General features: G+C 44.8%; 108 protein-coding genes, 3 tRNA genes and 1 rRNA gene. 58 read left to right on the top strand and 54 right to left on the bottom strand.

Features of this window, described 5'->3' with window-relative positions; genetic code table 11:
* From N2317_03905 to N2317_03940, 8 genes are all read right to left on the bottom strand, one after another.
* A 16S ribosomal RNA gene (locus N2317_03905) occupies nucleotides 1-268 on the bottom strand; the annotation flags it as partial.
* A gap of 252 nt (nucleotides 269-520) precedes the next feature.
* On the bottom strand, nucleotides 521-1,807 hold the full coding sequence (gene tyrS, locus N2317_03910; GenBank protein MCX7816642.1) for a tyrosine--tRNA ligase: 1,287 nt from the start codon (nucleotides 1,805-1,807) through the stop codon (nucleotides 521-523).
* A 15-nt stretch (nucleotides 1,808-1,822) separates the two neighbouring features.
* Nucleotides 1,823-2,638, bottom strand: coding sequence for a TIGR00282 family metallophosphoesterase (locus tag N2317_03915; protein ID MCX7816643.1), 816 nt, complete (start codon nucleotides 2,636-2,638; stop codon nucleotides 1,823-1,825).
* Entirely contained in the window at nucleotides 2,628-4,187 is a 1,560-nt protein-coding gene (gene rny, locus N2317_03920) for a ribonuclease Y (GenBank protein ID MCX7816644.1), read from the bottom strand. The genes N2317_03915 and rny overlap by 11 nt, the downstream gene beginning before the upstream one ends.
* A 225-nt stretch (nucleotides 4,188-4,412) precedes the next feature.
* The gene (locus tag N2317_03925; protein MCX7816645.1) at nucleotides 4,413-4,694 is read right to left on the bottom strand and encodes a cell division protein ZapA; all 282 of its coding nucleotides are present in this window, start codon (nucleotides 4,692-4,694) and stop codon (nucleotides 4,413-4,415) included.
* 18 nt (nucleotides 4,695-4,712) lie between these two features.
* Nucleotides 4,713-4,988, bottom strand: a complete 276-nt coding sequence (locus N2317_03930; protein MCX7816646.1) for a hypothetical protein — start codon at nucleotides 4,986-4,988, stop codon at nucleotides 4,713-4,715.
* A gap of 60 nt (nucleotides 4,989-5,048) precedes the next feature.
* On the bottom strand, nucleotides 5,049-6,017 hold the full coding sequence (gene dusB, locus N2317_03935) for a tRNA dihydrouridine synthase DusB (GenBank protein MCX7816647.1): 969 nt from the start codon (nucleotides 6,015-6,017) through the stop codon (nucleotides 5,049-5,051).
* 5 nt (nucleotides 6,018-6,022) lie between these two features.
* Nucleotides 6,023-6,757, bottom strand: a complete 735-nt coding sequence (locus tag N2317_03940) for an NTP transferase domain-containing protein (protein MCX7816648.1) — start codon at nucleotides 6,755-6,757, stop codon at nucleotides 6,023-6,025.
* A 106-nt stretch (nucleotides 6,758-6,863) separates the two neighbouring features.
* Here N2317_03940 and purD point away from each other — a divergent pair, with 106 nt between their 5' ends.
* The 11 genes from purD (at nucleotide 6,864) to N2317_03995 (ending at nucleotide 18,567) form a co-directional block, all read left to right on the top strand.
* Nucleotides 6,864-8,198 (top strand): phosphoribosylamine--glycine ligase, encoded by a 1,335-nt coding sequence (gene purD / locus N2317_03945; GenBank protein ID MCX7816649.1) that lies wholly within the window; start codon nucleotides 6,864-6,866, stop codon nucleotides 8,196-8,198.
* Nucleotides 8,199-8,220: 22 nt separating this feature from the next.
* The gene (gene purH, locus N2317_03950; GenBank protein MCX7816650.1) at nucleotides 8,221-9,786 is read left to right on the top strand and encodes a bifunctional phosphoribosylaminoimidazolecarboxamide formyltransferase/IMP cyclohydrolase; all 1,566 of its coding nucleotides are present in this window, start codon (nucleotides 8,221-8,223) and stop codon (nucleotides 9,784-9,786) included.
* An 18-nt stretch (nucleotides 9,787-9,804) separates the two neighbouring features.
* On the top strand, nucleotides 9,805-10,308 hold the full coding sequence (gene purE, locus N2317_03955) for a 5-(carboxyamino)imidazole ribonucleotide mutase (protein MCX7816651.1): 504 nt from the start codon (nucleotides 9,805-9,807) through the stop codon (nucleotides 10,306-10,308).
* Entirely contained in the window at nucleotides 10,305-10,937 is a 633-nt protein-coding gene (locus tag N2317_03960) for an L-threonylcarbamoyladenylate synthase (GenBank protein ID MCX7816652.1), read from the top strand. The genes purE and N2317_03960 overlap by 4 nt, the downstream gene beginning before the upstream one ends.
* Nucleotides 10,938-10,981: 44 nt before the next feature.
* The gene (locus N2317_03965; GenBank protein ID MCX7816653.1) at nucleotides 10,982-11,749 is read left to right on the top strand and encodes a glycosyltransferase family 2 protein; all 768 of its coding nucleotides are present in this window, start codon (nucleotides 10,982-10,984) and stop codon (nucleotides 11,747-11,749) included.
* 85 nt (nucleotides 11,750-11,834) lie between these two features.
* Nucleotides 11,835-12,482 (top strand): TetR/AcrR family transcriptional regulator, encoded by a 648-nt coding sequence (locus N2317_03970; GenBank protein ID MCX7816654.1) that lies wholly within the window; start codon nucleotides 11,835-11,837, stop codon nucleotides 12,480-12,482.
* An 18-nt stretch (nucleotides 12,483-12,500) separates the two neighbouring features.
* Nucleotides 12,501-14,360 carry an acyl-CoA dehydrogenase gene (locus tag N2317_03975; protein ID MCX7816655.1) on the top strand — a complete coding sequence of 620 codons (1,860 nt, stop codon included), beginning with the start codon at nucleotides 12,501-12,503 and terminating at the stop codon, nucleotides 14,358-14,360.
* Between the two features lie 41 nt (nucleotides 14,361-14,401).
* The gene (locus N2317_03980) at nucleotides 14,402-16,822 is read left to right on the top strand and encodes a 3-hydroxyacyl-CoA dehydrogenase/enoyl-CoA hydratase family protein (GenBank protein MCX7816656.1); all 2,421 of its coding nucleotides are present in this window, start codon (nucleotides 14,402-14,404) and stop codon (nucleotides 16,820-16,822) included.
* 52 nt (nucleotides 16,823-16,874) lie between these two features.
* Nucleotides 16,875-18,074: a thiolase family protein gene (locus tag N2317_03985; protein MCX7816657.1), complete on the top strand. Its 1,200-nt coding sequence runs from the start codon at nucleotides 16,875-16,877 to the stop codon at nucleotides 18,072-18,074.
* Between the two features lie 108 nt (nucleotides 18,075-18,182).
* Nucleotides 18,183-18,443 carry a hypothetical protein gene (locus N2317_03990; protein MCX7816658.1) on the top strand — a complete coding sequence of 87 codons (261 nt, stop codon included), beginning with the start codon at nucleotides 18,183-18,185 and terminating at the stop codon, nucleotides 18,441-18,443.
* A 49-nt stretch (nucleotides 18,444-18,492) separates the two neighbouring features.
* Nucleotides 18,493-18,567, top strand: a tRNA-Val gene (locus tag N2317_03995).
* Nucleotides 18,568-18,619: 52 nt separating this feature from the next.
* Here N2317_03995 and N2317_04000 read toward each other — a convergent pair.
* Nucleotides 18,620-19,609, bottom strand: coding sequence for a KpsF/GutQ family sugar-phosphate isomerase (locus N2317_04000; GenBank protein ID MCX7816659.1), 990 nt, complete (start codon nucleotides 19,607-19,609; stop codon nucleotides 18,620-18,622).
* Between the two features lie 105 nt (nucleotides 19,610-19,714).
* Between N2317_04000 and N2317_04005 the strand changes: the two genes are divergently transcribed.
* Genes N2317_04005 through N2317_04015 form a run of 3 tightly spaced genes read left to right on the top strand, consistent with a single transcriptional unit; the run spans nucleotide 19,715 to nucleotide 23,612 of the window.
* On the top strand, nucleotides 19,715-21,202 hold the full coding sequence (locus tag N2317_04005; protein MCX7816660.1) for a transglutaminase-like domain-containing protein: 1,488 nt from the start codon (nucleotides 19,715-19,717) through the stop codon (nucleotides 21,200-21,202).
* The gene (locus tag N2317_04010; protein ID MCX7816661.1) at nucleotides 21,199-21,927 is read left to right on the top strand and encodes an ABC transporter ATP-binding protein; all 729 of its coding nucleotides are present in this window, start codon (nucleotides 21,199-21,201) and stop codon (nucleotides 21,925-21,927) included. The genes N2317_04005 and N2317_04010 overlap by 4 nt, the downstream gene beginning before the upstream one ends.
* Nucleotides 21,927-23,612: a hypothetical protein gene (locus N2317_04015; GenBank protein ID MCX7816662.1), complete on the top strand. Its 1,686-nt coding sequence runs from the start codon at nucleotides 21,927-21,929 to the stop codon at nucleotides 23,610-23,612. The genes N2317_04010 and N2317_04015 overlap by 1 nt, the downstream gene beginning before the upstream one ends.
* A gap of 1 nt (nucleotide 23,613) precedes the next feature.
* On the opposite strand, the gene N2317_04020 is transcribed toward N2317_04015, so the two are convergent.
* Nucleotides 23,614-24,411, bottom strand: coding sequence for an enoyl-CoA hydratase-related protein (locus N2317_04020; protein ID MCX7816663.1), 798 nt, complete (start codon nucleotides 24,409-24,411; stop codon nucleotides 23,614-23,616).
* A 121-nt stretch (nucleotides 24,412-24,532) separates the two neighbouring features.
* On the opposite strand from N2317_04020, the gene N2317_04025 reads away from it, so the two are divergent.
* Genes N2317_04025 through N2317_04035 form a run of 3 tightly spaced genes read left to right on the top strand, consistent with a single transcriptional unit; the run spans nucleotide 24,533 to nucleotide 28,835 of the window.
* A complete protein-coding gene (locus N2317_04025; protein MCX7816664.1) occupies nucleotides 24,533-25,720 on the top strand; it encodes a SpoIID/LytB domain-containing protein in 1,188 nt (395 codons plus the stop codon).
* Nucleotides 25,707-26,423: a protein-L-isoaspartate(D-aspartate) O-methyltransferase gene (locus tag N2317_04030; GenBank protein MCX7816665.1), complete on the top strand. Its 717-nt coding sequence runs from the start codon at nucleotides 25,707-25,709 to the stop codon at nucleotides 26,421-26,423. The genes N2317_04025 and N2317_04030 overlap by 14 nt, the downstream gene beginning before the upstream one ends.
* A gap of 21 nt (nucleotides 26,424-26,444) precedes the next feature.
* Nucleotides 26,445-28,835 carry a hypothetical protein gene (locus tag N2317_04035; protein MCX7816666.1) on the top strand — a complete coding sequence of 797 codons (2,391 nt, stop codon included), beginning with the start codon at nucleotides 26,445-26,447 and terminating at the stop codon, nucleotides 28,833-28,835.
* A gap of 23 nt (nucleotides 28,836-28,858) precedes the next feature.
* Here N2317_04035 and N2317_04040 read toward each other — a convergent pair whose 3' ends face one another.
* The gene (locus tag N2317_04040) at nucleotides 28,859-29,680 is read right to left on the bottom strand and encodes a DUF169 domain-containing protein (protein MCX7816667.1); all 822 of its coding nucleotides are present in this window, start codon (nucleotides 29,678-29,680) and stop codon (nucleotides 28,859-28,861) included.
* 75 nt (nucleotides 29,681-29,755) lie between these two features.
* Between N2317_04040 and N2317_04045 the strand changes: the two genes are divergently transcribed.
* Complete coding sequence (locus tag N2317_04045) at nucleotides 29,756-31,159, top strand: M48 family metalloprotease (GenBank protein ID MCX7816668.1); 1,404 nt, start codon at nucleotides 29,756-29,758, stop codon at nucleotides 31,157-31,159.
* 9 nt (nucleotides 31,160-31,168) lie between these two features.
* On the opposite strand, the gene N2317_04050 is transcribed toward N2317_04045, so the two are convergent.
* From N2317_04050 to N2317_04085, 8 genes are all read right to left on the bottom strand, one after another.
* Entirely contained in the window at nucleotides 31,169-32,770 is a 1,602-nt protein-coding gene (locus tag N2317_04050) for an HD domain-containing protein (GenBank protein ID MCX7816669.1), read from the bottom strand.
* A gap of 9 nt (nucleotides 32,771-32,779) precedes the next feature.
* Nucleotides 32,780-33,469: an anaerobic ribonucleoside-triphosphate reductase activating protein gene (locus tag N2317_04055; protein MCX7816670.1), complete on the bottom strand. Its 690-nt coding sequence runs from the start codon at nucleotides 33,467-33,469 to the stop codon at nucleotides 32,780-32,782.
* Nucleotides 33,470-33,483: 14 nt separating this feature from the next.
* Complete coding sequence (locus N2317_04060) at nucleotides 33,484-35,574, bottom strand: ribonucleoside triphosphate reductase (protein ID MCX7816671.1); 2,091 nt, start codon at nucleotides 35,572-35,574, stop codon at nucleotides 33,484-33,486.
* A 117-nt stretch (nucleotides 35,575-35,691) separates the two neighbouring features.
* On the bottom strand, nucleotides 35,692-36,897 hold the full coding sequence (locus N2317_04065; GenBank protein MCX7816672.1) for a 2,3-bisphosphoglycerate-independent phosphoglycerate mutase: 1,206 nt from the start codon (nucleotides 36,895-36,897) through the stop codon (nucleotides 35,692-35,694).
* A gap of 78 nt (nucleotides 36,898-36,975) precedes the next feature.
* Complete coding sequence (locus N2317_04070; protein MCX7816673.1) at nucleotides 36,976-38,124, bottom strand: acyl-CoA dehydrogenase family protein; 1,149 nt, start codon at nucleotides 38,122-38,124, stop codon at nucleotides 36,976-36,978.
* A gap of 22 nt (nucleotides 38,125-38,146) precedes the next feature.
* Nucleotides 38,147-38,929 (bottom strand): enoyl-CoA hydratase-related protein, encoded by a 783-nt coding sequence (locus N2317_04075; protein MCX7816674.1) that lies wholly within the window; start codon nucleotides 38,927-38,929, stop codon nucleotides 38,147-38,149.
* Between the two features lie 28 nt (nucleotides 38,930-38,957).
* Entirely contained in the window at nucleotides 38,958-39,815 is an 858-nt protein-coding gene (locus tag N2317_04080) for a 3-hydroxybutyryl-CoA dehydrogenase (GenBank protein MCX7816675.1), read from the bottom strand.
* A gap of 67 nt (nucleotides 39,816-39,882) precedes the next feature.
* Nucleotides 39,883-41,247 carry a thiolase family protein gene (locus N2317_04085; protein ID MCX7816676.1) on the bottom strand — a complete coding sequence of 455 codons (1,365 nt, stop codon included), beginning with the start codon at nucleotides 41,245-41,247 and terminating at the stop codon, nucleotides 39,883-39,885.
* A 371-nt stretch (nucleotides 41,248-41,618) separates the two neighbouring features.
* Here N2317_04085 and N2317_04090 point away from each other — a divergent pair, with 371 nt between their 5' ends.
* The 6 genes from N2317_04090 (at nucleotide 41,619) to N2317_04115 (ending at nucleotide 47,371) form a co-directional block, all read left to right on the top strand.
* Nucleotides 41,619-42,797 (top strand): YcaO-like family protein, encoded by a 1,179-nt coding sequence (locus N2317_04090; GenBank protein MCX7816677.1) that lies wholly within the window; start codon nucleotides 41,619-41,621, stop codon nucleotides 42,795-42,797.
* Nucleotides 42,798-42,800: 3 nt separating this feature from the next.
* Nucleotides 42,801-43,148, top strand: coding sequence for a hypothetical protein (locus N2317_04095; protein MCX7816678.1), 348 nt, complete (start codon nucleotides 42,801-42,803; stop codon nucleotides 43,146-43,148).
* Between the two features lie 151 nt (nucleotides 43,149-43,299).
* A complete protein-coding gene (locus N2317_04100) occupies nucleotides 43,300-44,358 on the top strand; it encodes a hypothetical protein (protein ID MCX7816679.1) in 1,059 nt (352 codons plus the stop codon).
* A 20-nt stretch (nucleotides 44,359-44,378) separates the two neighbouring features.
* Nucleotides 44,379-45,281, top strand: a complete 903-nt coding sequence (locus tag N2317_04105; GenBank protein ID MCX7816680.1) for a hypothetical protein — start codon at nucleotides 44,379-44,381, stop codon at nucleotides 45,279-45,281.
* Between the two features lie 130 nt (nucleotides 45,282-45,411).
* Complete coding sequence (locus N2317_04110; protein MCX7816681.1) at nucleotides 45,412-46,569, top strand: acyl-CoA dehydrogenase family protein; 1,158 nt, start codon at nucleotides 45,412-45,414, stop codon at nucleotides 46,567-46,569.
* Between the two features lie 67 nt (nucleotides 46,570-46,636).
* Nucleotides 46,637-47,371, top strand: coding sequence for an enoyl-CoA hydratase/isomerase family protein (locus tag N2317_04115; GenBank protein ID MCX7816682.1), 735 nt, complete (start codon nucleotides 46,637-46,639; stop codon nucleotides 47,369-47,371).
* Here N2317_04115 and N2317_04120 read toward each other — a convergent pair.
* The 11 genes from N2317_04120 to N2317_04170 form a co-directional block, all read right to left on the bottom strand.
* Nucleotides 47,368-48,843: a B12-binding domain-containing radical SAM protein gene (locus N2317_04120; GenBank protein ID MCX7816683.1), complete on the bottom strand. Its 1,476-nt coding sequence runs from the start codon at nucleotides 48,841-48,843 to the stop codon at nucleotides 47,368-47,370. The genes N2317_04115 and N2317_04120 overlap by 4 nt on opposite strands.
* A gap of 18 nt (nucleotides 48,844-48,861) precedes the next feature.
* Nucleotides 48,862-49,167: a hypothetical protein gene (locus N2317_04125; GenBank protein ID MCX7816684.1), complete on the bottom strand. Its 306-nt coding sequence runs from the start codon at nucleotides 49,165-49,167 to the stop codon at nucleotides 48,862-48,864.
* Nucleotides 49,168-49,377: 210 nt separating this feature from the next.
* A complete protein-coding gene (locus tag N2317_04130) occupies nucleotides 49,378-50,832 on the bottom strand; it encodes a 4-hydroxyphenylacetate 3-hydroxylase family protein (protein MCX7816685.1) in 1,455 nt (484 codons plus the stop codon).
* A 23-nt stretch (nucleotides 50,833-50,855) separates the two neighbouring features.
* Nucleotides 50,856-52,079 (bottom strand): acyl-CoA dehydrogenase family protein, encoded by a 1,224-nt coding sequence (locus N2317_04135; GenBank protein MCX7816686.1) that lies wholly within the window; start codon nucleotides 52,077-52,079, stop codon nucleotides 50,856-50,858.
* Between the two features lie 17 nt (nucleotides 52,080-52,096).
* Nucleotides 52,097-53,269 (bottom strand): iron-containing alcohol dehydrogenase, encoded by a 1,173-nt coding sequence (locus N2317_04140; protein MCX7816687.1) that lies wholly within the window; start codon nucleotides 53,267-53,269, stop codon nucleotides 52,097-52,099.
* Between the two features lie 75 nt (nucleotides 53,270-53,344).
* Nucleotides 53,345-54,982 (bottom strand): acyl-CoA synthetase, encoded by a 1,638-nt coding sequence (locus N2317_04145; protein MCX7816688.1) that lies wholly within the window; start codon nucleotides 54,980-54,982, stop codon nucleotides 53,345-53,347.
* A gap of 23 nt (nucleotides 54,983-55,005) precedes the next feature.
* Nucleotides 55,006-56,355: a CoA transferase gene (locus N2317_04150; GenBank protein MCX7816689.1), complete on the bottom strand. Its 1,350-nt coding sequence runs from the start codon at nucleotides 56,353-56,355 to the stop codon at nucleotides 55,006-55,008.
* Nucleotides 56,356-56,361: 6 nt separating this feature from the next.
* Complete coding sequence (locus tag N2317_04155) at nucleotides 56,362-57,687, bottom strand: CoA transferase (protein MCX7816690.1); 1,326 nt, start codon at nucleotides 57,685-57,687, stop codon at nucleotides 56,362-56,364.
* Nucleotides 57,688-57,777: 90 nt separating this feature from the next.
* The gene (locus tag N2317_04160) at nucleotides 57,778-58,503 is read right to left on the bottom strand and encodes a GPR1/FUN34/YaaH family transporter (GenBank protein ID MCX7816691.1); all 726 of its coding nucleotides are present in this window, start codon (nucleotides 58,501-58,503) and stop codon (nucleotides 57,778-57,780) included.
* A gap of 239 nt (nucleotides 58,504-58,742) precedes the next feature.
* A complete protein-coding gene (locus tag N2317_04165; GenBank protein MCX7816692.1) occupies nucleotides 58,743-58,913 on the bottom strand; it encodes a hypothetical protein in 171 nt (56 codons plus the stop codon).
* Nucleotides 58,914-58,990: 77 nt separating this feature from the next.
* Nucleotides 58,991-60,505, bottom strand: coding sequence for a hypothetical protein (locus tag N2317_04170; GenBank protein ID MCX7816693.1), 1,515 nt, complete (start codon nucleotides 60,503-60,505; stop codon nucleotides 58,991-58,993).
* A gap of 272 nt (nucleotides 60,506-60,777) precedes the next feature.
* Between N2317_04170 and N2317_04175 the strand changes: the two genes are divergently transcribed.
* Nucleotides 60,778-61,578: a hypothetical protein gene (locus N2317_04175; GenBank protein MCX7816694.1), complete on the top strand. Its 801-nt coding sequence runs from the start codon at nucleotides 60,778-60,780 to the stop codon at nucleotides 61,576-61,578.
* On the opposite strand, the gene N2317_04180 is transcribed toward N2317_04175, so the two are convergent.
* Nucleotides 61,575-62,240 carry a histidinol phosphate phosphatase domain-containing protein gene (locus N2317_04180; GenBank protein MCX7816695.1) on the bottom strand — a complete coding sequence of 222 codons (666 nt, stop codon included), beginning with the start codon at nucleotides 62,238-62,240 and terminating at the stop codon, nucleotides 61,575-61,577. The two genes, N2317_04175 and N2317_04180, sit on opposite strands and share 4 nt — an antisense overlap.
* An 87-nt stretch (nucleotides 62,241-62,327) precedes the next feature.
* Between N2317_04180 and amrS the strand changes: the two genes are divergently transcribed.
* The 3 genes from amrS to N2317_04195 all read left to right on the top strand — a co-directional run bounded on the left by amrS (nucleotide 62,328) and on the right by N2317_04195 (nucleotide 67,262).
* Entirely contained in the window at nucleotides 62,328-63,524 is a 1,197-nt protein-coding gene (amrS, locus tag N2317_04185) for an AmmeMemoRadiSam system radical SAM enzyme (GenBank protein ID MCX7816696.1), read from the top strand.
* Nucleotides 63,525-63,586: 62 nt separating this feature from the next.
* Nucleotides 63,587-65,071 carry an AmmeMemoRadiSam system protein B gene (gene amrB / locus N2317_04190; GenBank protein MCX7816697.1) on the top strand — a complete coding sequence of 495 codons (1,485 nt, stop codon included), beginning with the start codon at nucleotides 63,587-63,589 and terminating at the stop codon, nucleotides 65,069-65,071.
* A 4-nt stretch (nucleotides 65,072-65,075) separates the two neighbouring features.
* Nucleotides 65,076-67,262, top strand: coding sequence for a hypothetical protein (locus tag N2317_04195; protein ID MCX7816698.1), 2,187 nt, complete (start codon nucleotides 65,076-65,078; stop codon nucleotides 67,260-67,262).
* On the opposite strand, the gene N2317_04200 is transcribed toward N2317_04195, so the two are convergent.
* A complete protein-coding gene (locus N2317_04200) occupies nucleotides 67,178-68,539 on the bottom strand; it encodes a DNA polymerase IV (protein ID MCX7816699.1) in 1,362 nt (453 codons plus the stop codon). The genes N2317_04195 and N2317_04200 overlap by 85 nt on opposite strands.
* 272 nt (nucleotides 68,540-68,811) lie before the next feature.
* Here N2317_04200 and N2317_04205 point away from each other — a divergent pair, with 272 nt between their 5' ends.
* From N2317_04205 to N2317_04250, 10 genes are all read left to right on the top strand, one after another.
* Nucleotides 68,812-69,087 carry a hypothetical protein gene (locus N2317_04205; protein MCX7816700.1) on the top strand — a complete coding sequence of 92 codons (276 nt, stop codon included), beginning with the start codon at nucleotides 68,812-68,814 and terminating at the stop codon, nucleotides 69,085-69,087.
* Between the two features lie 22 nt (nucleotides 69,088-69,109).
* Nucleotides 69,110-69,346 (top strand): AtpZ/AtpI family protein, encoded by a 237-nt coding sequence (locus N2317_04210; GenBank protein ID MCX7816701.1) that lies wholly within the window; start codon nucleotides 69,110-69,112, stop codon nucleotides 69,344-69,346.
* A 332-nt stretch (nucleotides 69,347-69,678) separates the two neighbouring features.
* A complete protein-coding gene (locus N2317_04215) occupies nucleotides 69,679-70,656 on the top strand; it encodes a ketoacyl-ACP synthase III (protein MCX7816702.1) in 978 nt (325 codons plus the stop codon).
* A 15-nt stretch (nucleotides 70,657-70,671) separates the two neighbouring features.
* Nucleotides 70,672-70,935: an acyl carrier protein gene (locus N2317_04220; protein ID MCX7816703.1), complete on the top strand. Its 264-nt coding sequence runs from the start codon at nucleotides 70,672-70,674 to the stop codon at nucleotides 70,933-70,935.
* Between the two features lie 4 nt (nucleotides 70,936-70,939).
* Nucleotides 70,940-72,586, top strand: coding sequence for a hypothetical protein (locus N2317_04225; protein ID MCX7816704.1), 1,647 nt, complete (start codon nucleotides 70,940-70,942; stop codon nucleotides 72,584-72,586).
* A gap of 3 nt (nucleotides 72,587-72,589) precedes the next feature.
* On the top strand, nucleotides 72,590-73,537 hold the full coding sequence (fabD, locus tag N2317_04230; protein MCX7816705.1) for an ACP S-malonyltransferase: 948 nt from the start codon (nucleotides 72,590-72,592) through the stop codon (nucleotides 73,535-73,537).
* Between the two features lie 66 nt (nucleotides 73,538-73,603).
* Complete coding sequence (locus N2317_04235) at nucleotides 73,604-74,980, top strand: S41 family peptidase (GenBank protein ID MCX7816706.1); 1,377 nt, start codon at nucleotides 73,604-73,606, stop codon at nucleotides 74,978-74,980.
* A 9-nt stretch (nucleotides 74,981-74,989) separates the two neighbouring features.
* Complete coding sequence (locus tag N2317_04240; GenBank protein ID MCX7816707.1) at nucleotides 74,990-75,850, top strand: divergent polysaccharide deacetylase family protein; 861 nt, start codon at nucleotides 74,990-74,992, stop codon at nucleotides 75,848-75,850.
* A 106-nt stretch (nucleotides 75,851-75,956) separates the two neighbouring features.
* A complete protein-coding gene (locus N2317_04245) occupies nucleotides 75,957-77,525 on the top strand; it encodes a tetratricopeptide repeat protein (protein MCX7816708.1) in 1,569 nt (522 codons plus the stop codon).
* Nucleotides 77,522-78,349 (top strand): DUF4292 domain-containing protein, encoded by an 828-nt coding sequence (locus tag N2317_04250; GenBank protein MCX7816709.1) that lies wholly within the window; start codon nucleotides 77,522-77,524, stop codon nucleotides 78,347-78,349. The genes N2317_04245 and N2317_04250 overlap by 4 nt, the downstream gene beginning before the upstream one ends.
* Here N2317_04250 and ybgF read toward each other — a convergent pair.
* From ybgF to N2317_04300, 10 genes are all read right to left on the bottom strand, one after another.
* The gene (gene ybgF, locus N2317_04255) at nucleotides 78,332-79,153 is read right to left on the bottom strand and encodes a tol-pal system protein YbgF (GenBank protein MCX7816710.1); all 822 of its coding nucleotides are present in this window, start codon (nucleotides 79,151-79,153) and stop codon (nucleotides 78,332-78,334) included. The two genes, N2317_04250 and ybgF, sit on opposite strands and share 18 nt — an antisense overlap.
* Before the next feature lie 17 nt (nucleotides 79,154-79,170).
* On the bottom strand, nucleotides 79,171-79,812 hold the full coding sequence (gene pal, locus N2317_04260; GenBank protein MCX7816711.1) for a peptidoglycan-associated lipoprotein Pal: 642 nt from the start codon (nucleotides 79,810-79,812) through the stop codon (nucleotides 79,171-79,173).
* A 111-nt stretch (nucleotides 79,813-79,923) separates the two neighbouring features.
* A complete protein-coding gene (gene tolB, locus N2317_04265) occupies nucleotides 79,924-81,207 on the bottom strand; it encodes a Tol-Pal system beta propeller repeat protein TolB (protein ID MCX7816712.1) in 1,284 nt (427 codons plus the stop codon).
* Complete coding sequence (locus N2317_04270) at nucleotides 81,204-81,905, bottom strand: TonB C-terminal domain-containing protein (protein MCX7816713.1); 702 nt, start codon at nucleotides 81,903-81,905, stop codon at nucleotides 81,204-81,206. Before N2317_04270 ends, tolB begins: the two co-directional genes overlap by 4 nt.
* A gap of 4 nt (nucleotides 81,906-81,909) precedes the next feature.
* Nucleotides 81,910-82,332, bottom strand: a complete 423-nt coding sequence (tolR, locus tag N2317_04275) for a protein TolR (protein ID MCX7816714.1) — start codon at nucleotides 82,330-82,332, stop codon at nucleotides 81,910-81,912.
* Nucleotides 82,329-83,081, bottom strand: a complete 753-nt coding sequence (tolQ, locus tag N2317_04280) for a protein TolQ (protein MCX7816715.1) — start codon at nucleotides 83,079-83,081, stop codon at nucleotides 82,329-82,331. The genes tolR and tolQ overlap by 4 nt, the downstream gene beginning before the upstream one ends.
* A gap of 69 nt (nucleotides 83,082-83,150) precedes the next feature.
* Nucleotides 83,151-84,074 (bottom strand): EF-P lysine aminoacylase EpmA, encoded by a 924-nt coding sequence (gene epmA / locus N2317_04285; GenBank protein MCX7816716.1) that lies wholly within the window; start codon nucleotides 84,072-84,074, stop codon nucleotides 83,151-83,153.
* Between the two features lie 35 nt (nucleotides 84,075-84,109).
* Nucleotides 84,110-84,685, bottom strand: coding sequence for an elongation factor P (efp, locus tag N2317_04290; protein MCX7816717.1), 576 nt, complete (start codon nucleotides 84,683-84,685; stop codon nucleotides 84,110-84,112).
* A gap of 65 nt (nucleotides 84,686-84,750) precedes the next feature.
* Nucleotides 84,751-85,785 carry a KamA family radical SAM protein gene (locus tag N2317_04295; GenBank protein MCX7816718.1) on the bottom strand — a complete coding sequence of 345 codons (1,035 nt, stop codon included), beginning with the start codon at nucleotides 85,783-85,785 and terminating at the stop codon, nucleotides 84,751-84,753.
* Between the two features lie 14 nt (nucleotides 85,786-85,799).
* Complete coding sequence (locus N2317_04300) at nucleotides 85,800-86,750, bottom strand: HD domain-containing protein (GenBank protein ID MCX7816719.1); 951 nt, start codon at nucleotides 86,748-86,750, stop codon at nucleotides 85,800-85,802.
* A 209-nt stretch (nucleotides 86,751-86,959) separates the two neighbouring features.
* Here N2317_04300 and N2317_04305 point away from each other — a divergent pair, with 209 nt between their 5' ends.
* Entirely contained in the window at nucleotides 86,960-87,538 is a 579-nt protein-coding gene (locus N2317_04305) for a rubrerythrin family protein (GenBank protein ID MCX7816720.1), read from the top strand.
* Nucleotides 87,539-87,541: 3 nt separating this feature from the next.
* On the top strand, nucleotides 87,542-87,961 hold the full coding sequence (locus N2317_04310) for a secondary thiamine-phosphate synthase enzyme YjbQ (GenBank protein MCX7816721.1): 420 nt from the start codon (nucleotides 87,542-87,544) through the stop codon (nucleotides 87,959-87,961).
* 33 nt (nucleotides 87,962-87,994) lie between these two features.
* On the opposite strand, the gene lexA is transcribed toward N2317_04310, so the two are convergent.
* On the bottom strand, nucleotides 87,995-88,579 hold the full coding sequence (gene lexA / locus N2317_04315) for a transcriptional repressor LexA (protein ID MCX7816722.1): 585 nt from the start codon (nucleotides 88,577-88,579) through the stop codon (nucleotides 87,995-87,997).
* A gap of 98 nt (nucleotides 88,580-88,677) precedes the next feature.
* On the opposite strand from lexA, the gene xth reads away from it, so the two are divergent.
* Both xth and N2317_04325 read left to right on the top strand, forming a co-directional pair.
* Nucleotides 88,678-89,457, top strand: a complete 780-nt coding sequence (gene xth / locus N2317_04320; GenBank protein ID MCX7816723.1) for an exodeoxyribonuclease III — start codon at nucleotides 88,678-88,680, stop codon at nucleotides 89,455-89,457.
* An 11-nt stretch (nucleotides 89,458-89,468) separates the two neighbouring features.
* Nucleotides 89,469-89,993, top strand: coding sequence for a GAF domain-containing protein (locus N2317_04325; GenBank protein ID MCX7816724.1), 525 nt, complete (start codon nucleotides 89,469-89,471; stop codon nucleotides 89,991-89,993).
* Nucleotides 89,994-89,996: 3 nt separating this feature from the next.
* Here the strand turns inward: N2317_04325 and N2317_04330 are convergent, their stop codons facing one another.
* The gene (locus N2317_04330; protein MCX7816725.1) at nucleotides 89,997-91,316 is read right to left on the bottom strand and encodes an MFS transporter; all 1,320 of its coding nucleotides are present in this window, start codon (nucleotides 91,314-91,316) and stop codon (nucleotides 89,997-89,999) included.
* Nucleotides 91,317-91,336: 20 nt separating this feature from the next.
* On the opposite strand from N2317_04330, the gene N2317_04335 reads away from it, so the two are divergent.
* Together N2317_04335 and N2317_04340 are read left to right on the top strand one after the other, a co-directional pair.
* Nucleotides 91,337-93,403, top strand: coding sequence for a DEAD/DEAH box helicase (locus N2317_04335; protein ID MCX7816726.1), 2,067 nt, complete (start codon nucleotides 91,337-91,339; stop codon nucleotides 93,401-93,403).
* Between the two features lie 58 nt (nucleotides 93,404-93,461).
* Nucleotides 93,462-93,537 (top strand) — tRNA-Glu (locus tag N2317_04340).
* 233 nt (nucleotides 93,538-93,770) lie between these two features.
* Here the strand turns inward: N2317_04340 and N2317_04345 are convergent.
* The 6 genes from N2317_04345 to N2317_04370 form a co-directional block, all read right to left on the bottom strand.
* Nucleotides 93,771-93,856 (bottom strand) — tRNA-Leu (locus tag N2317_04345).
* A gap of 76 nt (nucleotides 93,857-93,932) precedes the next feature.
* Nucleotides 93,933-94,268, bottom strand: coding sequence for a preprotein translocase subunit SecG (gene secG / locus N2317_04350; protein MCX7816727.1), 336 nt, complete (start codon nucleotides 94,266-94,268; stop codon nucleotides 93,933-93,935).
* Between the two features lie 4 nt (nucleotides 94,269-94,272).
* Entirely contained in the window at nucleotides 94,273-95,031 is a 759-nt protein-coding gene (gene tpiA / locus N2317_04355) for a triose-phosphate isomerase (protein MCX7816728.1), read from the bottom strand.
* A gap of 1 nt (nucleotide 95,032) precedes the next feature.
* Nucleotides 95,033-96,040 (bottom strand): type I glyceraldehyde-3-phosphate dehydrogenase, encoded by a 1,008-nt coding sequence (gap, locus tag N2317_04360; GenBank protein MCX7816729.1) that lies wholly within the window; start codon nucleotides 96,038-96,040, stop codon nucleotides 95,033-95,035.
* 108 nt (nucleotides 96,041-96,148) lie between these two features.
* The gene (locus N2317_04365; protein ID MCX7816730.1) at nucleotides 96,149-96,757 is read right to left on the bottom strand and encodes an endonuclease III; all 609 of its coding nucleotides are present in this window, start codon (nucleotides 96,755-96,757) and stop codon (nucleotides 96,149-96,151) included.
* Between the two features lie 50 nt (nucleotides 96,758-96,807).
* Nucleotides 96,808-97,629 (bottom strand): formate dehydrogenase accessory protein FdhE, encoded by an 822-nt coding sequence (locus tag N2317_04370; protein MCX7816731.1) that lies wholly within the window; start codon nucleotides 97,627-97,629, stop codon nucleotides 96,808-96,810.
* 122 nt (nucleotides 97,630-97,751) lie between these two features.
* Here N2317_04370 and uppP point away from each other — a divergent pair, with 122 nt between their 5' ends.
* From uppP to N2317_04440, 14 genes are all read left to right on the top strand, one after another.
* The gene (gene uppP / locus N2317_04375) at nucleotides 97,752-98,522 is read left to right on the top strand and encodes an undecaprenyl-diphosphatase UppP (protein ID MCX7816732.1); all 771 of its coding nucleotides are present in this window, start codon (nucleotides 97,752-97,754) and stop codon (nucleotides 98,520-98,522) included.
* Nucleotides 98,523-98,723: 201 nt separating this feature from the next.
* On the top strand, nucleotides 98,724-99,677 hold the full coding sequence (locus N2317_04380; protein ID MCX7816733.1) for an ACP S-malonyltransferase: 954 nt from the start codon (nucleotides 98,724-98,726) through the stop codon (nucleotides 99,675-99,677).
* A 14-nt stretch (nucleotides 99,678-99,691) separates the two neighbouring features.
* A complete protein-coding gene (locus N2317_04385) occupies nucleotides 99,692-100,891 on the top strand; it encodes an acyl-CoA/acyl-ACP dehydrogenase (protein ID MCX7816734.1) in 1,200 nt (399 codons plus the stop codon).
* Nucleotides 100,892-100,896: 5 nt separating this feature from the next.
* Complete coding sequence (locus tag N2317_04390) at nucleotides 100,897-101,880, top strand: ketoacyl-ACP synthase III (GenBank protein ID MCX7816735.1); 984 nt, start codon at nucleotides 100,897-100,899, stop codon at nucleotides 101,878-101,880.
* A gap of 23 nt (nucleotides 101,881-101,903) precedes the next feature.
* The gene (gene fabA / locus N2317_04395; protein MCX7816736.1) at nucleotides 101,904-102,482 is read left to right on the top strand and encodes a bifunctional 3-hydroxydecanoyl-ACP dehydratase/trans-2-decenoyl-ACP isomerase; all 579 of its coding nucleotides are present in this window, start codon (nucleotides 101,904-101,906) and stop codon (nucleotides 102,480-102,482) included.
* Nucleotides 102,479-103,207, top strand: a complete 729-nt coding sequence (locus tag N2317_04400; protein ID MCX7816737.1) for a 3-oxoacyl-ACP reductase FabG — start codon at nucleotides 102,479-102,481, stop codon at nucleotides 103,205-103,207. Before fabA ends, N2317_04400 begins: the two co-directional genes overlap by 4 nt.
* The gene (locus tag N2317_04405; protein ID MCX7816738.1) at nucleotides 103,197-103,685 is read left to right on the top strand and encodes a beta-hydroxyacyl-ACP dehydratase; all 489 of its coding nucleotides are present in this window, start codon (nucleotides 103,197-103,199) and stop codon (nucleotides 103,683-103,685) included. The genes N2317_04400 and N2317_04405 overlap by 11 nt, the downstream gene beginning before the upstream one ends.
* A 22-nt stretch (nucleotides 103,686-103,707) precedes the next feature.
* Nucleotides 103,708-104,988, top strand: a complete 1,281-nt coding sequence (locus N2317_04410; protein MCX7816739.1) for a beta-ketoacyl-[acyl-carrier-protein] synthase family protein — start codon at nucleotides 103,708-103,710, stop codon at nucleotides 104,986-104,988.
* Between the two features lie 3 nt (nucleotides 104,989-104,991).
* The gene (locus tag N2317_04415) at nucleotides 104,992-105,243 is read left to right on the top strand and encodes a phosphopantetheine-binding protein (protein MCX7816740.1); all 252 of its coding nucleotides are present in this window, start codon (nucleotides 104,992-104,994) and stop codon (nucleotides 105,241-105,243) included.
* Between the two features lie 6 nt (nucleotides 105,244-105,249).
* Nucleotides 105,250-105,981, top strand: coding sequence for a 1-acyl-sn-glycerol-3-phosphate acyltransferase (locus N2317_04420; GenBank protein ID MCX7816741.1), 732 nt, complete (start codon nucleotides 105,250-105,252; stop codon nucleotides 105,979-105,981).
* Complete coding sequence (locus N2317_04425) at nucleotides 105,953-106,576, top strand: 4'-phosphopantetheinyl transferase superfamily protein (protein ID MCX7816742.1); 624 nt, start codon at nucleotides 105,953-105,955, stop codon at nucleotides 106,574-106,576. Before N2317_04420 ends, N2317_04425 begins: the two co-directional genes overlap by 29 nt.
* 57 nt (nucleotides 106,577-106,633) lie before the next feature.
* Nucleotides 106,634-108,142, top strand: a complete 1,509-nt coding sequence (locus N2317_04430) for an MBL fold metallo-hydrolase (protein MCX7816743.1) — start codon at nucleotides 106,634-106,636, stop codon at nucleotides 108,140-108,142.
* 7 nt (nucleotides 108,143-108,149) lie between these two features.
* The gene (locus tag N2317_04435; protein MCX7816744.1) at nucleotides 108,150-109,424 is read left to right on the top strand and encodes a metallophosphoesterase; all 1,275 of its coding nucleotides are present in this window, start codon (nucleotides 108,150-108,152) and stop codon (nucleotides 109,422-109,424) included.
* 14 nt (nucleotides 109,425-109,438) lie between these two features.
* Complete coding sequence (locus N2317_04440) at nucleotides 109,439-111,895, top strand: PAS domain S-box protein (GenBank protein ID MCX7816745.1); 2,457 nt, start codon at nucleotides 109,439-109,441, stop codon at nucleotides 111,893-111,895.
* 10 nt (nucleotides 111,896-111,905) lie between these two features.
* On the opposite strand, the gene N2317_04445 is transcribed toward N2317_04440, so the two are convergent.
* The 4 genes from N2317_04445 to N2317_04460 all read right to left on the bottom strand — a co-directional run bounded on the left by N2317_04445 (nucleotide 111,906) and on the right by N2317_04460 (nucleotide 115,145).
* The gene (locus N2317_04445; GenBank protein ID MCX7816746.1) at nucleotides 111,906-112,376 is read right to left on the bottom strand and encodes a hypothetical protein; all 471 of its coding nucleotides are present in this window, start codon (nucleotides 112,374-112,376) and stop codon (nucleotides 111,906-111,908) included.
* Nucleotides 112,377-112,469: 93 nt separating this feature from the next.
* Nucleotides 112,470-114,113 carry a chaperonin GroEL gene (gene groL / locus N2317_04450; protein ID MCX7816747.1) on the bottom strand — a complete coding sequence of 548 codons (1,644 nt, stop codon included), beginning with the start codon at nucleotides 114,111-114,113 and terminating at the stop codon, nucleotides 112,470-112,472.
* Between the two features lie 15 nt (nucleotides 114,114-114,128).
* Complete coding sequence (gene groES / locus N2317_04455; protein MCX7816748.1) at nucleotides 114,129-114,419, bottom strand: co-chaperone GroES; 291 nt, start codon at nucleotides 114,417-114,419, stop codon at nucleotides 114,129-114,131.
* 114 nt (nucleotides 114,420-114,533) lie between these two features.
* Complete coding sequence (locus tag N2317_04460) at nucleotides 114,534-115,145, bottom strand: YkgJ family cysteine cluster protein (protein MCX7816749.1); 612 nt, start codon at nucleotides 115,143-115,145, stop codon at nucleotides 114,534-114,536.
* Between the last annotated feature and the right edge of the window lie 198 nt (nucleotides 115,146-115,343).

Below are 115,343 nucleotides of genomic sequence, written 5' to 3' on the forward strand. Positions count from 1 at the left end.
CTACCAACTAGCTAATGGTGCGCGGACTCATCCTTCAGCGACAGCTTGCATGCAGAGGCCATCTTTGGCTACTGGACCGAAGTCCAGGAGCATTATTCGGTATTAGCCCACCTTTCGATGGGTTATCCCCAACTGAAGGGCAGATTATCCACGCGTTACTCACCCGTTCGCCACTTTACTCAGGCCCGAAGGCCCTTTCTCGTTCGACTTGCATGTGTTAGGCACGCCGCCAGCGTTAGTTCTGAGCCAGGATCAAACTCTCCAGTTTGTATCCTAATCTCTAATCATTTTTCAAAGATTTGGCCCGACAAATCTGCCATCCCAGTATTCAAATTTCAAAGAACAAAAAACTGAAGCTACACTTTTAGTCGAAACTCAACTTTCAGTCAAGAACTTTTTGCTTATATAATAGCACTCCCTTTTCAATTGTCAAGAGCCTTCTGATTAAGAGAAATTAAAGATAATGAACTTTATTTTTGATCCTACCTATTATACTTCGCTTTGTCAAGACAAAATTATACTACTGATCCCGAACCTGTATTAAGAAATATTTTTTCTTCCCCTTACGCAACATTATCCGTCCTGATCCATCCGCATCTTTGAGACTAACGATCTCATCTACCGTTTTAACTGGTCTCTCATTTACATAAGCTCCCCCCTGAAGAATCAGTCGTCTTGCTTCACTCCTAGATACACATAACCCCGTGCTATGGAAAAGTTCATAGGCCATTATACCGGACTCCAAGATTTCCCTGGATATAAACATCGACGGGATAGCAGAAAGATCATCTTCATCGATGGAACGAGGTATACTACTAGAGGGAAAAACAGCGGGATCAACAGTACGTCCTCTGAACACCCCAATTGAAGCTCTCCAGGCCGCCCTGGCCGCATCTATTCCATGAGTTATTCTCGTAGTCTCGTAAGCCAAAACTGATTTGGCCACATTCAGATCTTCATTAGCAAGTTGGTCAACTATCTCAATTTCCTCAACGGGCAGCGTTGTAAAAAGCAAAAGAAATCGTTTAACATCCTCGTCCTCCGTATTTACCCAGAACTGATAGAACTCATAGGGAGACGTCAATTCGGCATCGAGCCAAACGGTTCCTCTTTCCGTTTTTCCCATCTTATGACCCGATGAGGTTGTTATTAAAGGAAAGGTAACACAATAGGCATCCTTACCTTCGACCCTTCTAATTAACTCGCAGCCCGCAAGCATGTTGCCCCATTGATCGTTACCTCCCATCTGCAGCACACAATCATAATGCTGAAATAGATAAAGGAAATCATAAGCTTGTAGAAGCATATAGTTGAACTCTATAAAGTTTAAACCTTTTTCAAAACGCATCCTATAAGATTCAGCCGCTAACATTCTATTAACACTAAAATGTCTACCAATATCCCTTAGGAATTCTATGTAATTCAGCCTCGTTAACCAATCAGCATTGTTCAACATCAGTGCCTTGTCATCTTTGAAATCAAGATAACGACTCAATTGCCTACGGATGCATTCCGCATTAAAATTCACCTGTTCCTTTGTAAGGATCTGTCGCATTTCTGTCTTACCAGAAGGATCTCCGATTAGCGCCGTTCCACCACCAATCAGCACAATCGGTCTATGGCCACCCTCCTGCACATGCCACAATGCCATAACAGGCACTAAGGAACCGACGTGTAGGCTTGTTGCTGTTGGATCAAAACCAATATAACACGTAATTTGGTCCTTTCCCAGAAGGTCCCGCACCCTCTCGGGTTCATTTACTTGCTCCACAAAGCCTCTTTCCTGCAACACATCAAACACATTCATACAACACCTTTTACATCAACCTTCATCTGGTAATGAAGATGTTAATCCGATGGAGATTCTCTCAATACTAAACGATTTTCCATTTCTTTCATCGACATCGAAAATCACACCCTGGAGACGAACATCCCCCTTCGCGACTTCAAATCTGTTGGGAATCTGTAAGAGGAATCTGTCAAATATAGCTTCCTTCTTTATGCCTATAACAGAATCAAATGGTCCTGTCATCCCAGCATCTGTGATATATGCAGTACCACCCGGTAAAATTCTCTCATCAGCCGTTTGCACATGGGTATGAGAACCAAAAACACCACTAACTCGCCCATCAAGAAACCACCCCATTGCCACCTTCTCCGAAGTAGCTTCTGCATGGAAATCGATAACAATGATCTTTGTTCTAGGTAACAATCTTAAAATCTCTTTTTCCACAGTTCTGAAGGGACAGTCACTCGGTCTCATAAAAACCCGTCCCGCCAGGTTAACTACACCCACATGAGCCCCTGACCTTGTGGGCATTAACACGCTTCCACGACCAGGAACACCCTCAGGATAATTTGCAGGTCTCAAAAGACTCTCGTAGTCCACTATGAATTCCATTGCCTCCTTTTTATCCCATACATGATTCCCTGTAGTGAGCACATCAATGCCATAACTAAATAAATCTTCTACAATGTCTCTCGTTATACCGAAACCTGCCGCAGCATTTTCGCAATTAGCTACCACGAAATCTACCGATTTTTCTTTTATCAATAACGGCAACAATTCCCGAACTGCTCTCCTACCCGGACGCCCAACAATGTCTCCAATGAACATAATCCTCATTTTACCTGGCATAATCAGACACCCTGGTTTCTCGTATGACAGTCACTTTAATCTGACCAGGGTATGTAAGATCCCGCTCGATTTTTTTTACTATCTCTCTGCAAAGCATTACCGCATCATTATCAGAAATCTTCTCATTCTCCACAATAATACGTATTTCTCTGCCCGCCTGAATCGCGTAACACCTATCCACACCACTGAACGAGTTTGCAATCTTCTCTAACTCTTCAAGACGCTTCAAATAACTTTCCAGCATTTCCCGTCTCGCCCCAGGCCTCGCCGCTGACAGCGTGTCAGCCGCCTGAACGAGCACACCTAGCAATGAGCTCGTCCGATCATCATCATGATGAGTGGCTATTGCTTGAACAATCTGCGGTGATTCACCAAATTTACGTGCATACTCAGCTCCTATTGCAGCGTGTGTTCCTTCAACTTCGTGATCCACGGCTTTTCCAATGTCATGGAGAAGTCCTGCCCTCTTTGCCTCTTTAACATTAAGTTTCAACTCAGCTGCCATCATTCCCGCCAGATGGGCCACCTCAATGGAATGTTGCAATACATTCTGTGAAAAACTCTTTCTAAACTTCAGGCTTCCTAGCAATTTTATTAATTCAGGGTGAATATCATGAATTCCCAGATCGAAACATACCCTCTCACCGGTTTCTCTTATAATAGCCTCGACCTCACTTCTCACCTTCTTCACTACCTCTTCGATTCTACCCGGATGTATCCTTCCATCGGAAATTAAGCGTTCCAGTGAGATCCTCGCCACCTCTCTACGCACAGGATCGAAACTGGAAAGGACTACAGCTTCTGGGGTATCATCCACAATCAAATCAACACCCGTAGCCGCTTCTATTGCCCTTATGTTTCTTCCTTCCCTACCGATAATTCTTCCCTTCATTTCCTCATTGGGAAGACTAACTACTGAAACTGTATTTTCGGCTATATAGTCACTTGCATAACGCTGTATAGCGTAGAGGATAATTTCCTGGGCTTTTTTTTCGGCAGTTTTTTTAGTCTCTTCCTCTATCTTTCTTATTATGGATGCGGCTTCTATTCTTGCCTCCGTCTCCATTGAAGTTATTAAAGCGTTCTTAGCCTCTTCCGCTGTCATTCCTGCAATCTCTTCAAGCTTCTTTTTCTGTTCATCCAGCTGCCGCTCAAGACATTCCTCCTTCTTCTGTAACGCGATCTCCTTTGCAACCAGCATTTTCTCTTTGTTTTCTAATACACTCTCCTTCTGCGAAAGAAGATCCATTCTTTTCTCTAAATTCTCTTCCTTCGCCCGAATTTTTTTCTCCAGTATTTCTAATTCCTGTTTATGTTCCTTAGTTTCTTTCTCCAGCTCTGCTCTGATTTTTATAATGTTTTCCCGAGCCTGTAGCAGAACCTCTTTCTTTATATTCTCTGCCTCTTTCTTAGCCTCTTCAACTATCCGGTTCGCTAAAGTTAACGAGTGGGACTCCTTTCTTTTCTGGACAACGTAAAACAGTAAGGCACCTACAGTCATCCCAACGAGTGCTGAAACTATCGTTAACACTAATATGCTCGCTGACAATTAAATCCCTCCTCTCCGTTGAGTTTTCAAATTAAGTCTTGTCAATACCTAAAATCCTTATAACAGGGATGGAGAAAGAGGGAAACCTTAGGTCTGGAAGTAGTGGTTTAGATATTACATCCTCTCAGGGAATTGTTCACTTAAACTTTCCGACTCCGAACCGATATAAACAACCTCCGAAATACTTCCCTTTGCACTTGTAAGTAAACTAAACCCTTACCTATGTTAGAGACTATGATCAATTAGGTCGATCAATTGCTTCGAGCGACGCTCTACAGTGTGTATTGTGTCCTCTTTTTCAGCCTTTAATTTTAAATAATCATCGGCAATATTCAAAGCAATGAGAATTGCAAGATTGAGGGTATCCCAAACAAACGTCTTGTACTTAAGATCCTCAGCCTTTGCATTTACTAAGTCAACCACTTTACGCACATGGTCTTCTTCTGCATCACTCACAACCTCCAATGCTTGCCCTAAAATTTCTATGCAAAAACGCTTCTTCGACAAGCGCCCTCTCGAAGCTGCTTATGTTTTATTTTGAATATCTTCAAGTAAATCTAGCAGAAAATCGACCTTCGAGCGAATGGTTTCTCTCTCCTCAATCAAATCCCTGTTCTTCTTTTTTATTTCCTCTAACTCTAACTCCCTTTGTTTAAGAATCTCCTCATATTCTTTAATTTTTTTTCTCAGTCTCCCATACTCGTTAAGAACCGATTTTATCCGTTCTTCCAGTTCGTTGAATTTCTCAAAATCCACTTCTACACCTGTCAAGTAGTGATCAAAAAGCGAAATTTTTTTCATCAATCCAAAAGTTTTTACACGCTGTTTCTATGCCAAACCCCCCAGATAAAGTCAAGAAATTTAAATGTTAAAAGTAAATCGAGAATGACTTTCTGTAAACAAAATATAGAGTTTTTCCTTTAATACCTCTACATCATCGATCCTGCTAAGCTCATTTCTGAGGCGCGCACTCCCCGGAAGTCCCTTTGTGTACCACAGCAGATGTTTGCGAAAGTTCCTCCAAAGATATCTATTTGGTTCAACCTCCATAATTTTTTGGACGTGATGATTAATGATTGGTAAGCGATCATTTAAAGTCCAAAACTCGCTTCCACATCTTCTCAAAAGATGGGCAAAAATCCACGGCCTACCTAAGGCTCCCCGTCCTATCATTACCCCATCACAACCTGTTTCTGAAATCATCCTCTCCATATCAGAAAGCGTTCGGACATCACCATTGCCAATAACAGGAATCTTAACAGCGTTCTTTACCTCTCTGATTAATCCCCAATCAGCCCTTCCACTAAATCCCATTACGGCTGTTCGGGGATGTACAATTATGGCATCCACACCATTTGCCGCCGCCATACGGGATATTTCTACTACACAGATCTCCTCGTGGTTCCAACCAGAACGAATTTTTATAGTCAGCGGGACTTTGATCTTCTTTCTAACTTCCTGAATAATTTTTTCAGCCCTTCTCAAGTCACGCAGGAGTGCCGCTCCTGCACCTGCCGACACCACTTTTCTGGCGGGACAACCCATGTTAATATCGATAATGTCAGCCCCCATATTCTCCAAAACCTGCGCCGCTTCAGACATGACTACCGGACATGAACCAAATATCTGAACACCAATTGGTCGGTCATCCTCTTCCACAGCAAAAAAGGTACGCTCTGATCCGTTCACAACACCACTAGCACTCAACATCTCCGTATAGGCTAAAGGACACCCAAACTTCCGAACCAAGGCCCGAAAAGGATAATCAGTCACCCCGGCCATCGGAGCAAGAAAAACGTTTCCTTCCAAAACAACAGAACCAATTTTCATGGCAATTAACTGTTCAAACGACCTTTTAGAATCATTTCAGCCTTCACCAGATCTTCTTGTGTATTAATCCCTATGAATTCATGAGGATCTTCAGCTAAAAATGCCTCCACTTTCAAACCCTCTTTCCGCGCAATATATACAATATCAGTCAGATAATACTCTCCCTGAACATTTCTCGGTTGTATGGTTCTAACAGCTCTGAAAAGAAACTTAGTATCAACGAGGAAAATTCCAGTGTTTACCTCTCTTATATCTCGTTCCTCACCTTGGGCATCACTTGCCTCAACAATTTTCAGCACCGAACCATTGTCATCCCTCACTACTCTACCATAACTTCCAGGATCCTCCGGACACGTCGTCATTATTGTGATATGAGACTCTCGACTTCTATGGTATTCGCAAAACGCCTCCAATGTAGACACCCTTATTAGAGGTACATCACCGCATAGGATTAGAACAGAACCCTCATGATGAAGGAAAAGATCCTCAGTCTGTAACACAGCATGACCTGTTCCAAGCTGAGGCACCTGTAATACAAACGTTACATTGTAACTTGAAAATGCCTCCATGACCAAACGCGCTTGATGACCCACCACAATCACCACTTGTTTTGAACCTATCTGTCGCGCGCATTCTACAACGTAAGCGAGCATCGGTCTTCCACACAAAGGGTTTAGAACCTTTGGGAGAGCTGAACCCATACGCTTACCCTTCCCTGCAGCCAAGATTATGGTCCTCAAATCATCCTTCCCCATTGTAACCAGATAAAATTGAGTATTTGACGTAAGTAAGATTTTCCACTAACATAAAATCGCATAATCTAACAACATCGAAGGAGCAATAAAAATGCCCTTGAGAATCTTACTAATTGGTAACGGAGCACGGGAGCACGTTATCGCTGAGACTCTGGTGAAATCAAAAAGAAATCCAGAACTTTATGCATTTATGAAAACCAACAATCCTGGAATTGCAGATCTCTCCTCAGCCACAATGTTAGGAAATTACAGCGATCTTAAAGTCATCGTGGAATTTGCAAAGAAAAACAAAGTTGATTTTGCCTTTATAGGACCTGAAGATCCCCTTAACGAGGGCGTTGTAGATGTCCTTGCAGAAGCAGGTATTCCCAGCATTGGGCCATTCAAAAACCTCGCTCGCCTAGAAACCTCCAAATCATTTACCCGAAACCTCCTCAGAAAACATGGCATACCAGGAAATCCCCACTTCCGTGTTTTCAACAACCTGGAAGGAATCGAAGCCTTTACAAAAACAATTGGATCTTTCGTTATAAAACCTGATGGCCTCACAGGAGGCAAAGGCGTAATGGTGCAGGGAGACCACTTCAACTCGCTGGAAGAAGGTTTGAAGCTCTGCGAGTTTGTGTTAGAAAACCATCCTTGTGTTATTATCGAGGAAAAGGTAGAGGGAGAAGAATTTTCACTTCAGTGCTTCTGCGATGGTAAAACCGTGATTCCTACCCCCCCCGTTCAGGATCATAAAAGACGCTTCGTGGGAGACAAAGGTCCCAACACAGGAGGTATGGGTTCGTATTCATGCGAGGATCACTCCCTACCTTTCTTGGAGAAAGAAGATCTCACCGCTGCCCTGGATATAACATCTCAGGTAGCCAATGCCCTATTCAAAGAGGAAGGCCTTTATTACAAAGGCATCATGTACGGGGGTTTCATAGCAACCAAAGATGGTGTCAAACTCCTGGAGTACAATGCCCGTTTTGGCGATCCAGAAGCGATGAATGTCCTACCCCTTCTCAAAAATGATTTTGTGGACATTTGTGAGGCTATTATTCACGGCAAACTAAACGAAATTACCGTAGAATTTGAAAGAAAAGCAACGGTATGTAAATACATCGTTCCGAAGGGCTACGGACTACCCAAGGACCATCCTGATGCATCTTCTACATCTGCGCGTATAGAAATCGGCGATACAGGGGATGCTAAACTCTATTTCGCATCCATTGACAGAAAAGAGGATGGACTGTATATGACCACATCTCGAGCTATTGGTATTGTGGGTATAGGATCAAATCTCCGTGAAGCAGAAGCAAAAGCAGAAAAAGCTACTAAATCAATACGGGGACCCGTCGACTACCGACCTGATATCGGTACAGAAGAGCTTATAAATAAAAGAATAAAACATATGAGAGATTTAAGAAGAAAGCAGTAGGATCTCAATCAGGAGTCATCGGATGAAACAAAACAAGATTAAAACTGCGCTTATCAGTCTTACCGATAAACAGGGTATTGAAGATTTCGCGAGAGGACTCTTGTCCTTCGGTGTGGAAATCCTATCCACAGGAGGGACTGCTGAGCACCTTAGACGGGCTGGTGTTCCAGTTCTTGAAGTATCAGATTACACCCAGTTCCCAGAAATAATGGATGGCCGGGTAAAAACACTTCATCCGAAAATACACGGAGGCATACTAGCTAAAAGGGATTCACGGGAACATTTGGTTGCTGCAGAAATGCACAACATAAAATTCATAGATATGCTAGTCATCAACCTTTACCAATTTGAGAAAATAATTGCCCGCGAAAATTCAACTCTTGATGAAATCTTGGAAAACATTGATATCGGTGGTCCTGCAATGATCCGAGCCGGGGCAAAGAATTACAAGTATGTCACTGTGATCACAGATCCAGAAGATTACCCTTCAATTCTAAGGGAAATGAACGAAAGCGGTGGGTCTGTATCCGAGGGAACAAACTTCAAGCTAGCGCTAAAAGCTTTCCAACTAACAGCAAGATACGATGGAATAATTTCAAATTACCTTGGTAGGTTAAGATTAGATGGGGAACTACGCCCATTTCCGGAGACCTTTACCTTTCAAGTTTCGCTTGTTCAAGAATTACGTTACGGAGAAAATCCTCACCAGAAAGCGGCATTTTACAGAGAAATTTCGCCAACCCTCTCATCCATCGCATCAGCACGACAGCTTCAGGGTAAAGAGCTGTCCTACAACAATATCATGGACGCTGACGCTGCGTGGCAGGCGGTCAATGATTTCTCACAACCCGCTGCTGTCATTGTTAAGCATGCAAATCCTTGCGGAGTGGCTATCTCAAAAGACCTCAAAGATGCTTTTTTTAAAGCCCTAGAAACAGATCCAGTATCAGCTTTCGGAGGGATTGTAGCCTTTAACAGGCCTGTGGATGCAGAAACCGCTCGATTACTTACAGATATTTTTCTCGAAATAGTTATAGCACCAGCTTTCGAAGAGGATGCAAAGGTAATCCTCTCATCGAAGAAAAACCTACGCATTTTAGAAGTTCCTTGTCTAAGTGCCCCCCCAAAAGGGGACTTCGATTTTAGAAGAGTGGTGGGTGGTTTACTGGTACAGGAGAGGGATTACGATGGTACGGACATCCGTAAGGCAAAAGTGGTAACGGAGAGACATCCAACCGACGAAGAGTATGAAGCTCTAGATTTTGCATGGAGGGTCGTAAAATACGTAAAATCGAATGCAATTGTAGTGGCTACTAAAGATAAACTACTCGGTGTTGGAGCCGGCCAGATGAGCCGTGTTGATGCAGTAAGAATTGCCCTGATGAAAGCTGGATCAGCAGCAAGGGGTGCAGTTCTTGCGTCCGATGCATTTTTCCCGTTTCGAGACAGTGTGGATCTCGCAGCACAGGCAGGTATAACAGCTATCATTCAGCCGGGAGGTTCACTCCGAGACGAGGAGTCCATTGTAGCAGCCAATGAGCATGGTATAGCGATGATCTTCACTGGAGTACGTCATTTCAGACATTAAAAATAGAGGGTAACCACAATGAGTTTACAAAGCAAACCGGTGGTGAGCATTGTTATGGGAAGTGAGAATGATCTCCCTATTATGAGAGAAGCCGCTGAGGTTTTAAAAAAATTCGGTGTTTCTTACGAGTATTTTCTGACCTCAGCCCATAGGTCACCCGAGAGGACTTGGAAATTTGCGAAATCAGCTGAAGAAAGAGGTATAAAGATAATTATCGCTGGTGCTGGTGCAGCGGCGCATTTACCAGGGGTCATCGCTTCCCTTACCACGTTACCGGTCATAGGTGTACCTATAGATTCTACAGCACTGGGAGGACTCGACGCGCTTCTTTCCATAGCACAGATGCCGGGTGGAGTACCCGTAGCAACAATGGCAATTGGAAAAGCAGGTGCGAGAAACGCCGCCCTTTTTGCTATCCGTATCTTATCATTAACGGACGATGATTTGAAAGGTAAACTACAAAATTATTTCAAAGAATTGGCTGAAAATGTAGAACAAAAACAGAAAAGCTTATCCATATGATACTGAAAATTGATCCAGAAAAACCGGAAGATTCTCTCATTGAAAAAGTAATTAGCTTCATGAGAGAGGGTGGGGTTGTCGTTTACCCAACCGAAACCTTCTACGGTCTCGGCGCTGATTATGAAAACAAGCACGCAATTGAAAAGATATTCCATCTCAAGGGTCGCACTTTCAGTAACCCCATAGCCCTTATCGGCAAAGGAAGAGAAGATCTCTTTCTCATTACAAATCAAATTTCAGAATCAGCAAGAAAATTAATAGATGTTTTCTGGCCAGGGCCACTTACACTTGTATTTAAGGCTCTACCCTCAGTTTCATCTCTACTACATGCGGGAACTGGAAAAATAGGCATTAGAGTATCACCCCATCCCATAGCCCAGAAATTAACATCAAACTTGGGAAAACCAATAACAGCCACGAGTGCAAACATTTCAGGCCACAAGGAGTGTCGAACAGCAGCAGAGTTCATCGATCAGGTGGGAATCAGAGACGATCTCATGATCATAGATGGAGGACCTTCACCTGGTGGTAGAGGTTCAACAATTTTGGACGTCAGTTGTGAACCCCCACTCCTTATAAGAGAGGGTGCGATTCCATATGAGAAGATAAAATCGGTTATTCAAACTTGAAAGTCCTCGAATATGAAACTGTAAACACGAGAAAAAGCCAGCCAATGCTTCTCGGCAAAAAGATTATCGTTGTGATGCCAGCATACAATGCTGCAAAAACAATCCTAAAAACCCACGAAGAAGTCTTAGCTCAGGGTATTGTGGATCTTGTCATTATAGTTGATGACGCCAGTTCAGATAAAACAGTTGAAATTGCTCGAACTTTACCTAAAACAAAAGTTTATGTTCACGAAAAAAACAGAGGATACGGGGCAAATCAAAAAACATGTTACAAACTCGCCCTAGAAGAGGGTGGGGATATAATAATAATGGTACACCCCGATTATCAATACACACCAAAGTTGATCCCTGCTATGGCCTATTTAATAGCAAACGGCCTCTATCCCTGTGTAATCGGATCCCGCATACTCGGCGGCTATGCCTTGAAAGGAGGAATGCCCTGGTGGAAATACGTAGCAAACAGAGTTCTTACATTTGCGGAAAACATAATTATAGGTGCAAAACTTTCAGAATACCATACAGGATACAGAGCGTTCTCCAGAGAGACTCTGCTATCCATACCATTCGACAAAAACTCGGATGATTTTACGTTCGACAACCAGGTATTAGCTCAGATCCTCTGGAAGGGTTATACTATAGCAGAAATAAGCTGCCCAACCAAATACTTCGAAGAAGCCTCAAGTATAAACTTCACCCAAAGTGTACGCTACGGTATAGGATGTCTAGCCACAGCATTTACATTCCGTCTGAGTAAAATGGGTATACTTAAATCCCCACTTTTCATCAGCGATCACGTTCACAATAAAAAATAAGCTTGACGGAAAAAATTTTTTTTGCCATTTTATGACCTGCGGTCAAAAAATGACCATTGTTCACTATAAGAAGGTCTTATCTTCAATGGGAACTGCGGACAGAAAAAAAAGAGAGAAAGAAAACAAAAAAAATACCCTTTTAAAGGTAGCCCGAAAACTCTTTCTTACGAAAGGTCTTCGCTCGGTAACTATTGAAGAAATAGCAAGGAAAGCAGAAATTAGTAAAGGTGCGATCTATCTACTGTTCCATTCAAAAGAAGAGATTTACACACAGATACTTTTAAACGACGTGGAGAAGTTCCATCAGAAGGTGTCAGCTCTGATACAGCATGAACAAACTGCTAGTGATGCGCTGGTACGTTTTGCCGAATTTTACGTGGACTTTTTTCTCCAGGATCGGGAGCTTTTCCGCATACTTATCACCTACATGCTACACACAGAAGTGATGAAACTATCGGAGGACATGGATAGAAAACTTGTGAGTGCCACTAACAGAACAGTTAATATCATCGAAGATATACTTAATTATGGCATCTCGTCGGGTGAGTTTCACTCAAGGATAGACGTACGTACCTGCCGAAACGTCATATGGGGTTTGTTGAATGGCATCATTGCCCTGCACTTGTTTACGGGCAAAGAATCAAAGAGGGAGGAAAAAATACGCAACACAGTAAGAGTAGGTTTAGAATCAATTTTGAATGCCCTAAGAACAGGGTCTAATGCAGCACAATAATCTACAGGAGGGCATTATATGGGTAATGGTTTGGTAAATACCAGAGATCAACAATTCCTCTTATTTGAGCAGTTCAACATTCAGGACTTCCTTGGAAAAGAACCTTACGAGGAATACTCAAAGGATACGGTGCTCATGATACAAAACGAAGCAGAAAAAATGGCAATTAACACCATACTTCCTACATTCTCTCAAGGTGACCGTGAAGGCTGCCATATAGACGAAAGAGGACAAGTGAGGGTCCCAAAGTGCTTCCACGATGCATTCAAAAAGTTCTGTGATGGTGGGTGGTTGGCGATGGTGAGATCACCAGAATATGGAGGACAGGGGATGCCGTTCACAGTAGCCCTAGCTTGTTCGGAATATTTTGCCGCAGCCAATTTTTCATTTCTAATGTACGCAGGTCTCACCAGTGGAGCTGCCCATCTAATAGAACTGTATGGAACAGAAGAAATGAAAAACAAATATCTTTACAAGATGTATTCCGGGCAGTGGGGTGGAACCATGTGTCTGACAGAACCGTGGGCGGGCACAGATGTTGGGGCGTTGAGAACCACTGCAAAACGTCTACCTGATGGTAAATATCTGATTTCAGGCACTAAATGCTTTATATCAGCAGGAGATCACGACCTAACGGAAAACATCATTCACACTGTCCTTGCCCGTATAGAAGGAGATCCTCCTGGGACTGCAGGCATCTCGATTTTTGTGGTTCCCAAGATACGTGTAAACGAGGATGGTTCACTCGGCGAACCTAACGATGTAAAAACAGGCAATGTGGAACACAAGATGGGTATTAAAGGATCAGCAACTTGTACCCTGGTCTTTGGTGAGGACGGAAATTGCATTGGTGAACTTCTAGGAAAAGAAAGAGAAGGAATGAAAATAATGTTCAATCTCATGAATGAGGCACGTCTAGAGGTGGGACTCCAATCCCTCGGACACGCATCTGCCGCTTATGAACAGGCCCTTCGATACGCAAAAGAAAGGATCCAGAGCATCCCGATATGGGAAATGAAAAACCCCGACGCCAAACCCGTTCCCATAATTATGCATCCCGATGTGCGCAGAGATCTACTTTGGATGAAAGCTTTCGTAGAGGGGATAAGGGCCTTGAATTATTTTGCCGCGTATTCCCTAGACAAGGTAAAAACCTCTAAATCAGCTGAAGAGAAAGCAAAATATCAGGGATTCGCCGATCTTCTTATACCCATCTGCAAAGCCTACTCTTCAGATATGGCCTGTTTGGTAACTTCAAAAGCAATTGATGTCCACGGTGGTTACGGATACTGCCAGGAATATCCAGTTGAACAGCACATGCGGGATGTTAAAATCGCCACCATTTACGAGGGCACCAACGGCATCCAAGCCCTCGATCTTGTGGGAAGGAAACTCGGACAAAATAAAGGGCAGAACGTGATGAATATGGCAGCAGAAATACAGTCTACAATAAATAAAACGATGATAATCCCGGCCCTTGCAAAGTACTCATCAAAACTTGAAGAGGCATACCGGGCCTTCGCAGACCTCACTACGACGTTTGCAAATCTAGGTAAAAGTTCAAGCTTCCTCATACCCATCCTTTACGCCTCACCCTACCTGGAGATATTTGGCGATCTGCTCCTCGGTCATTTTCTGCTGTGGGGTGCGGAAATCGCCTATAGAAAACTTGAGGCCATATATGAAGCTGAGGGAGCGGATACCATAGGAAAAAAACGAGCCCTTGTGCATAAAAACGCTGATGTGGCCTTCTACGAAGGGAAAATAGCTGCAGCTAAATTTTTTGCCGTGGAAGTGTTGACCACTGTTAAGGCGCGATGTGAGGCCATTAAAATGGGTGAAAAGATACCTATGGAATTGGCAATTGAATCTTTTTAAGACTAACTGCGAAACGATGCCTAATGATGAAGGAGGAAATCATGGATTATGAAATCAAAAAAGCGGCCGTTTTGGGCGCGGGGGTTATGGGAGCCGCAATCGCTGCCCACCTTGCCAATGCTGGAATACCATGTTACCTGCTCGACATCGTACCACCCGAATTGACAGAGGAAGATAGAAAGAAAGGTTTAACAGACCAAAGTAAAGAGTGGAGAAACAAGTTTGCCGCGAATGGTTTAGCAAATGCTTTACAGTCAAAACCGGCAAGTTTTTTTAGTAAGAAAAAAGCATCTCTCATAACGATAGGTAACTTTGAAGATGACCTCGAAAAGCTGCAAGAAGTGGACTGGGTCATTGAAGCTGTTGTAGAAAACCTTAAAATCAAACAAGAACTTTTGGCCCGGGTTGAAAAAGTCATCAGCCAAAACTGTATAGTTTCCACCAACACATCAGGGATCCCAATTAGAGAGATATGCGCCAACCTCGGCAAAAATATGAAGAGAAGATTCCTCGGAACTCATTTCTTTAATCCTCCAAGATATATGAAACTCCTGGAAATAATTCCAGGACCGGAAACGGATCAAAATGTCATTGATTACATGGTTAAGTTCGGCGAACAGGTTCTTGGCAAAGGGGTTGTTATCTGCAAAGACGTTCCAAACTTCGTAGGTAACCGTATAGGGGCCTTCGACATTGCCAACGCGATAAGACTTACCATAGAAAAAGGATTCAAAATCGAAGAAACAGACACAATCCTGGGAAAGGCTGTAGGAAGACCAGGATCTGCTATATTCGGAACTCTAGACATCGTTGGTCTAGATACTGCCTACCACGTAATGAAAAATCTCTACAACGCAGTTCCTCACGACGAAGCTCGTGGGCTTTTTGTCCCTCCCCCGTTCCTCGAAAAAATGATGGAACTTAAATGGTTGGGAAACAAAACTAAACAGGGTTTCTACAAAAAAATCCCTGAAACTAAGGGCAAAAGAGAAAAAATGGTATTAGACTACAATACAATGGAGTACTTACCCGCCAGTAAACCGAAATTTGAATCCATATCGCTTGCCAAAAAGAAAGCAGATGAAGGACCAGCGGCAACTGTTAAAATCGTTTTCAACGGAAACGACAGGGCTTCCGAGTTGGTAAGAGAATATCTTTGCAACAATTTCATTTACGCGGCAAACAGAATTCCAGAGATATGTGATACTATCGTAGCCATCGATAACGCCATGAAGTGGGGATACAACCACGCCCTTGGACCATTTGAAACCTGGGATGCTCTAGGCGTACGTAACGTTGTGGGTGTAATGAAACAACTAAATTTGCCCGTCCCAGAAAAAGTTGAGGAAATGTTGTCACTTGGCTATGAAAGCTTCTATCTACGAAAAGAGGATGGCCTCTACTGCTATGATTTCGAGAAAAAGGGATACGTCAAAGTTGAAGAGAACCCGCGAATAATCATACTGGCTAATCTCAAAGATAGAAACAAAGTTATTGTCTCCAATCCCGGCGCATCACTGATAGACATAGATGATGGTGTTGCCTTGCTCGAGTTCCACACTAAGATGAACACTGTGGATGACCAGATCATTTCCATGATAATGAAGAGTTGTGACATAGTTGAGAAGGACTTTCTCGGTCTTGTTGTAGGAAACAACGGACCTCATTTTTCAGCAGGTGCAAACCTATTCAAAGTGCTAACACTAATCCAGTTGAACGATTGGGACATCCTGGAACAGATGATAACCGATTTCCAGAATGCTAATATGCGGATGAAGTATTTGTCTAAGCCGGTTGTTATGGCACCAGCTGGCCTAACACTCGGTGGAGGTTGCGAAATGGCAATGCATGGGGCGAAATGTCAGGCATGCGCAGAAACGTACATGGGGCTGGTAGAAGTGGGAGTTGGGGTGATACCCGCAGGCGGCGGTTGTAAAGAACTCATGGTACGTCTCACAGAAGGACTACCCGAGGGTGTTGTGGAAGCAGGTCTGAATCTCCAAACTATTTATGCAAAAGCTTTTGAAAACATAGGAATGGCAAAGGTATCGTCCAGTGCCCAAGAAGCTATGGAACTGGGTTATCTCCGCAAAACTGATGGAATCTCCATGAACAAAGATCAGCAGTTGTGGGATGCTAAAGAGGTTGTTCTTGGTCTATCAAGGTTCTACAAAAAACCTGAACCAGCCCGTATTCCCGTTATGGGGGAAAACTTGAGAGGAATAGCAGAAGCTGTTCTGTACAATATGTACCACGGCAACTTCATAACCGAATATGACATACACATAGGGAGAAAATTGGCCTATGTACTATCCGGTGGGGACTGTCCCGAAGGCACTTTCGTCACGGAACAGGACATACTGGAACTAGAAAAGGAAGCTTTCCTCAGTCTTGCAGGTGAGAAAAAAACACAAGACAGAATAATGCATATGTTAACAACAGGAAAACCCTTGCGTAACTGAGGAAATCGAAACCTGAACAAACTTTTTCCTTTTAAACTTGGAGGTAATAAAAATGACAGACGCCGTTATCATCGATGCTGTAAGGAGTCCGGGAGGCAGATACAGAAGAGGGGGGCTTGCCGCAACAAGAGCAGAAGAATTCGGCATCCAGGTAGTTAAAGGTCTCCTCAAAAGAGTGCCCCAGCTCCCCCCAGAGGACGTAGATGATTTGATTGTGGGTTGTTCTTTTCCCGAAGGCGAAACTGGTATGAACTTAGGTAGAATCCTAGCCATAGGCGCTGGTCTTCCCATATCCACATGCGGCATGACAATAAACAGGTTTTGTTCGTCAGGCCTCCAGTCCATTGCTGATGCCACTGCTAAGATAAAAGCGGGATGGTCAGATGTTATTATCGCTGGGGGATGTGAAACAATGACCCACATCCCGATGGGAGGTAGTGTTTTCCGTCCCGATCCCGATTGGAAATTCGATGGAAGCATGCCAAATCTTTACATCGCTATGGGCGTTACAGCAGAAAACGTGGCTGCCAAATACAACATTTCAAGGGAAGATCAGGACCGATATGCCATGGAAAGCCACAGAAGAGCCTATGAGGCTCAAAAAACAGGTAAGTTCAACGACGAAATTATACCGATAACCGCATACAGGTACAAAATCCTCAAAAATGGAAAACGTGTAAGAGAAACCTTCGTTTTTGAACAAGATGATGGCATCCGTTGGCCAACCACTATGGAAGACCTCGGAAGGTTAAAATCTCCTTTTAAGGTTGGTGGAACAGTCACGGCAGGTAACGCCTCACAGATGACAGATGGGGCTGCCTTCGCCCTAGTTATGTCAGCTGATAAGGCGGAAAAACTAGGAGTAAAACCTATAGCCAGATTGGCATACTATGCAGTTGCCGGTTGCCCCGCTGAAGAAATGGGAATCGGTCCAGTATATGCCATACCTAAGGTACTGAAGATGGCAGGCATGAGTCTAAAGGATATAGATCTATTCGAAATAAACGAAGCCTTTGCTTCGCAGTTTATATATTGTTGCCGTGCTCTAGGTATAGAGGACCGATACTGGGCTGGAGATGTGAACCCAAACGGTGGTGCAATTGCCCTCGGACACCCCCTAGGTTGCACAGGGGCGAAACTAACCGCTCAGCTGATATACGAAATGAAACGACGGGGTAGCAAATGGGGCATTGTCTCCATGTGCATTGGCGGTGGCATGGGTGCCGCTGGAATTTACGAAATGCTTATATAAAACCCTTCTTCTCAGAAACCCCATTCAGTTATTGGATGGGGTTTTTTGTTGAATTGGGGAAGAAAAGAATTTAAAATTGAAATAATCTCATTGTCAAAGGCAAATAAAATGGGTACCTTCAAGAAAAACATGGAAGAGTTTAGAAAGGAAATGGCCATTCTCGAAGCTAAATCCGCCGCAGCCATAGAGTCAGCTTCGAAAACTGAAATGCGAAAAAGAGAAGAACCCCTAACAGTCGACAAAAGTAGTTCATCGAGGAGCGAAGCTCAAATGCCCGCTAACCTGCAAAAGATTTGGCCCACAATCATTGCCGTTCTCATGGCAATTACCATGTTACTACTGTCTCTGTTAACCTGGCCGCAAAGATAAAACTTTGGCCTTGAAAAGGAGACATCTTTGATGTATAAATTGAGTCAACGGGCGGTTAACTCAGCGGGAGAGTGCTACCTTCACACGGTAGAAGTCACTGGTTCAAATCCAGTACCGCCTACCATGAATACGAAAGGCCAGTTTTAAAACTGGCCTTTGATTCTTTAAGGAAGGCTTTAGACAGAAATTCTTATTGTTCCGCCCCGACCTAAAATGTCGTGTAAATGTATGTAACCCCGCAACCTATTATCTTGGTCAATTACCACTAGGGTCGTTATTTCCAACCGCTGCATAGTCTCTATGGTTTCCGCTATGGAGGTATTTTCGTCAATCGTCTTGGGATTTCTAGTCATAAACTCGTCAATGGGTTTATCCATAAAAGCCCGCCCACGGCGAACCAAGCGACGAAGGTCACCGTCAGTAAGTATTCCCTTCAAAATATCATTACCATCCACTACGAGCACAAACCCTCTGTTCTTATTGTCCATCTCTTCAATAGCCACGTTTACGGGGGTCCCCGAGATAACTTTAGGAACCATGGCACCCTGTATCATTATATCGCGGACTCTGCTCCTCAGGCGTGCGCCAAGATGACCTCCGGGGTGAAATTTGAAGAAATCTTGTTCCTTAAAATTTCTTTTGTGGACTAAAGCTATGGCAAGAGCATCACCCATAGCAAGTGCCGCGGTGGAACTGGAAGTAGGCGCAAGACCAAAGGGGCAGGCTTCACGTTCAACACCAACGTCAACAATCACATCACTCATCTTTGCCAGGGTTGAATCGGAACGACCTGTAAATGAAATCACAGGTATTCCAATCTGACGAATATTTTTTACAATGGTATTAACCTCATGTGTCTCGCCGCTGTTAGAAATCGCAAGGATAACATCATCTTTCGTAACTATGCCCAGGTCACCGTGCAAACCCTCTACAGGATGAAGAAATATAGCGGGAGTTCCTGTGCTTGTCAGCGTTGCTACAATCTTTCTCCCCACGAGGCCTGATTTTCCCAATCCCGTAACTATAACCCTGCCTTTCGAGTCAAGTATTGTATTCACAGCCTTTACAAAGGATTCATCAAGTCTATCCACTAAGGCTAGGATACTCTCAGCCTCGATTTTTAAAACATTCCGTGCGTGATTCAGTGTATCTTTTTCCTCTTCCATAGGGGCGGTCCCTACCAAAAATATTTGCACATAGCAAGACCATTTTTAGGATCGAATTGACAAAATAAACAATACGCGTAATAAAACTTTCTAAAACACTGGACCATGAACGGAAGACTGAGATGGCACCATATAGCCGGGGGGTTGTGTATAACCTTCTTCCTTTTCCTCCTTCTCATAAAACTAAACTACATCGTGGCTGAAGACACACCATCCCCTCTATCCAATCCTGTCTCCAAAACAGGCAAAATCCATGAAGATGAATCATGGATGAGCATTTATAGAGAAGGACAGAAAGTGGGATATTGCCATCGTGTTTTTACGCGAGAGAATGGAGGATACAGAGTTTCGGAAGCAATATTCCTAAGGATAAATGCCATGGGCACCGTTCAAGCTGTTAAACTCTCCACCAAAGGAAGACTGAATAGAGATTTTACCTTGTCCTCCTTTGAAATGGAACTTCAGTCGAACTTCTCCAGTTATGAGGCCCGTGGCAGAATTCAGGGGAGAAGACTAATACTTGAAGCAGGACCAAAAGGTATGTCCAGACGATACGATCTGATCCTAAAAGAAAAACCATACATGTCAACAGGTCTTAGAGAAGTGCTCCTCCAAGGAAATTTAGAAGAGGGGAAAATCATCTCTATACCTATCTTCGACCCCGCAACACTGGGAACCGTTACAGTAAAGATTACAAAAGTGGGTAAAGGTAGGATTAAAATGAGAGATAGATATATGGATCTCACAAAAATTTCAATTGACTTTAAAGGAGCAACACAACTCGCATGGATAGACGATCATGGCCGCATTATGCGAGAAGAGGGAGCAATGGGGTTTGTGTTAGAAAGAACAACCAAAGAAGAGGCTTTAGCAAGCATTATCGAAGATAATACAGGTAGCACGGACATAGTATTCTCAGCTTCCGTGCTTCCGAATTTACCCATTCCAAATCACAAAAACATAAGCATATTGAAAATAGAGCTTATCATACCCTATGCGGAGAGGTTCGCCTTACATGGTGGCCGCCAAATTTGGGATGGTAAAACTCTAACCATAGTTAAAGAAAACCTCCCAGTAGACGGCAGTGAATCAGGTGATCTGGGGAACCCTGAATTTTTCCTAAAACCATCTCCTTTTATTCAGTCCGATCATCCAGAAATAACAGATGCAGTCAACAAAATATTGGGAAAAGAAAAGGATGACATGGTAAAAGCGAGGAAAATTGTATCTTGGGTTCATAAAAACATTGAGAAATGTCCTGTATTTGCACTTTCGAATGCCCTAGAAACGCTAAATAGGAGAATGGGAGACTGCACAGAACACGCTGTTCTTGTAGCAGCATTTGGAAGGGCAGCGGGTATACCAACAGCAGTGGAAACAGGCCTCGTCTACCAAGAAGGGCGGTTTTACTTTCATGCATGGAACGCATTTTACATAAAAAATCTCAAAAAATGGATCACAGCTGATGCAGTCATGGATCAAATTCCCGCAGATGTCACTCATATACGGTTCATAAGGGGGGATTTAGAAAACCAGATAGATCTAATCAGTTTAATCGGTCAAATCCATATCAGAATACTGGAGATGAAGTGATTCACTTGCACGAACTCACAAAGAAATACAACAACTTAGTTGCAGTTGATCGTCTATCACTGAAGGTTGAAAGAGGGGAGTTGTTCGGCTTTATAGGACCAAACGGTGCAGGAAAGACAACAACCATAAGAATGCTCGGGGGAGTACTCAAACCCACGTCCGGTTCTATAATTATTGATGAGATTTCGATGGAGGAAAATCCCATAGAAGCTAAGAAGAGAATTGGCTTTATACCGGACAGACCCTATATTTACGAAAAACTCACGGGAATGGAATTTATGATGTTTTATGCCGATCTTTACAGACTTGGAAAAGGAGCAGAAAAAAAAGCTATTGAACTTCTCGAGCAATTTGGATTGGACCAATGGAAGAATGAGCTAATCGAGTCATACTCCCACGGTATGAAACAACGTCTCATAATTGCCAGCGCCCTCCTTCATAATCCCTTGGTTATCATTGTAGATGAACCGATGGTGGGACTCGATCCAGCAGCAGTGAAAATGGTTAAAGACATATTCCGCGAACAAGTCCGAAAAGGAAAAACAATTTTTTTATCTACTCATACCTTAACTGTGGCCGAAGATCTATGCGACCGTATAGGCATAATCGACAGAGGTAAGTTAATAGCCCTAGGGACAGTGGGTGATCTAAAGAAAATTGCCAGTGTCGGAGAAGGTGATCTTGAAGAAGTTTTTATCAAATTAACACGGGAAATTTCCGGGTAATGCATTGCTTTTTGGTGCTCCTAAGGCCCCGCATTCTGTCATTTCGTTTACTAACAAAAACCAAAAAAGAAACGATAACTCGGTTCATCTTTTTCGCGCTAATGACAATAGTCCTTTGGGTCGGAATCTTCGTTTTTTTCCACAGAATTCTTAGCTACTTCCAGCGCACCGAAGTTATTGGGAACATACTGGCATCCAAACTCCTCTACATGATAATTGTAACCTTATTTACGCTTCTCATATTCAGTAGCATAATCATACTTCTCACCAGACTTTACCTCAGTGCGGACCTCATTTCCATTCACGCTCTTCCTGCAAAGCCTGAAGAGATTTTTCTCACCCGATTGACGGAAAGTTTCCTCGATAGCTCATGGATGGTAGTACTTTTTGGTTTTCCGGTCTTATTGGCGTACGGAAAAGTTTTCCATGCATCCTTCCACTACTACCCACTCACATTAATAACAATTATATTTATGTGTATCACAGCAGTATGCATCAGTGCGATTCTCGTTCTTCTAGTAACCGTTCTGCTTCCCGCAGGTCGACTGCGTGTCATCTTTATCCTCATAGGAACTATCCTAATAACCACTCTAATATTCGCAATCCGCTTACTGAGACCTGAACAGCTCGTTAACCCGGAAACTTTCCTTTCGCTTGCTGTCTATCTTCGCACTATGGAGGCAATCCCCACACCTGCATTCCCTACCACCTGGATTTATGACGCCATAATGGGTATCTTATTGGGAGATCTTGGCCAATCTATCTTCAACATAGCCTTGATTGGTACCTTTTCTATAAGTCTTATATTCGTTTCCACCTGGTGCTCAGCATCAATCTACTTCACTGGTTTTTCAAAGGCACAGACAACTTCACAAACCCTCTTCCGACCCCTACTTAGAAACGGATACAGCAAACGCGCCTTTTCCTTTTTACCTCCACCTATCAGGGGGTTAGTAATAAAAGAGATTATCACTTTTTGGCGAGACGCGAGGCAATGGCCTCAGGTGTTTCTCATTGCCGCTCTGATAATTATATACCTGTACAATTTCGCCGTTTTACCTATCGATAAAACACCTCTAAAGGCGTTCTATCTCCAGAACATCCTATCTTTTATGAATATGGGACTCGCCACATTTGTCATGGCTGCCATCGCGGCCCGTTTTGTGTTTCCTGCTGTGAGCATGGAAGAGAAGGCTTTCTGGATCGTAAAATCTGCGCCCATTTCCCTGCAATCCATCCTATGGGTAAAATTCGGTGTATACCTCATACCACTCTTTCTGCTTGCCGAGTTTCTGACTGTGGTCTCAAATATCCTCCTAGGTGTGACTCCATTTATGATGGCTCTCTCAACAGTAACGGTGCTCCTTATGACACCCGCAGTTGTTGGCCTTGGAGTTGGCATTGGTGCTGCCTTCCCTGACTTTTCATCCGAAAACCCTGCACAATCCATAACCAGTTTTGGTGGTCTACTCTACATGACTCTTTCCATAATCTTCATCGCAATAGTGATTCTACTGGAATCACTTCCGGTGTACCATTTGTTCCTGAGATATTTCACTGGAAAAACAATTACACCTGTCCACCTGCTTTTGACAACTGTATCATTCGCTGTGGTTATAATTCTCTGTCTCCTGACCACCGTCTTGCCCATAAAACTGGGAGCTAAAAAGTTAAATGACTTATAAACTAACCCTTTTTTGCCAAAACCTCTCTTATCTTTTGAAGATTGAGAAAAGCGGCATTCCAGCTCGCAACGTACTTCATACCATCCAAAACACCGTGATCATCCATGTAGTTCAAAATGTGTTTGGCTCCCATTACAGCTTCTCTGGTATTGGAAGCTATTTCCATCGCGAGGTAACAAGCCTCTCTCATTAATTCTTCACGATTATCATAGAGACCATTTAAAAGTCCCATGAGCCTTACCTCTTCCGCAGAGAAATCCCGACCTGTAAAAGCCATCATCCGGGTATTGCCCTGACCTATAATCTTAGGTAACCTATTTAGACTCCCCATATCGGCCACAATGGCAATCCGTGTTTCCCGTAGCGAAAATATTGCATCCCTTGTAGCTAAACGTAAATCGCAGGCTGCTATCAGATCTAGTCCCCCACCGATACAATAACCATGAACAGCAGCAATGTAGATATTCTCTCCATAAGCTATTCTGTTGAACCCTTCCTGCATCTGCAGAATAAGTTTATAGAGATCCTCCCTCTTTTCTGGACTTTTCCCTTCCAGTATATCTTGGAAACGAGTGAAAAAGTCATACACATCAAGCCCCACGCTAAACGCACGCCCTTTACCAGCTATGATGACCACACGGACCTCAGGGTCCTTTTCCAAATCATTTATAACAAGAGGAAGATCACTCCAGAAAGACCAGTTCATGGCGTTCAATTTTTCGGGGCGATTCAGGTAAACCACCGCTGTTTGTTTGGCAGGCACTTTCTCCACAAGAAAAAAAGGATACGTTCCATCCATAAAAACACCTCCAGGTTTTTATCCGTTAATAGCACAACATCACTTTCATCGGCTAATCTATTCTTGTCATGGAATATTTAAGGTGCGTTATGATATTATAGAAAACTCAACGGATACCACCATGAAAAAAGGGAAATTTACTGCGATAATAATACTCATCCTCTCAACACTCATGCCTGTGGAGCACACAATGGGGAACTCTACCTTTCAAAGTGAAAAAACGTGCAATAAATCAGAGCGAAACATTGACGTTAGAGTCCTCATACAGTCAGGGGCGGAGATTGTAAAGGTAAAAGCCCATAATGCTATCAAAATCAAAGGGAAAAATGGGTATTACTCCATCCTATACCAGGAGGGAAAAGACACTCTAACTATAAATGCAAAGGACCTGAAAGAAGAACTTTACCTTTCAGATACAAATGGAGAAACTGTATCAATAAACGGTAAACTGTACAGAGGAACCCTCAGGATCATTCCCAGGGGAGAATCCATGGAAATAGTGAATATCTTGCCGCTAGAGGATTATCTCCGCGGAGTTTTACCTCTCGAGATATCACACAAATGGCCTCCTGAAACACTTAAGGCCCAGGCCGTAGCTTCTAGAACCTTTACAATACACAATCTGAAAACGAATATAAAAGGAGATTATGATTTGCAGGCAAACATTTTATCACAGGCATATGGCGGAGCTGGAGTGGAAAAGGAAACAACCGACAGAGCCATCAAAGAAACGGAAGGAATGGTTGTTCTTCACGATAACAAAATAGCCTTAACCTATTTTCACGCCCATAGCGGTGGCTATACAGAAGATGCCAAACGTGTGTGGTCTGTTGATCTTCCGTATCTTAGATCAATGCCGGACAAGTATACAGAAATAGCCCCACCTATGGATTGGACATACACTCTCTCAGAGGAAACAATAAGGGATCTCCTCAAAAAGAACGGAAAACTTATAGGTTACATAGAGGCTATTATACCCGAAGATATAGGACCTTCAGGACGGGCAAGATTGATTAAGATAGTTCACAGCGAGGGAGAAACCACGATCTCCAGTAATACCTTTCGACTATATCTCAATCCGCTACTTATAAAAAGCACAAATTTCAACGTGGAAAAAAAGGATAACAACTTCACGTTTAAAGGAAAAGGTTTTGGACATGGGGTAGGAATGAGCCAATGGGGAGCCTACGTCATGGCAAAGGAAGGTTACTCATTCACTGACATCCTCTCGTTCTATTACCCGGGAACAGAAATCAGCTGTATTAATGAAACAACGATAGATTATCCCAGTGATGATGAACACCAGTAATGTCATATCACTGCTATTTAGATTATTCCTGCTTTCTTTATGCTTTTCCCCAACCCTATTGGCCGCGAACTGGGATAAAGCCCGCGAATCCATGGTAAACAACCAGATCATTCAGCGCGGCATTAAAGACAAAGCTACAATTCAAGCGATGAGAAAAGTCCCGAGGCATGTTTTTGTACCTGCCACGTGGATTAATTCGGCTTACGATGATCACCCTCTTCCTATCGGATATGGACAGACAATCTCCCAGCCGTACATTGTAGCTTATATGACTGAGATAATTAAACCAAAACCCACTGATAGAATCCTGGAGATAGGAACCGGTTCGGGATACCAGGCAGCAGTGCTCGCAGAAATCGTAAAAGAGGTGTTCACGGTTGAAATAATACCAGCTCTAGGGAAGCAAGCGGAGGAAAGGTTAAAAAAACTGGGGTATAGAAACATAGAGGTTAAAATAGGAGACGGCTTTTATGGATGGCCAGAAAAATCCCCGTTCGATGCTATAGTTGTTACTGCTGCCTGTGAATACATTCCTCCCCCCCTTATCCAGCAATTGAAAAGAGGTGGGAGAATGGTAATTCCGGTGGGCTCACCATTTTTCGTTCAGACATTAATACTGGTAGAAAAAGACGCACATGACCAAATCTACACGAAAAATCTTATGCCCGTGCGTTTCGTACCTTTAACACGGGCAAAAAACTGAATTTTAAATGGGAAAACAAAAGTGAACGTCTTACATATACTCACCCTGACTTGTATCTCTTCTATAACCATCGCTTACCAGATTGTTCTGATGCAATTTCTATCTACCACCCAATGGTACCATTTTGCTTACATGGTGATCTCTATTGCCCTCCTCGGGTTTGGTGCATCAGGAACAGTGCTATGCTTCACTGGGGAAAGGTGGTGTAAAAGATTTGAATGGTTTTTCCCCTCTCTAACAATCACTATGGGCGCAACGATAGCGGGATGCAGTACCATTGTCCAGCATCCTTTACTGCGTTTCGATTCCTACATGATCTTTCTGGGAGCTATCCCATTTTTCAAATTACTTCTGACGTACGTGACCTTTACAGTACCCTTTCTACTCGCCGGCACTGCAATTGGCCTGACCTTTATCAAATACAGAAACCACATAGGTCTCGTTTATTTCTGGAATCTAATAGGAGCCGCCACAGGCGGAGTAATCTCTTTACTGCTTCTAAACTCCCTTCATCTATCATACATCACAGGAGTTTTAGGTCTTTTTACCATTGTATGTGGATCTATCTCTCTCCCCCACAAACGGAATGCTTTTACCATCCTTTTAATTTTCCTCACTACTATATACATAGTTTACGAGATCAAAAACCCCAAAAAGCTCATACCTTCTGAATACAAAGACATAAGCAGAGTGCTTCTCTATCCTTCAGCAAAAATCGAAAAAGAAGTATTCAGTTCATACGGCTTACTCCAAATAGTGAGTTCTCCCATTGTACGTTTCGCACCCGGTCTCAGCTTGGTGTACACAGGCAATGTGCCCAACGTACGTTCAGTTTTCATCAATGGAGATTATGTGGGACCCATTCCTTCGGGTACAGCGAGTGAGATAATTAACATCTTGGATCATACCACTCAATGTTTGCCATACCACATAGGTCCGCGTAAAAAGATCCTCATTCTCGGCGCCTCAACTGGCGTTCACGCATTTCACGCAATTGCCAAAAACCCTCATAAGGTGACAATCGTCGAAATGAACCCGATACTTGTCAATTTGATTAGGGAAGAGCTGTCCCACCATGAACTGCCAAAAAATGACTGGAGTAAAATAGATCTTATTAATGACGATCCCCGTGGGTGGCTCCAAAAAACAAAAGAAAAATTCGATACCGTTATTCTTCCTGTGTTGTACGCCTCCTTTGGTGGTACAGGAATGAACGCCCTTTCTGAACACTATCTTTTCACCATCGATGCACTAGAAGATATGTGGCAGATTTTGACACCAGATGGTATTATCATTATCACTTGTTTCGTTGATAACCCCCCACGTTATTCTCTTAGGTTGCTCGCGTCACTACTTCAACTTCTGGAAAACAGAGGGATTAAAGACACCAAAAACCACATAGCAGCCGTGCAGAGTTGGAATACTATAACCTTTGTTGTTAAAAAAAGTGTCCTCACACCTAAGGAGGTGGTAAACATAAAACGTTTCTGTAATATAATGAAATTCACGCCTCTCATCATACCGAATGAGAGACCTCAGCAATCGCTCATCCATCATGGGTCGAGCGAGGAATTATTGCCCTCTGCCATTGATCAATTGCTCTCTCCGGGAAGGGAAACATTTATCAAAGAATACGAATTTCATATTTCTCCAGTGACGGATATGAAACCATTCTTTGCCCAATTTTTGAAATTGGAAAAAGTACCGTATCTCGCCCGTATTATAGGTAGAACGAATTTACCCTTTCTGGAAGTGGGTTACATCGTGGTATTCTTAACACTACTGCAAATCCTTCCCCTAGCCTTTACTTTAATAGTACCTGCTTTACTCCAAAAAAACAAAGACCCCAAAATCGGAAAAAAAAGGGTATTCTTCTACTTCGGAGGAATTGGAATGGGGTTCATGTGCGCAGAAATAGCACTGATAAACCTTTACAATCTCTACTTTGGATTTCCCATAAAGACCGCTGCTTATGTTATTGCCTTTGTCCTTCTTGCCTCAGGATTGGGAAGTTATTTCACGACGAAGATAAACAGCTTTAAAGAAAAAATAGAAGAAATACACCTTGTTTTAATACCACCACTCATGATTCTCTACGCAATATTGTTGTATCCCGCAATAAAACACACAATGGGATATCCATTTATTGTAAAAAAGATTCTATTCATTATATTTACCTTTCCCCCTGCATTCTTGATGGGAATGCCATTTCCTTTGGGGGTGAGATCAATCACACATAAGAACAGCCATCTTTTCGCATGGGCTTGGGGGGTAAACGGCTGTTTTTCCGTCCTTGGATCGGTAGTTTCAATGATAATATCCGTGGAATGGGGCTTTTCATCACTCCTCTTCTTTGCTTCTTTTGCATACACAATATCTTTTTTAACATTTCCGGGAAGAAGTAGCCCCTAAAATACCGGTTGAACGTAAAGAACTCAACAATCGGCTTGAATTAAGGTTCTCCATGTTCGCTTCTCAAGAAAACTGCCTGCTACCTCGTTTTCCATCTCCAAGAAAAGTTGCCAGGGAACAGCCATTGTAAAAACATCCGGTTCCAGTAAGTTTTTCATATGCAAACGAGCCGATATGTCTGTGAGACCGAGAACCGCCCGTGGATATTCTGAACGACACTCCTTATAAGCAAATATACCTATTGTCTGACAGGCCGCAGCGTAAGGCACAACAACATTATTAACCCCCTTTCGACCATAGTTAGCCATTATAACAAGGGCACAAAGCTGATGGGGATTAACCAGAAAAACCACGACTTCAGGTTTCACGACCTCAGGATCTACACTGCTCAGGGGTGAAAAAACCACGTATCGGGTAGGCACCTCAAAGATAGGTAGTTCCTTTACGAACCCCTCAACAAGCGCAGGAGACTTTACGTAACCCTCGCCCTGCAGAAAATCTTCCAAAAATTCCTCCCTTGCATGGGGTGCCAAATCCTCCGCGATTCGCCTACCCTCCTCCCTTCCAGCATTTCCAATGGATAAAAAATAATAAAATCCCTCTAAACCTCCCGGAAATGAGAGGTACTGGTTTCCAAACCCAAGCCCAACACCGCCCCCCCAGCATCCATATGTTTCTCTGGAAAAAACCGCTGGTGTACCTTTAGCAGCAGCAGAAAGCATCCACATTACACATCCCCATCTGCCCGGTCGAAATTCCTTAGCACCTTCTGGTTTCACATCCGTCCATAAGATAGCCACAGGCTGGTATTTCAAATTTAGGCCTACTGCAAGCTTACTCCTCATATTTACCTCCTACGATCGATAAGTGCCTGACCATCAAATCTTGAATGTTATTCTAAAAAGAGATATAAGCCAGATATGAATTTATCGAATAAATCAAAAAAGATACTACTCTCCTTACTTTTTTTTCTGGTATTAACATTTCCGACCCGCGCATACCCCGATTTCACCATAGAAGATGAAAGAAGAATTGGCAAGGAAATATATGAGAAACTCTCTCGAGAGGGTTTATTACTCAAAGATGAAAGGGTCAATCAGTACATTACTTCAGTAGGTAACAAAGTACTCACAGGGGCCGACAGAGTTTTATTTGACTTCAAGTTCTTGATTGTCCAGAGTTCAGCCATAAACGCCTTTGCAACACCTGGGGGTTATGTTTACGTAAATGCCGGCCTTATCAACCTCTGTGAAACAGAGAGTGAGCTCGCCAGTGTGCTTGCTCATGAGATCGCTCACGTGAACAGTCGTCATATCGCCGACATTGTTAGCAAAACACGCAAAATAAGTATGGCCGCACTGGCAGGTATACTCACCGGGGTTCTTCTCGGTGGTGGAGGAGACCTTTCAGCTGCAATTACAGGTTTCTCTTATGCCACAGCTGCTACTATGTACCTCCGTTATAGTAGAGAACATGAAGAAGAGGCAGATCGCTTGGGCATGTCTTACCTCGTAAACGCAGGATACAATCCAGGGGGGATGCTTTCCCTTCTTAGATCCATGAGGAAGTACGAGTATTACTCAAACACTGTTCCATCCTACTTCCTTACCCATCCCGGTACAGACGAACGAATCCGCTACTTGGACTCCCTACTTCAGACATCTTACACCGGAAATGGAAAAACAAATCTCGTTGGAAATTTTAAGAGGATCCAAACGCTGTTGCTACTCTCAACTTGCGACTGGGAAGGGATAAGAAGAAGATTCACTGAAAACCTAAAAAAAGACCATAAAAGCGTTGATGATCTTTTCGGCCTTGCAGTTACAGAGCAAAACGTAGGACACTTTGAAGAATCCATCAACCTTTTCAAACAGGCCCTGTCATTAGCACCGCAGGATGTGGACATCCTGCGAAGTCTGGGGATTGTGTACCACAGAACAGGAAAAATAGACGATGCCATACATTACCTTAAAGAATCCCTGAAGTACGACGACAGGGATCCCAAAACCATTGTTTACCTCGGTCTATCATACGAAGCGAAAGGTGATCTCAATCAAGCCGTAGAAACTTTGAACATTCTGCGGGAGAATCATACAATTCAAGAGGCCGATCTATACTACCAGATGGCCGGCCTTTACGGAAGAGCAGGGAAAAAATATCAATCTCATTACTACTTTGCACAGTACTTCAAAAAAAAGAAACGCTTGGAAAGCGCCCTTTTCCACCTAGGAGAAGCATTGAAATACTGCACCGACGATTCAAAGATAGAGCAGTTAAAAAAAGAAATGGAAAACTTAAAACAAGAAAACGTAAGAACCAAATGAAGGAAATTTCTATATATCCACCTGGTCTGGTGATAGTTCCCTCTTTGCGTATTCTAGAGGTATGTTACCTTCGATAAAGATCTTAAGTAAATCCCCATCGATGTGACCACTCGCCGCCATGTCCTCCATGATGCGAAGCGCCTCCTTAACCGTTTTACCCTTCTTGTATGGACGATCACTAGCTGTTAACGCTTCAAAGATATCTGCAATGGCAATGATCCGCGCCTGCAAGGGTATTTCCTTGCCTTTTAGACCCAGGGGATAACCTTTACCATCCAACCTTTCATGGTGTGCCGACGCGTAAAGAGGAATTCCCCTCAATTTGCGCGGGAAAGGAAGACTGCTCAACATCTTGTAAGTCATCAATGCATGGTTGTTTACTATCTTTCTCTCACCTTCACTTAAAGTACCTTGTCTTGTAGCAAGTTTCTCCTCTTCCCGCTCAGAGATTACTTTCTCTTCTCTTCCCCGCAAAAAACTGAAAAAACTATAGTTTAAACCCATCTTGCTCAATCTCTCCAGATGAATATCCTCAAGACGGCAATCCCCCCTGTTCACCTTTTCGAGAAAAGCCAAATTCTCCTTAATCTCATTTAGATATTTTTCAACTTCGCTCTTAACCTGTTGCAGATACTCACCTCCAGATCCACTACGTAAAAACCTTCTCGTAAGTGACAATTCGAATTCACGTAACATCACTTCGAATCTCAGTCTTATAAGTTCTATCCGATCAAACACCGTCTCTAGTTTACTCCTCTTATCGAGCACATGCTCCGGAGTGGTTATTTTACCCACATCATGAAGCCACGCCGCCATACGCAGTTCCTCTAACTCCGTCTCAGATAAAAAACTGGGTAATCCAAAATCTTTCTTGCGCTCATTCACCTGTTTAGCAAGCGCAACTGACAGTTCTGCCACCCTCCTTATGTGACCACTCGTGTAAGGAGATTTTTCATCAATAGCGGTACCAATTGTCTTTATAAATGCATCCAGGAGGGTTTCCAGTTCTCTGATCAATCTTTTTTGTGATAAGGCTACGGCTGCCTGCGAAGCTAAAGACTCGGCCAACATCTCGCTTTCACGACTAAAAGTGGTTACCTCTCCCGTCTCTCTATCCATGGCATTTATGAGTTGCAAAACGCCGGTGATTACACCTTCATGGTCCCTCATAGGTACTACCAACATAGATTTCGATCGGTAACCTGTTCGACTGTCGAAATCCCGTGTACCCTCGAAATTAAAACCTTCAGCATAATAAACATCCGAAATATTCAACACTTCGCCAGTAAGAGCTGCATAGGCTGAAACATTGGAATAGTTATTCGAACCATTAGGTAGAATAAGAGGAATGGGTTCCCAGGATATAGGTCCGGCAACTCCTCCCATTCTAATACCAAGAGACTCATTCTGTACCACAACAAAATGTAGAACATTGTCAGTTTCAGAAACCAAATACAGTGTCCCTCCATCTGCGTTGGTCAGTATTCTGGCCTCGTCTATTATCATTTCAAAAAGACGATTCAAATTCTTTTCCGCAGAGAGCGCAACCCCCACCTTTGTTAAACGCGCTATACATTCACGCATAAACTCCATATCTACCCGAGAAGCCATAATCACCTCTTATCTGATAATCACCTGCTCCACATAACGTTCCATGTAATCCCTAATTTCCTGCAATTCTTCAACCGGGTAAGGTGGTTTCTCTACATACGAAGAGTCTACATGCTTGGAAGGTTGAAACCGTTGCAGGACTAACCTTTTTGCCCCTTTTATTTCCCTGGCAATCGCCTTAACATCCTCAAAAATCACAAGATCAGGAACAAGGGTAATACGGAACTCATACAACCCATTCCACCCCATCAGTAATTTTGCACTTTCCACAATTAACTTAGGGTCTATGTTGGAAGCAGTAACCGTTCTATATCTATCAAAGGAGGATTTTATATCCATAGCGACGTAGTCAACTAAACCTCTTTCTAGAAGCTTGCGCATTACATCAGGTCGCGATCCATTAGTGTCCACCTTCACAAGATAACCTTTCCCACGTATCCTTTTAAGAAAGGACTGTAAATTTCTCTGAATCGTTGGTTCACCACCTGTTATCACTACACCCTCGAGCTTGCCCCGGCGACGCTCGAGAAACGAAAGAACACTAACTTCGTCGATAGGGGTTTCAAAATACTCACTCAACACAAGCTCCGGATTGTGACAATAGGGACAACGGAAATTGCAGCCCTGTGTAAAAATCACTGCAGAAATCACATCAGGATAGTCTATTAGGGACACCCTCTTAAGCGCGCCGATCTTCATAACTGACTACACGATCAGAATTGAAATGTCCGCCGAATCGAAAATTCAGCCTGTTTTCCTTTGTTCCACTGTTTCACAGGTCTCAAGTACCCTACCACACGGGAATACACCTCACACTCCTCACCACATCTGGGACAATTTCTCGCTTCTCCCTTGATGTAACCATGATTGGGACAGACACTGAACGTTGGCGTGAAGGTAAAGTATGGAATACGGTAAGTTGTACAAATCTTCCTTATAAGTTTTCTAACAGCCCCTGGTTCATCGATCCGTTCACCAGCAAATATATGAAAAACAGTTCCACCTGTATATTTAACCTGGATGCTCTCCTGTAAATCGAGGGCCTCAAAAATATCATCTGTGTAGTTAACAGGAAGTTGTGTGGAATTTGTATAGAACGGTTCAGCGCCTAACTTCTGAAAAGCTTCCTCATTCGCACATATAATTTCAGGATACTTCTGTTTATCTATTTTGGCGAGGCGATAAGAAGTCCCTTCCGCAGGTGTCGCTTCTAAATTGTAACTATTGCCCGTCTCTTTCTGAAACTGCAGAAGCTGATCCCTCATAAAATCAAGCACCTTCTCGGCAAAACGAATTCCTTCTGGAGAAGCTATATTTTTTCCGAAAAGGTTAAGACACGCTTCATTCATCCCTACCAGACCAATCGTGGAAAAATGATTCTTCCAATACGCGCCGAACCGGTCCTTAATACTCCGGAGATAATACTTCGTATACGGGTAAAGATTACCTTCAGTGAATTTTTCTAACACCTTTCTCTTTGTCTCCAGACTTTCCTTAGCGAGGCGCATAAGCTTTTCCAAACGCTCAAAAAACTCCTTTTCCGTTCTCGAAAGGTACCCAATTCGAGGCATATTAAGTGTTACCACACCAATGGAACCTGTGAGAGGATGAGAACCGAAAAGACCACCACCCCGTTTCTCCAGTTCTCTATTGTCAATGCGCAGCCGACAGCACATACTGCGCGCATCTTCGGGTTTCATGTCCGAATTTATGAAATTCGAAAAGTAGGAAACCCCATATTTTGCTGTCATCTCCCATAATCCCTGAAGGTTAGGATCCGACCAATTAAAGTCTTTTGTTATGTTATAGGTGGGGATTGGAAACGTAAAAACTCTCCCCTTCGCGTCCCCTTCAACCATAACCTCCAAAAAAGCCCTGTTGAACATATTCATCTCTTCCTGAAATTCGACGTAAGTCTCCTTCTGAAGTTCTCCTCCAATTATGACAGGCTGATTGGCATAATACTCAGGAACGGTAACATCGAGGGTAACATTGGTGAAGGGTGTCTGGAAACCCACCCGAGTGGGTACGTTTATATTGAAGATAAACTCCTGCAAAGCCTGTTTGACTTCGCGATAGCTCAAACCATCATAGCGTATAAATGGAGCAAGTAGGGTGTCAAAGTTAGAAAACGCCTGAGCCCCTGCAGCTTCACCCTGGAGGGTATAAAAGAAATTTACCACCTGACCCAAAGCACTCCTTAGGTGGCGTGCTGGTCTGCTTTCCACCTTACCTGAAACCCCACGAAAACCCTGAACCAGCAAATCATAAAGATCCCATCCTACACAGTAAACCGATAGTAAACTGAGATCGTGGATGTGAAAGTCTCCCTCGACATGGGCTTTTCTAATTTCCGGTGAGTACACCTCGTTCAACCAGTAAACCTTACTGACTTCCGAGGAAATGTAATTGTTTAAACCCTGAAGGGAATAATCCATATTACTGTTTTCGTTAACTTTCCAATCAATCTTCTTCAGATATTGATCTACAAGGTCGACCTCCATCTTATTGGCAATCTCCCTTAACCTCGCGTGCTGGTCCCGGTATATAATGTACGCTTTAGCGGTCCTCCTATAAGGCGAAGATAAAAGCACCTCCTCTACTATATCTTGAACATCCTCAACGCCCATCACCTGATCACCATACAACTTCTCCGCAAGATTAAGCACCCTTATCGTAAGACGTCTGGCTGTTTTTTCATCAAATTCCCCCGTTGCCGCCCCCGCCTTAGCAATAGCATTTGTTATTTTCTGGGCGTCAAACTCTACAAGCCTTCCGTCTCTTTTACGGATCTTACTATTCATTGCTAACTTCCCTTTCTGACCTTCATCCCAATATATTGTAGTGTTATTTTTGTTACCACAATATATTGTTGTCATCAAGCTTTTATTAAAAACTGAAAGTAAGTTTCAAGATGAATGTTACGCACCGAATTTATCTAATCTTAGTGCATGAGCAAGGGCAAGACCCATGAGATTAACCATCGGCATCCGTCCTAGACCACCTGATATGCATGCTCTTTCAGAAAAACATTTAACGGCGTCAGGACGACACGTCCGGGAGTATAGCAAAACCGGGACCGGATGCCAGCTATGGGAGGCAAGGACGGCGGGAGTTGAATGATCACCAGTTACAACTAGAACATCGGGGTTTAACTCCATTAACAAGGGGATATAACGGTCTATCTCCTCAATTACCTTGACTTTAGCCTCAAAATCACCGTCTTCCCCTCTCGAATCTGTCTCTTTAATGTGCACATAGAAAAAATCATATTCGGGGAAGTGCTTCTCCAAAAGTTCAAATTCTCCCGAAATACTGTCCACTTTTTCCGCCACGTCCATACCCAAAAGACGGGCAAGACCTCGGTACATAGGATAAGACGCAATCGCCAGCGGATGCAAACCAAAACGTTCCCGGAGGGAAGGATACCTCCGGTAGCGCGCGTAACCCCTAAGAAGAATAAAATTAGCTGTCTCTCCGGCTAAGACACTCTTTGATTGTTCAATAAGTTCTCTCAAAACTCTGGAAGTCCACTCCGCCTCCGGACGCAGAGCCTCTGGCTGTAATGGTGGAAAACCAGTCCGCTGAGGATCAGTCTCCCGAATACCCTCGTCCAGATGTTCTCCCCTCAACACGAGCAAAGCGCGATGATCTTTTACAGCTTCAAAAAACACCTCAATATTTTCAAGTTTTACATTATCCTTTAGTTTCCTGCACAAACGCACGTTAGTTAAAGTGTCTATACGCCCCGCACGGCGATCAACGACTATTCCTTTCTCATCAATAGTGGCAAAATTCACCCTGATCAGTAGATCCCTTTCCGTCATAGGAAAATCTATACCAGCTCCTTCCAGCACACCCCTTCCAATGGTGTTTTTTTCAGGATCATATCCGAAGAGGGCAAAATGGGCAGGACCGCTGCCGGGAGTAATACCGCACCCTATGGGATCGAGAAGACCACATACAGACCTAGAAGCAAGTTCATCCAAATGGGGTGTGCGAGCCTTTTCTAATTCCGTCAAACCATCCTCTTCCCGGGGAATGCCTCCCAACCCATCGAGAACCAAAAAAACAATCTTTGTAGTGTTAGACACAACCAATCGATCAATGAATTCAGGATCACTCATCCTGTGAACCCCTTCAATTTTAGCATTTAAAAAGGGTGAGTGGCATAAAACCACCCACCCTTTTTGTGTTTGTGATTGTCAACGGAGCCCCAGAAGTTTCCGAGCGATCACGATTCTCTGAATCTCGTTAGTACCCTCGTAAATCTGGCAGATCTTTGCATCTCTTAAATGACGCTCAGCTGGGTACTCTTTACAGTAACCGTAACCGCCGAAAATTTGCACACATTCTATAGCTGCTTTCATCGCCACATCGGAGGCGTACATCTTGGCCATGGCCGATTCTTTTTCGTAATCCATACCTTGGTCTTCCATCCAGGCCGCCCTGAGCAGAAGCAGTTCTGCTGCATCCAATTCCGTTGCCATATCCGCCAGCTTGAACTGAATAGCTTGGAATGTGGCAATAGGCTTACCAAACTGTACCCTCTGTTTAGCATACTCTAGAGCATCCTCAAGACATGCGCGACCAATACCACAAGCCTGCGCTCCTATACCGATTCGACCAGCGTCTAAACCTGATAGCATCTGCCTGAATCCCTGCCCTGGTTTACCGAGTAGATTTTCTGCTGGCACCTCCGCATCTTCGAAAACGAGCTCCGCTGTGCCTGATGCCAGAATACCCAATTTCTCCTCGATCTTACCTATAGAAAAACCGGGGGTGTTCTTCAGATCTACAATGAGATTGATAATTCCCTTGTATCCCATAGAGGGATCCTGTGTAGCTGCCAGAACGCAGTAGTGAGCCACATTGCCACTGGTAATGAACCGTTTAACACCATTTACAATCCAACGGTCTCCCTTGAGCTCAGCCCGGCACTGCAGCGATGCAGCATCAGAACCGGCATTGGCCTCCGTAAGTGCATAACAACCTTCCACTTTACCACTCGCCACAGGCGCCAAGTACTTCTTCTTCTGTTCCTCATTGCCGAAATGGAGCAGAGGGTATCCGTAAAGGGAATTGTTAACTGAAACTATCACTGCGGTACTCGCACAGGCCTTAGCAATCTCAATCATGCATAACACGTACGTTACATTGTCCATCCCGGCACCACCGTACTCAGTGGGCACCGCCACACCCATAATGCCCATCTCACCCAGTTTTCGACAGATTTCTTCCGGATGACGATGCGTGCGGTCAAGTTCAGCTGCCACAGGTTTGATCTCTGATTCCGCAAATTTGCGCACCATGTCTCTAACCATTCGTTGCTCTTCTGTTAGCGCAAAATTCATAATAAAACCCCCTCCTATTTTTTTAACAACCTTTAAAAACAGGCTTTCTCTTCTCTAGAAATGCTTTCATGCCTTCCTTCTGATCCTCTGTGCTGAAACACTGGGCACAGCACTGAGTCTCCAGTCTCATAGCATTGTCCAGAGCAAGATCATAACCGAAGTTAATGGCGTGTTTAGCCATCTTAAGGGCAAATCCAGGTAAAGTCGCCAATCGCGCAGCGTACTTCTTAGTTTCTGGCATAAGCTGTTCCAAAGGAAATACTCTATTCACCAAACCTATCTCATATGCTCGCTGCGCTGTGATCTGTTCTCCACCCATTATAAGTTCCTTTGCCCTACCCATACCAACAAGACGTGCCAATCTCTGCGTTCCACCCCAACCGGGGATCAGCCCAATTAAAATCTCCGGCTGACCGAAACGGGCATTCTCCGAGGCAAAACGAATGTCACACGCCATAGCAAGCTCTGTTCCACCACCTAGAGCAAAGCCATTAACAGCTGCAATCACTGGCTTCGGCATGGTTTCTATAAGTCTGAATGTTTCAATACCAAACTCCATAAATTTCATAGCCTCTTGGGGCTTCATATCCACCATCTGCGCGATATCAGCACCGGCAACAAATGATTTTTCCCCTGCCCCTGTAATGATGACAACTTTTATAGCATCGTCTTTTATACAATTTGTTATTGCCGTATTAAGTTCTCCCATTACTTCGGAATTCAAAGCATTGAGCGCCTTCGGTCTGTTTATGGTTATCGTTGCTACACCTTCTTCCACTTCAAAAAGCAAGTTTTTAAATTCCATGTCCGAATACCTCCCCCTCACCTCTAATTTATTTGCTGTAATCATACACACCTTTGCCCGTTTTCCTTCCAAGCCAACCAGCATCAACGTATTTCTTTAGCAACGGGCATGGTCTGTATTTGGAATCACCGAACCCTTGATAGAGCACATTCATAATCGCCCAGCACGTATCCAGCCCTATAAGATCGGCGAGGGCAAGAGGACCCATGGGGTGGTTCATCCCTAGAACCATAATATCATCTATCGCCTTGGGTGTCCCTACGCCTTCCATCAGAGCATAAAAAGCTTCGTTAATCATAGGCATGAGTATCCGATTAGAGACAAAACCGGGAAAGTCATTGCACTCCACAGGCACCTTCCCAAACTGTTTCGCAAGTTTCTCAGTGAGTTCATAAGTTTCCTGAGATGTGGCCATTCCGCGGATTATCTCCACAAGCCTCATAACTGGAACAGGGTTCATAAAATGCATACCGATGACCTTCTCCGGTCGTTTCGTAGCACCAGCAATACGTGTGATTGGAATAGATGAGGTATTCGTAGCAAGAACAACATCAGGTCGGCATATAGCATCTAGCTTGCGAAAGATATCAAGCTTCAGATCCTCCTTTTCAATAGCGGCCTCAACAATAAAATCAGCATCTTTCATATCCTCTATATTTGTACTCTTTCGGATACGACTTAATATTTCATTCTTCTGTTCCTCAGTTAACTTTTCCTTCGCCACCAACCGATCAAGATTTTTCGAAATCGTATCATAGCCTCTATTCACAAATTGATCCGCGATGTCGTTCATTATTACGTTAAGCCCCCCAGGATAAGCCGCAACCTGAGCAATACCACTTCCCATCTGACCGGCACCTACAACACCAATTGTTTTAACCTCCATAACAGCACCCTCCTTACTTATAGTGATTATTGTTGCACACGTTTAATCATGCACAACTCCTTCTGCTTCATCCCTTCTCCACTCTTATTAACATTGCATCTCCCTGCGCATGTCCCGAACATATCCCACAAACACCTAAACCGCCACCTCTCCTCCTAAGTTCATATCCCAGCGTCATCAGAATGCGTGCCCCTGTCGCTCCAATAGGATGTCCGTAAGCTATAGCACTACCATTTACGTTAACTTTTTTGATCATTTCTTCTTTGGACATTCCAAGCACAGCTCTGGCGCTTATCAGAACAACCGCTGCAAAAGCCTCATTTATCTCGATTAAATCGATATCGTCCAAGGTAAGATCATTCTGTTCCAGCACCTTCTTAATGGAAAGACCGGGAACAGTGGCGATATCTTTCGTTGGCTGTGAGACTTCAGCGTAATCAACTATAGTAAATATGGGCTTCATTCCAAGTTCATCCGCCTTCTCCCGACTCATAAGCAAACAAACATCAGCACCATCGTTTACACCGGGAGCGTTACCCGCCGTCACACTTCCAGGTTTACCCGTTACAGCACTTACGTGACCGAACACTGGAGGTAACTTAGCCAGTCCTTCCATTGTCGTATCCGGCCGCGGCTGTTCATCTTTATCAAATACCACCCAATCTTTTCCCTTTTGAACTAAAACAGGGAATATTTCATCATCCAGACGACCCTCTTTCATAGCTGCTGCAGCTCGCATTTGGGAAAGATAAGCCCATTCATCCAATTCCTCACGGGTGAATCCAAACTCATCAGCTGTCTCAGAACCATGAATAGCCATATGTCTGTTATAAAAAGCATCCCATAGACCATCGTAGACCATGAGATCCACCACACGTCCATTGGGAAGTCCCATACGGCTACCCCACCGCATATCTGGAAGCGCATAAGGACAGTTAGACATACTCTCCTGTCCACCAGCGATCACAATCTCCGCCCTTCCCGTCATTATCATTTGGGCAGCCAAATCAATCGTCTTTATACCTGAGGAGCACACTTTGTTAACCGTTATGGAAGGAACCCATTCCGGCAATCCTGCAAGAAGCGTAGCTTGACGGCTTGGTACCTGCCCACATCCAGCTGGTACAACCTGGCCCATGATTACATAATCAATATCCTCTCCTTTTACCTTGCCTCCCGTCCTTCTCAAACATTCCTTTATAGCCAAAGCGCCAAGTTGTGCGGCATCATAATCTTTTAAAGCTCCGCCGAACCTCCCATAAGGTGTTCTACAAGCTTCCACACAGACGACCTCACGTAAATTTTTGTACGTGTTCTTGGTCTTCCTCCCCATCGTTGAATAATCGGGTTTTCGCTCACCAAAACCTGTAACTTTGGCATTGGCATAGTAGTCCCTCCTTGTGAGTTCCAATTTCTGAGGTACTTTTTCCATCGCCCTCCTCCTCTTTGTTATATTAGAGATCTTCAACTTCTAATAACGATTTCGCGCAAAAAGCATCTCCACTTTTCGCGTTTTTTTCCACTTTAGGGAAAGCAAATAAACACAAATTCATTAGAAAATAAAAAGGGATTCCAAGACATAATCTTTGTGGATCAACCCCCACGTTATGGCTCTAGTTAAACTGGCAGTATTACGCGCGGCGCCTTTTTCGAGCATGTTCCCTGCGAATGGTCCATTCAGCTATATAATTTTAAGCTTGTATTGTCAATTCTAAAGTGAACAAAGGGAAGATTTTTCGGACCTGATGTGGTATAGGTACCTCCGTTATTAGACATAACCTAAGTTAAGGAGGGAAGTTTCGTATGATAAACCTCAGGCCCTGCCCCAAGGCATACCTCCGTGAGACACACCGCGCTAAAACACCCGAAGAAACACTAGCTTTCGTGGATACAATCAAAGACACCCTGGCAATGATAGACATGAAAAACATTACTGATCTCGATAGAATCGGTATCCCTGTATTCTCATGCTTTCGTATACGACGGGATAACTCCACTACATTTCATACTGGAAAAGGTACGACCAATGTTCAGGCTCAGGTGTCCCTCACTATGGAAGCAGTAGAACGTTTCTCATCTGAATATGATCCTTCGAAAGAAGGACGTTTAATTAAGGGAAGCTGGAAAGAGCTTAAAAAAAAGTTCAATATACTTCACCCCACGGAACTGATTCTTTCCCAGTTTGCCGATTATGATGAAAATCACGAAATCAGCTGGGTAGAAGGTTTTGATCTCATAAATTCAGAAAACATCCTGGTTCCCGCATGTGCAGTATTTCATCCATTCGAGAACAGCGAAACTTTTCTTCTTTCCACTCACACGAACGGCATTGCTTCAGGAAACACTATGGAAGAAGCAATACTCCATGGAGTTTTCGAAGTTATTGAAAGGGATGCCATAAGTATCGTTAAGTTTTCCCGTAATAAAAGAGAACAAGTAATCATAGGGGATGAACAAGAAAATGAGTTTCTGCAAAATCTACACAAACACTTTCACAAAGCCCAATTGGAACTAACACTTTACAACTATACATCTGATCTCGGAATTCCAGTTTTAGCGGCAAGAATAGAGGACCAAATTTATAGCGATTTAATGCCCACTGAAGGATACGGGGCTCATCTGGACCCCAAAGTGGCTGCTGCAAGGGCCATACTCGAAGCTGCATCAAGTAGAGCACTACTTATTCAACGCTATGGATTGGAAAACCTTCGTGAAACCCCTATTCCATATTTGGAACCTGAGATGTATCTAGAAAACGAGGAATTTATCACCCTTAGCGAAATGAACAGTGGCTATTCGTTAGACATAAAAGAGGATATTGAAACAGTGCTCGATGGTATTAAATCAGCGGGTTTTACAAAGGCAATTGTGGTTGATCTCACATCTCCTGAAATAGGGATACCCGTTGTCCGGGTAATAATCCCAGGAATGGAGGTCTTCAGTTTCGACAGATCTCGCCGAGGACAAAGACTTTATAGGTAGGCCATGCTAAGTGAAAAAGAAGTGAGAGATCGAGCTGAGTATTGTTACCTTGTATTTTATCAACTGTCCTGTTTGAGGGCTGCAGATGTACCACCCCATAAATACCTGGAATATTTAGAAAATTCTTCTCTAAAACTCGGAGAGGACGAATTCATCCGTTCCATAATAGAAGAAGACCTTTTTCTGGGCATACCAGACGGAGGTCTTCAGTATTTGATTACACTCTACGAAGGATTCACTCATGCCCTCTGCGAAGTTTTGGAAACTAACGTAGAATCCCTTCGTGACAGCATACCCAAATCGTTACTGGAAAAACTCGCAACTGAGATCCGATCAAAAGAACCTTACTGATTTACGCGCATTTATCTTGACAAAAGTGAACGATTTTCGCTATGATACAACTGCTCTTATGGAGGGGAAGGGGGTGGTCAGTGTAAAGTCGTAAAAGCTCCTACCAAATTAAAGTGCTGTAAACTTTATCTAGAAAAAGGAGGAGGTAGTTATGCCGAGAATTCGCGGGAAAACAAAAAAAGCCGAGATAATGACCCTTGAAGAAGCAGTAAAGACATTCATGCACGATGGTGCAATGATAGCTTTCAGCGGATTTACAGGCTTTAACCGGAACCCCTTTGCTTTTGCATGGGAAACGGTTAGACAGGGTTTTAAAGACCTACACGTCATCGACCGCCATGGTAGCACTTGTACGTGGCTCCTTAATGCAGTCGGAGCTATAAAGATCTATGAGACCGACTGGATGGGCTGGGGCGAAATGGCAGGCAAGCTTGATATAAACTTAGAACGAAACTACAAAGCTGGTAAGATGATACTTGAAGATTACTCCCACGGCGCAATGGCGATGCGCTTCCTGGCAGGTGCTATTGGCGCTCCGTTCATTCCATATTACGCACCTCTTGGATCGGATCTCTACAATCCTAAATACGACGCCTTAGGAAGAGCGGGACTAAGAGACGGCAAGAATCCATTTATTCCTAAGAAAAAATTTATCCAAATGGAAGAACCCTTCTGGTGGGGTGGTGGTGATGTGGTTCTACTGCCGGCAGCCACACCTGAACTTGCAATAATACATGTGTCACAGGCAGGTGATAAAGGAACCGCCCGATGGAGAGGTGTAGGTACCATAGATAAAGAAATAGCCTTCGCCTGTGAAAAGGTAGTAATCATTGCTGAAGAAATTGTTCCAGAAGGAGAAATGAGAAAATATCCGGAAAACAATCAGATACCTTATTTTGTCGTGGATGCCATTGTGGAATGTCCGTGGGGTGCCTTCCCGAGTGCCGTCCCTTACTACTACGATTATGATGCTCCTTTCATGAGAGAAATGGATAAGGCCTCCAGAAATCCAGAGGACTTGAAGAAATGGCTCGATGAATGGGTCTACGGTCCCAAGAATTGGGAGGAATTCCTAACCAAATTAGGCACAAAACGGCTTCTGGATCTAAGGGCAGATAGCGTTACTGGCTACAGTACACGCATGATGAGAGGTAAGAAACCAGCACCCAGAATGAAGATGCCCTTGTCTGTGGCAAGAAGTGGCTACTAAAGAAAGGGGGGTAAGGAAACATGGCTAAAACGATGGAAGAATTGATGGCTTTGATCGATGTAATACCAAATGAACCTGCTAAAGATGGGGAATTCATACTACCTGAGTTGATGGCAATTGCTGTAGCTCATGAAGTGCGGAACGATGACATAGTGTTTGCGGGAACCGGGCTACCCATGGTGGGTATAATGACAGCCCAATTTATAAATGCTCCCAAGGCTATGTTGATCTATGAGTCAGGAATATGTGACGGTAAAACCATGCATGTTCCGATGTCTGTTTGCGATCAGAGAGCAGCAAACTTGTGCTCCACTCTGGGTGGTCTGGTGGATACATTCGGCTACTACCTCCAGCAGGGTTACGTTACTCTTGGGTTCCTTGGGGGAGCAGCTATTGATAAGTACGGTGGGGTGAACGTTACATCTATAGGCGATTATTACTCTCCATCACACAGATTTACGGGTTCAGGCGGTAACGGCGACATAGGCACTATGGCAAAACGAACAGCATTCATTATCCTACAAGAGAAGAGGCGTTTCGTAGAAAGGAACGACTACACAACAACGCCTGGATGGTGGTGCTGGGACTGGAAAGACGGAAAATGGAAACCAAAGAAGGAAGTTTGGAAAGGTACTCCTTTCGCAGATTGCGGGCCCGTTGCTGTTGTGACCAATATGGGCGTCTATCGTTTCGATGAAGATGGTATCATCTATCTCGAAACATGTCATCCTGGTGTAACAGTTGAACAGATCAAGGACAACTGCGGATTCGATCTAAACGTGTCACGTGTGAAAGGCGAAACACCGAGACCCACATATAGGGAGCTCTTCGTTCTCCGTGAATTCGTGGATCCCGAGTTGATTTTCCTGCCTGCAAAGACGCCATACCCACCTGATATTCAGGCGATTATAGATAAAGCTTAAAATTAACCATAGGGAAACCTAAAGAGGGGAAGCTTGCTTCCCCTCTTTTCTTGAACCTTGAAAAACTAGATAAGGATGGGATATAAAGTATCATCAAATTATTAAAACTTGATGAAAGTAAGGAGGAATAATGAATTTCGACTTAACAGAAGATCAACGCATGATTCAGGAAACAGCTCGTAACTTTGCGAAAACGGAGCTGGAGCCAGTTGCTGCAAAGATGGACGAAGAAGGTGACCGGGATACATTTTTAAAAAACCTCAGAAAGCTAGCAGAACTGGGAATGATGGGCATCAACGTAAAGGCTGAATACGGTGGATCTGAAGCAGGAGTCATTGCTTTCAGCCTTGCAATTACGGAAATTGCCCGGGCCTGTGCATCCACAGCAGTTACCATGTCCGTGACGAACATGGTTTGTGAAGTCATCCAGGCTGTAGGAACGGAGGAGCAGAAACGTAAATACATTCCAAAAATGTGTTCCGGTGAGTATTACGCTGGAGGCTTCGGACTTACAGAACCTACAGCAGGCTCCGACGCAGCGGGAGTCCGTTGTACAGCCGTACTCGACGGAAATGAATGGGTATTAAACGGGAATAAAATCTTCATTACCAGTGGCGAATACGCAGGTGTATTCGTGGTCTGGGCTGTAACGGACAAATCTGCTCCAAAAGGCAAAGGCATTTCCACATTCCTCGTTGAAAACGGCACGAAAGGATTCACAATAGGTAGGGCGGAACACAAAATGGGACAGCATGCCTCTGCCACAAACGAACTGATCTTCGAGGATTGCCGAATTCCTAAAGATGCCTTATTGGGGGAGTTAAACGGTGGATTACGAATCGCACTAGGTGAACTTTCCGGGGGTAGAATAGGCATAGGTTCCCTTGCGCTCGGTGTGGGTCAGGCCGCTATTGAATACGCCACACGTTACGCCGTGGAAAGAAGGCAGTTCGATCAGCCAATCAGCAATTTCCAAGCCATCCAGTGGATGATAGCTGAATCCCATACAGAGCTCGAGGCGGCAAGATTGCTCCTCCTTTACGCTGCTTTCCTTAAAGAAAAGGGGAGACCATTTGCCAGACAGGCTTCTATGGCAAAATACTACGCTACTGAGGCAGCAGAAAGGGCATGCTACAACGCCATCCAGATCTGCGGCGGATATGGGTACACAAAGGAATTTCCTGTGGAAAGGTATTACAGAGATGTGAGGGTTACGTCCATCTACGAAGGTACCAACCAGATTCAAAGACTCATTATTGCCCGTGATATTCTGAGTAGTATAAAATAACTCCAAAGAGAAAGGGATAAGAGGCCCTGTCTTTTAACCATGATGGGGCCTCGCAACGTAAAACTACATGTTCACAAAAAACGTGATAGCTGAAATTTCAGAGGGACTAGGAATTATCAAACTTAACAGACCGGCGAAAAAGAATGCCATAAACATTGAAATGCGCAGAGAAATAACAGAGGTCCTCAGAAAATGGAAAGAAGACTCCAATGTGGGAGCTGTTATCATAACTGGAAATGGTGACGTTTTCTCTGCAGGGTTCGATCTCGGAGAGTTCAAAGAAACGCAATTAATCACAGAAATCTTCAAAACCTCCTCTACGTATCATAGAGAAGTGTGGTACTTTCCCAAACCCACAATGGCGGCAGTAAACGGTCCAGCCCTAGCAGGGGGATTTGACCTTGCCAAACTTTGCGACCTCCGCATATGCTCTGATAGAGCAACATTCGGTCATCCCGAAATTAGGTTTACACCCACCCTCTACACTCCTCTCAAATGGTTGATCGGTGCAGGTCTAGCTCGAGATCTTTGCCTCAGTGGAAGAATAATTGATGCCCAAGAAGCTTTCCGCATTGGGCTGGTAAGTGAAATAACACTACCGGGACGTCTACTTGGACGGGCCAAAGAAATAATGAAAAAAATCATAGATCAAACACCACAACACGTACTGAACATTCAAAAGCGTTTTTTCCAGACACACGATGTCTTAGGGTTTGAAGAATCCTTCGCCATAGAACACGATGCCGCATTTCAAGAATTCCTACTCAGAACCATAGCCGACAGGACAGCGACAAAAAATTAAAAAATCTCCGCCAATGCCGTTTCAATCATATTCACAGCCTCCTCCATGGCAGCGTTCCCCCGGTAAAACTTATTATCTCGCCAGTCCCTATAGTCTGGCGGGATCTTACCCTCGAGAAGATAATCCAACATGGAAAACTCGTAGAATGTTTTGCGGAGGGTGAAATAAGGATCTGCACCATGAGTCACCCGCACCATTGCCCTCGCTAAATCGAAAATTTTATACATCCGATCGATGTCCAATTCTCGATAGGAGGAAAAGTAATAGACCCATTCCTTTTCATGCCATTTTCCATCTCTGATAAGGGTTTCCTGAATGGGAGTACCAGGGAAGGGAATAAGAGACTCAGTATACGCAATTTCAGCACCCATTTTGAAAATAGCACAACCCAGACGAATCGTCTCTCTTATTGTATCAACAGTATCCCAGGGTCCAAAAAGAATAAAACTCACAACGGGCGTTAGATTCTGTTCCACACAGTAACTTACACCTTTTATGATATTCTCCACTTGAAGATCCTTCCCATAAAGGGAAAGTATCTCTTCTGAACCAGACTCTGCACCGATGTAAAGGCCTTTGAAACCTGCTTCGCTCATCCAGGATGCCATTAAAGGTTGCCTGCAGACATCGTCAATCCTACCCTGGGCATAAAACTCTACGTCTTGATTAAGAAAATTTCTAGTAATGGCCCGGCATATTTCCCTAACCCTTTCAGGGAAAGATGTAAAATTGTCATCTGTAAAAAGGATACGTCGCGCACCCATACCTCTTAGCATTCCTATTTCTTCCAAAACTTTCTCCAGCGGTTCAAAGCGCACTTTAGATCCATAAAGTCTTCTGATGGAGCAGAAAGTACACCGGTTAGGACAACCTCTGCTGGAGGAAATCGAACGAACCTTATAATATCTGCTATCAGAGAGGTGAAAAGCAGGGAAAGGATAACTACCGAGATCTCTTACAAGGGGCCGGTTGGGATTGTGTATTACCTCTTTACCCCTTCTGTAACTTAAACCAGGCACATCTTCGGGTGGATGACCACAGTAGATATCCTGTACAAGTTCCTGAAACGTCTCCTCTCCTTCCCCCCGACAAACCACATCCACAACTTCATAATCTCTAAGGATCTCATCGTAGAGGACCGTGGCATGGATTCCGCCCAAAACAGTCAAAACGTCACTATTTCTATTTTTAGCTCTCTCGCATATCTTTAAGGCCTCTCCGACCGTGTTGGACATGCATGTGACCCCGAGTATCAACGGCCTCTTCGTCTCGAGATAACAATCCAAAATTTCATACCGCTCCTCTTTTTCCCCAACATCCATATCGAGGATGTGCACATCAAATCCGTCCTCCAAAACTGGTGTGGCAAGTGACTCCAACGCAAGGGGAGATACTTCCGACAACCCATTGAACCGGGGATTTACAAGAAGGATAAAAGGAACCTTACCTTTCCAGGAAAAAAAATCGCTCATTTTTACCCCTAACCTCCATTATAGGAAATCCCCAATTCCCGAAAACTTCCTGAGCTTTCGCAATACTGTCTCCACTATGCACACCTCTCTTACTTTCTCGTGATCCACTGTATCAGCCGCCACAACTACATACAGATTTGAAGAAGGTGGATGGTACTTCAGAGCGCAGCATGTGTAACAGCCATTCATGTAAACCACATAATCAGCATGATCCACATTGTACATAACTGAGACGCCTTCTCTCTCGAGGCAACTCCTCAAAGCTTCAGCCACTTTTCCTCGGTCTATTTGAGAATTGCAACCACCGCAAAACCGAATGCACACCCTAAACATCCCTATTTCCAAATAATATCCCAGAGTTCCCCGTACCAGACACGGCGTGGTATATCCTCTCTAAATTCCCGGACCAACCCATCATCCGTTTACAAGTTAAGGAAAATCGATCTCATCATCACAGTAACTCAGAAGAAGCCCCACCTGTATATCAAGTATCTTCTCCACCTCTCACAAAATACCCAATAGCCCTTTTCCGTTTTAATCCTCTGGGATACCTGCAATCTTCTTGGCCAGCTTTATCTTATGCTCAAGGTTACCCTGGCGGGCTATCATGATACGCTGAGCCTGAGGGGAACCTGCACCGTGCATGGATTCTGTTCTGTAGCCCACCGCCGCTGTTCCCAGTGTAAGATTTTCTATTAAGCGGAGGATGCGGAGGCGGTACTCCGTTGGTACTCCTGCTACGCCTTTCAAGTACTTTTCAATATACTTACCAGCAATGGGATGTCGGAAATCCTTTTCAGATGGCATGGTAACCATAAGACCCCCCGCAATGTCTTCAGCTAACCGCGCTATCTCATAGGGAAACCGTGTCACATTCTGCTTACACACGTTTGCCAGGAGAAGGTTGATGAGATAAGTGCCGGATGCAGTTTGATAACCCTCTGCTGAACAGGCGATTCCACATGCATAAAGGGTTTCATTTAGGTGAATCATTTCTATCAGCTTTTCTCTTATATGAGACGCCCTACTTACACCGTTGTATTCAGCTGCAAGAGCAGCGGCACCGATAAGGACATCTCCCACACCTACCTTGCAACCGCCATAACTCTGACGATGGTATCCTGCAAAACGTTCTACAAGTAAACCACTGAACTCATATTCCCCACACATGAAAACGTTTTCCCAGGGCACGAATAAGTCATCAAAAATCATCATCGCCTCGTGACCGCCAAAATAACGATTACCTATATCAATCTCTCCGCCTTCCAATTTCCTCGTATCGCAGGATTGCCGACCGTAAATGTATATGATACCTTCCGCATCGGCCGGGGCAGCGAAACAAAGGGCATAATCGGCATCTTCTTTCGTCAAAGTCATGGTGGGCATCACTAAAATCCAGTGGGAATTTACTGCTCCAGTCTGGTGGGCTTTACATCCCCGAACAACAATGCCATCGGACCGCTTCTCCACCACTCTGCAGAAGAGATCCGGATCCTTCTGTTTGCTCGGTCCCAGACTCCTATCACCCTTAACATCAGTCATAGCACCATCCACAGTCCAGTCCTCTTCCTGCATACGAAGGAGAAACCTGGTGAAACGACTGTGATAGTCTGTTCCTAGTTTTCTATCCATCTCGTACGTGACACTATCCACCGCATTTATCGCATCCATTCCCACACATCTTTGAAAACAGGCCGCTGTTTTCTGACCCATAAGACGAAGCATCTTCACTTTCTTAATGAGATCATCTGTACTACGGTGAAGATGACAGAAGCGGTTGATCTTGTTGCCTGTTAGGTGGGACGTAGCCGTCATTAAATCCTCATACTGCGGATCCTGTGCAAGGGCGTAAGTCATTTTAACTGAATTCATGGATGGCCTTATTATAGGGTGGTCCACCACGTTCTTCACCTCTTCCCCCATCAGGAAAACACGGAATTTCATCCTGCGGAGGCTCTCCTCGTATTCTTCCGCGGTTTTCAAAGGCATACTCAATCCCTCCCTTTATCTTTTTATCCCTCCCGCCACACCCGGTAGGGATAATAAGTTTCCACTACGTCCAATCTGCCCAACTGACCTCCACCCAGCCAGATTTGGATAATTTTACTATCCCTCAGATACTTCTCCACATGGTATTCTCTGGCGTAACCATAAGATCCCATGAGTTCCATTGCACGGTTACAGACCATTTCTGTTACATCACAGGCATAAACCTTCGCTGCACTAGCCCTACCAAGTAAAAAATCGTCGCCGGGACCACCGTATTTCTTTCGATTGTTAAACATCGTTGCCACAGAAAGATAAAAGGCGCGCGCAGATTCTATACCAATGGCCATATCAGCAATCATAGCCGCCTGAAGAGAATGATTCCGCACCGGTTTTCCTCCATAGGCCCTGGTTTTAGAGAATTCTATCACAATTTCGAGAACTGCCTGAGCATTACCAATTGCCATAGGAGCACTGGTAAGCCTCCCCCAACCTACATTGGCACGGAGTAGTTGCCAATCCACACCTGGCCCACCAGCACGGTATTCTTTTGGAACACGCACATTATCAAAATATATCGCGGTATTGACATCCGTAACCTTCATACCCATCTTTTGCTCAGGTTTTCCAAAGGTCATACCTGTTGTATCCTTTGGGACGTATATTAGGGCCACACCATCTTCCTTCAGAGCAGGATCGGTAGTACACACAACGCAGTAAAGATCAGCAATACTAGCACCACTTGGCCACATCTTTTTTCCGTTTATCACCCACTCATCTCCTTCTAATCTTGCCCGTGTTTTTATGGTCATAGCGTGTTCCCCTGGATCCTCTATGTTGCAACCGCCCTCCGGCTCAGTTATAGCCATGCAGCCACAACGGGGAACATCTTCACAGAACATGGGAATAAATCTGTCCATCAGGAACTTGTTTCGCGCTCCCATTGCAGGAGCCAGACACCAGGGTATGATCAAAGTGTGCAAAGCGAGACCACTATCCCCTCTTGCAATTTCTTCTGTTATGGCACATACCACTGGTGCAGAACGAATTCCCAAACCTCCGTACTCCGGTGAAAATCCCCGCCTCTGGATTCCCAACTTAACAAGGCCGGTGTAAACCTTTTCAAAAACGCTATAATCCTCGTCAAGTTCCAGACGCCGAGGCATAACCTCGCGATCCACATAATTCCGGATGGTTTGCAGGAAAGCAATTTCCTCTTCGCTCGTAATAAACTCTCCGTAGCGCTTCATGACATACCCCCTTTTTTTCAACCCTTACAAAGTTCAAGAATCTCCAAAATGACCTCTTTCGTATAACCCTTCATTCTCCACACTGAAGCTGTGAACGAGGCATGTTCCGCTATTTTCTCCATATCCCCCTCAGGTATACGGACTTCCCTCAAGGTAACAGGACTACCTATTCGAGCAAACCAATCTTTTAGAAGACGAATGCCCTCTTCTGCGGCTTTTAAATCGTCCGCAATATCTACACCCATAACTTCCCTTGCCAAACGGGCAAATTTCGAAGGATTGTTCCTTAAGGCATACTTCATCCAAGCTGGTAGTGTAATGCTCAAACCTGCACCATGGGGAACATCGTAGAGGGCACTCAATGAATGCTCCACCATATGAGCAGGAAAAGATATGATCCCCAATCCCGCTGTAGTAATTCCGCTGAAAGCCAGAACAGCTGACCACATTATATTTGCCCTTCCATTGTAGTGCTCCGGATCCTTCAAAACTACTTCTGTACTCTCCATCACAGTTTTCATCAGTCCCTCTACCAATCTATCCTGCAGTACACTCTCTGGCTCCTGGTTGTTGAAGTAACCTTCGAGAAGATGGGCAATGATGTCCACTGAACTGTACGCTGTGTAATTTGAGGGCAAAGTAAAAAGTACCGTGGGGTCAAGAATAGAAACCCTAGGTTGAATAAACGGTGAAGTGAGGGTTAGTTTCTGCGCTCCTTCATCCTTGGTCATTACCGCATGAGGATTAGACTCTGACGAACTCGCAGAAACAGTAACTACCGCCACAACAGGTAGTGCATCTTTTATTCTTTTCTTAAGCGTGAAGTAGTCCCATATGTCTTCCTGAGGGTCCATCCTCACACCAGCTGCAATAGTCTTTGCCGTATCGATGACACTACCACCTCCCACAGCAAGAACTACATCTGCCCTTTCTTCACGGCAGAGCTTTATGCCATTCACTGCATGGGAAAGAAGCGGATTGGATCGTACACCTGAAAACTCAATAATTTCCACACCTGCATCCTTCAGTGATTGTACCACTTTTTCGTAAGTTCCCGTTCTTTTGATACTACCTTGACCGAAAACAAAAAAAACTCTTTGCCCCAGCCTTTTAACTTCCTCACCAACACGCTCTATCATTCCTTTGCCAAAAAGAATCCTCGTTGGGTTATGAAAGACGAAATTCTGCATATAAAACCTCCCTAAAAAAATTTGGGGGGGGTGTTTACAGACCCACCCCCCCCATAATTACACTCCCCTAGTTACTCACTTGTCTTTGAACATCTGCCTCATTTCACGCTTCAGTATCTTCCCGGTCGGGGTTTTAGGAAGGGCATCCACGAAGAAAACCTTTTTCGGACATTTGAAGGGTGCAAGGTGACTTCGACAATGTCCCATCAGTTCTTCTTCTGTCATCTTTTCTCCCGGCTTGAGAACAACCACAGCGGTAACCACCTCTACCCACTTAGGATCGGGCAAACCGATAACGGCCACTTCCTGAACCCTCTTGTCGAGGTAAATAGCTTCTTCAACCTCGCGGGTGGAGACATTTTCACCACCTGTCTTTATCATGTCTTTCTTGCGATCCACAACTGTTATGTAACGGTCCTCATCCATAACACCCACATCTCCGGAATGGAACCATCCACCCTTCATAGCCTCTTCCGTTTTCTCAGGATCCTTGAAGTACATGATCATTACATGAGGACCACGACCGCATATTTCACCGGGTACGCCAGGTTTATCTATGGGATTTCCGTCATCATCCTCAAGACGGGTCTCCATGTTTAATCCACCCATACCCGCCGAACCGATCTTCCTAAGAGCATCTTTCGCTTTTAGAATGGTATGATACGGTGCAAGTTCAGTCTGACCGTAATAGTTGTAAATTCTCACGCCTGGGAGCCTTTCCATCATCTCTTTTAAAATCTCCACAGGCATTATAGATGCGCCGTAATAACACTTCTTCAAGGATGAGAGATCGCGTTTATCGAAATCTGGGTGACGAAGCATACCTATCCACACTGTCGGCGGGGCGAAGAAGAGTGTTGCTTTATAGGCTTCAATATTCTGTAATATCTGCCCAATATCAGGCGTCATGAGGATGTTCGTTCCACCAAGCCAGAAAATAGGGTTCATGAACACATCCCTTTGAGCACAATGATAAATAGGCAGGGCATTCAGGTTGATATCCTCCTCCTCGTACTGACCATCCACTATCGTCCCCATGTACTGGGCAAGCAAAGCCTGATTGCTGATGATGACACCCTTGGGAAGGGCCTCGGTGCCACTTGTGTATGTCATCTGACAGGGATCCTCAATGTGAAGTATACAATCTGGTTCCGTATCGGGATACGCTTTGTACCACGTATTGAAATCAATAAAACGATCGCTAATTGGCGGTTTCCCCGCCATATCGTCAGACCAGATATACGTTTTAACGGTGGGCATATCATCCATCACGTCTTTCACCAGGTCATAGAGGGCATCCTCGATAATAAACACTTTGCTCTCAGAGTGGTTTATGCAATACGAAATATCTTTGCCCCTAAGAAGGTAGTTTATCGCCAGATAGATAGCCCCAATTTTGCAGCAACCGAACCAAGTAAGGACGTGATGAATCGTGTTGTGGGCAAGAATTGCTACCCTATCGTACTTCTGCACTCCTAGCGACAAAAGGGCATTTGCTACCTTGTTACATTCCTTCTCTAATTGCTCGTAGGTCAGTGTTCTGTCCTTGAAAATCAAAGCAGGTTTATTGGGATAACGGTAAGCACTACGTCTAATAATATCAGCAATTACCCAGCGGTTAACCCTGTTGTAGCGGTTCATCAAAAATTCCAGATTTTCCTTGTTAATTACATTGTACCTCTGTTTCTCTTCCTCTTTAAGTGGCGCCCACATGTGGTACCTCTCCTTCAGTTTTTTTATATAATTCCTTCCGTCTCAAGTTCTTTAAGCTTTGCAGGTCCATACCCGAGGTATTTCAGATAGATGTAACCATTGTCGTAACCCACAGGACGACACACCCACTTAGTTCTAGGTGGTGTACCTGTAGATTTCCACTGGGCCTGAGCGCATATAACAGGACCGTAAACCGGATCGTTTACAGGAGTAAAAATGCCACGATCGTTCCATACAGGGTCTTTCATCGTTTCCATCGGTGGAACAATGGGTGCTACAACCGCTGTGATCGGGGCTAGACGACCCTTCTTGGCATAGTCCACTGACATTTGGACTAACTCTTCGCTTGTATACTTGGAGGTTTCAGGATTGATCATGGCTTGGTACTTGAGTTGCCAGTCCTTCTTCATGAAAGGCGCCAGAGTTGTCCATTCAGCAGCTCCCCACTCTTCATACTTTCCGATAATATCCACGAAAGCCTTCCACATTTCGAGACGTAAACCACCTAGAAAAACACCACCGTTCTTCGTGGGGAAAAACCCATACAACCAGAGTGCTGTATCGAGGTTGCCAAATCTCTCAGCTATTACCCCCTGACCCGCATACCAGTGCAGGGCATAGTCATGAAGACGCTCATAGGCTTCGTAACTGGCAACGTCAATAGCCTGACCCTCCCCAGTATTCATGCGGTGCAGAAGAGCTGCTAAAATACCAATCGCCCCAAAAGTTCCCGAAACGGCCCAGGCAATCCAAACACCCGCCTTAGTTGGAACAGCATATGGCATCTCGTCATAAGTTTTGCCCTCGGGAAGTATTTCCCCCGTTGTGTATTGCACACCCGAGCGGGCCTGTGCTACGTTGTCGTAATCGTACTGCTGTCTCAGACTCTCAGGTCCAAATCTACCAAAAGCACTGATGGAGGTGTAGATCAAGCGAGGATTTATCTTTGATAAATCTTCATACCCCAGTCCCCAACTGTCCATAACACCGGTGGGATAGGTTTCAATCAAAACATCTGCATATCCCACAAGTTTCTTGAGTATCTCCCTTCCCTCTTCCTTCTCTAAGTTAAGGGTTATGTGATACTTGTTCCGCCCTTCCTGAAGATAAGCATAACCTGTCCCCATGTGCATTAGACCGTTCGGCGAGTACGTCCTGACTATATCGCCCCCCGGTGGCTCAATACGGATGGTTTCCGCCCCCAGTTCTGCTAAAAGGGAAGAGCAAAAACAACCAGCCATGCTCCTGGAACTGAGATCAAGAACAACAAGATCATCGAGTGCTTCGGGCTTCTCAAAATTCTTCGCAGGATCGTCAAGGGACCTTATATAATCAGCCCATGGTGCCCATTTTGGCCTTTCGTGCTGTGTCATGGCTCGTCACCTCCTCAGTATTGCACCCGATTCACCATCCCAGTCTGAGGGAGGACGTCTACCCTGCATATCTTTCCACTTACCAAGTACTCCTTCCTCATACAACTTCTCTATTTGCGACTGGGAGTAGCCCAGGATCTTTGTCATAATAAAGTCATTGTCAAAACCTACTGGTCTTACCGTCCACCTATGTTTGGGTGGGGTTTTGGACATCATCACGGGAAATTCATGGTCAGGGTATCTTCCGTACATGGGATCATCGATAAATTTCATAAAATCCCTGGCGCGCCTGTGGGGGTCTTCAAACATATCCCGGGCATTGTGAAGTCGACTCGCCGCAAAACCGTAATACTTGCCCAACTCCTCAATCTCACGTGCCGTTTTCGTCCTTGCCCAATCGGCAATTATTTTCAATATCGCGAGAGCATTCTCATCTTTCAGACGAGTAGAATGATCCTTGAAGCGTGGATCCTCCGCCAATTCCGGTCTCCCCATCGCCTTGCACAAACCAGCAAACTCATCAGGCGCTGGAGCTGCAATAGCAACAAATAGATCATCTTTACAGAGAAACGTATCAGCAGGACAGATACACTGATCCCTGTTTCCAGCAGGCTCCACACCTTTACCTGTAAACTGTTGGTACGGCCAAACCCAACCCATTGCCCGCATTATATTCTCACTTTGGGACAGTTCAATGTACTGACCCTTTCCTGTCTTTTTCCTGTAATAAAGAGCGGAAAGAACCGCCACTTCTCCCATCATGGCCCCAAATACATCACAGATCCAAATGCTCTGTTTCAAAGGAGGCCTACCGGGAAAAGAGGATATCCATGCATACCCTGACATTGCTTGAGCAGCTCCATCGTTAGATGGTCGATCCTGCTCCGCATATAGACCCCACTGTCCAAATCCATTCTTCTCTATGTAGATTATACCCGGATTTATCTTTTTAATATCCTCGTAACCGACATTCCATCTGTTAGGAACCGCAGGCCTCATGTTGAACTCAATGATATCGGCCTTCTTCGCCAGTTCTCTAAATATCTCCTGCCCTTTCTCCTTATGAAGGTCAAGGGCCATGTAGTACTTATCCGTGTTTATATGCATGAACATCGGTCCCTGTTCTTTGTAAAACCATCCAAAGGGATTTAGCGATCGCGTAACATCACCGAGAGGTGGTAATTCGATTTTTATAACCTCGGCACCGAGACTGGCAAGAAAGGAAGGACCTGCAGGACCGAAAAGTAACGTACATACCTCAAGAACCCGTATGCCTTTGAGTGGACCAGGACGGGAATACTTATTGGCAACATAATTCTGAAATGTGATCATTATAATCCCCCCCTTCATCTATTTACCATGGGGGGACATATATACATCCCCCCATGCGCTTCAATGACAAAATTCTGAACCCCTTTAAGATTAGGCCTTTATCACTGGTGGCGGTGTGGGGTAAATCTTCTTGCCATAAATGGTGTTCACCACCACAGCACCTGACATGTAGACACCATACCAACCGGAGATGATAAGCAACCAACCGATAATAGGTTTCAGGGTCTTGGGATCACCATACCAACCGGTATCGACACCAACGATCAACCAGAGTACAATGTCAATTAGAATAACCAGCATGAACAACGGACTACGTAAATATGCCGGTGTTACCACTGTGAGGAATGCTGCTCCAGCCATCCAGTTCCATCCTTCTACGTGAACGGCCTTTTGCATCATTGCACCCACCGCTTTACCGACATCCGCCTTTACCTTGGCCATCACCTCAGGTGAAAGCAGCTTCGGATCCGTTACCCCCGCGGCTGCCATTGCCGCATCCAAAGCCTCTTTCTGTGCCTTTGGAACAAACATAAAATTGATCATGTACCACTTGGCAAACACACTAAGCGCCGCAGCAAACATGAAGAACGCAGAAAAGAATAGAAAAACGTTACCGCCGGTAATATTGAAATCCTTCAATTCAATGACAGCAGTGGTGTACTGCACTATTCCACCACCGACTAGCCATGCGGCAAGAAGAGGTAGACCACTTACATCCACCTTACCAAGAAAAACTGCACCAAAACCAAAACATGCCACTGCCAGCGCACCCAAACCTGCTGGTCCTGGTGTTGCAAAGTTGTGTTCATGAGCCATAGACTATTACCTCCTTTTTTTCATAAACTACCGATAAGTAAATGTTCCGTTTTTCATGAGCTCACCTCTACGCTTTTCCAATCCTCTGGATTTTTGCCCCTTCATCCCCCCTTTCTTTTAATGCAAAGATACTCTTTGCAAAATAATCATTGGTATAAACTGAAGTAGCGTGGCGGGTTTTTCTACTCCCTCCTCAGGTGTTTTAGTTAACAAATAGTAAAAGCCTTGTCAAGTGAAAACTACCAGAGTCTCCCGTACTTCGCCACAATGACGATTAACCCGAGCAGCCATACTACTGTGACTATGAGCATCAAATCGCCGCGGTTTATCGTTCTCTTCTTGGATAAACCGGCAAGACGCTTTTCCAGCTCCATTTCTCTCTTCTTTTCCCTTTTCTTCTTTTTTCCCATAATACATCACCGAATCTAATAGAAAAGACCCAGGGATATATTTCCCCGGGTCTTCTGCCTTTCCGCAAAGGATCCGATCACTTTCCACTCTGATAAGGATCCCAATCGAATCCCCAAAGTTCGCTGTGGTGGGGCAGTTTGTAGTTGCGGCGTTCGTCGTAAGATGGATACCTTCTGTTCCCACCTTCCTCTGGCAGGAAGTTGATCTTCGATTTTGGTGGAAGCAGACCATCCTCGTAAGCAGCTTTGCGCAGCCACTCTCTATCATCGGGATGGGCAATGGAAATCAAAGCCTCGGCACGCTCGTAACCGTTAAGACCCCTGAGGTTCACAATACCGTACTCTGTACAAACGTAATTCACAAGCTGAGCAGGCACGTCCACAGAACAACCCTCAGGCAGGAAGGGAACAATGCGGGATGTACCGTGTTTGCTTCGGGATGTCATAGACACCACACTTCTTCCCCCTCTGCTCTGACAACAGAAGCTTATGAAGTTAAAGAATCCACCTGATGAAGAAATGGGCCTCTTCTCGTAGAACCCACAGCAGGCCTGACCGAGAAGATCTACAGCGACAGCATTGTTTATAGCCAACATGTTATCGATGCGCGTCAAGGTTTGAGCATTGTTCGTATAGCTTATGTCATAGACAGCTAGATTCATGTTTCTATGGATTGTGTTGTAGTACCACTCAGTATCCACCGGGAAGGCGAACGTCCAGACACTTCTACCCCTATCAATGGACTTGTATCGGTTTGTCACCGAACCGGACTCGATAAGATTGAGGAGACCAAAGTTCATCATTTCCGTATGGATCCCCAAATCCTTAAGTCCCGCTTCGCTGAGGGCCGTTGCCACAGCGGATGGCAGAGCACCTATACCCAGCTGGATAACATCTCTGTCACGGGCAATCTTCATTATATTATTGGCAATGGCCACTTCCTCATCTCTCGGTTTTATCGCCTTCTCGTTTATCTGAGGCCAACGATACTTCTCACAATCCACTTCCACCCAGTAGTCAATATCATCTATATGGATGGTATTAAAGCGACCACCCTCAGCCCAAGGATAATCGCTACGAACCTCGAGAACTATCTTCTTGGCACATTGCCTGAAAATATTGCAGTTATTTGTACCATATGAAAAGTTCGCAAATCCGTGTTCATCAAAGGGAGTTGCGGCATTCCACCACCAATCCAAACCCCGCTTCTCTTTTACTGCATGGATAAATCGGTAGTGCTGAAACCACATTCCCATAGCCCAACCCCAGTTGGCCCAACTTGTAACCTTGTTCGTGTCCCGCGCTTTCCTGTTCCACGGGAAGAAGAAGTACTCATGAATCACATGATACTCCTGATGGGGATCCACCTGCTGGAACTCTGGATGGGGATAAAAATTTGCGTACTGCCATATCTCAATGTCCTTTAATTGACCGGGCCCTGGACCGAGACGCTTGGCCAACTCCTTCATTAAAACTGTAGAATCACCTCCCACAGATCCCGGCTGAATCCAGTCGCCACTTTTTACCATATCCAGAATCTGCTCGGGTGTACGTTTTTTATCCCTGATTTTTTGCTGTATTGGTGTTGTCATCTAATAATTTCCCTCCTTCCGAAGATTTTCTTTGACATTTAAAAAAGACAAATAATTGAGACTACCCTTTTACAGCACCATCCCCCCCTTCTAAAAAATGAAAATTTATACAGTCATAGCCATCTACTTTTGATTTGGACCCTCCTCCGCAAGACTCTCGACTTGATTTTATAGGACAATTTACTGAAATACCGTAAAACATCTTCCGTACGTTGTCAAGGGAAAAAGAAAGGGCCTTGTTGTATTTGGCAATTTAGAGTATAAAGTATTACATGAATACCCTTTCTACAACTCCCAAAGAAGCTGCAACAGTAATACTCCTTCGAAAAAGTTATCAAAATGAAGATATTGAAGTTCTCATGGTAAAACGCCACCCAAAAAGCGTTTTCGTACCTAATTGCTACGTATTTCCCGGCGGTTGTGTTGAAGACGAAGATCTCGAATCAGAAATGGAATCACTCTGCAGAAACCTCAACCGCGATCTTGCGTATAACTTGTTGAAAAATGCGAAAACAAAAGAAATAGCCTTAGCATCGTGGATCGCTGGTATAAGGGAAACCTTTGAAGAAACCGGCATACTTCTCGCGTATGATAAGGAGGGAAATTTTCTCGCCGATGGTCATTATTGTTCGAATGTTCTGAAACACGTAAGAGAAAAACATAACTCCTTCAGAGATCTTTTGATGTCCAACAGTTTTCTACTTGCTACCGACAGACTTGTATACTTTGCTCATTGGATCACACCGGAGGGTCTGCCACATCGCTACGACGTGCGTTTTTTTTTGGTCGAGGTTTCCCCATTGCTCGAGGCGGAAATCGACGGTAAAGAATTAACAGAACACACCTGGATAAGCCCCCGAGATGCTTTAAAGAGATACGAAGAGGGGAATTTCTCGTTGGTTCTCCCCACGATTATGACGTTAAAAGAAATAAGTGCTTTTAGAAACATTGAAGAGCTTATGAGACACGCTCAAAGGAAGATTATACCCACCATCTTGACCAGAATATCCCACGTGAACGGCCGCCTCGTGGAAATAATGCCAGATGGGAAAATATTCAGCCCCCTTCGCTAGGGCGCTTTTTCACCCGCCATTAATTTTTCGGCCAGCTCTTCTCCCTTTTTCAGAAGACCGAGGACCTCTTCAGTGCTTAATCCCGCACCCTGGGCTATCTTAACAGCCTCTTCACAGGTTATGAGATCTTCCGGAGCATGAGCGTCTGTGTTTAGTATCAGCGATGCACCGTACAATTTTGCCAAACGAACCACATGACCGTTAGCGAGGCAATGACCCTTCCTGGTAGAAATTTCCAAAAAAACACCTCGCTGGGCTGCTAAAGCAACTTCTTCTTCAGTTATAAGCCCCGGGTGGGCCAGTATATGCACTCCCGCTTCAATTGCCGCCCTGTTTGTGCCCACAGGTACAGGTTCCACCAACGTTTCCCCGTGAACTAAAATGATCTGTGCACCCAGACGTCGGGCTTGTCCAACAAGCGAGTCTATCATTTCTGGGGGTACATGGGTGATCTCTATGCCACCAAGAATCGGCATGCCGTAAACCTTTGTCAACTTACTACAAATATGAACCACACGGGGGATTATGAAGTCTATATTAGACTCATCACCATGGTCAGTAATGGCAATAGCCCGATACCCTTTCGTTCTTGCTCTTTGTACGAGCTCAGAGGGGATAAGCTCTCCGTCACTGAAGATAGAATGGGTATGGAGATCGATCACCCTAGCTGTTCTCCTCAAATTCCTTGACTTTTGTCGTTGTACGTATCAGAGTTAAAATCAAATATCAACCCGCTTCTTAAGAAAACAATGATTTCTCGGCGAACATTTATCAGAAATCTGGGGAAAGGAATACTGATCATTGCGGGTTCAACCGTTCTACCCCTCAATCTCTTAGCGAGGGAAAGAAAACTCAACCTCGACACCGATGCTCCCCGGGCAAGATACTGGGTTTCCGTAGAAACAGCTTCAAGCTGCGCCGTGTGCCACGGCCCCGTACCGATGAGTGGCGGGGGATCATACCGCCATGAAAAGAACTTGATCCGCTGTTTACTCTGTGCCCAGGGATGCTTCATTAGGGCGGGAAAAAGAGGACGGTGTCGAGCAAGGATGAACGTAGACGGCGAATTAAGAAGCCTAGTTTACGGAAGACCTGTCGCCATTCATACTGACCCTATCGAAAAGAAACCTTTTTACCACTATTTACCAGGAGCAGCAGCTTTTTCTCTGGCCACTACCGGGTGTCCACTGAGTTGTCGCTTTTGTCAGAACTGGGAAATCTCGCAGGCCGCTCCGGAAGACCATCCCGTTCCATATACTCCGCCCGATGTTATCGTACACATGGCGCAAAAAAACAAAGCTCCTGTGATAGCGTTCACATACAACGAACCCACAGTGTTTACAGAGTACATGGTAGACATCGCCAAGGAAGCTAAAAAAAGAGGAATAAGATCCGTGCTTGTCACATGCGGATTTATGAATGAGGATCCACTTTCAGAACTCTGCTCCTGTCTTGACGCAATTAAGGTAGATCTCAAAGGATTCAGCGAGGATTTCTACCGAGAGGTATGCGGAGCGGAGCTCTATCCGGTTTTGAAAACGATAAAGTTCATTGCCAAAAAAAAAGTTCACTTGGAAATCGTAAATTTAGTTGTACCTACACTTAATGACTCAGAGAGCATGATAAGTGCATTGGCCGATTGGCTCTACAAGGAAGTTGGGCCAGATGTGCCTCTCCACTTCACTCGCTTTCATCCTGACTACCGCCTTTTAAATCTGCCTCCCACTCCCGTTGAAGTTCTGGAAAGAGCCCGCAAAATCGCCATGAAGAGAGGTCTACATTATGTATACGTGGGGAATGTCCCTGACCATCCTGCAAACTCAACCTATTGTCCGAACTGTGGCAAGATGGTAATATCCCGTACAGGCTTTTTTGTGAAGCAGATACACATTAAAAACGGAAAATGTGCCTTCTGCAATAGAAAAATTTCAGGTGTATGGGCTTAAAATGGTTTAAAAGCCCGATTATTCAAATCATCGTAATGCTAACCATCCTTCTTGGAGGTGTTATGGTAATAAATGCAGACAAAAAATCCAGCAAAGTTATTAGACCCTCCGCCGTTGACGGGAGGTTCTATCCTGGAAATAAAGTAACATTGAAAAAAACGGTGGAAATCCTGCTAGAAAGCGCGGTCAAATCCCCCGTAAAGGACCCGATTGCCATCGTTGCCCCCCATGCAGGCTACATTTATTCCGGGCAGATAGCTGCGGATGCCTTCAAACAGGTGGCAGGAAAAGATTATGATACCGTTATTATTCTGGGTACAAATCACACATCCGCTACATTAAAGGGTATTGCCCTTTATCCTGGTGATGGTTTTGAAACCCCACTAGGTACAGTTTGGATTGACCAGGAATTGGTGCACACGTTGCTAGAAAACTCACCTGACTGCGTCATGGATAGCAGCGCCCATGCTAAAGAACATTCCATCGAGGTGCAACTTCCTTTCATACAGGTACTTTTCCCAAACGCAAAGATCGTGCCGCTTGTAATTGGAAGACCATCTGTGGAATTATGCTCTCGTTTTGGTACATTCCTAGGGGAATTGCTAAAAGGGAAAAAAGTTCTGATTGTTGCAAGCTCCGATCTATCCCATTATCCTACTTACGATGTAGCCCGAAAGGTCGATAGCGATGTGTTGAACGCTATAATTACCTTGGATCCCGCAGTTCTGGATAAAACCATTCGCGAAATTCAAAGTCGCTCTATACCTGGTCTTCAAACCACCGCCTGTGGAGCAGCACCTATAATGGTAGCTCAGGCGGCCGCCCGCACACTTGGAGCACGGGGTGGATACGTTGTAAGCTATGCAAATTCCGGTGACAGTCCAGTTGGAGAAAGACACCGGGTAGTGGGTTATGGTGCTGTTGTTTTTACGCGAGAGGAAAAGAAAGAGACCTGGAAGGATAAGAAGGAAATTCCTTCGAATGGAGAATTACCTCTAACGATGGAAGATAAAAAGGCCCTTCTCTCACTAGCAAGAAACACAGTTACACAATTCCTCAACTTCCAGATTACGCCACTGGTGAGGGGTTTTTCCCGTGCAGCCAATCAGCGTCGGGGAGTTTTTGTAACCTTCAAGAAACACGGAGAACTCCGAGGTTGCATAGGTCATATGGAACCAGATGCACCCCTTGCATGGCAGGTTGGAGCTATGTCAATGCAAGCGGCCTTCAACGATCCCCGTTTTCCACCCATCTCGGCAAACGAATTGAAAGACACAGAAATAGAGATCTCCGTTCTTACCCCAGTTAAGCCCGTTTCGGGTCCTCAGGACATAGTTGTAGGTAGGGATGGTGTTCTCATTCGTAAGAAAGGAAGGAGTGCCGTATTCCTGCCACAGGTCGCTGTAGAACAGGGGTGGTCCAGAGAAGAGATGCTCAACCATCTCGCAATGAAAGCAGGTCTCTCACCGCATGACTGGCGGGAAGGATGTCAAATCTTCACCTTCCAAGCTATAGTGTTCTCAGAATCAGAGGTCCGAGAACACTGATTAAATGATTCTCGTCCTCTATGTTACAGGATTAGTAACCTTACTTTCCCAGGTTGTACTACTCCGGGAGTTAACAGTTACATTCTACGGAGTGGAGTTTATATATCTTGTTTCCATTGCCTTTTGGCTTCTCTGGGGCGGTATAGGGGCAACCCTCTCACGTCGGGTGCTTCTCCCCACCCCTGGAACTCTCCCCGCACTCCTTCTGGCATTTACCATTGTTCTGCCTGTGGTAATAGTATTTATTAGGGGTACTAGACCACTTCTAGGTATCGTGCCAGGTTCCTATATGCAACTCCACACACAGGTCATCGTAGCTGCGCTTTCCCTCTTACCAGTAGCGATCATTTCAGGACCCCTCTTCACAATCGCCACTCGAAACTACCTTGATGCAAGGAAGGAAAAGGTATCCATCGCCCGAGCGTACGCCATAGAATGCGCAGGTGGACTCACTGCGGGAATCCTAGCCACCATAACACTCTCACTAGGAATCCAGAATCTGCAATTGGGCATTATTTGCACACTTACCACCGCAGTTACAGGCACTTACGTGTCCTCGAAATCCCCTTTGAACCAAAAGTACCTTCCTATTTTCGTTCTTTTAACTGCTTCTACTCTAGGTTTGGCAACTTACACAACATCACTGGATTTCAAAATGACAAAATGGAATCATCCCAGGTTGCTCACCTCTCAGGACACTCCTTACGGACGGATCTCTGTTACGCAATACTTCTCTCAGCTCACCATCTTCGAAAATGATGCCCTAACCACTGACACAGAAACACCAGAAGGAGAAATCCCCATACATCTCAGTGCCCTTCAGCATCCCAATCCTAAACATGTTCTCCTACTCGGAGGCGGAACAAAGGGGTACCTGAAAGAGATCCTGAAACACAAACCGATACGCATAGATTATGTGGAACTGGACAAAAAGATGATGGATATCCTCATCCCTCTGTTGCCCGAGGACATCGCAAAATCCTTCGTAGATCCACGGGTCAAAATAACCTTCACTGATCCCCGCCGTTTCCTTAAATCAGCACAGCAATACGATCTTATCATAATAGGAATGCCCGAACCATCCTCAGGAAGCACCAACAGGTTTTACACTGAGGAATTCTTTCGTCTTTGTGCAGCATCGTTAAAAGAAAATGGCGTTCTGTCGCTGAGCCTACGGGGAGGAGAAAACTTCTGGACACCTCTTATGATGATGAAAATGCAAAGCATCATCGGTGCGCTCAGGAGCGTCTTTTCAGAGGTAGAAATTCTCCCAGGAACGGTCAATGTAATATTGGCATCTCCAACTCGGTTTCCCGCCACGTACGAAACTTTAATAACAAGGCTGCACGAGAGAAACATTAGGGGAAAGTTCCTAAACCCAGATTACATTAGGTACATTTATACCAACGATCGTTATGAAGCGGCAAAAAACATGTCCTATAGTTCAGCGATACCCATAAACAGAGATATTCAGCCAATATGTTACCGTTTTGCCCTCCTCGTTTGGCTTTCCAAATTCCTGCCGGAATTGAACAAAGAGTCTTTCATACCAGCTCTGGAGAAACATATAATCCTCTGGTTCACGTTAATTCTTATCCTGACCTCTGTACTTCCTTTATTCCTCGCCTTGAGGAGACTAGGATCGGTTCCCCTACTTATAGCGTTCTATTCAGGAATGATGAGTATGGTGATGGAAACGATCCTTCTACTGTACTATCAGGTAAAGGCAGGCGTACTATTCCGAGATGTGGGATTGCTGCTCACTTCCTTCATGGGAGGACTAACTTTTGGTGCTTGGGCAGGAGAAAATTTAAGAGAAAAACACCACATTATAGTTCTCCTCCTCTTGAATCCCGTATTCTTAATCGGGACCCATATATTTATCTACACAGGAGTAGAACCTGAAATTATAACCACACTGGTTCTCCTGGGAACGGGAGGATTTTTCTCGGGTATACTCTTTGCTTTAGCAAGCACAATGACAAAAAAGAATGGAAGAGAAGCCGTATTTGGTCTGTACGGCACCGATCTCCTAGGTGGATGTGTGGGATCCATCCTGTGCTGCGCTTTTCTAATTCCCTTCCTTGGCCTGGACACAACCATGCTTTACCTGATACTACTCTCCCTCTTTCCCCTGACAGCAGTAACGCTGAGGAAAGAGGTTGAACGCAGTAGAGGTAGCCCTATGTGACGTCTTCTTGTTTCTCCCAGAAACCTTACAGCCTCCCTAATCGTTGGGGGTCCCCGACGACCATCACCTTGAACCTCGATGAGGTGAGAACCCCCAAGGTGAAGAGTATGTTTACCAAACCGATCATTCACACAATCCACAACCTCGTAAATTTTTCTGATCCGCTCTGCCCGCAGAGGATCCTCGAACAAATCGTACTGTATCGGCGTGTCCGGTAAAAGTTCCGAAAGGATAACACCCGTAGCCCTATAAAGGGTGTTTATCTGGTAAACTTCTTCAAAATTCTGACGTAGGAGATCCACGAGCTCTAGAGGTAAATTAGAGGGGCGAGGCAGACGGATCTCTCGGACAGAGTACGTAGTATCCTGTTTCTTCAGGTAAAAAACAAGCTTCCGGGGAACTAAATCAAAACGGCGGGCCTTCATACATGCCGACTCTAAATTACGGAGCAAATGAGCAAATATGTACTCCCGGTCTGTAGTAGGAGGGGCAAAGGTCTTCGTTTTGCTGATGGAAACACGAGTATCCCTCACCCCGTAAGAAACAGGATAGACAGACTCTCCTCGGATCTCCCTCCAAATTTCGACACCAGGTTTGGCAAGACACCTCTTTACTACCGCTTCTGGAAGTTGGGCAAAATCCAGAGCTGTAAGCACACCTATTTTGTTCAGATAATCCGCCGTTGCTGGACCTATACCCCAGAGATCCCCTACGGGGATGTCCTTCAAATAAAACGCTATTTCCCTTCCCTCTATTACCGTGAAACCATCGGGCTTATGATACCTGGAAGCCAACTTGGCTAGTACCTTAGTGATACTAAGTCCCACGGAAACAGTAATCCCCAGCTCCCGGAATATATCTTCCTTCATTTTCTTAGCAATCTCCTCATAAGAGGACCTGAAAAGACTTCTTAACCCGGTGATATCGGCAAAGGCCTCGTCGATGGAATACTCCTCAACCTGTGGTGTAAAACGCCTAAGTATAGCAAACATCCTCCGGGAAAAGAGACTGTAAGTCTCATAGTCAGAGGGGAGAACAACCAGTTGGGGACATATCCTTCTGGCATCCCTTAAGGACAACCCCCTTTTTATACCCATTCTCTTGGCCACATAATTCGCACAGGCTACAATGCCCCTCTCTCCTCCTGTTACCAGAGGTCTTCCCCTCAACATCGGATGAAGGGCCTCCTCACAAGAAGTGAAAAAGGCATCTCCATCTACGTGAACAATCGCCAGAGGCCAGGCACTAAGGGAAAATACCCTATCCACCCCATACATAACATCTCACCACCTTCCACCCATCCCATTTTAATAGAACGAAAGTTCTAATGTCAAGTAATAAAATTAATTAAAATTATTTTCAGCGGATTTAAACTTTCTTTTAAAAAATTTTTTTATTCCCTCCGGAATCCTCGGCCTTCTTCCATTTTTTTCTAGTGTTTTCAATTACTTACAAACTTTTCAAATCTTATGACGGGCTGGCACGTCTTTTTCATTGTAGTTAGGTCAAAGGCAGAAAAAAGAGAAAAAAATAAAGGAGGATAAAGATCATGAAAAAGGCGATAGGAACATTGGTTGTGGCAGTGGCGGTGGTTTTGATGACGGCCACTTTTGGGTTTGCGGAGTATATGGTGGCTGGTGTTGGTGATTTCCCCTATTTTCAACTTGGTTGTCTCATTGTGGGTGGTTTGATCATTACGTCACTCAAGCACAAGTATGAGAAGATGTACACCAGTGAGGCTGTTGGTGCTTTCGCCCTTTACACACTTCTCATCTCTCTATTCACCAACCCCGTCATCGAAGGTATCAAAAACCTAGTGGGTTGAGCATTTAGAAAGGAGCAGTGACATGACTGCCCAATATACTAAAGTACAGGATGTCCGAAGAAATTCGTCAGTGCTGATGCTGAGTGCGTGGGGTTTTGTGATTGTCCTCGCATCCCTCTCCTTCATGTACGTGGGTTATCTTATCGATGAATGGATGGGAACGGCACCTAATTTCATGTTTGGTTTATTCTTTCTGGCGGTTGTAACCTCAATAGGTCGTCTTTATCAGGAGGCGTGGAAAAAGAAAAATAACGTTTGATTTAAGGTGCCTGCTGAACGGTAGAACCCTGGATGTGCAGTATCCAGGGTTTTTTTACTTAATCATTCGTAATTTCCGTATTGACAGCTAATCATGATTTTTATTAATAATTTATACAATATGGTGAGCGTAATTTCAAAGGTGTATAAGTGTAAGTTGGTTTTTTTGTATTTTAGAGGAGTTGATACGTACCCATGAGCTTTCGTGGGACCTGAAGGTTGAAATGTGGGTTTGCTGGGCCGTGGGTAACAAGTTGGTGCTCACGGTTTTTTTATTCTGTGATTGACGGTCTGAGGGGGTGTTATTAAATTAACACTGAAAGGAGGGGGAACTTGATAAGTACTTTTCTTAGAGCCACAGGGAGTTACCTGCCAGAAAAGGTTGTGAGAAACGCAGATTTGGGTTCTCTGTCACTTGAAGCTCAGGAGTTGATTTACAAGAAAACTGGTATTGTTGAGCGTCGGCACGCGCATGACAACGAGTATACTTCTGACTTGGCTATTAAGGCGGCAAGCAGGTGTCTTGAAAGAGCAAGAATCGATCCCACCGATATAGATGGAATTGTTCTTGCGACATCATCTCCCGATCGCATGCAGCCCGCCACGGCAACGAGGGTTCAGGCTGAGCTCGGAGCTTGGAGGGCGTTTGCTTTTGATATAAATTCTGTCTGCTCCGGTAGTACGTATGGTATTGCTTTATGCGATGCGTTCATTCGTTCCGGTATGTATAGGAGGATTCTGTTAGTTGGTGCAGAGGTCTACTCTCGTATTTTAAACAAGCAGGATATGAGTACTTATCCCTTTTTCGGGGACGGTGCTGGAGCTCTTCTATTCGAGGCTGGGGATATGGGTGCAGGTGTTATCCATTCATGTCTAGCTACAGATGGTAAGGGGTCAGAGGTGATTACGGTTCCTAGTGGTGGTACGATGTTGCCCTATGATAAAATGACCTCCCCAAAACAAGCTTATTTCCGCATGCGGGGTGCAGAAGTGCTTACGTTTTCTCTTGATAAAGGACCTAAGATAATAAGGCGTCTTCTTGAAGAGACAGGAGTTAGTATGCGGCATGTACGGTGGTTTATCTGCCATCAGGCGAATATAAATATAATAAGAGGTATAGCTCGGGAGTTGTCGTTGCCGGAGGATCGTTTCTACGTGAATCTTGACCGTTATGGAAACACAGCAGGTGCTTCAGTGTTGATAGCTCTTGACGAAGTAGTAAGTAATGGTCTCGTTGAGAAGGGGGATCTTGTAGTAACCGTTGCATTTGGAGGAGGACTGTCATGGGGTGCTAATCTTATTCGCATCTAAAAAGGAGGTACAACCATGGATGCTGTTATAAAAAAAATTATAGAAGGTATTAGGGAGATATTCTTGGAGCTGGGGGACCAACCACTAACAGCGGAGACAAGATTGGGGGATATTCCTGGATTCGATTCCATGGCGGCGGTTAACCTACAGACCTTCCTTGAAGAGACTTTTAAAGTAAGTGTATTTCTCGAGATTCTAAATGAAGAGACAACAATTGAAGAAGTTGCCCTTTATATAACCGATCCTCAGAAAATGGTCCAAGCTGTAAGGAGAGGTTAAAAAAATGGATCCTTTGGGGGTAGTGTCAACCTTTCAGAAGGTACAAGAGTCCTGGGTTGAGCGTTCGGAAGAATTTCAGGAATTGTGGATTTCTTTGCTTGATGCTCTTCAGAGTGCCGTGCTCGAAGAGATGAATAGAATTTTACAGACAAAAGAAGGTGTTGAATCCATAGATACCCGAGATTCTGTGATAAATACGGTCAAGAATTATGCATCTTTTGCTAGGCGTTTGCATACGATTTTGGGGAACTGGCTGAGAGATCTCATAGAAAAGGCTAAAGATTTAAACGAGCATGATCGGATGCGGGCTTATTTCTGGGCCAGGCAGATAATGAGCGCCCTCAATCCATCCAACTATTTCTGGACAAATCCTTTTGCTGTACAGAAGTTTATTGACAGCGGTGGAAAGAGTTTCTTGATTGGTATGGGAAACTGGTTTGAAGACTTGTTCGAGGGAGAGTTTCTCAGCCGATTGGTGGATAATAAAGCTTTCGAGGTGGGGCGGAATATAGCTACTACGCCTGGAAAGGTTATATACAGGAACCGTCTTATGGAGCTAATTCAGTACGCATGCTCTACTGAAAAGGTTTATGAGTATCCCATAGTCTTTATTCCTCCTTGGATCAACAAGTATTACATATTGGACCTCACCCCGGAAACCAGCATGGTTCGGTACTTGCGTGATCAGGGATTCACAGTTTTCACCATCAGCTGGCGCAACCCCAATGAAACCATGAAGGATGTTACATTCGATGATTACATGATTGAAGGTGCTTTAAGGGCTATCCAGATCAGCCATGAGGTATGTAGAACGAAAAGAGTTCATGCTGTGGGATACTGCATTGGAGGCACCGCACTTGCTGCACTTATGGCTTGGTTGAACAGAGAGAGGCGAAAGTCTGGAACCGGTGCAGTGGCAACGTGGACCCTTTTCTCTACTTTGGTTGATTTTTCAGAGCCTGGTGAGATCGGGGTGTTTATCAATAAAAATTCTGTGGAATTTCTGGAGAGTATACTGAGGAGTACAGGATATCTGGACAAAAGATACATTGACCTTACATTTCGTCTTCTTGGAGCAGATAATCTTATATGGAGAAACGTTATTCACAACTATCTATACGGTGGCACACCGCCACGTTCGGAGATGCTATACTGGAACACAGATGGTACCAATCTTCCTGCAGCGATGTGTTCCTTTTACTTAAAGGAGTTTTACATGAACAATAGGTTGGTGGAAAAGAATGGTGTTACTTTAGCCGGTTATCCCATTGATCTTGGGCTTATATCCCAGCCCCTTTACTGTGTAGGTACCCACTTGGATCATATCTGTCCCTGGAAGGGGACGTTTAAGACGGTGAATCATGTTTCGTGCGATGTGCGATACGTCCTCTCCAGTGAAGGTCATATTTCAGGCATTATAAATCCGCCTTCGGCGTTTTCCCGGCGGAGATACTGGGCGGGGAAAGCCAGTCGAGGGGAAACACCTGATGAGTGGTTAGCTCGGCAAGAGGTTTGTCAGGGATCTTGGTGGCCCGATTGGGTTTCCTGGTTGACAAAGGGAGATCGAAGAAGTACGAAAGCGCGCCTGGTGGGGAACGAAAAATACCCCCCATTAGAAGAGGCACCGGGGCTTTACGTCCGGGAGAGGTAATTTATGGGAAAGGTTGCCTTCGTTTTTCCAGGGCAGGGCTCCCAGTTTGTGGGAATGGGGGCTGATATTTATCAAACTTACAGCGAAACCCGGGAAGTTTTCAAAAAGGCAAGTGAAGTACTCGGTTTTGATATGGAGTCTCTATGTTTTAAGGGGCCTGAGGATGTACTGGCGAGTACCTTTTACACCCAGGTGGCTGTTTTGACTTTAGAATTGGGAGCTTTGGAGGCTTTGAGATCAGAGACATCGTTTGTGCCTCATTACCTGGCGGGTCACAGTTTGGGGGAATACGCAGCTATTTATGCTTCGGGGGCTCTAAGTCTCCCGGATGTTCTATATATAGTTAAGCTGAGAGCACTCCGACACCAGGAGGCAGTTCCCGAGGGGGTCGGGGCTATGGCCGCGGTTATCGGCCTAGAGGAAAATGTGGTGAAGGAGGTTTGTGAAAGAGCGTGCGCTACTGGTTATGAGGTGGTGGACGTAGCCAACATAAATGCACCCAATCAGGTGGTGGTATCCGGACACAGAGGTTTAGTAGATCGGGTGGTAAATGAGTTAAGTGAAAGAGGGGCGAAAAAATGGGTGTTACTCCCCATAAGTGTCCCCTGTCATTCCCGTTTGCTGGTACGAGCTGCCTTAGATTTTTATAAAGATCTCTCCGGGATACAATTTGGCGAATTCAAGATACCCGTTCTTCCCAATTATGATCCTTGGAAGTTCCATACACGGGAAACTGCTGTAGAACTTCTTTGGCGTCAGATGGTTTCTCCTGTGAGGTGGAAAGAAACGGTTGAACGTTTAGTTGAGCTTGGAGTCGATACGGTGGTTGAAATTGGACCTAGGAGAGTCCTCGGTGGGTTGATAAAGGCCATCGATCGACGTGTAAATGTGCTCTTTGCAGGTGACGTTTCTTCCTTAAGGGGCACCGCCCGGTATTTGAATTCCCTTTGATAAAAAAAGTGGATATTTTTTTTGTCCCGGTGTTATCAATGGTCATAATTTTAGGAGGAAAAATGCATGAGGAGACGTAATTCTTTACTATTTCTGTTTATAATTCTTTGGGGCATTCTCATATTTATAGGACCATACAGTGATAGCGGTGTTTCTGCTGCTATCGAAAGGGGGATATATAAAGAACTGAAAACATTCACCGAGGTGCTCGATATTGTGCAGAAGAACTATATAGAACCTGTTAAGGTCCAGGATCTCATTCGCGGAGCCATAACTGGAATGATAAAGTCCTTGGATCCACACAGCAGTTATATGACGGCGGATATGTACAAGGAATTGAAATTGGAAACGGAAGGAACCTTTGGGGGTGTAGGTATCGAGATCACTATTCACAGGGGAGTTCTGACGGTAGTTTCTCCAATTGAGGACACACCGGCGTATATGGCGGGTATAAAGGCGGGTGATCAGATCATAATGATTAACGATGAACCCACAAAAGATATGAGCATAGTGGATGCTGTAAAGAGGATCCGTGGCCCGAAGGGGACAAAGGTTAAGCTCTCCATTCTGAGGGAAGGTGAAACGAGATTGAAAGAATTTGTCATAACGAGGGCAATAATAAAAGTTGCGAGTGTTAAGCATAAGCTTGTTGATGAAGGTATTGGTTATATTCGCGTTTCTTCTTTTCAGGAAAGGACTACAGAAGATCTTTTGAAAGCCCTTGGGGAATTAAATGGAAAGACTCATTTATTGAAAGGTATTGTTTTGGATCTTCGTAATAACCCGGGAGGGTTGTTCGAACAGGCAGTTTCTGTGTCTGATGCATTCCTTAAATCTGGAGTTATTGTTTATACACGGGGAAGGACAAAGGGTATGGAAAAGAGAGAGGTCGCGAGAGATGATGGTTCAGAGCCATCTTGTCCCATGGTGGTTCTCGTTAATGAAGGAACGGCAAGTGCAGCGGAGATAGTGGCTGGTGCCCTTCAGGATCATGGTAGGGCTCTGCTTCTTGGTACACAAACGTTCGGTAAAGGATCTGTCCAGACAGTGATACCTCTAGAAAACGGTGATGCTCTGAAACTCACCACCGCCCGGTATTTCACACCCAAGGGTCGCTCCATTCAGGCTGAGGGTATTACACCCGACATAATTGTGAAGTACCAACGCTCACCCGATGAAGAGGATGGGGATGAGTATATCGTTAGAGAAAAGGATCTCCGTGGTCACATTCCTTCCACACAAGAAAAAGAAAATGGGACTGTTGTTGATAAAGGTAAAGCTCCCAAGGTTCCCATCAGGATCCCTGGGGAGAACGACAAAAGAAAGGATGTGTTTAAGAAGAGGGAATTTGGTGATGTCAACAGAGATAACCAATTACGGGCTGCAGTGGACATATTGAAGAGTTGGGAGATATTTAAAAAACAGACGAAGCGTGAAGGTTAGACGTCTTAAGTGAGCAGCAGAAAGAGGCGGGAGAGGCGTTGGTGGTTCCTTTCCTTTCTGGTGTTTTTGGTATGTGTTTCACTTGTGGTAAAAAAGTGGTACGGATGGTACGAGAGATCCATATACCGTCGCGAGAGATCCCCTATTTCACCACAGTCTTCACAACCCAGTAAAAAGCATTTACTGGAAAGATCTTCACCAGAGAGAGAAGTGGCAATTGTAATTGATGATGTCGGTGGCGATTTGTTTATAGTCAAAGAGCTACTTGCCGTTGACGCACCACTTACGTTCGCTGTTCTTCCTGATTCTTCTCGCGCTAGAGAAGTTGCCTCAATCATCCATCAAGCAGGTCGTGAGGTTATACTCCATTTGCCCATGGAACCGGAGGACCCGGGGAAGCGATCAAAAGGAATGCTTTTGTCATCGATGGTCGAAGATGAGTTACGTCAGTTACTGGATGAGGCACTGAAGGCAGTTCCCTTTGTTTCTGGAGTAAATAACCATATGGGCTCTTCATTCATGCAGAATGAGGATAAAGTGGAGATTGTTCTCAAAGAGTTGAAAAAAAGGGGGCTTTTCTTTGTGGACAGTTTAACTACACCGAACAGTACAGGTATGACAGTTGCACGTGAGTTGGACTTGCCATTCGCATCCCGCACGATGTTTATTGATAATTTAATGGAAACACCGGAGCTTTTAGTTGACGGTCTATCACGGAAAAAGGGACCTCATATCCTGTTTGGTCATCCTTACAGATGTACTGTGGAGGGAATGGATAAACTAGTTGCTTTGCTAAGAGAGAGGGGTTTTGTTATAGTTTCTGTGTCAAATATTGTGAAATGGAGAAGCAATGAGCATCGGGAGAAGTAAGATAATAGTTGTTTCACTGGTTTGCTTTTTTATGGTGAGCGCTTGTCGATTTTTGGTATCAGAGGATTCTAAGAGAAGTGAACTTTATTTGCCGTCTGCTGAGGCGATGTATCATTATTCCCTGGGAATTCTCCATGGGCTTAATGGTGAGCATGAAGAAGCTATAAGGGAACTAGAAGAAGCTTTGAAACTTGATCCTGAATCGTCGCAGATTGTTGTGGATATGGCTATGGCGTATGTGGAGAAAGGTAAGGTGGATAAAGCGAAGGAGATATGTGAGCAATTTATTCAGAAAAACGATGGCTCTTCTGATCTGCATATGATGCTTGGGGGGATTTACCTGAACTCCCGGGAGTTTACGAAAGCTGAAGGTCATTATAAAAGAGTAGTTGACCTCGATCCACAAAACAGAAATGCCTTCTTTTACCTCGGTTTAGTCTATATGGAATTACAGAAAAATGAGGATGCCCTTGGTGCATTTGATAGACTTCTCGCGTTTGATGCGGAAGATCTCATGGGTAACTATTATAAAGCGCGGGTTCTCATGAATGCAAAAAGATGGAAAGAAGCCGAGGATGGTTTCAAAAAAGTCCTTTCCATAAAACCCGATTTTGATGCTGCACTTATCGATCTTGCCCTGCTTTACGAAAAGTTGGGAAGACTTGATGAAGCTGTAGGTGTGTTAAAAGAATTTCTACGATTGCATCCTTTGAATGTCCAGGCACGATTGAAACTGTCTGAATTTTACATGAAAGCTAAAAAATACGATGAGGCTGAGAAGGAGCTCCAGAGGATAACAAAGTTAAGGGGGTTCAATCGGGAAGCTATGTTGAACCTTGGGTTTTTATATTTGGAGACAAAGCGCTATGAGAAAGCAGAGGAAATAATTTCTGAACTTGCCCGTCTGTATTCTGGGGATCATCGGATAACATATTTTCTAGCTCTTATCTACGAAGAGCGAGGGAATTTCAAAGCTGCCAAAGAACAGTTGAAGAAGATTCCATCTGATTCCGAAGTCTACATAAGTGCACTTATCAGGATGGCTGTTGTACTGAAGAAGGAAGGGGTTATGGATGAGGCTATTTCATTGATAGAGAGGAGTCTTGGCGAAAGGAAAGATGAGAATCTCTATCTTTTTCTCTCTTCTCTATATGAGGAGAAGAATGATTACTCAGGGGCCTGTAGAGTGCTTGCAGAAGGGATAAAGCTTTTTCCAAGAAGTGTGGATCTTTACTATGCTTTGGGATCTCTTTATGAGAAGGTGGGTCGGTGGGAAGACGGGGTAGCGCAGATGAAGAAAATTCTGGAAATCGATCCGGATCACGCCGATGCATTGAATTTCATAGGTTACAGCTACGCCGACCGCGGTCTACATCTTGAGGAGGCGGAAAAGCTGATTTCCCGTGCCCTTAAACTTAAACCTGGCAACGGTTACATCATGGATAGTATGGGCTGGGTGTACTTTCGTCAGAACCGTCTTGAGGAGGCCCTTGTTTACCTTAAACAAGCTGCGTCTCTGCTGCCTGAGGATGGAACAATAGCTGAACATCTTGGAGACGTGTTGGTACGGATGGGTCGTTTTAAGGAGGCAGAGGAAGTATATCGACGAGCCCTTATGCTAAACCCCCATAATGAGGGTTTAAAGAAGAAAATTGATGCGCTTAAAGAAAAATGAGTTTTATCACAAGGGCTTTGCACTTTTCGTTATTATTGGTAATCTTCTGTTTAGTTTCGATGGGTTGTGTTCATCGTGAGGCTTATCCGATTAAACCTCAGTGTTCACCTGTTCCTGCGGAATTAACTACTCCCATTCCAAGTCCACTGAAGGGTATTGCTATTTGTGAGGTCTCTCTGAAGGGCATAAGGATTCCCTTTCATTTGGCTGTCCTTTTGAAACAGCCGGCTAGTATGCGGATAGAGATGTTACCCTTGATTGGTCCTCCTGATCTCATTCTTGCTGTGAAGGACGAGGAAGAACAGCTATACCTACCCCTAAAGGGGGTGTTTTATGTGTCAAAGGGAACGATCGTGTCGCGACTCATTGGTTTTCCCATTTCAAAGGATGAGCTTGTGGCGTATCTCACTGGTAGGGTGCCTGGTTACCTTAGCAGTTACTGTGTCAAAGAAGAAATCTCTGATGAGGGCATACTTTACGATGTTCTAACTGAGAGGGACGATCTTCATTTCTCTTTCTGGAGAGATAAGAAAAGCAAATTTCTTACAGGGTTGGTGCGGTACGACGGAGAAAAACGTCCTCTTTATGTTGTGACCTTCTCTGATTTTAGATCTCTTGGGTCTTATGTAATACCTTTTACTGTTTCTGTGAGCGACCGAAGGGGTCGACTGTTTAAACTAAGCTACGAGGAGTTAGAATGGGTGCACAATGACGTCGATGATGCCTTTATCATGAAGATACCTTCGGGAGTAAATCCGATTGAAGTTGAAGATGGGAACTTGCCTATACCCACTGATTTTGGAGAGCTAATGCATCTCGAGTAATTTACTCCGGGCTATCTTTGCTGGGTTGGTGTTGGGGAAATCCTTTATGATTGTTTGTAGAACTGCTCTTGCGCTTGTGTTGTCTCCAAGACGTATAAAGCATAGGCCCTGTTTCAAAAGGGCATGTGGAACTTTATTGCTTTTTGGAAAATCCCTGACGACCTTGTCGTACTCCAAAATGGCCTTTTCGAACTGCTGAGTGTAGTAGTAACACTCACCGAGCCAGAACTGGGCATTCGCGGAGTAATCAGATTTTGGGTATTTTTCCAGAAAGCGTTGAAACTCCGAAAGGGCCTCTTCATAACGGCCGGCCTTGAATTTTTCGAGAGCAGCTAAATATAGCGATTCTTTGGTTGTGGAGACTGTTCCGTTTTGTTTGCTTTTGTTCTCTAAGTGAGCTGTTTCTTTTTTTCCAATGTCTAGGTATTTTTCTATGAAGTTGATTTTAAAGTTGATATTCTCAATTCGTTCCCGCAATTCTTTAAGTTCACCTGTTTTTCCCTGAATGTTCGCCACGTTTTTCTGTAAAGACTCTATTTGGCCTCTTATCTGTTGTATCTGTTCCCGTATCTCGGTAAGATCGGCCCGGAGGTCAGCGGAACTCTTTCTTAACCCTGCCATTGTTTCATTTAGTTTTCCCGTTTCACTTTGAAGTTTTGCCATTTCTGACCCCATAGAGTGCAGCTTTCCTTCCAGGCCGTCTATCCGTACATTTGCCTCGGTCTTCAGTCTGTCTATATCCCCAGAAGTAGCACAGCCTGAAATGAACAAGAGAATAACACCCCAAAGAGCCGCCTTTTTCATTTTCTTCTCAACTATCGTTATTTGATTACGAAGTGTGCACGGCGATTTTTGGCCCATGCTTCTTCACAATGGCGAGGGTCAAGAGGTCTTTCCTCTCCATAGCTTATTGTCTCGATGCGGTCAGCGCTAATTCCAAGCTCAATTAAGTATTTTTTAGTTTCGTTTGCTCTCTTCTCACCCAGTGCAAGGTTGTACTCGTTAGTTCCCCTCTCGTCGCAGTGACCTTCGATGAGGATACGAACCTCGGGGTTTTTCATTAGCCATTCAGCATGTTCCTTGAGGATCTCCCTTGCATCGGGGCGGATGTTGTACTTGTCGAAGTCAAAATTGATATCCCTGAGTTCCACCTTTGCCACAGGTTTGGCCTCAGTAGAAACGGCTTTTTTCTCCTCTGTGATGGGGGACTCTTTGACTGCGGGAGCTTCTTTTGCCACTTCTTTCTTCTCCATTAGGGGTTCTAAAGCAGGCGTTTTTGCTTTTTCCTCAACCACAGCTTTTGGCTTTGGTGTCTCAGATACGGATTCTTTTTTGGGTTCAACTGCTTTTTGTTCCGGCACCTCTGTAACAGCGCTTTTCTTTGCGCAACTGGACAACATCAGAAAGAGAACCATAATGAAAACCATACCTAGGTTCCATCTGCCCTTTTTTCTGTTCAACATGCTGATTTCCTCCTTTTATTTGGTTTTTTATAAACCGATTCAATCAACGTTTATATGATTAAACACACAATTATCTTTTACGTCAACCACAAATAGAAGACATCCCTGCTGTTAATGAGTAATGAACGGTGACCATGACGGACTTTCACCTGCTGTAATCCGACGGTAGAAGCTACCATTTCTGCTTATGATGGCAATGACGGGACCATTGGGTGTTTTTTCCACGCAAACCAGGTATCGACCGTCGGGAGACCAGGACGGATGTTCATGGGGGTTTCCATCTGTCAACTGGACGTTGGTTTCACCATCAGTACTGATTAGGAAGATTTGAAAGTTACCTCCACTCCTCCCCACATAAGCGATCGTGTTTCCACTGGGAGACCATGCAGGTGACGTATTGTAGTCCCCTTCGTATGTGAGACGGCGGACATTTTGGCCATGGTGGTCCATGGTGTATATCTGAGGCGATCCGGATCTGTTTGAAACGAATGCTATCCATTTCCCATCGGGCGACCAAACAGGAGATACATCTATAGCTGGATCATATGTAAGGCGGGTTAGTGTCCCTGAGGTTAAGTCGAAATTACAGATTTCTTGGTTGCCTTCGAAACTCACAGATAGAAGGAGACTTTTTCCGTTGGGGGCCCAGGAACCGGGTAGCTTAAGTCCAGGAGGAAGCGGAATTTTGCGCAGAGAATTGTTTTTCAATTCCTTAACGTACACTTCGGGGTTTCCACCATGATAGGACGTAAAGGCAAGATAACGACCGTCTGTGGACCAGCGAGGGGAAAGGGTCAGAGATTTGAGGTCTGTAATCCTCTTAATACCCTGACCGTGGAAAGGTATGGTGTAAATCTCCGTTTCTCCATCTCTTCTGAGGATAAATGCGATTGTAGTGAAAAATATCCTGCCGTCTCCTGTGAGTGTCTGTAGGATTTCGGAGGCTAAATTCTGAGCTATTGGTACCGCATCCATCGTACCAATTGTTATCGTCTTTTGTAGAATTTTTTCTCCTTTCACCACATCGTGAAGCTCCATCTCCACTTTAAACACTTTTCCATGGATGTCCAGACGACCAGCGGTGATGTAATCGGCACCAATGGTTCTCCAGTCTTCATAAATTATTCCTGCGTTTTTTGTGGGGTCACTTAGAAAGGCTTTACGGGGTATAATGTGAAAGTATCCTGTGAGTTCGAGGAAAGAAGACAGGGTTTCTGAAAGCGAGCGTGAGAAACTTTCCGAGTCTGGTGTTTTAGTGTTACTTGAAAAAGATGTTATGGCTATGGGGATCTTTGAGAATTCCGGGGAATCAATGTCGATCATAACCCTGGCGAGAGTAATTTTGAAGCATAGAAGTACGAGCACGATAGCAGTAATGATTCTTTTAAGCATCATTTGTAGTTCCTTGCCATGCTGTCGTGGAAACGTATACCCACATCAAGGTAGTCTCCTTCGTACCACTCAGGAAGTGGAGGGAAAGGACTAGCCTTGTGTACAGCTCTAATTGTGGTTCTGTCATAAACCTCGTCACCGGAACTTTTTTCTATTTTTACCTGTGTTACGGTGCCATCTTTTAGGATTCTCGCATGAACAATGGTTTCCCTTGGAATTGTCCTTGTGCTGAGTTCAGGTAGTGTCCAAGCATTTTTTATACGTTTCCATATGATTTCAAGGTATGGGTTGAAACGCTCATCTGCCCATTCTTTTCCCGTTATTGCTGGGGTCACACTTTGGGGTGGTGTCAGGTATGTCCTCCGGCGAAGGTCTTCTAAGGTTTTTTTAAGAACATTTTCATGTTCTCTTGAGTCAAATTTGAAATTTTTTGTCAACTTTTCTTCTTTTCGTAAAACGAGTTCTCTTCCCGTTCGGGAAGAAAGTGATCCATGTGACAAAAAGGATGCCTGTTCGTCTCTTATAGAGGCAGGTTCACTTACGAGATCGACGGTGTATATGGGACCAAAGGTCATGCGGGGCTTCGCTGTTAAGGGGACTAAACTGAGAAAAACAAAGCATAGCACATGGATGCACAGTGATACAATGAGAGTTCCAAAGAATCCCTTCTGGCCTTCGCCTCTGTCTGGAATGAACGTCATTACCTTAGGGTCTCGTTTCCGGTGGTTCGGTGATCATACCTAGCCGGTCCACCCCTGCTTTCTTCAGTTCCCCCATGACCTCTACTACATAACCATAAGGGACCGTTTTATCCGCCCTTAGATATACTTCTCTGTCCAATCTGTGGCTTAGTATGGTTTCCATTTTTGCTCGGAGCTCGTTATACGGGATGTAGTTTTTGTTGATGAAAATCTCGCGGTTGCTGTTTATAGTGAGGACAAGTTTTTCCTCTGTAACGTCTATACTTCTGGATTGCACGCGTGGGAGGTTGACGTCTATTCCCATCTGTAACATTGGCGCCGTAACCATGAAAATTATAAGCAGAACGAGGACAACGTCCACAAGGGGTGTAACGTTAATCTCCGACATTAGTCTATGAGATGTGGAGTTATTTCTGAGTCTCTTCATATTTTCAGGAGATTACGCTGGATAACGTTTACTAGTTCCGCTCCAAAAGATTCCATTTCCTGGTTGAACACCCTTATTTTACTGAGGTAGTAGTTATAGAATATAACCGCCGGTATTGCCGCTGCCAGTCCTGCTGCTGTGGCTATTAAAGCTTCAGAAATACCAGGTGCCACTACTGCAAGGGTAGCGGATCCACGGATGCCAATGCCCTTGAAAGTGTCCATTATCCCCCAAACAGTTCCGAAGAGCCCGATGAAAGGACAGGCGTTTCCCGTTGTCGCCAGGAATCCGAGGAGACTTTCCAGTTTTGATGTTTCCATTCCTATGGCCTGACTTATTGCTCTTTCCACATTATCTATCCCTTTAAAAACCGGTATTGCGTCAATGTTTTGGGGGTTTCCTTTTACACTTTGTGGATCCCTTGGTTGTTGGCTAATCTTTACAAGTTCCGAGTAACCTGACCTGAAAACTCCAGCCAAAGTGGAATTTTTCAGATTTTTTGTGTTTGAGAAGATCTCTGCGAGCCTTTGACCTTTGAGATATACATCTGAAAAAGCGTTATTCTCCGCTTTGATACGTCGGAAAGTAACGAATTTCATCATTATTATAGCCCAGGAAACCACGGAAAAACCTAGTAGTATTATGAGGACAAGTTGCACTACTATCCCCGCCTCGAGGATCATGTTCAGCAATGTGCCTTGGAAATGTCCACCGAATCCAGCAAGAGAAATTTCTGTCCACTCAGTCACTGTTAAACTCCTTTTTAAAAGTAGTTTTCTAAATTAAAAAGAGGAAGCTGTCAACGCCTCCATATCTCTCTATAGCAATTCTGGAGGAAAGGCTACAACTTCCTCTATTGTTCTTGCCCCTGTAAACAGCATGACCAAACGATCCACCCCGAGAGCAGCACCTGCTGATGCTGGCATGGCTGACAAATCCCGTAAGAAGGTTTCAGGCATAGGTAGAGGATGTTTCCCTAAGTGGCGACGTTTGTTTTCACAGATAATAAAACGTTTTTTTTGTTCTAAAGGATCGGTAAGTTCTGTCATTCCGTTCACAAGTTCTAAACCGGCGATGTACAGTTCGAATCGTTCACAGCAGAGGGGATCGTTTTCTTTTGCTTTGGCGAGTGGTGCGGTAAAGAGGGGATAGTCATAGAGAAAGACCGGTTTACTTTTCGTGATGTTTGGTTCTATAAATTCCAGCAGAACTTCATCAAATGTTTCAGAATTTATGGCCTCCTCAAGTGTTAAAGGAGCAAACATCTGGAAGGCTTCTCTTAAAGATAAGCGGTCCCAGGGTGGTATGAGGTTTATTCTTTCCCCTCCAAAAGAGAGTTCCTCGCCAAGACACAGGCGATCTGCTATATGAATGATCAATCTCTCACATTCTTCCATGAGGTGTTTGTAGTTACCTTGTTCCTGGTACCACTCGAGCATTGTGAATTCTGGAAGATGAAATTGCCCCCTTTCTCCGTCCCGAAAGCAGTGACAGATTTGGTATATGCGATGTAATCCACCGGCGAGAAGGCGTTTCATGTTTAGCTCAGGTGATGTCTGGAGGTACCACGAACGGGAAGGCACAGGATCGATGTGAATTTCGGGTGCTGGCGCTGGTATGAGAATGGGGGTTTCCACCTCCAGGTAGCCAGCTTGATCGAAAAAATCCCTTATGGCCCGCAGAATCTTTGCCCTTATCAGGAGGAAATCAACCTTTCGGTTCAGGTGCCACAATACATCCACATTTGATTTATAGTTCCTGCGAAAATAAGGATGCTTCAGTCTTTAACTCTGGTTATGTACTCACCGGTTCTAGTGTCCACCCGGATTTTGTCGCCCGCTTCTACGAATGGAGGAACCTGAATAACGTAGCCCGTCTGAAGAGTTACAGGCTTTGTTTTTCCAGCAACAGTGTCACCTTTTACCCAGGGTTCGGCAACGGTTACTGTGAGATCCACAAAGTTGGGTAAATTGATTCCAAGGGGTCTGTTTTCAAACAGTAGCACCTCAACTTCGAGATTTTCCACAAGGAAATTCTTAGCGTCACCTATCTGATCTTCTGTTAAACAGATCTGTTCAAAAGTTTCCGTATCCATGAACCAATAGTTTCCCTCTTCCTCATATAGGTACTGCATTTTCTTTTCCTGAAGATCCGCTGGTTCGAAAACGTCTATGGAACGGAAGTTTCGTTCATATTGGGCTCCTGTAATCAAATTTTTAAGTTTGCATCTGTAGAGGGCTTGACCTTTCCCCGGTTTTACAAAATTAAAATCTACGATCACATGAGGATCACCATCAATTTTGATTCTCAATCCTTTGCGGAGATCGCTTGCTGTGTACATAGTTGTTACCATCCGTGAAGAACTTCTCTTCTCTTATTTTATTTTGTCAGTCGTTGTCAATTAGGATTTACCTCTTCTTAGGGATACAGACCTCTCAGTAGATGGGGACTGAGTGGTATTTTCCCTTTGTATGTGTCCAGGACATAAAGTGGCAAAGAGAGCCCGGAGATTTCGCGCCGAAGTTTGTCCATTATTTCTATTCCTTTCCTTAAAGGTACTTGGAAATGTCTCGTCCCCTTCACTGGCTCTGGATGGAAAAGGTAATAGGGTCTCACAGATAAGCGTTGGAGATTGTAGAAAAGCTCTTTCAAGGTGTCTGGGTTGTCATTGATGCCTCTGAGGAGAACCGTTTGACAGGATAGGGGTATGCCTGCCATTACTAAGCGTTCACACGCTTCTGCTGCCTCGGGTGTAATTTCCCGGGGGTTGTTGAATTGAGTGTTGAACCATAGTGGTCGGTATTTTTTGAGTAACGATGTAAGTTCCTCGGTAATCCTCATGGGTAATGTTACGGGGATCCTAGATCCAATTCTTATGACTTCTACAGTGGAGATTTTTTTAATGGAGAAAAGTACCCTGTCCAGTTTTTCATCATTCATTATTAGTGGATCACCCCCTGAGAGGATTACCTCTCTTATACCTGGTTTTTCTCTTATATATTGCACTATTTCTTTCAGTTGCGCTGCTGTGATCGTTTTTTTTTCGTTTTTCCATAGACGTTTGCGATTACAGTAGCGGCAGTACACTGCACAGATATTTGTAGTTATGATTAAACAACGATCGGGATATCTGTGGAGAAGTCCTGGTACGGGCATATGGTACCTTTCTTCCAGAGGATCATCCGTGAATCGATCTTCTTGGTCCAGTTCTTCCTTCTGGGGTACACACTGGAGAAAAATGGGATCTCTGTGTATGGGTTCCCGGATCAGGGAAAAGTAGTGGGGTGTAATTGAAATGGGGTAGTGTTTGATCACATTTTCGATTTCTAAAAGATCTTTACCATTTATTGGGAGAAGTTTGCAAAGATGATCAAAGGAAGATACCCTGTTCTTGAACTGCCACTTCCAGTTGGACCATCTTTCGGGAGGGATGTCATCTTTTGAAATCGTCATCGCCCTCTGAAGACTCACTTTCTGTATATGTACCTCTCCAGAAGGCGGTGATAGGGGGTCCAATCAGAATCCTCATCTTTAACGTCGTTGATCGATTCCTGAAATGCTTTGACTTTGGAGTCCATATCGTCCATATAGTGGACAATGAGGGCTTCTACAGTTTTGGGTCTCTTGGGGGAACCGAATTCGAGAAGTCCGTGGTGACTTATTATGATGTGTTTTAGTTCAAGGGCGAGGTCTTCAGGAAAATCTTCAATTTCCTTTATTTTACCCTCAATGATCTCCAATCCCATAATTATATGTCCTATCAGCCGTCCTTCGCTCGAGTAGTCTATTATTCTTTCGTAGGTAAACTCCTGTATTTTCCCGATGTCATGGAAAAGGGCACCTGCTATAAGGAGATCTCTGCTGATATTTTTGTAGTGACGAGATACTATATCCACGAGGCGAACAACTGACAAAGTGTGTTCGAGCAAACCCCCGATGTAGCTGTGGTGAAAACTTTTCGCAGCGGGAGCGTTCATAAATTTGTTTCTCGTTTGTTCATCCGTAAAGATGAGTTCCGCTAAACGACGGAGGTGTGGTGAGGAGATCTGGGCGACGTAATTCATGATTTCGTTCATCATAATGTTTCTATCATCCTGAACAGTTTTTAGATAATCGGCGGGATCAACCTCTTCGGATTCTGCTCGGCGGACGTGTGTTACGTTTATCTGGATTGAATCACGGTATCTGACCGCACGTCCTTGGACAAAAACAACGTCCCCTTTTCGGAAAAGTTTCTCCAGCTGCTCCGCGTCATTCCAGACCTTTCCCTCTAATTCTCCTGTTTTATCTCTAAGGCGGAGGCTCAGATAGAGATTTCCTTTCTGATTATAACTTGTATTCTTCTCAGTGCAGATGAAAAAGTCGGCGATCCGATCATCCGCCTTAATGTCCTTTATGAAGGTGTTTTTCTTTACCAATTTATACTCTCCTATAAATTAAGAGGTTCGGAGGGAATGTTTGCAGATCAAATAAGATCGTTACAAAGTATATGTGCAAGATTCACCTCTGTCAAGAAAATACCGTGTTTCCTGGATTTTTAACTTTGTTTTGGTTTGGTTTCTTGACATACCTATTTGTGTTTTTGTATATTCGGCCAAACTAATCTAAATTGGGAGGCAAGAGGATTATGGGTCGGTCTATAAAGGGGACGGAGACGGAACGGAATCTTCTCAAGGCTTTTGCAGGGGAATCACAGGCCCGAAACAGGTATACCTATTTTGCCAGTGAGGCGAGGAAAGCAGGTTATGAGCAGATAGCAGCCATATTTTTGGAGACGGCAGATAACGAAAAAGAGCATGCAAAAGTTTTTTTCAAATATCTCGAAGGGGGAGAGGTAAACATTGAAGCTTCTTTCCCAGCGGGAGTGATCGCTGATACAAAGGCAAATCTTCTTGCTGCTGCAGAGGGTGAGCGTTTAGAATGGTCCATTTTGTATAAAGGGTTCGCTGAGGTGGCGAGGAAAGAAGGTTTTGATGAAATTGCCCGCTCGTTTGAAGAGATCGCCAAAGTGGAGATGTTCCACGAGGAAAGATATCGAAAGCTAATAGAGAATATGGAAAAAAATCGGGTTTTTTCTCGTTCGGAGGAGGTCAAATGGCATTGCCGCAATTGCGGATACATCTTTGTTGGTAAAGAGGCTCCTGTTCAATGTCCGTCATGTTTCCATCCACAGGCTTTTTTTGAGATTCTTGCGGAGAACTACTGAGCAGTGAAAACTTATAGAAAGGAACTGTGGTTTCACATACCCACCCGTAGGGGGTTTGTCAATATAACTCCTCAGGTTAGACAGTGTGTGAAAGAGAGTGGTATACGGGAAGGGCTTGTGCTGGTTAATGCTATGCATATAACAGCTTCTGTGTTTATAAATGATGATGAACCTGGGTTACATCAGGACTATGAACGCTGGCTAGAAGAGCTAGCTCCCCATGAACCAACTTCACGTTATCTCCATAACAGAACAGGTGAGGATAATGGGGATGCCCACCTAAAGAGGCAGATTATGGGACGGGAAGTTGTAGTGGCAATAACGGATGGTGAACTGGATTTTGGTCCCTGGGAGCAGATATTCTACGGAGAATTCGACGGGAGGCGGCGTAAAAGGGTGCTTGTGAAGATTATTGGAGAGTGATCTGAGTTATATACTGAAGGGATCGGTGAATTGTCATATGTGGTATTTCCTTACAAGTGCTGTAACAACACCGGCGAGGCGGAGTTCGTTTTTGGGTTTGATGGGGGGGTAATGTGGGTTGGCCGCTTCGAGGTAAACATTTTGCCCTTTTTTGCGAAAATACTTCACTGTCCACTCTCCGTCGACTTCTGCAACGACTATGTCCCCGCTTTTAGGTATGCGTCCTCTTTCTACGATCACCAGATCTCCCTCCATGATTCCTGCATCTATCATAGAATCACCTGTTACCTGGAGCAAGAATGAGGTTTCCGGTTGGTTTATGAGATATTCGTCTAAGGAGATAATGTCGCGGAGCGCCTCATCCTCGGGGGAGGGGAAACCCGCATGGATGGCTCCGAAAACGGGTATGGCAAAGAGACTTCCGGAAGGGATCAGGTGTCCTCTTTCGTCTCTTTTGAGTTTACCTTGGGCTATAAGTTTGGAAACCCAGTGATGAACGACACTTTTCGATCGAACTCCAAGAATTTCCATCATTTCTTGATATGTGGGCATCCGTCTGTTCCTCATAAAAAAGGACCTGATCTCCGCGGAAACACTCTCGAGCGTATTTCTCTTCATACTATTATTATAGAACGAAAGTTCTATTTGTCAAGGACAAAATGTGTGGTAGATTCTAAATTTTAAAAGTAGATTCAAAACGTGGACGGTGCTCGAGAATGCTCATAGCTACTTACAACGTTAACTCCATTCGCTCACGACTGCCGGTGGTTATTGACTGGCTAGAGAAGCACTCACCGGCGGTATTCTGTTTGCAGGAGACTAAGGTGGAGGATGGGAAGTTTCCCCACGAGGTGTTCGAGTCGCTTGGCTATTCTGTTGTATTTCGTGGAGAGAAACGCTACAGTGGTGTAGCTACTGTTTCGTTAAAGAAACCGGATTTTGTGTCTACAGGTTTTGACGATGATGGTCCACCGGATGAGGATCGATTGATCAGGACTGATTTTGGTGATCTCACTGTGATAAATGTTTATGTTCCCCAAGGACAGGATGTGGAAAGCCACCATTTTCAGTACAAACTAAAGTGGTTCAAGAGGCTGAGAAGTTATCTCGAGAGACATTTTTCTCCTACGGGTTTGGTTGCTATCTGTGGTGATCTTAACGTAGCGCGGGAACCCATCGATGTTCATGACCCGAAACGTCTTCTTGGCCATGTGGATTTCAACCCTGAGGTCTGGGCGGTATATGACCTTCTATTGGAATGGGGTTTGGTTGATCTCTTCCGTAAGTTTCATCCAGGTGAAAAGGGACAGTTCACTTTTTTTGATTACCGTGTTCCCCATGCAGTTGAAAGGGGATTGGGCTGGCGTGTTGATCATATATTGACAACTAAGTTACTCGCAGAACGCGCAACTGGATGTTGGATTGATCTAGAACCTCGACTGGCAAAAAAACCTTCGGACCATACGGTGTTAGCCGCACACTTCTCTCTGGGATAGGAGGAGGTTATATGGATGTTATCCGTTATCTTTTAAAGAGGAATGAAGAAATAGCTTTAGGTTTTCAGCGGATAGAGGAGCGATTCGCTCGGGCTCCCGATATTGTTCGGCTGTTTTCGTCCTGGATTTCAGGCATGATGGAGGTTTTTGCAATTCCATTTGTCTGGGTCTCTATTTTAAACGAGGACCGGACCTTCTCCATTTTTAACACACTGGAACAATCACCTTTTCTCAGAGAAAGGCTAAACAGAGTGGATGCAGATTATTTTTTGGAGCTTCTTGGGGGTGACGTGAAACCCGTATTGGCAAATGGTAATCTTAAGAGCTTTTATAGACTTCTACCACCCCGGAACAAATACTTCATTCGTTCGATAGCTGTTGTACCGATTGAGAGTTCTGGATCGGTGGTGGGAAGCATAAATCATGGGGATTTTCTCCCGGATCGCTATGATCCCGCTATGGATGTAAGTCTGTTACAGAATCTTGCTTATAGGTTTTCAATGCGTCTGACCGATCTTTGTCGAGGGATTTCCTGAGTTTTACGGGGACGTTTTAGGATTTTTTTCCATACCAGTTTGTCGTTTTAGGTTAAGGATGAGGAAGGAAACGAGTGCAAATATGATAGCATTCAACCACCAGACGTATGTGTAAGAACGTGTGAGATCGTAGATTAACCCGGCGATGAAGGGACCGGTAGCCCCCCCTATGCCGATGAAGAGCGTAACGTAACCGTAGATGGTGCCCATTGCACCATGGCCGAACCGATCGGCAAGCAGGATGGGCATCATAGGGGCGAGGGAACCGTAACCGAAGCCAAAGATAAGGGCAAAACAGAGAAGATGAAAGGCACTCTTTACTTGTATTAGAATGAGTGTCCCTAACGCCATCGTTATGAAACCAACTGCTGCTGCATATTTAGGATCTCTTATGCGGTCACTTATTAGACCAAAAATTAATTGACCCACAAGTCCTGCAAAAGCGGTAACACTCAGAGAGGAAGCAGCGATCATGTTTTCAATCCCCTTTTCCACAGCAAAAGCTATTTGGTGCACAAATGTCGCCATGAGGGACATAATCGCGAGGCAGAAACATAGAGCAAGAATAACAAATCGGTTGTCCTTTAGCAGTTGAGAAAAGGTAGGTTTGTTTCTGAAAGAAGATTTATTATCGGTTGCATCGACCGAAGGTGGGTTCTTGCTCATGAGAAGCTGTGAAACAACTACACCTACAGTTATCGTTATCATTCCGAGGATGATAAAACCCTCTCGCCAGCTTAGGTGGTTAGTGATGAGGCTAGCCAGGGGTGTAAGGATAATGGTTCCAGCACTTATACCCATTGTAGCAATCCCAATAGCTGTTCCTCGATTTTCGGAAAACCACTTGCCTACGTATGAATTGACCACAACAACACCCATGCTGGCCGAGCTCATCCCGAGTAGAAATCCATAGAGGAGATAGAAGGTTATAGGTTTCTCCACAAAAGCGGTGAGACAGAAGCTCATAGCCGCTATAGAAGACCCCACTGTTATGATCCAACGGGGAGGCATTAGGTCAATAAGATGTCCTGTTAGAATGCTGAAAATGGAGTAGACCAACATGTTGAGTGATGCACCAAACGAAATACACGATCGCGACCAGCCTAACTCTTCAGTCATGGGTTTCAGGAATACACCGAAGCTGTAACGGGTACCATAATTGATGGCAAGTGTAAGGAAAGCGCCACAGATAATCCAGAATCCCCGAGAATTGAAGTGAGATGAGAGCTTCTTATTAATTTTTTGCCCTCCAGGGTTAATTAGCATCCGTCGATAAATGAAGGTTGTTTTTCTGTCAACCTGTTTGCAAAAAATGTGCAACATATGTTAGGGTAATTTTGAGTATGGCTAGAGTTAGACCGGTCAAAAAAAATTTCCACAAGTTTGGAAAACCTGTTTCTCTTAAGAAAAGAAAGGTTGTTCGGCTACCACAAAAGATGAAGCCAGAGGCGGATCCCTCTTTGAAGGGGGTGTTTTCCCGCATTGGTCGTCCAAGGGAGGGGGGCTTTGTGCCCGATCCCTTCCAAATAGAGGCACTTGAGGCCATTCAGGAGGGTGATTGTATAGTCACAGCACCTACAGGTGCGGGAAAGACGTGGATAGCTGAACAAGCAATTAAACGGGTGCTTTCCACCGGTGGTAGGTGTTGGTTTGCCTCCCCCCTTAAGGCTCTGAGCAATGCCAAATGGATCGAATTCAGTGCGGTGTTTGGGTCGGAAAATGTAGGCATTGTAACGGGGGATACAAGGGAGAACACTGACGCACCAGTGCTAGTGGGAACCACGGAAATACTCCGCAATAAGCTTTACGATGCCATGCACATGGGTGAGGATTTACCCTGCGATTTAGTGGTTCTTGATGAAGCTCACTACCTAGGTGACCCTGAGCGAGGTGTGGTATGGGAGGAGATCATTATTTATCTCCCTCAACGTATAAACCTCCTCCTCCTTTCAGCTACTATTGGGAATGCTGAAGAGATAGCTTCCTGGATGAGTGAGATTAGAGGAAAACCCTGCAGGGTAGTTCGAGAGCTAAAAAGACCGGTCCCTCTTTATCCACTCTTTTTGAGCCCTTCGGGCCGTCTCATGCCCCTTGTCAGTAAGAAAGATCTATTCCCAGGGGTAAAAGAGTTTCTTGGGTTTCGGCGTAGGTCTTCGATCAACTACCCCTATGGTGAAATTATTGATGTGCTCAGGGTACATCGGTTACTACCTGCTATTTTTTTTCTCAAATCGAGAGCTGAGTGTGACGAAGCAATAAAGTATGCTCCGTTGAGAAGAGAATTAACGGATGACGTAGGTTTTCATGAGGATTTGAATGAGCTCCTCCGGCGTTTTCCCTACTTGGAGCATCACCGGCATTTGCCGTGGCTTATTAAAGCCAGGGTGGCTGCCCATCATGGCGGACAGTTGCCTGCTTGGAAATTTCTGGTGGAAATGCTCATGAAAAAAGGACATTTGGATGCTATTTTCGCCACCACAACTGTTGCCGCTGGTGTGAACTTCCCGGCAAGGACTATCGTTCTATTCAATTCTGATATGTACAACGGTAGGGATTTCCAACCCATGAACGGCACGGAGTTTCACCAAATGATTGGCCGGGCGGGACGGAGAGGTATTGATAGAATAGGTTTTCTTGTGGTGTATCCTGGCAGATTTATGGATGTAGAACATATCCAAGAACTTCTTTCATCTGGTCCAGAGGATATTCAAAGTCAAATAAAAACAGATTTTTCCATGGTTCTTAATCTTCTGCTTTCGCAGTCACCTGATGATATCCGTCATATACTGGAGATGTCTCTTGCGGTGAGGCAGTCGAAAAGGTTTAAAACAGCTGGTGGCCTTTGGAGGGAATTTTTGAGACATCTAAAATTTCTCAAGGCCGAAGGTTTTGTTGATGAAGATGGAAGATTGACAGAGAACGGTATCTGGGCTGCTAAGTTGCGCCTTGATCAGCCACTCTTAATTGCAGAGTGTATAAAGCAAGGGGTTTTTCCTGATGATCCCGCTCTCCTTGCAGCTGTGGTAGCCCCCTTTGTGTACGACGGTGACGTGGATATGGAGTCTTTTGACAGAAGACAGATGCCCAAGAAACTTGTCCGTGCATTCGAAAGGGTTGTTGATGCAGTTAGCCCGCTGACGAAGCGGTTGAAAAGAGCAGGTTTCCCTGCCAACCCTCTTTTCGAATGGACTGCTATGGCAGTGTATGATTGGGCTCGTGGTAAGAGGTGGGACTATATTACAGAGAGGTTATCCGTCGCAGAAGGTGATTTGGTGATGCTTATTGTACGCACAGCTGACAATCTCCGTCAGATTGTCTCCCTGAAAGAAACACATCCTGATCTTGCTGAACTTGCGGAGGAAAGCAGGGAGTTGATTTTGAGAGAACCTGTGCTTTTCGGTGTGTTGTAGTGCCTTTTTAGTCTTGACAGCTGAAGTAAAATAAATTTATAAAGAACTTCTATTTTGCGTCCCCATCGTCTAGTGGCCTAGGACACCGGCCTTTCACGCCAGTAACCGGGGTTCGACTCCCCGTGGGGACGCCATGAATATAATTAAGGTTATGTTGCAATAAGGTAGCTAACATCAAGCGACTTGGTAAGATAAGAGGGTCTATGAAGGGAGTGGGCCCTCTTATCTTTGGTATAGAAGTATACTTCGAATTTTTTACGCAGTTTGATTATTTGCCAGTAAGCATAGAGTGGTAAACAGATCATCACCGTGAGATTGCAACTTAAATGAAAAGGGTTAACGTTAGCGTTAACCCTTCTGTTCGACTTGGTGCCGAAGCCGGGACTTGAACCCGGACGGGTTTCCCCACTACCCCCTCAAGATAGCGTGTCTACCAGATTCCACCACTTCGGCTTGATTTATTTTTAGCAGTTTACCCACCTCTTTGTCAACCCTGAATTGTACTTCGTGAACAAAGATTCTTTGTGTATTACTTTGTTGTTTTAGGGGGAATCCCGGGAGCAGTTTCAGGTGGGGCGCTCGGTGCCACAGGAACGGGAGCAGTTGTTTTTGTTGTCCCTTTGAGGGTAGCGGTGCCTTTTAGCCCGGAGTAATAGGAGAGCCCAAGTGAAGTTAGCATGAAGATCAATGCTATGATCGTGGTTAATTTACCCAAAAATGTGCCGGGTCCGCTGCTTCCGAAGATGGTTTGGCTGGATCCACCAAAGGCGGCTCCCATACTTGCACCCCGTCCTACCTGGAGTAGAACCACTATTATAAGGACAAAGCATACAATAATGTGTAACACTGTAATAAGTATGTTCATGGTCTTACAACTCCCAATTTATTATTTTAAGGAAAGTGTCTGGCTGCAAACTTGCACTCCCTACGAGAACCCCATCTACGTCTCGACTTGTCATTATACCCTTTATGTTATCGGGAGTCACGCTTCCACCATAAATGATACGGATGTTTTCCAATGCTTTAGGACCAAACCGACCTCCGAGAAGTGACCGTATGAAGCTGTGCATTTCTTCAATCTGATCGGGGGTTGCTGTTTTCCCTGTGCCTATAGCCCATACAGGTTCGTATGCAATTACTATGTTTTCCAAATCGCTTGGATGGATGTTCTTGAGTGTTGCTGAAAGCTGGGATTCTACCACAGAAAAAGTGGCTCCTCTTTCCCTTTCTGTGAGGAGTTCACCTATGCAGAGAATTGGGCGCATTCCAGATTTCATAACTGCCTTTAACTTCCGTTCTATGAAATCATCCATTTCATTGAAGTGTATACGCCGTTCCGAATGACCCACTATGACGTAAGTGCATCCAATCTCAGCCAGCATAGGAGCCGCTATCTCCCCTGTATAGGGTCCTTCCGGTTGGTCGTGCACGTTCTGTGCAGCAAGGCGAATGGTAGTACCTCTGAGGATTTGAGCCACAGCGGAAAGCGCTGTGAACGGAGGTGCGATAACCACTTCCTTTTTGTTTGGATCTGAAGCCATTTTGGCTTTGAGATAGTCACAGAATGCAACAGCCTCACTCAAAGTTTTGTGCATCTTCCAGTTGGCAGCGAAGAGTTGTTCACGCATGTTACAGTTTCTTGCCTATGTAAATGGCCAGATCTCTCATCCTGCAAGCATACCCACTTTCATTGTCATACCACGCAAAGACTTTGACAAGATTACCGTCCACCACGTTTGTAAGAGGTGCATCTACGATGGCTGAGTACGGACTGCCGGTAAAATCCACTGATACGAGTTCTTCCTCGCAGTATAAGATTATGTCTTTCATAGGGCCTTCTGCCGCCGCCTTTAGTGCCCCATTGACCTCCGTGGCAGTAACATTTTTACCCACCTCAACAGCAAGATCTACGATGGAGACGTTTGGTGTGGGAACGCGGAGCGCTATACCATCAAGCTTACCTTTTAGTTCTGGTATAACTTCTGTCACTGCCCTAGCTGCTCCTGTGGTCGTCGGGACTATGGATAGAGCTGCAGCTCTCGCCCTCCTGAGGTCGCTGTGAGAACCGTCGAGAAGCCGCTGATCCATAGTGTATGCATGTGCTGTAGTCATAACCCCTTTTAACACACCGAAATTTTCATGGATGACCTTTACAATGGGGGCTAAACAGTTTGTTGTACACGACGCATTAGAAATAACGTGGTGTTTTTCAGGATCATAGGTGTGCTCATTTACACCCATCACAAAGGTTCCATCCACACCTTTACCGGGTGCAGCTATGATAATCTTCTTTGCCCCAGCTTTGATGTGGCCTATGACCTGTTCCTTCCGGCGGAATTCGCCTGTGGATTCCAAAACTATGTCAATTCCCAGATCACCCCATGGGAGTTTCTCTAGATTGGAAGTTTCGTTCGTTATTTTTATTCTTTTACCGTTTACCGTTAAGCAGTCTTCCTCAGCTTGCACTTCCCCTGGAAATTTACCATGAACGGAGTCGTAACGTAGAAGATGAGCTAAAACTTTCACATCAGCTCTCGAATTTATGGCAACGATCTCGATATCATTGAAACCCTGACACGCCCGAACTATGTATCTTCCTACCCTTCCAAAACCGTTAATAGCCACTCTAACTGGCATAGAGCACCTCCCCGCTTTTTTCGCTTGAAGGAATCTTTATAGTGGTGGCCGTTTTATAAACTTCCCCCTAAAAATAGTCAACTCTTTTGGCTTCACTTTTTGAACAAATCACCGACTCCTTGTTACATTTACTCTGTCGCAAAATTCCTGTAGGTAACAGCGACTGCAAAAGGGTGAGACGGGAAGACATATCTGTCGTCCAAAGGCGACGAGAAGAGTGTTTATGCTTTTCCAGTATTGTAGGGGAAGGATTTTTCTGAGAATCTTTTCTGTCTCTTCGGGGGTTTTCGTCTTAACATAACCAAGTCGGTTGGTTATTCGGTGAACGTGTGTGTCCACACATATACCGTCCTTGTTAAATCCCAAAGAAAGGACAAGATTTGCCGTTTTTCGACCCACTCCTGGAAGGGTGAGCAGGTCATCGAGACTATCAGGGACGTTTCCATTAAAGCGCTCCATTAATTCTAGACAGATTTTTCTTATGACTCGTGCTTTATTCCTGAAGAAACCAACTGGGTATATGAGGGAGGAAATTTCCTCCTCTGGGATCTGAAGTATAGCATAAGGTGTTTTCGCCCTTTCAAAAAGTCTGCGGGTTGCCTCAGCTGTTACCTCTTCTTTGGTGCGGGAGCTGAGGATTGTCGAGATTAGAACGAGGAATGGATCTCTCTTTTCTTTAGCAAGTATGGATATAACAGGTAACTCATCTTCCCTCAAGTGACTCTTGAGGGTACCGATGATCCTCTCTAACCATTTTTCATTCTTTGCTATTCGTAACCTTCCTCGTTCGCGAGAAGATCGAGGTGCAGTGTGGTGATGTCCTCTACTTCGAGATTGACCTCTGCTTTTGACTCCCGAAAGTCTATTATCTTTATGTACCTCTTGCATTTGTTACAGACATCCACTCTGTATCTGTCGTCGTCCTCGACGGTGAAGTACGCCAGCGTTTGCTGTTCCTCGTTGCCACAGAAGGGACACTTAATACGCGGGTATTGCCAGGTAAGGCCACATTGATTACAGAAGAGATAGCGGTTATCGTCCTCGTCTTTTATTTCTCCAATCTTGGGTTCCTTTCCACAGATAGGACAGTATCCCTCTGACCATCCGTATTTGATTATGTCTTCACCATAGCGAACAGCCACCATTTCTAGGAATGGGCGTAAACATTCCTCAAGTAACATATCTATCAGATCAAACGCCGCGTCCCCTTCATCATTCTCTTCTTCCTCGAAGGGCCCATAGAAGGCATCGAGCAACATTTCATGGAAGTCGATTTCTCCGCTTCGAATCTTTTCCGCGAACTCTGCTGTCTCCTGGGGGGCTCTTTTTTCAGCGATGGATAGTAGTTGCAGAAAGTACTCCCTTGGTTTTGCCACGTCAAAGTCGGTAGTTGCTAAATCAACTAACGGAAAACCTCCTGATATTTTAGCAGGGACCAGACGTTCATCTATGGGAAAGATTATCTTTTTCAAGTTATGTTTGCAGTTTTCTCTTAGGATGAAAATATCTTCCAGTATGTCGAGTAATTCCTCATAATGGGGGCTCTTTAGCTTATAAGCTTGAATAATTTTTAGGATATCTGTTAGCATTTATCGTTAAACCTGTTAGCTTCTATCTTTTCGGGCTCTATACCCCCTTTTATCTGTTAGTTCAAGGGAATTTTGTTTTTTTTATTGACATGATGTTTATCGTCGTGGGATGAGAGGTCATTATGGGTATTTGTGATGCAATTGTATTGGGAATTGTGGAAGGGATTTCTGAATTTCTCCCCATTTCGTCCACGGGTCACCTAATTCTGACGTCGTTCATACTGGGTTTAGGGCACACATCTTTTCTCAAAAGTTTTGAGATCGCCATTCAGGTGGGGGCCATTTTCTCCGTAGTTATTCTTTACGGTAAAAACCTATTGAGAAACTGGGAGGTTATAAAGAGGGTTTTTGTTTCTCTCATCCCTACTGTTGTGGTAGGTGCAACTCTTTACAGAACTGTGAAGGAATACTGGCTTGGTTCTGATACGATAGTGATCTGGTCTCTATTTATAGGTGGGATTTTCCTTATAGTATTTGAGTGGTGGTACAGCGAAAAACCCCATTTAACTGAAAATATTGAGGAAATTTCATACAGAAAAGCCTTTATAATAGGAGTTTTCCAATCCATTGCCCTTATACCGGGGGTTTCAAGGGCAGCAGCGACAATCGTCGGTGGTTTGATCGTAGGATTAAAAAGAAAAACTATTGTGGAATTTTCCTTTCTACTTGCAGTTCCCACCATGATGGCTGCCACGGGTTACGACATCCTGAAGAGCGGTGGCGTTTTTTCGTGGACAGAGATAAATCTGTTGGTCGCAGGTTTCATCTCCTCTTTTATAGTGGCAATTCTGAGCATAAAGTTTCTTCTCCGCTTCATCCAAACACACACGTTCATTCCCTTTGGTATATACCGTATTGCTGTAGCCATTCTCTGGGTTCTTCTGTTTAAGTAAGGACGGCCGCATTGCGTAGTAAATTTCGCAGTGTGAACATGTCTACCACTTTTCCAATTGCCATTTGCGGTATGTTTTTTCTTTCCTTTCGATAATCATTGAGTGATATCAAACATTTAGGTAGGTTTCCGTACGCTTAAGCTTTCTGGCATACATTCTGCTTTTGATCCCCGAACAGGATTTCCTCGAGGGAGGTTTCTTATGTCTTCAGACGAGAAGATTGTGGCTGTTGTTTTCCCGGGGCAGGGTGCGCAGAGGCCTGGTATGGGTAAAGATTTTGTGGAGAACCTTTCCGTATGTAGGGAGACTTTTGAGGAGGCTTCCGATGCTCTGGGTTGGGATGTGGCGAAGGTATGTTTTAGCGATGATGAGCGTCTGAGTTTAACTGAGTATACGCAGCCATGTCTTTTGACTACTGAGATTGCCATGTTCAGGGGACTTGTTTACCTATACGGTTTAAAGTCCCAATTTTTTGGAGGGCATAGTCTCGGAGAGATCACCTCTCTTGTAGCAGCGGGGGTGCTTACTCTTGCTGATGGAGTGCGAATAGTTGAGCAGCGAGGGCGTCTGATGCAGCAGGCGGCTCCCAAAGGGACGGGAGGTATGATGGCTGTGATCGGGGAGAGAGTATATGTTAATGAGATTGCCAGTACTATAGAAGATCTGCCCGTGGATGTGGCCAATGTGAATTCGCCCAAACAGATAGTCATAAGTGGTCTTGCAGAGGCTTTACCTGTTGCAGCTGAGAGGATAGCGGCGGTCTCTCGGGAGCAAGGAGTTCTCCGTTTTGTTCCTCTAAACGTGAGCGCGCCTTTCCACAGCCGGTTCATGAGGCCTGTGGAGAGTGTTTTCCAAGAAATACTCCGTTCTATTGCTCGTTCGATGAATACCGTTCCTGCGCGGAACGTGACTTCTAACTTTAGAGGAGATTTTCACAGAGATGAGGATGAAGCGATCATTTACGCATTGACGCGTCAAATCGGTAGTCCTGTACGTTGGGTGGAGAATATGGAAGTTCTCGCTTCAAAGGCTGATGTTATTTACGAAATCGGTCCTTCCCGTCCACTAAGGGAGTTTTTTAAAGCATTAGGGGTGGATTGCATTTCAATTACCACCCTTTCTTCGGCTGCTAGAGTATTCGAGAGAGAACATTGAGAGAGGGATCACCTATGGATTTTCAGCTAACAGATGTGCAGCGTGAGTATCTGGAGACAGTGAGGCGTTTTGTGCGAACGGAGATTCTACCCAATGTAATGGTACGGGAGAAAGAACACCAGTTTCCCCATGACATTATAAGAAAGCTTTGGGAAATGGGTGTTATGAATTTGAGTATCCCTGAATCCGTGAAGGGTTATTCAATTGATGCAGTATCTACTGCGTTGATCATAAGGGAACTTGCCTACGGTGATTCAGGAATTGCCACTTCGGCTATGTGCAATGATCTCGCCAATGTGGTTATTGCGAAGCACGGTACACCTTTTCAGCAGGAAATTTATCTTAGAAAATTTTTGGAAAGTCCACTCCTTGCTTCATTTTGCCTCACGGAACCTGGTGCAGGTTCTGACAACATGGCAATGCGATCGTATATTAAGCGCCGGGAGGATGGGTCGTATGTTCTTAACGGTTCTAAGTGTTTCATTACAAACGCCTCCTATGCTTCTCAGTTTACGGTGTTCTGTAAAGTAGGCTCGCCTGAAGGGGCCTTCATGTCCTGCGTGGTGATTCCTGTGGATAACGCGGCGGGGGAAGAATGGAAGGGAAGTGCCGAAAAAGGTCGTGTAGTCAATCTGAACGGTGGTGGGTGCATTGTAACTGGGAAGGCGGAGGATAAGCTCGGTCAACGGCTATCCAATACCGCTACTGTAAGTTTCGAGGATGTTCCCGTCCTTACCCACCAAATCATCGGCGATCGCCGTAGAGGGTTTCAGTATCTCGTGGACGTTTTGGATTATGCGAGACCAATGGTTGCAGCTATTGGTGTGGGACTGGCTATGAGGGCACTTGACGTTACCCTCCAGTACACGAGAGAGAGGAGACAGTTTGGTTCGCGGATCTGTGATATTCCCGTGGCACGAGATACCCTGGTGAAGATGTGGAAGAAGGTGGAGTTAGCCGATCTAGCCCTTATGAGGGCAGCTTGGATGGTTGAGGAGAACGCGCCTGAGAAGGGACGTTACGCTTCGCTTGCGAAGAATGTTGCTGCAGAAGCGGCGTTGTTTTGTACTATGGAGGGTCTTCATCTCCACGGGGGATATGGTTTCATGAATGAGTACGAAATTTCCAAGTTGGCCAGGGATGCCCACATCATTGACATTTACGAGGGGGTTCGCGAAGTTCAGGATATGATAATCGGCAGGGAGATTGTGTGATAAATATGCTGTACATACACGGACTGGGTCATTACCACCCGGAGAATGTGATTACAAATGAGTTTCTTGAGTCTCTGGACATAGGGACTACAGACGAATGGATTATGGAAAGGGTAGGAATCCGTTTTCGACGGACGATCCTGCCACTGGAATATATCAGGGCGACCAAAAACAGTGATCCTAGAGAGGCTTATGAAATAACGCGGGGGGCTAATGCTAAGACGGGAGCAGCGGCTGCCCGGATGGCTATGGAGAGGGCTGGTATTGGACCGGAGGATGTCGGTCTTGTTATTTCCGGTAGCTCGGCACCGGAAGTACTTTCACCAGCGGAAGCTACCCTCATTGCGGAGGCTCTTGGTATAGAGGCCCCGTGTTTTGATCTAAATTCTGCGTGCACCTCCTTTGGTATGCAGCTTCGCTTTCTTGATATGATGCGGCCGGAGGCCCTACCTCCCTTTATTCTTCTTGTGAATCCGGAGAATCTTACGCGCACTGTTGATTTTTCTGATAGATCATCAGCGGTTCTCTTTGGTGATGGGAGCTCAGCCGCTGTGGTATCAGCGACGGTTCCGTCAAGAATCACTGTCAGAAACTGCGAGAGTAGTACAAAACCTTCACTCTGGGAAAAAGTAACCATTCCGCGGTGGAGTTATTTTCGCCAGGATGGAAATGCAGTTCAGGGTTACGCCATAAGACGTATGACGGAATCTCTGCGATATTTGCGGAGTTGTGTAAACGGTGGACGTTTTATCTTCGTTGGCCATCAGGCTAATTTGGGTATGCTCAGGACAGTCTGTGAAAGGGCGAACCTACCGCCGGACTATCATTGGCATAACGTGGAAGAATACGGAAACACGGGATGTTCGGGTGCACCTGCAGTTTTGAGTCAGCACTGGGATGATATAAAGGAGGGTGACAACATCGCAATTACGCTGGTAGGCGCCGGTTTAACATGGGTGCATTTCAGCCTGCATATAGAAAGGAGTTGACTTCTGTGACTTATCAGGAATTTATGAACAGATCTTTTTTTAGTCAGATAGAGCTCATCGCCTTTGCATACGGAAAATTGGTGGATGATCCACCTGTCAATTTTGATGGAAGGCTTCCCGCTCCTCCCTTTCTGATGGTGGACAGAGTACTTGAGCTGGAGAAGAACGGGCGTCGGGGACGTATAGTCGCAGAGCAGGATGTGAGAATTGATGCCTGGTTCTTTCAGTGTCATATGCCTGGTGATCCCGTTCAACCAGGGTGTCTTTGCATAGATGCCGTGTGGCAGCTCCTAGGCTTTTACGGGATTTGGCGGGGCGCTCTCGGTGTGGGGAGAGCCTTAGGTTGCGGTGAGATTTCATTCGAAGGCCAGGTGCGTCCTCATGATCGCTATGTACGATATGAAATATCGGTAAAACGGTTTGTGGAACTCAAGGATTCGGGTTCTTTTCTCGTCATCGGTGATGGGGAGATGTTTGTCAATGGGGAGTGCATAGGTTATGTGAGGGACGCCAAAACGGGGATATTCCAGGGCATTATGTATAGGAATTACCCGTGGAAAACGATCAATGGCACAGGGGGTTCAGTGAGGAGGCAATTGTGAAGGGGGCAAAAGTAGCAGTTGTCACTGGTGGTGCTACAGGTATAGGAGCCGCGTGTTGCAGGGCGCTGGCGAGAAAGGGTTTTCTGGTGGGCATACATTACAACAGAAGCGCAAGTGCGGCTGAAGGTTTGCTTTCAGAGCTCGGTGAGGGTTTCCTTTTGAAGGCGGATCTCGCCCATGTGGAAGAGATAGACCATATGTTGGAAGATTTGCGGGCGAAAGTGAATAGAGTTGACGTTCTTGTCAACAACGCAGGTGTGTCGATCAATGCAGATATACACTCAATGAATGTGGAACAGTTTGACAGACAGCGGTGGATGTCTCGGGGAACCTGGTATCTCACAAAGAGGATTTTACGTCAATTCATGATCCGGCAAAATGAGGGTCGGATTATAAATATTTCGAGTGTTGTGGCATCCATCGGAAACGCTGGTCAGATACCCTACACCATGGAAAAGGCAGCCCTAGAGGCTTTCACAAAATCTCTCGCTAAGGAGCTCTCAGGCAGGAACATCCTTGTAAACGCTGTGGCTCCCGGTTTTATAGACACAGAGATGACAAAATCTCTACCGGAGGAGATACGTGTGGAAATACTTTCACGAATACCCCTTGGCCGAATGGGAAGACCTGAAGAAGTAGCTGAGGTGGTGGCATTTTTGGCAACGGAAGGTACGTACATCCACGGGACAGTCGTTCATGTAAATGGAGGGCTCTATGGGGGTTGACCGTAAAACGGTGGAGACAGTTCTCAGTCTTGTCCCTCAGGCTCCGCCTTTTCGTTTTGTGGACGATATTCTTGAGTTAGACGAAGATCGCATTTTGGGGAGGTGTTGTTTTCCTCACGATGCGTGGTTTTACAGAGGTCACTTCCCAGGAAATCCCGTTACTCCTGGGGTTATTATCATTGAGGCCATGGCCCAAACCGCTGTGGTTGCCTTTGGTATATATCTCCTTTTGTTGCAGGGTAAGGGAGAGGAGGAAATAAGAAAACAAATGACCCTTTTTTCGTTTCTAGAAAACGTAGATTTTATGGACATTGTGCGACCTGGGGAATCGCTTATTGTGAGGGGTGAAAAGGTATACTTCCGCCGTGGGAATTTAAAGGTAAAAGCGTTAATGGAAAGAGAAGGAGGTAACGTGGTGTGCAGTGGAGTTCTGGCTGGTACCTCCCGCAGTATACCTATTTTGGATTCTGCGGGGTGATTACTGAAAGAGGTGTGGTCCTATGATGAGGAGGGTGGTTGTAACAGGAATGGGGGTAGTTGCCCCTAATGCCCATGGTTTAGAGGCTTTTGAGAAGGCACTCCGGGAAGGGCGATCTGGTATCAGATTTATCCCTGAGCTAAAAGAGCTTGGGTTTTCCTGCCAGGTGGGAGGAAAACCTGTAGACTTTGATCGTATTGTGGAGTCTTATTTTGATGCTGAGACGTTGCTTTCCATGAATGAAAATATAGGTTACGCATCTGTTGCGGCTGTGGATGCTTGGAGGGATGCAGGCTTTGAGGTACCCCCTCCGGATAGTGAGTATGTAAATTGGGACACTGGTGCAGTCATTGGATGTGGAATTGGCGGGATGGATACAATTGCTCATTACGTTGTGCCTTACGTTAACGAGCGAAAGGTACGTCGTATGGGTAGTACTATTGTGGAGCAGGTGATGAATAGCGGTCCCAGTGCTCGCGTCGCCAGTCTCCTCGCTCTAGGCAATCAGGTTACATCCAATTCAGCTGCATGTTCTACAGGCACTGAAGCTATCCACGATGCTATGTGGAGGATCCGTCTTGGTCTGGCTAAGAGGATGCTAGCCGGAGGCTCTGAGGGGGGGTCGCCTTATGTGTGGTCTGGATTTGATGCCATGCGGGTTATATGCAGAAAGTTTAACGATAATCCTGAGGCGGCTTCAAGACCTATGAGTGCATCTGCTGCAGGGTTTGTTCCAGGTGCTGGCAGTGCTATACTTGTTCTGGAGGATCTTGAAACGGCCATTGCGAGAGGGGCGCGTATTTATGCGGAAGTTAAGGGAGCGGCTGTCAACTGCGGTGGTCAAAGGCAGGGGGGGACGATGACCGCACCTAACCCAGAAGGAGTAAAACGGTGCATTAGAATGGCCATTCAGGATGCGGGTATATCTCCCGAGGAAATTGATGCCATTAACGGTCATCTTACTGCTACTTATGCAGATCCTGTGGAGGTGAGAAATTGGGCAGAAGCCCTAGAAAGAATCCCTGAGAACTTTCCTTACATCAATTCTACTAAATCAATGATAGGACACTGTCTGGGTGCGGCAGGGGCACTCGAAAGCGTTGCTGTTGTTCTTCAGCTTTATAGAGGTTTTATCCATCCTTCTATCAACTGTGAGGATATCCATCCTGATATCGCTCCTTTTGATAGTAAGGTACCCAGGGTGTGTTTGGAGATGCCTAGCTTACGTATAATTGCCAAAGCGGGTTTCGGCTTTGGTGATGTTAACAGTTGCATTATATTCAAGAAATGGGAGGATGAGTGAGTCATGGATGAGCGAGCTATTTTTGAAAAGATGATTGAAATTCTCAAGGTTTACACGAAGGATGTGGCTTTAGTGGAAAAAGCCACCATGGATACGCACATATTGGATGACCTTAAGGTAAATTCTGCTCGGCTTGTGGACATTATAATAAAGTGTGAGGACGTCTTCGGAATTACGATTGAGGATGACGAGGCTGATAAAATCAGAACTATCGGTGATGCCGTAAATCTAATCAAGCAAAAGGTCTCTGTCTGATCAAAAATGCTATCTCTGAAAATCCAGTATTGGGCTGGAAGGATAGCGGTTTTCTTTCTAGCGCCCCTATATATCATTGTGCTCAGGTTTTTCTTTAAATACAGGCTCCGCAACCTAAGCGAGGTGAGGCGTAAGTGGCGGATGCTTTTGGAGGAACATAGGGGACCGTGGATTGTCTGTGCCAATCATCTAACCCTTATCGATTCTCTCATTCTGACGTATGGTCTATATTCCCTCTGGGATCATATAGTGTATTACGATACCATTCCCTGGAACCTACCTGAAAAGAGGAACTTTCAGAAGAATTTGGCTTTGGTTATTTTCTGTTATCTCGCGAAGTGTATACCTGTTGAGCGAGGAGGGGATCGAGAAGGAATGAAGAAAACTGTAGAGAAGTGTAATACTCTCCTAACTATGGGGCAGAGTCTGCTCATATTCCCTGAGGGAAGGAGGTCCCGGAAAGGTAGGGTAGATGTAGAGAATTATGCTTATGGTGTGGGGCGTTTTGTGGCTGAGCATAGTAACTGTCGTGTGCTTCTGGCTTATCTTCGGGGAGATGGGCAGGAGACGTTCAGCGATTACCCAAAGCGGGGCGAAACGTTTATCATTATGCTTAAGCCTTTTGAAGTTCCCTCCATGGGTCTTCAGGGCTTAAGGGGTCACCGAGAAAGGGCAAAGAGCATTGTTGAGGAACTGGCGAAGATGGAAGATGAGTATTTTCGGGACTATAGGCAATGATATTGTGGATCTCACAGAAGTTGCCAATTTCGGAAAGAGCCGAAGCAAGCGATTTCTAGAACGAGTTTTCACCAAAGAAGAACAGAGACTTATAGAGGGAAGCGAGTGGCCGGACAGGATTCTCTGGCTCTTATGGGCAGCGAAGGAGGCCACCTATAAAGTGCTTGTAAAAATGGTTCCTGAAGTTACTTTTGTACCTCGAAACTACCCGATTGAACGTCTGCAGTTTGAAGGGTATGATGCAGGTTACTCGGATGTGCTAGGCTCTGTACATCATAATGGTATCCGCGTTCCCTTTCTAGGTGAGATGTCGGAATCTTTCGTTCACGTGTGTGCTATTTACCCGCATTTGTCCTTTCCTGTTTACCGGGAAATCTTCCCCTGTTCGGAACGTCACTCAGAGGAGATTAGAAAACGCCTCGCCCGTCGAATTGGAGAATTGTTTTCCATTGGGGAAGAAGAAGTACATGTGATCAGGGATAAAACAACACGCGGGTTGGGTCATCCCTATGTGGTCGTTGCCGGACATGTAGGGAAGGTTGATGTAAGTTTAAGCCATGATTATACATTTGCTGCTTATGCGATCTGTTATTGAACGAGTTTAAGTTTTAAGTGGATGATTTTCCCCTTCATTTGGGGTATATAAATCTCCGTGAAATTATTGATACTCAGAAAAGAAAAGCTAATTCTTTTCACCTTTTTTACAATCCATTCCTTTTTTGTTTTCCTTTTTGCAGGTTCTGTATGGGGTATTACTATAGACTTTCTGGGTGGTACAGGAGGGGTTAAAGGTTCATCTATCCTTCTAGACACGGGAAAGGAAAAGATCCTAATCGATTGCGGATCGGCTGTCGAAGGTAAGACGGTGAGAGGAAATTTTGATTTTGATCCTTCCTCTATAGATTATCTCTTCATCACGCATGCGCATAATGACCACATAGGGAGGATTCCAGAACTCATCGAAAGGGGTTTTAAAGGTAGGATCATAGGTACGAAGGCTACACGTGATCTTTTGACGATTGTTCTGAGACAGGATCATTCCCATTCCCCTGGACGTGTATACCACAGTAAACTGATCGAGACGATCCTCGCCAAATATGAACCTTATCCCTACAGGGAGACTGTTAGATTGAGGCCTGGTTTGATTTTTCGTCTTCACAATGCAGGACACATTCTGGGTTCCTCTGTGGTGGAGTTAGTTGTTGGTGAGGGTAAGGATCAACTCTCTTTTGTATTTTCGGGTGATCTAGGGAGTCGTGATCATCTCTTTCTCGGAGGGCCCGATTACATTGAGAGGGCTGATTACGTGATTGTGGAGGGAACGTATGGTCCTGTTAAAAAGATGAAGATCCCCCTGGAGAACCTGGGAAAGCGTATAGGGGAAACGCTCAAATCGGGAGGGAGCGTGCTCATTCCAGCCTTTGCGTTGGATCGAACGCAGCAGGTGCTTTTTGCTCTAAGGGAGTTCAAATGTAAGGGGTTTATCCCTAAGGATACACCGGTTTATGCTGATAGCAAAACGGCAAAGGAAATTACGGAGATCTATAGGAAATTTATAAATTACTTCGACCCCGAATACAGGAGATCTCTCTCCTGTGAGAGGGATCCTTTTTATTTCCGTGGGCTGAAATGGGTTTCCAAGGAGCGGGTTTTGAGTTACCATTCTGAGAAAAAACCAGCTATCTTCCTTACTTCGGGTGGGATACTGGAATATGGTAACGTTCTAGATCACCTCTCGGTTATGGCGGAAGATCCTAAGAATCTCCTAGTTATTGTGAATCATCAGCCGGCTGGCAGTTTAGGGGACAAACTGCTTAAAGGACAGCGTTCGGTCTGTATTCCCCGGTGGGATGCCACAGGAACATCTAAGGGTGATTGTCTTATGATGGATGTTCGCATGAGTGTTATGCCTTTCCAGGGGTTTGCGGGGCATGCGGACGGTTATGAGATTCTCGAATGGTTGTCACGGGTAAGGGGGATAAGAAAAGTCTTCGTGGTACACGGTGATTATCAGAATGTTCATGCGATGGCACGCACCATTAAGACAAAACTGGGGTTGGATGCAGTAGCTCCTCGAAAGGGAGAGATTTTTATTATAGACAAGAACATTCGATCGATACAAACCCGTTCAGGAAGGAACTTATGCGCCAGTTTTGGATAGGTAGCAGATGAATATCGTTGTGATTAGCGATCTTCATTTGAGTGAGGGATGGAAATCAAGTACAGGGCGGATCAGTCGGCTGGAGGATTTCTTCTTTGATGACGCATTTGAGCGTTTTCTCTGCTGGCTGAATTCTGAGGGTCGTCGTTTAGGCGTGCCGTGGCGGCTTGTCATAGCAGGGGATATGGTTGATTTTTTGCAGATTGTGGAAATTCCTACAGATATGGATTTGAAACTCCGTCCATCAGAACTGGAGTTTGGACTCGGTACTTCCTCTGACCGAACTGTGTGGAAACTCAATGTACTGATGAATGGGCATGATCGTTTTTTCCGGGCTCTTATCTCATTTCTCGCTGCAGGGAATCATTTAAGTGTTGTTGCTGGTAATCACGATATCGAATGGACAATGCCGGAGGTTAAGAGGGCGTTTTTGGAGTTTCTTGAAAACAAAGCCCGAAAAATGGGGTGTGATTTTCTGAGGTCAAACGTGACATTTCATACGTGGTTTTATTTTGAGAAAGGTACAGTCTGGATCGAACACGGACATCAGTACGATGCTCTGAATTCTTTTGACTTTCCATATTACCCATACATTCCTCAAACCAGGGAAATTCTCCTTCCGGCAGGTTCTTTCTTCGTTCGTTATCTCTTCAATACCGTGGAACAGATCAACCCCTTTGCGGATAATATTAAACCTATAGGGGAGTATCTTAGGCGCTATCTGTTTAGGTTGTTTCTGTCCCGAAATGTTTGGAAAGCCCTGAGGGCTTTTGTCAGGATTGTGGAGAAGATTCGTCCCCTCTCTGGCGAGGATAGAAAGAGACTCTCTGCTTTGAACTTCGAGGGAATGGTGGCTGATGCGTTGCAGTTTGATATTTCTCGATTGCAATTGGAAAGGTTGCGTAGTATGTGGGTACCTTCCAGCATATACAATGAAGGGGTTGTGGGAAACCTTGTTCGTTTCTTTAGGAGCGGAGGAGACGAAGAATATGCAGAAATTGCCGCAGTTATTGCGGATATTTTGGATGTGAAAGTTGTATGTTTCGGACATACACATAATGCCGATGTGAGAGTTCTGGATCGGAGGAGTTGCTATGTTAATACCGGTACCTGGTCTCGTGTCTTTTGTCACGATGAAACAGAGAAATTGATCCGTAGCGAACAGTGTTTTCCTTTTTTGAGTATTGTTCGCAATGACAGTGATCGTTGGGATGTAAGACTCATGAATTGGAGAGACGAGCTCGGTAGAGGGGAAGAGCTGAAACTTTTTGCTTTTTCTTAAAGGGGGGAACAAAAGTGCAGGACTATTCCGATGAATATAGACAACTTTACTACATTTTAGCGGAACGTTCCTTCGCGGGGATATACGTAGTCCAGGAAGGAAAATTTGTGTACCTAAACCCCAACGCCGCCCTTTATGTAGGTTATGTCCCTGAAGAGCTCATAGGTAGAGATTCTATATCGCTGGTACATCCGGATGATCGTGAAATGGCGAAGAACAATGCCCGGCGTATGCTCCGGGGAGAAAGCAGTGTTCCATACGAATTCAGAGTTATAACAAAGCAGGGACAGATTAGATGGATACAGGAGACCGTTACGCCAATCGCGTGGAACGGTAAGAGGGCTGTTCTTGGTAATGCCCTAGATGTGACGTTCAAGAAAGAGATGGATTTAGTCTTAAGGAAGAGTGAGTTGTACTTTCGCAGTCTCTTTGAAAATCTGAACGATGCGGCTTTTGTGATGGAAGAGGATCGTTTCATCCGCTGTAATCGTAAGGCTTTGGAACTGTTCCGCTGCAAACTGGAGGATATAATTGGAGAGACACCTTATGAACATTTCTCTCCATCTCATCAGCCTGATGGACGCCCTTCGCGTGAAGCAGCTCTGGAGTATATAAGGAGGGCTAAAGAGGGGGAGCCTCAGGTTTTCACCTGGGTGCATAGAAGACTGGACGGCGAGGATTTTGAGACAATTGTTAGCTTGAGTAGAATATTTGAGCCCGGTGGCGAAGTTCATTTGATCGCTATTGTTCATGATATCACGGAGCTCAAAAGAATAGAAGACGCCCTACGCGAAAGTGAGCTTCAGTTCAGGACTCTGGTAGAACAGACACCCGATTTTATATTCCGTGTGGATCGTCGTGGAATGTTTACTTACGCTAATCCCCGTTTTGAGGATCTTTTGGGTTACACGAGGGATGAGCTCTACGGAAAACCTTTCACGATCGTCGTTGCCCCGTATTGTATTGATACTGTGAGAGCTAACTTTAAAAGGGGTATTAGAGGAGAATTCATTCAACCGTACGAGGCTGATCTTCTGGCAAAGGATGGTACCGTTTATCCAGTTGAATTTATGACGACCACCTTGTGGGACGAAGAAAAAAGACCCATTGGTCGTTTTGGTATAGGTCGTCGTATTGAGGAGCGCCGTAAGGCAGAAAAACATACAAAAGATGCCTACGCTTTTTTGCGAAATGTCCTTGATTTCTCTCCGGATGCGACAGTTGTCCTGGACCGTGAGAAAAAGGTTGTTATTTGGAACCGAGCTATGGAAGAGCTTACGGGTGTTCCAGCTTCTCAAGTAGTTGGGACGGATGATTATTCATTGCCATTTTATGGCTACAAAAGACACATCGTTGCAGATTTGATCTTAGGGACTGGAGAGTCTGCCGATACAGATATTTTTCAATCACTTCGGCGGGAAGGGGAGACGGTAATTGCGGAGGTTGAGGTTGTTTTTCCTCAAACGCGGAAAAAAAGGGCCATCTGGATACAAGCTGCACCTTTGAGGGATGAGCAGGGAGCTTTAATGGGGGCTATAGAGACCATTAGGGACATAACGGAGATGCGTCAACGAGAGGAGGCCTTGCGGCTGAGCGAGGAACGTTACAGGAGTATTATTGAGAATATGGGGGATGGTTACTATGAGGTGGATCTGCGTGGTAATATCTTATACATGAACAGTGCCGCTATTCAAATCACAGGACGCAGGAGGGATGAGCTTATCGGTGCGAGTTTTCGTATACTTGCGTCTGAAGCTGATGCCCAGAGAATATACGAGGTTTTCAATGAGGTCTTCCGCACGGGAAGTACGTTAAAGAGAGTGGACTGGAAGATGATGCGTCCCGACGGTAAAGAACAGTACGTCCAGGTAACGGTAAGTTTGGTGAGGGATGTGGAAGGTCGGGTTACAGGTTTTCGGGGAATTATTCATGATGTGACAGAGCAACGTCTCTATGCCGAGAAGATCCAATGGATGGCTTATCATGATGTTCTGACAGGTTTACCGAATAGGGCTCTTTTCATGGATCGTTTGCGTCAAATGCTTGCCCATGTGAAGCGTGTTGAAGAGCGATTTGTTGTGATGTTAGTAGATCTAGATAATTTCAAGGAAGTGAATGATAGTTATGGTCACGATATAGGAGATGAACTGCTCAAGGAAATCTCGTTACAAATGAGGAGCAAACTCCGTGAAAGGGATACAGTTGCTCGCTTGGGTGGTGATGAGTTTATTTTGCTCTTTCCAGGGGTAAAGGACAAGAGAAGTGCCTGTAAAGTGGGGGATAAAGTCCTAAAAATTGTTAATAATAAATACAGGATAAGGGACGTTGAATTTAATGTTGCCGCCAGTGTGGGCATTGTTATGTCTCCTGATGATGGAAAAGATGCGGATGAGCTTGTGCGGAAAGCGGATCTAGCCATGTACAGAGCAAAGGCAAAGGGAGGCCGGCGCTATGAGTTTGCCTCTATGTGAGCTGATGTGTTTAGAACTCGATGTTGAGATGGACTTCCGTATCAAATAGATTGGTGAATGATTTTAACATTTCTGATGAGTTGTAATTTTTAATAATGTCCTCCAGAGACTTATCTCTTTTGTCGTTGCTCGTTTTTTCGATCATTTTGAACTGTGGTTGTCTCGTGGTATCCGTGCGGCCGAACTGAAGATTCACCTTTGGGCCCGCTTCTGATACTTGCCCCGATTCTTTTTTATTTACACCATATTCGGGAATTCCTACGAGGTGACTGCCGAACGATTCTCTATTACTCAAGTCCTTTTTAGTTTGGGGAGATATGGGAGAGACCATGGGTGTGCCCATTTTCAATTCCCATCGAACGGTGAAAGGAGGAGGAGAGAAGAGTTCCTGCTGATTCTCGTTGGCGAGGACCAGTGATATGCTGGTGGTCAAAAGTATTGTAAGAAGAATATTAAATTTTTTCTTTAGGGTGAGTGTCATTGTTGTGAATCGAGCAGGCAGAACAAATGTTACTTCGTTAAATGAAAAGAGGCGATCGGTATTCTAACCGATCGCCTCTGCTTTTCAAATTTTTTAGTACTCTAGGTCCTCCATTCCTCCTCCGGGCGGCATCCCTCCTGGCATACCTGGCTGAGTTTTGGGTTTGGGTTTTTCCGCTACCATGGCTTCAGTAGTCATGAGCAGGGATGCGACTGAGCAAGCGTTCTGCAGAGCTAGACGTGTGACCTTTGTAGGATCTATTATACCCGCCTCAAACATGCTTCTGAACTCCCCTCTTTCAGCATCGAAACCAAAATCATCTTTCCCCTCTTTGACTTTCTCCACAATGATAGATCCTTCGTATCCAGCGTTGGCGGCAATCTGACGCAGTGGTTCTTCAAGGGCTCTTCTTACGATGTTCAACCCGTGTTGTTCTTCATCGGGTAGTTGTACATCTTTAAGGGCTTCCAACGCCCGTATATAAGCAACTCCACCTCCGGGAACAACACCCTCTTCCACCGCTGCCTTGGTGGCGTTCAGGGCGTCTTCAACCCGTGCCTTCTTTTCTTTCATCTCTATTTCTGTAGCAGCTCCAACTTTTATGACAGCCACCCCACCCACTAGTTTGGCGAGCCGCTCCTGCAGTTTCTCGCGGTCGTAATCTGATTTGGTTTCCTCGATCTGGGCACGGATCTGCTTGACGCGAGCTGCAATGTCCTCGCTTTTGCCACCACCTTCTATGAGTGTTGTATTGTCCTTATCAATGATAATTTGTTTGCACGTACCTAGGTCGTTTATTGTGACATTTTCCAGTTTGATACCCATGTCCTCAGAGATAAACTTACCACCTGTGAGTATGGCAATATCCTCCAACATCCCCTTTCTTCTCTCGCCGAAGGCTGGTGCTTTAACTGCGGCACACTTAAGCGTGCCTCTTAATTTGTTTACAACGAGTGTCGCCAAAGCCTCACCCTCGACATCCTCAGCAACTATTAACAAGGGTTTGCCACTCCTCGCCACCTGTTCTAGTACAGGAAGGAGGTCCTTCATGGAGCTTATCTTTTTCTCATGGACAAGGACGTAGGCATCTTCTAGACGAACTTCCATCTTGTCAGGGTTTGTAATGAAGTATGGGGAAATGTAACCACGATCGAACTGCATTCCCTCTACAATTTCCAACGTCGTTTCCATTCCTTTTGCCTCTTCCACCGTGATTACCCCTTCTTTACCAACCTTATCCATCGCTTCGGCGATGATCTCACCTATACTGGTGTCATTATTGGCGGAGATGGCACCCACCTGAGTAATCTCCTTCTTGTCTTTCACAGGTTTAGAGATTTTTTTGAGCTCTTCCACCACAAGAGCTACTGCTTTATCAACACCCCGTTTCAATGCCATGGGATTCATACCAGCCGCTACCAGTTTGACCCCTTCTTTGAAAATTGCCTGTGCGAGGATTGTGGCTGTTGTTGTGCCATCACCGGCAAGATCAGAGGTGCGGGATGCTACTTCTTTGACCATCTGTGCGCCCATGTTTTCGAATTTGTCTTCCAGTTCTATTTCCTTGGCAACGGTAACGCCATCTTTGGTGATTGTCGGAGATCCCCATTTTTTCTCAATGACAACGTTCCGACCTTTTGGGCCTAAGGTCACTTTAACGGCGTTGGCTAGAGTATCAACGCCTTTCATTATCTTTTCTCTTCCAAGCACATTGTATTTTATTTCTTTTGCAGCCATTTTCCCATCCCCCTTTCATTTTTCGAGCACGCAGAGAATATCGTCTTCGCGCATCATGAGATGTTCCTCACCGTTAATCTTGACCTCTGTCCCGGCATATCGGCTGAAAAGTACCCGATCGCCAACCTTCACCTCCATGGGTATCCTTTTCCCTTCACGGTCCGTTTTTCCAGGACCAACCGCAACTATCTCACCTTCCTGCGGTTTTTCTTTGGCCGTGTCAGGAATGATGATCCCCCCTGGGGTTTTCTCTTCACTGCTTACGCGTTTGACAAGGACCTGGTCATGTAGTGGTTTAATTTTCATAGAGACTACCTCCTCAATAACAGGTAATTATTGACAATTTCCAAGCTTTGGGGATTTGCGAAAAGAAATCTAATCATGAAAGTCTGATTGTCAAGGGTGAGGGTGAGATTATTTTTATGTGCACACTGCCCGGGTTTTTGAATCGCTGTACTCTGAGGCAGTGCAGACTCTCTCCTCGTTCCACATCAAAAATTTAATTACCATTTCCCAGCAAGGATGGGCTTTTATAATTCTTTTCTTAAATTGTTTCCATCTCCACTCTGGTATGGGTCTCAAGGAAAGGTCAGGGCAGAAGCTGGCATCGTAGAAGACGACACCTTTTTCATTTTCTATTAGCATGTCCCGGACAGATACATGTTCAACGTATCCCGGACACTCCATATCTCCACCTTGAAACGAGAAAGGATAAAGCCAACAGACCCGGGGACGGAGTGGGTGTTCGTAAATGGCACAGAGGTTGTCGTGTCTCTGAAAGGGGCAGGGTTGGGGATGGGTGGTCAATTTGGAAAGGTATCGTTCTCGGTATGTTTTGAGGAGCTCATCTTCGTTTCTATGAAGATCCCTTGCTATGATGATAAGATGATTGTCAGGAATGTAGGGAGTATAGGTTTTACACCTCCTACCAGACTTACGACAAACAAAAGGTACGATCAGATCAAGATCGGGAAACTCGATCTTGGTAAAAAGCCCTCTTTTGGGGTCAATTTTAAATATGTCTCTTTCCATTGGTTGACCTTTATCCGGCTGGAGTTTCTAGGTAGCGGAGTGTTAGATTCTACTGGAGGAAAAAATTCCTACGGGGAAAATATGATTCGTATGACTAGCTTGTAGCACTTACGTAAAATATCGTTGTGTATTATATGCATTTATTTCGGTAAAGGCAACAGAAAATTGCTTATTATTCGTTGACAGGATAACTTTTTT

It is taken from the genome of Syntrophales bacterium (assembly GCA_026417625.1).
In the GTDB taxonomy this organism is placed as follows: domain Bacteria; phylum Desulfobacterota; class Syntrophia; order Syntrophales; family UBA8958; genus JAOACW01.

Excerpts from the sequence above, each read along its gene's own strand:
- tyrS (MCX7816642.1), bottom strand. The coding sequence starts at position 1,807 with ATGAATGTGTTTGATGTGTTGCAGGAAAGAGGCTTTGTGGAGCAAGTA.
- N2317_03915 (MCX7816643.1), bottom strand. The coding sequence starts at position 2,638 with ATGCCAGGTAAAATGAGGATTATGTTCATTGGAGACATTGTTGGGCGT.
- N2317_03930 (MCX7816646.1), bottom strand. The coding sequence starts at position 4,988 with ATGAAAAAAATTTCGCTTTTTGATCACTACTTGACAGGTGTAGAAGTG.
- dusB (MCX7816647.1), bottom strand. The coding sequence starts at position 6,017 with ATGAAAATTGGTTCTGTTGTTTTGGAAGGAAACGTTTTTCTTGCTCCG.
- purD (MCX7816649.1), top strand. The coding sequence starts at position 6,864 with ATGCCCTTGAGAATCTTACTAATTGGTAACGGAGCACGGGAGCACGTT.
- purH (MCX7816650.1), top strand. The coding sequence starts at position 8,221 with ATGAAACAAAACAAGATTAAAACTGCGCTTATCAGTCTTACCGATAAA.
- purE (MCX7816651.1), top strand. The coding sequence starts at position 9,805 with ATGAGTTTACAAAGCAAACCGGTGGTGAGCATTGTTATGGGAAGTGAG.
- N2317_03960 (MCX7816652.1), top strand. The coding sequence starts at position 10,305 with ATGATACTGAAAATTGATCCAGAAAAACCGGAAGATTCTCTCATTGAA.
- N2317_03965 (MCX7816653.1), top strand. The coding sequence starts at position 10,982 with ATGCTTCTCGGCAAAAAGATTATCGTTGTGATGCCAGCATACAATGCT.
- N2317_03970 (MCX7816654.1), top strand. The coding sequence starts at position 11,835 with ATGGGAACTGCGGACAGAAAAAAAAGAGAGAAAGAAAACAAAAAAAAT.
- N2317_03975 (MCX7816655.1), top strand. The coding sequence starts at position 12,501 with ATGGGTAATGGTTTGGTAAATACCAGAGATCAACAATTCCTCTTATTT.
- N2317_03980 (MCX7816656.1), top strand. The coding sequence starts at position 14,402 with ATGGATTATGAAATCAAAAAAGCGGCCGTTTTGGGCGCGGGGGTTATG.
- N2317_03985 (MCX7816657.1), top strand. The coding sequence starts at position 16,875 with ATGACAGACGCCGTTATCATCGATGCTGTAAGGAGTCCGGGAGGCAGA.
- N2317_03990 (MCX7816658.1), top strand. The coding sequence starts at position 18,183 with ATGGGTACCTTCAAGAAAAACATGGAAGAGTTTAGAAAGGAAATGGCC.
- N2317_04000 (MCX7816659.1), bottom strand. The coding sequence starts at position 19,609 with ATGGAAGAGGAAAAAGATACACTGAATCACGCACGGAATGTTTTAAAA.
- N2317_04005 (MCX7816660.1), top strand. The coding sequence starts at position 19,715 with ATGAACGGAAGACTGAGATGGCACCATATAGCCGGGGGGTTGTGTATA.
- N2317_04015 (MCX7816662.1), top strand. The coding sequence starts at position 21,927 with ATGCATTGCTTTTTGGTGCTCCTAAGGCCCCGCATTCTGTCATTTCGT.
- N2317_04020 (MCX7816663.1), bottom strand. The coding sequence starts at position 24,411 with ATGGATGGAACGTATCCTTTTTTTCTTGTGGAGAAAGTGCCTGCCAAA.
- N2317_04025 (MCX7816664.1), top strand. The coding sequence starts at position 24,533 with ATGAAAAAAGGGAAATTTACTGCGATAATAATACTCATCCTCTCAACA.
- N2317_04030 (MCX7816665.1), top strand. The coding sequence starts at position 25,707 with ATGAACACCAGTAATGTCATATCACTGCTATTTAGATTATTCCTGCTT.
- N2317_04040 (MCX7816667.1), bottom strand. The coding sequence starts at position 29,680 with ATGAGGAGTAAGCTTGCAGTAGGCCTAAATTTGAAATACCAGCCTGTG.
- N2317_04045 (MCX7816668.1), top strand. The coding sequence starts at position 29,756 with ATGAATTTATCGAATAAATCAAAAAAGATACTACTCTCCTTACTTTTT.
- N2317_04050 (MCX7816669.1), bottom strand. The coding sequence starts at position 32,770 with ATGGCTTCTCGGGTAGATATGGAGTTTATGCGTGAATGTATAGCGCGT.
- N2317_04055 (MCX7816670.1), bottom strand. The coding sequence starts at position 33,469 with ATGAAGATCGGCGCGCTTAAGAGGGTGTCCCTAATAGACTATCCTGAT.
- N2317_04060 (MCX7816671.1), bottom strand. The coding sequence starts at position 35,574 with ATGAATAGTAAGATCCGTAAAAGAGACGGAAGGCTTGTAGAGTTTGAC.
- N2317_04065 (MCX7816672.1), bottom strand. The coding sequence starts at position 36,897 with ATGAGTGATCCTGAATTCATTGATCGATTGGTTGTGTCTAACACTACA.
- N2317_04070 (MCX7816673.1), bottom strand. The coding sequence starts at position 38,124 with ATGAATTTTGCGCTAACAGAAGAGCAACGAATGGTTAGAGACATGGTG.
- N2317_04075 (MCX7816674.1), bottom strand. The coding sequence starts at position 38,929 with ATGGAATTTAAAAACTTGCTTTTTGAAGTGGAAGAAGGTGTAGCAACG.
- N2317_04080 (MCX7816675.1), bottom strand. The coding sequence starts at position 39,815 with ATGGAGGTTAAAACAATTGGTGTTGTAGGTGCCGGTCAGATGGGAAGT.
- N2317_04085 (MCX7816676.1), bottom strand. The coding sequence starts at position 41,247 with ATGGAAAAAGTACCTCAGAAATTGGAACTCACAAGGAGGGACTACTAT.
- N2317_04090 (MCX7816677.1), top strand. The coding sequence starts at position 41,619 with ATGATAAACCTCAGGCCCTGCCCCAAGGCATACCTCCGTGAGACACAC.
- N2317_04095 (MCX7816678.1), top strand. The coding sequence starts at position 42,801 with ATGCTAAGTGAAAAAGAAGTGAGAGATCGAGCTGAGTATTGTTACCTT.
- N2317_04100 (MCX7816679.1), top strand. The coding sequence starts at position 43,300 with ATGCCGAGAATTCGCGGGAAAACAAAAAAAGCCGAGATAATGACCCTT.
- N2317_04105 (MCX7816680.1), top strand. The coding sequence starts at position 44,379 with ATGGCTAAAACGATGGAAGAATTGATGGCTTTGATCGATGTAATACCA.
- N2317_04110 (MCX7816681.1), top strand. The coding sequence starts at position 45,412 with ATGAATTTCGACTTAACAGAAGATCAACGCATGATTCAGGAAACAGCT.
- N2317_04115 (MCX7816682.1), top strand. The coding sequence starts at position 46,637 with ATGTTCACAAAAAACGTGATAGCTGAAATTTCAGAGGGACTAGGAATT.
- N2317_04120 (MCX7816683.1), bottom strand. The coding sequence starts at position 48,843 with ATGAGCGATTTTTTTTCCTGGAAAGGTAAGGTTCCTTTTATCCTTCTT.
- N2317_04130 (MCX7816685.1), bottom strand. The coding sequence starts at position 50,832 with ATGCCTTTGAAAACCGCGGAAGAATACGAGGAGAGCCTCCGCAGGATG.
- N2317_04135 (MCX7816686.1), bottom strand. The coding sequence starts at position 52,079 with ATGAAGCGCTACGGAGAGTTTATTACGAGCGAAGAGGAAATTGCTTTC.
- N2317_04140 (MCX7816687.1), bottom strand. The coding sequence starts at position 53,269 with ATGCAGAATTTCGTCTTTCATAACCCAACGAGGATTCTTTTTGGCAAA.
- N2317_04145 (MCX7816688.1), bottom strand. The coding sequence starts at position 54,982 with ATGTGGGCGCCACTTAAAGAGGAAGAGAAACAGAGGTACAATGTAATT.
- N2317_04150 (MCX7816689.1), bottom strand. The coding sequence starts at position 56,355 with ATGACACAGCACGAAAGGCCAAAATGGGCACCATGGGCTGATTATATA.
- N2317_04155 (MCX7816690.1), bottom strand. The coding sequence starts at position 57,687 with ATGATCACATTTCAGAATTATGTTGCCAATAAGTATTCCCGTCCTGGT.
- N2317_04160 (MCX7816691.1), bottom strand. The coding sequence starts at position 58,503 with ATGGCTCATGAACACAACTTTGCAACACCAGGACCAGCAGGTTTGGGT.
- N2317_04165 (MCX7816692.1), bottom strand. The coding sequence starts at position 58,913 with ATGGGAAAAAAGAAGAAAAGGGAAAAGAAGAGAGAAATGGAGCTGGAA.
- N2317_04170 (MCX7816693.1), bottom strand. The coding sequence starts at position 60,505 with ATGACAACACCAATACAGCAAAAAATCAGGGATAAAAAACGTACACCC.
- N2317_04175 (MCX7816694.1), top strand. The coding sequence starts at position 60,778 with ATGAATACCCTTTCTACAACTCCCAAAGAAGCTGCAACAGTAATACTC.
- amrS (MCX7816696.1), top strand. The coding sequence starts at position 62,328 with ATGATTTCTCGGCGAACATTTATCAGAAATCTGGGGAAAGGAATACTG.
- amrB (MCX7816697.1), top strand. The coding sequence starts at position 63,587 with ATGGTAATAAATGCAGACAAAAAATCCAGCAAAGTTATTAGACCCTCC.
- N2317_04195 (MCX7816698.1), top strand. The coding sequence starts at position 65,076 with ATGATTCTCGTCCTCTATGTTACAGGATTAGTAACCTTACTTTCCCAG.
- N2317_04200 (MCX7816699.1), bottom strand. The coding sequence starts at position 68,539 with ATGTATGGGGTGGATAGGGTATTTTCCCTTAGTGCCTGGCCTCTGGCG.
- N2317_04205 (MCX7816700.1), top strand. The coding sequence starts at position 68,812 with ATGAAAAAGGCGATAGGAACATTGGTTGTGGCAGTGGCGGTGGTTTTG.
- N2317_04210 (MCX7816701.1), top strand. The coding sequence starts at position 69,110 with ATGACTGCCCAATATACTAAAGTACAGGATGTCCGAAGAAATTCGTCA.
- N2317_04220 (MCX7816703.1), top strand. The coding sequence starts at position 70,672 with ATGGATGCTGTTATAAAAAAAATTATAGAAGGTATTAGGGAGATATTC.
- N2317_04225 (MCX7816704.1), top strand. The coding sequence starts at position 70,940 with ATGGATCCTTTGGGGGTAGTGTCAACCTTTCAGAAGGTACAAGAGTCC.
- fabD (MCX7816705.1), top strand. The coding sequence starts at position 72,590 with ATGGGAAAGGTTGCCTTCGTTTTTCCAGGGCAGGGCTCCCAGTTTGTG.
- N2317_04235 (MCX7816706.1), top strand. The coding sequence starts at position 73,604 with ATGAGGAGACGTAATTCTTTACTATTTCTGTTTATAATTCTTTGGGGC.
- N2317_04245 (MCX7816708.1), top strand. The coding sequence starts at position 75,957 with ATGTATCATTATTCCCTGGGAATTCTCCATGGGCTTAATGGTGAGCAT.
- N2317_04250 (MCX7816709.1), top strand. The coding sequence starts at position 77,522 with ATGAGTTTTATCACAAGGGCTTTGCACTTTTCGTTATTATTGGTAATC.
- ybgF (MCX7816710.1), bottom strand. The coding sequence starts at position 79,153 with ATGAAAAAGGCGGCTCTTTGGGGTGTTATTCTCTTGTTCATTTCAGGC.
- pal (MCX7816711.1), bottom strand. The coding sequence starts at position 79,812 with ATGTTGAACAGAAAAAAGGGCAGATGGAACCTAGGTATGGTTTTCATT.
- tolB (MCX7816712.1), bottom strand. The coding sequence starts at position 81,207 with ATGATGCTTAAAAGAATCATTACTGCTATCGTGCTCGTACTTCTATGC.
- N2317_04270 (MCX7816713.1), bottom strand. The coding sequence starts at position 81,905 with ATGACGTTCATTCCAGACAGAGGCGAAGGCCAGAAGGGATTCTTTGGA.
- tolR (MCX7816714.1), bottom strand. The coding sequence starts at position 82,332 with ATGAAGAGACTCAGAAATAACTCCACATCTCATAGACTAATGTCGGAG.
- efp (MCX7816717.1), bottom strand. The coding sequence starts at position 84,685 with ATGGTAACAACTATGTACACAGCAAGCGATCTCCGCAAAGGATTGAGA.
- N2317_04295 (MCX7816718.1), bottom strand. The coding sequence starts at position 85,785 with ATGACGATTTCAAAAGATGACATCCCTCCCGAAAGATGGTCCAACTGG.
- N2317_04305 (MCX7816720.1), top strand. The coding sequence starts at position 86,960 with ATGGGTCGGTCTATAAAGGGGACGGAGACGGAACGGAATCTTCTCAAG.
- lexA (MCX7816722.1), bottom strand. The coding sequence starts at position 88,579 with ATGAAGAGAAATACGCTCGAGAGTGTTTCCGCGGAGATCAGGTCCTTT.
- xth (MCX7816723.1), top strand. The coding sequence starts at position 88,678 with ATGCTCATAGCTACTTACAACGTTAACTCCATTCGCTCACGACTGCCG.
- N2317_04325 (MCX7816724.1), top strand. The coding sequence starts at position 89,469 with ATGGATGTTATCCGTTATCTTTTAAAGAGGAATGAAGAAATAGCTTTA.
- N2317_04330 (MCX7816725.1), bottom strand. The coding sequence starts at position 91,316 with ATGTTGCACATTTTTTGCAAACAGGTTGACAGAAAAACAACCTTCATT.
- N2317_04335 (MCX7816726.1), top strand. The coding sequence starts at position 91,337 with ATGGCTAGAGTTAGACCGGTCAAAAAAAATTTCCACAAGTTTGGAAAA.
- secG (MCX7816727.1), bottom strand. The coding sequence starts at position 94,268 with ATGAACATACTTATTACAGTGTTACACATTATTGTATGCTTTGTCCTT.
- tpiA (MCX7816728.1), bottom strand. The coding sequence starts at position 95,031 with ATGCGTGAACAACTCTTCGCTGCCAACTGGAAGATGCACAAAACTTTG.
- gap (MCX7816729.1), bottom strand. The coding sequence starts at position 96,040 with ATGCCAGTTAGAGTGGCTATTAACGGTTTTGGAAGGGTAGGAAGATAC.
- N2317_04370 (MCX7816731.1), bottom strand. The coding sequence starts at position 97,629 with ATGCTAACAGATATCCTAAAAATTATTCAAGCTTATAAGCTAAAGAGC.
- uppP (MCX7816732.1), top strand. The coding sequence starts at position 97,752 with ATGGGTATTTGTGATGCAATTGTATTGGGAATTGTGGAAGGGATTTCT.
- N2317_04380 (MCX7816733.1), top strand. The coding sequence starts at position 98,724 with ATGTCTTCAGACGAGAAGATTGTGGCTGTTGTTTTCCCGGGGCAGGGT.
- N2317_04385 (MCX7816734.1), top strand. The coding sequence starts at position 99,692 with ATGGATTTTCAGCTAACAGATGTGCAGCGTGAGTATCTGGAGACAGTG.
- N2317_04390 (MCX7816735.1), top strand. The coding sequence starts at position 100,897 with ATGCTGTACATACACGGACTGGGTCATTACCACCCGGAGAATGTGATT.
- fabA (MCX7816736.1), top strand. The coding sequence starts at position 101,904 with ATGAACAGATCTTTTTTTAGTCAGATAGAGCTCATCGCCTTTGCATAC.
- N2317_04405 (MCX7816738.1), top strand. The coding sequence starts at position 103,197 with ATGGGGGTTGACCGTAAAACGGTGGAGACAGTTCTCAGTCTTGTCCCT.
- N2317_04410 (MCX7816739.1), top strand. The coding sequence starts at position 103,708 with ATGATGAGGAGGGTGGTTGTAACAGGAATGGGGGTAGTTGCCCCTAAT.
- N2317_04415 (MCX7816740.1), top strand. The coding sequence starts at position 104,992 with ATGGATGAGCGAGCTATTTTTGAAAAGATGATTGAAATTCTCAAGGTT.
- N2317_04420 (MCX7816741.1), top strand. The coding sequence starts at position 105,250 with ATGCTATCTCTGAAAATCCAGTATTGGGCTGGAAGGATAGCGGTTTTC.
- N2317_04425 (MCX7816742.1), top strand. The coding sequence starts at position 105,953 with ATGAGTATTTTCGGGACTATAGGCAATGATATTGTGGATCTCACAGAA.
- N2317_04435 (MCX7816744.1), top strand. The coding sequence starts at position 108,150 with ATGAATATCGTTGTGATTAGCGATCTTCATTTGAGTGAGGGATGGAAA.
- N2317_04445 (MCX7816746.1), bottom strand. The coding sequence starts at position 112,376 with ATGACACTCACCCTAAAGAAAAAATTTAATATTCTTCTTACAATACTT.
- groL (MCX7816747.1), bottom strand. The coding sequence starts at position 114,113 with ATGGCTGCAAAAGAAATAAAATACAATGTGCTTGGAAGAGAAAAGATA.
- groES (MCX7816748.1), bottom strand. The coding sequence starts at position 114,419 with ATGAAAATTAAACCACTACATGACCAGGTCCTTGTCAAACGCGTAAGC.
- N2317_04460 (MCX7816749.1), bottom strand. The coding sequence starts at position 115,145 with ATGGAAAGAGACATATTTAAAATTGACCCCAAAAGAGGGCTTTTTACC.